Here is a 115,343-nt window from a genome sequence, read left to right on the forward strand (position 1 = left end):
CCGGCTCCCGGCTCCCGGCTCCCGGCTCCCGGCTCCCGGCTCCCGGCTCCCGGCTCCCGGCTCCCGGCTCCCGGCTCCCGGCTCCCGGCTCCCGGCTCCCGGCTAAATGATGATGCCACGGCTTTCGCTCACCCCGCTCGGGAAGGCCGGGCCGGGACAGGGCCGGACCCCCGAGGAGGCGGGCCGGGTCAGGAGGCGAGCCGGCGTTCCAGGTCCGCGGTGCCCTGCTCGACGGTGGTCGGCACCCCGTAGACGGTGAAGCCGAGCCGACGGTTCACCTCGATCATGTGGGTGTTCGCGTAGTCGGTGGACGTGTCGATCCGCTGGCGGCCCGGGTGTTCGGCGACCAGGCGGCGCAGGTTGGCCGCCTTGACGTGTGCGCCGAGGCCGTGGCCCCGGTGGGCGGCGAGGACTGCGGTGTCCTGCTGGGTGCCGAAGTCGGGCTGGTGCGGGTAGAACTCGAGCTCCGTGAGACCGGCCACCTCGCCCGTGGCCTCGTGCACGGCGACGGCGACCCGCTGCTCGACTTTCCGCCCGACCAGGTCGCGCTCGGCCTCCCGCACCAGCTCCGGGGTCCACTCCCGGTCCCGGAGCGCCGAGGACTCACCCCTGGGCGCGTCGTGGATCGCGTTGCGGGCCCGCGCGTAGGAGTCGACCAGTTCCTCCGGGGCGTGGTTCAGCCACGTCACCATCCGGTACCCGTCGGGGGCGGTGACCGGCCAACCCTCCGGGTCCACTGTGGTCAGTTTGAGGCGCATCAGCACGAGGCGCTGCGTGACCCGGAAACCGAGACCGGCCGCCCAGGCCGCACCGGAGCCACCCTCCATCGCGACCCCGAAGACAGTCTGCCGCGCCCCCGCCCGCACCGTCGGAAGCGCCGCGCGCAGCAGCCGGGTGCCCGTGCCGGCCCGGCGCAGATCGGGGCGCACCTGGACGTGCACCATCGCGATGTGGTCGTTGTCGCCGGTCAGCAGGCCGACGCGGACGACCCCGAGGAGCTGGCCGGCCCGGCGGGCGACGAGGTAGCTGGGCGTGCCGCCGCTCGTGGTGGTGGCGCCGAGGCCCCGCACGGTCGACTCGTAGGACGGCGCGGGGTCGTCCGGCCAGTCTGTCGCGCGGACGGCGACCACCAGCTCGTGGTACCCGTCTAGGTCGGCCTCCGTGGCCTGCTTCGGATCGAAGTTCGTGATCTCCAGTTCCATGTCCACACGTCGACTGTCCCAGATCCGCGCCGCTCCCGCTGTCCCGTCGCACGGGGCCGGCGGCTCTTCCTGTCGGCCCGGACCCGTTGCGTGGCAATGTCCTCGGCGGTCGTGGTGCACGAGTTGGCGCCGGCGATTCGGCGGTCCAGGCAGGCAGCCGACGAAGAGGCCCGGGCCGACCGGAGTCAGCCCGGGCCGTCTACTCGGCACCCGTCGAGCGGCCTCGGATGGCGAGGACGCCCGGCCTGCGCCGGTGGTGGCCTGCGCCTCAGGCCCCCGCGATGGCCGGCAGCGCGGCGGCCCGGGGCCGGCCCAGGACCCCGTCGAGCTCGGTGAGCACCCCGGTCGCCCGGGTCACCAGCCCCAGCCCCGTCCACAGCTCGGCGGCCGTGGTCAGCAGGTGCACCGCCCGCCCCGACTCGCCCTGCGCGGCGGCGATCCGGCCGAGCCCCGTGACGGCGCACGCGTGCGCGTACCGGCGTTGCAGGCCGAGGCCGTTGAGCAGGGCCAGGGCGTCGCGGTACAGGGAGCGGGCCGCGTCGTGCCGGCCCTCCGCGAACCGCAGGTGCCCGAGGTGGGTGAGCGTGGTCGCCCGGCCCGCCTGGTCCCCGGCCAGGGTGTAGACGGCCAGGCACTGGGCGAAGCCGGCCTCCGCCTCGGCGTACCGGCCCGCGTCGAGGTCGAGCCGGGCCAGGCCGTCGAGCGCGGCGGCGGTGCGCCGGGCGTCGGGGAGCTGCCGGGACAGGTCGACGGCCGCCTGGTACTCCAGTCGGGCCTCCCCCGACCGCCCCAGGTCGCCGAGCACGTCGCCGAGCGCGGTCCGCGCCCCCGCCGTGCCGGACCGGTCCCCGCCGGAGAGGGCGATGGCCAGCGCGCGGCGGGCCCCGTCCTCGGCGGACCCCGGGTGGCCGAGGTGCCGGTAGGCGTCGGCGCACCGGCGCAGGGCCTCGGCCTCCCCCACCGGGTCGCCGAGCGCGGCGTGCAGGCTGGCGGCCCGGTCGGCGTAGGTGAGGCTGGCGTTGGCGTCGCCCCGGTAGCCGGCGAGCCGGGCCAGGCCGAGCTGCATGGCGGCCTCGCCCCGGGCGTCGCCCGAGGTGCGGGCGGCGGTGTGTGCCCGCTGGTAGGTGCGCCGCCAGTCGTGCTGGTGGCCGCGCAGTTCGAAGTAGTCCTCGCAGGCGCCGGCGAGTTCCCACGCGGCGGCGGCCTGGCCGGACGCGGCCGCCTGGGCCACGAGGGCCACCAGCGCGCCGTGTTCGGCCTCGAACCAGGCGACCGGGGTCTCGGCGAGGTCGTTGACCAGGCCGCCGGCCAGCCGCCAGCGGGGCGCGCCGCCCCGGGCGGGCCGGGCGCCGACGCCGTCGAGCCGGCGGGAGCACTCGGTGGCCAGGGACAGCCACGCGCCGTACGCGCGGTCGAGGGCGGCGCGGGCCGCGCGGGGCGGTTCCTCGTCCTCGGCGCGCTCGCGGGCGAACGGGCGGACCAGGTCGTGGAAGGCGTAGCGCTGCCGGCCGCTGCGGTCCAGCCGCAGTTCGAGCAGCCGCGCGTCGAGCAGCGCCTCGGCCAGCTCCTCGGCGGGCTCCTCCGGCACCTCCAGGAGGGCCGCCAGGGCCCAGGCGGGGAAGTCGGGCACGTCGAGCAGGGCGAGCCGCCGCAGGCCGGTACGGGCCACCGGGGGCAGCGAACGGTACGCCCGGTGCAGGCTGCCCCGGACGTCGAGCGCCCCGAGCCGGAACTCGTCGAGGAGCCGGCCGCTGGTCTCCAGCCGGTCCAGGAGCCGGGACACGGGCCAGTGCGGCCGGGCGACCAGCCGGGTACCCGCGACCCGCAGCGCCAGCGGCAGGCCGGCGCACCGGGCCACGATCCGCTCGGCGGCGTCGCGCTCCATGTCGTAGCGGGCGACCCCGATTACGGCGGCGAACAGCACCAGGGCGTCGTCGGTGCCGAACGGTTCGAGCGCGACCACGTGCGCGGCGGCCAGCGCCGGCAGGTGCGCCCGGCTGGTGACGATGACCCGGCAGGTCGGGCCGCCGGGCAGCAGCGGGGCGACCTGGGCCTCGCTGTGCGCGTTGTCGAGGACGACGAGGACCCGGCGGGTGGCGAGCAGGGTCCGGTACACCTGGATCCGCTCGTCGAGGCCGGCGGGCAGCGCGTCCTCCTCGACGCCGAGCGCGCGGAGGAACCAGGCCAGCGCGTCGGCGGGGTCGACGGGGACGTCCCCCGCGCCGGCGAGGTCCACGTACAGCTGGCCGTCGGGGAAGTCGTCGCGGGTCAGGTGCGCGGCGCGGACGGCGAGCACGGACTTGCCGACGCCGGGCATGCCGGTCACCAGGAGCGGCGCGGCGGTGGCGTGGTCGGAGTCGAGGACGCCGGCGACCTGGGCGAGCTCGGCGGTCCGGCCGGTGAAGTCGCCGAGGTCGGCCGGCAGCATGGCCGGGCGGGGGGCGATCTCGATCCGGCCCGTGGGCGCGTCGAGGGCGGGGGCGGCGATCAGGATGTCGTGGTGCGCGCGGGTCAGGGTGGGGCCGGGGTCCACGCCCAGTTCGTCGACGAGGACCCGGCGGCCGTCGTGGTAGACGGCCAGGGCGTCGGCCTGCCGGTCGCAGCGGTACAGGGCGGTCATCAGCTGGGCGCGCAGTCCCTCGCGCAGCGGGTGCTCGGCGACCAGGCCGGTCAGCTCGGGCACCAGCGGCGCGTGCCGGCCGAGGGCGAGGTCGGCGTCGATCCGGCTCTCCAGGACCGCGATCCGGGCCTCCTCCAGCCGGAGCTGCTCCGCGCCGAGCAGGAACTCGGTCACGTTGGCCAGCGCGGGGCCCCGCCACAGCGCCAGGGCGGCGCGGAGCTTCTCGGCGGCTTCGGTGTGCCGGCCCTCCCGCAGGGCGGCCCGGCCGGTCTGGGCGAGGCGTTCGAAGTCCCCGTGGTCGTAGCGGGCGCCGTCGAGCCGGATCAGGTAGCCGGGGCGCTGGCGGAGGATCTCCATGCCCGGGTCCGCGCTCTTGCGCAGCCGGGAGACATAGGTACAGATCTGGGCGTTGAGGGTCGCCGGGGGATTCTCGCCCCACAGCAGGGTGCTGAGCCGCTCGTCGGAGACGATCCGGCCGTCGGCCAACAGGAGCGCCGCCAGCACCGTTCGTTGCTTCGACCCGTCCAGCGGGATCTCGGCGCCGTCCTTCCATACTTCCACCGGTCCGAGGACACGGAACTCCATGGATCCACCCGTCGATATATGAGAGTTCGCGGAATAAGAAGAGAGGGGTGGAGCCGACTGTGCCGTCGACCCCACCTCAGACATCGTCACATCGAGATTCTTTTGCTGTTTACCCGCGATTGCATATGGCTTCACTGCCAGGTGAAGTCGCCCGCCACCGCGTCACCCGCGGCGACCTGTCGGATGGACGTCACCTGCAGCTGGGAGGTGACGATCGTGGTGACGGCGGCCACAGCAATGAGAACTGCCGCGCCGATGACAACGCTGCGCAGAACACGTGCCACAACGACTCCTCACAGGATTCGATCAGAAGAAAGGACTTCGCGTTCGAGGATGCCCCGCCCGGATGTCGGCGGAGATTGCCGAATCTGTCTTTCGTCTGAAATCCTGTCGGGTCCACAAGGGCCGGTCAAGCCAGTTCAGTGTCTGAATCCTGCATGACCGAAGTCGGTCAGCGTTACTCGTCGGGAAGCACTGACTGGCGCGCAATGGGAATGATCAGAGAGACCTCGCAGAGCAGCACCCGCCACCCCGCGTAACCGCCGCGCAGCACGGCGCGCTCAATCAGATCCGCCGCGGCGCGCTCGGCGTCGGAAAGGTTACTGGCCACCACGAAGACCACCGCGTCGGCGCCTTCCACTGTTGGCTCGACGTACACGTGCTCGAGTCCGTCAGCCGGTCTGGCCACTTGCCAGATAACGCGACGAAGCCACTCTGCCTGCTCCGCAGAACAGGACATAGTGGCGCTCATGCGGACCGTTACTAAATGCACCGACCAACCATCACAGAATCGGACTTAAGAATCCAGGGTTCCGGGCTGATGGAAAATTGCCCGGCGGGACATCGGAGAGTCATGACTGCGTCAACCAACCGCGCTCGGCCGCCAGCGCGCCGGCCTGGAACCGGCTGCGCGCCCCGAGTCGCGCCATGATCTCCGCACCCATCCGACCGACGGTACGCGGCGACACACCGAGCTTGCGCGCGGCCTGCTCGTCGGTATCGCCCTGGAGCAACAGGTTCAGCAGGGCGCGCTCCTGGTCGGTCAGCTCGGGGCACCGGTCGTCCTGCTCGTCGCCGAACGGCGTACCCGTCTGCCAGATCTGCTCGAAGAGCGCGCACATGACGGCCACCGGGGCGGCACCGCGGACCACGACGGCCCCGGCGGCGGTGTTGTCCATGTCGAGCGGCACCACGGCGAACATCCGGTCCACGATGAGCATCCGGATCGGCAGCACGGGCACGGTGCGGACGAGGGCGCCCATCTCCACGAGCCAGTCGGCGTGCGCGCTCGTCGGGGCGTCGTTGCGGACACTGTTGAGGTACAAGGTACGCATCTCGACCCCCCGTTCGAGCAGTAGCGCGTTCAGTGGCCGGCTCGCCGCCAGCGCCTCCTCCGTCTGCGCCCCGTCGGGGGCGAAGGCCAGCACCTGGTGCTGGGTCTGGTACGCCAGGCGTTCGAGGCGTTCACGGACGGCGTCGAGCCCGATCAGCTCCTCGACGCCGGTGGACCCGGTGCCCCGGCTCGGGTGGGCGTACTCCGCGATCAGCACCTGGAGGGCGGCCTGGCCCTCCTCGATCTGGTGCTGACGGCGCAACAGGTCCACCCGCTGACGGGCCAACAGGATCTCCAGGCCGGCCTCCGGGGAGACCGGCCGCATGGCGAGCGGGTTCTCCCACGACGGCCTGAGCAGGGAGAGCCTGGCGAGTTCGTCCAGTCCGGACCGGATGCGATCCTCCTCCCAGCCGAGCCGTTCGGCCAGCTCGGCGATCCCCGCGAGGGGGCTCTTGAGCATCGCGAGGTAGATGGACTCCGCCACGGGATCGACATCGAAGGCCTCGAGCATCGCGCTCCCCTGATTTTTTCTTGCGGTCCAGCACTTTCGGACCCACGTTACAAGATGTAAATCAGAGGTGTCGACCGCACTAATCAAGCTTGTACCCACTAGTCAACAAGTCGACTATTGCCGGCAAGCTCCAGGCCATTCTCCAATACGCGAATTCCTTTCAGTTTTCTAGAACCCATCAGTAACATATCTCAGTCCACTGTAGACGTCTTTACGTCCTGGCCACGGAGAACGTCCGCCAGGAAGCCGTGCACCTCGCGTCCGGACTCACTATTAGTGAGTACGACCAATCCGGAACCGTCTTTCAGGCGGGTCATGGTCACGCACCGGAAGCCCGTGGACTCCCCTCCGTGGCCGAACTCCGTATCGGTCCCGGAATCGTCGACGATTGTGCCCAGACCATAGAAACTCCCGGGCAGCACGGTCGTCAACAACTGTTCGGCCGAGATGCGCGACAGCAGCGGAGATGAATCAGCGAGCGCGGCGGCGCGGATCTCGCACGCCACCTTCGCCAGGTCCGCCGCCGTGGACCACAGGCCGCCGGCCGCCAGCGCCGACCGGAGCCGGTGACCGCCCGGAATCGGGAGGCCCTCCGCGTCGTGGCCGGTGGCGACCGTGCTGTCCGCCCACTGGGGGAACGCCGGGTCGAAGCTGCTGTCCACCATGCCCAGCGGGGTGAACACCAGGTCGGCCATCAGCTCGGGGAACGGCCGGCCGACGATGTCGGTGAGTACCTGCTGCAGTACCGCGAAATGGCTGTTGGTCTTGCGGAACACCGTCCCGGGCGCGAGCTCCGGGCGGACCCCCTCGCCGCGCAGCACGTCCAGCAGGGCCGGGACGGGCTGGCCGGGCTCGTAGAGCGTGCTCGGCGACAGCGACAGACCGGAGGTGTTGGAGAGCAACTGGCGGGCCGTGACGACCCCGCCGGCCGGCACCCGCCAGTCGGTCAGGTAGTCGTTCACGTCCGCGTCGAGGTCCAGCATGCCCCGTTCGGCCAGCCGGAGCGCCGCCACGGCCGTGACGTGCTTGCTCATCGAGGCCACCTGGAACGGCGTGCGGGACGTGACCGGCTCGGCGCCGCCCGCGCGGAGCACGCCGTGGCTCTCGACCAGCGCCACCTCGCCGTCGCGCAGCACCGCCACACTCACGCCGGGTACCCGGTGGTCGGCCATCACGCCCAACGGGGACGGCAGCCGGACCGGACCCCGCTGGGTGGGCACCGTGGCCCGGGGCAGCGGCCGGGGCCGACCGCCGTCGAGGCCCAGCGCCAGGTCCGCGAGGGTGTCGTACTGGTAGAGCTGGCGCAGCGAGGCCGGCTTCCCGCCCTCCCGGAGCCCGGTGAGCAGGTGCACGATCCGCATCGAGTCCACGCCGAGGTCCATCAGCCTGTCCCCCATGCCCACCTGGTCGATGCCGAGCACCTGGGCGCACACCCGGGCGATCAGGGCCTCGGTCTCGGTGGCCGGGGCCACGTACGCCCGGTCGGGGCTCAGGGCCGCCCGGTCCGGCGCCGGCAGCGCCTGGCGGTCCACCTTGCCCGCGGCGTTGAGCGGCATGACGTCCAGGTGCACGAACGCTGCCGGGATCATGTACCCGGGCAGGGCCTCGGCGAGGTGGCCGCGCAACTCCCCGCCCTCGGCGTCGCCCACGATGTACCCCACGAGCCACTTCTCGCCCTGGGCGTCCTCGCGGGCCAGCACGCACGCGTCGCGGACCTGCGGGTGGGTGATCAGCCGCTCCTCGATCTCGCCGAGTTCGATCCGGTGCCCCCGGACCTTCACCTGGTGGTCGACCCGGCCGAGGAACTCGATCGTGCCGTCGGCGCGGTAGCGGGCCAGGTCGCCGGTGCGGTACATCCGGGCGCCCGGGGGGCCGCCGAACGGCTCGGGCAGGAACCGTTCGGCGGTCAGGTCGGGGCGGCCGACGTAGCCGCGGGCCACGCCGTCGCCGCCCAGGTAGAGCTCGCCGACCACCGAGACGGCCACCGGGCTCAGGTCCTGGTCGAGGACGTAGGTGCGGGTGTTGTGCAGGGGCCGGCCGATCAGGACCGTCTCCGCGTCGGCGGGCACGTCCCAGAACGTGGACCAGATGGTGGTCTCCGTCGGGCCGTACACGTTGACGAGGCGTTTGACCTGGCCGGCGAGGGTCCGGGCCAGCACGGGCGGCAGGGCCTCCCCGCCGACCAGCGCGGTCACCGGCCGCTCGCCGAACCCGGCCGCCTGCAGCAGCTTCCAGCCCGACGGGGTGGCCTGCACGTGGCTGACCTGCTGGGTGTCCACGAGCCGGATCAGCGCCGTGGCGTCCTTGGTCTCGCCGTCGCGGGCCAGGACGACCCGGCCGCCGGTGATCAGCGGCAGCCACAGCTCCAGGCCGGAGATGTCGAAGGACAGCGACGTGGACGCCAGCCAGCCGTCACCCTCGGCGGCACCGAGGTGCACCCGGAGCGAGAACAGCAGGTTCAGCAGCGCCCGGTGCGCGATCTGCACGCCCTTCGGCTTGCCCGTCGAACCCGAGGTGAAGATCACATACGCCAGGTTGTACTGGTCGTCCCAGCGCTCCACCGCCGTCGTCGGGTCGCGCCACGCCTCGCGGTCCGTCCACAGTGCGCGCCCGTCGTACTCCCGGAGCGCGCCCGCGTACGGGCTCTCCGTGATGACGAGCTGGACACCGGCCGTGGCCAGGTAGTAGCCGAGCCGCTCGGCGGGCAGCTCCGGGTCCAGCGGCACGTACGCCGCCCCGGCCTTCCACACCCCGAGCAGCGCGGCGACCAGGTCCGGCCCCCGGCCGAGCAGCACGCCGACCCGGTCGTCCGGGCTGACGCCCCGCTCGCGGAGACGGTGCGCGAACTGGTTGGCCCGCGCGTCGAGCTGCGCGTACGTCACCCGCTCGTCGCCGGACACGACGGCCACCGCGTGCGGCGTCGATGCCGCCCGGTCCTCGAACACGTGGTGCACAGATCTCATGAACCCGCCTCGCTTCGCTCGCCGGGCCCACGAGATCCCGAGATGCTGTGTACCTGATCCGCTCGCTGACGCTCGCTCATGAACCCGCTCCGTTCAGCTCTGCCCGTGCCAGGAAGGCCATACTCCGGTGGACGGCCACGCTCACCACTCCATCGCGGTGTCGTTCCACTCGACCAGCAGCTGGTCGCGCTCGGGCTCGGAGATGTAGGACGCGCCCGCGTCGCCCGCCGGGTCGGCCGCCATGGCCTCCAGCACGGCCCGGTACATGCCGACCAGGCGCTCGGCGTTGGCCCGGCTGAGCAGGTCCGCCGGGGCCTTGAGGACCAGGTGGCCGGGCACCGTGGACACCTGCAGACCGAACTCGTTCGCCGCGTCGCCCACGTCGGCGCGCACGTCGGACTGCTCGGTGTCGGTCTGCCGGAAGTCCTGGTAGCTGAACATGACCGAGATCAGCCGCTCGGCGCCCTGCTCCTTCTGGATCGCCGGCAGCGGGTACCGGCGGTGCGGCCACAGCTCGGTCTCCCGGGCGTAGACCTGGCCGACCAGTTCCGCCCAGGTGCCGGCGGTGCGGTCGTAGGGGAACGGCAGCGTGTTGAGGTGCATGCCGTACACCTTCTCGGCGCCCTGGTTCTCGGGGCGCGCGCTCTGCACCAGGCCGACGTAGAACGCCTTGGCGTCGGTGAGCTGGCTCATCACCTTCAGGTGCGCGCCGAGGAGCACGCTCTTCAGCGACGCCTTCTCGCTCGCCGCCAGGGCGCGCAGTTGCGGCTCCAGGTCCACGTAGGGCACGAAGGACCGGAAGTGGCCCGTCTCCTCGCCGCCCCAGCCCTCGGGGAGGGCCAGCGGCGCGTGCGAGGTGACGATGGTGCGCCAGTAGTCCCGGTCGACCTCGGAGGCCAGGGACTCCAGCTCGCCGGCGATGAAGTCGGCGTACCGGGCACCCTGCAGGTCCAGCGCCTTCGGGGTGCCGCCGTCCCGGAACGCCCGGTAGGCGTCGAGCAGCTCGGCGAGCAGCGCCTGCTGGCTCCAGCCCTCCGTGATCGCGTGGCAGAGGGTGAACGCCAGCCGCCAGGAGCCGTCGTTCTCCACCAGCGCGGCGAGCCGCAGCAGCGGGGCGTTCCCCAGGTCGAACAGCTCGGACCGCTCGCGGGTGACGAACTCCCGGACCGCCGTGTCCCGCGCCGCGTCGTCGAGGTCGCGCAGGTCGTGCACCGCCACCGCCATCGTCGCGGTCGGGTGCACGAGCTGCATGGGCGTGGAGTACCCGTCGAGGTCGAAGGAGGTGCGCAGCATCTCGTGCCGCTCCACGACCAGGGCCGCCGCCTTCCGCAGCGCGTCGGCGTCGAACGGCTCCGGCTCGACGACCTTGAAGGCCGACGTGTTGTGGTACCGGTTGACGTCGGCGTCGGCGAACATCTCCACGACCATGCCGAGCTGCACCCGCGACAGCGGGTAGGCGTCGACCAGACCGGCGGGCAGCCGGCCCTTGTCCTCGGCCGTCAGCAGCGCGAACGGCGCCGTGTGCCCGGCGTCGGCCGCCGGTTCCGCGCCGGTCCCGGTCAGCGCGTGCGCCAGGTCCGCGACCGTGCGGTGGGTGAACACGTCGCGCACCGACACCGCCGGGTAGCCGGCCTGCCGCAGCGCGCCGACCAGGGCGATGGCCCGGATCGAGTGCCCGCCGAGGTCGAAGAAGCTGTCGTGCACCCCGACCCGCTCCAGGCCCAGCACGTCGCGCCACACGGCCGCGACCTGCTCCTCGACCGCGTTGCGCGGCCCGGTGAACTCGCCCTCGTCCTCCTGCTCCGGCGCGGGCAGGGCCTTGCGGTCCACCTTGCCGTTGGCGTTGAGGGGCAACTTCTCGAGGGGTACGAACGCGGCCGGCACCATGTAGTCGGGCAGCTGGAGCGCGCAGTGCTCCACGAGGTCGACCTCGGGGTCGGCCACGTAGTACGCGACGAGCCGGCGGTCGCCGGGGGTGTCCTCGCGGACCACGACCGTGGCCTCCCGGACGGCCGGGTGCGCGGTGAGCACCGCCTGGATCTCCCCCAGCTCGATCCGGTAGCCGCGGATCTTCACCTGGTCGTCGATGCGGCCCAGGAACTCGACCTCGCCGTGGGCGTTCCACCGGGCCAGGTCGCCGCTGCGGTAGAGCCGGCCCGCGCCGTACGGGTGCGGGACGAACTTCTCGGCGGTCAGCTCGGGGCGGTTCAGGTAGCCCCGGGTGACGCCGGTGCCGCCGACGTACAGCTCGCCGGTGACGCCGACCGGGACGAGCTGGAGCTCGGGGTCCAGCACGTACATGGCCATGTTGGGCAGCGGCCGGCCGATCGGGACGACCTCCACGAGCTGCGGGGTCACCACCGGGTGGATGCAGGTGCCCACGGACGCCTCGGTCGGCCCGTACTCGTTGATCAGGCGGCCGTCGCCGAGGAGTTCGCGCCAGCGCTCGGCCAGCGGGCCGGGCAGGGCCTCGCCGGCGACCACGATCACCTTGGCCAGGGCGTCGAGCTGCGCGGCGTCGAGCTGGTGGCCGAGGAGCTCCAGGTGGCCCGGGGTCAGCTTGATGAAGCTGAACGGCCCGTGCGCGTCGAGGATCCGGCCCAGGTCGGCCAGGTCCACGTCCTGCGGGAGCAGCAGCACCCGCTGGCCGGCGACCAGCGGTCCCCACAGGTTCGGGACGACCAGGTCGAAGGCGACCGAGGAGAACAGCGGCGCGCCGCCGCCGCGAAGGCCGGAGGCATCGGTCGGGACGGCCGATCCGGCCTGGTCGTGCGCCGAGGACCTGAGCGGCCCAGAAGGCGCAGTGCCCTGGGTGGCGAGGATGTCGCGGGCCCAGACCACGTGGTTGGCCAGGCCCCGGTGGGTAACCTGGACGCCCTTCGGCCGGCCGGTGGAGCCGGAGGTGAAGATGACGTACGCGGCGCCGTCGAGGTCGCGGGTCTCCGCCACCGCCGAGGTCGGCTGGCCGGCGAGCTCGTAGCGCTCCACGTCCACCAGGACGCAGTCGGACCACTGCGGGTCGAACCGGTCGGCGTACCGGGAGTGGGTCACGACGACCCGCGCGCCCGAGTCGCCGAGCATGTGGCCGAGCCGGTCGGCCGGGAAGGACGGGTCCAGGGGCGCGTACGCCCCGCCGGCCTTCCAGACGCCCAGCAGGGCCGCCATCAGGTCCGGTCCCCGGTCGAGGAGCACCCCGACCACGGACTCCCGGCCGACGCCCCGGCCGCGCAGGTAGTGCGCGAACCGGTTGGCCTTCGCGTCCAGGTCGGCGTAGGTCACCTCGGTGCCGCCGGGCACGGCGAGCGCCACGGCCTCCGGGGTGGCCGCGACCTGGGCCTCGAACAGGTCGAGGACCGAGTGCGTGATCTCGGGGCCGGCGGTGTGCGCCCACTCGTCGAGCAGGATCTCCCGCTCGCCGGCCGGCAGGTGCACGCCCCGGGCGTCGCCCTCGAAGTCGGCGGCCATCGCCTCCAGCACGGCGCGGTACATCGCGCCGAGCCGGTCGGCGTGGTGCCGGCTGAGGGTGTGGGTGTCCACGGTCAGGATCAGCTGGTTGGTCAGCGCGGCCACGGCCAGCCCGAACTCGGTGGCCCCCTCGCCGATCACGCCGTCGGCGACGTCGACCAGCTCGGAGTCCTCCTGGAAGTCCAGGAAGCTGAACCGCACGTCGAGCAGGCGCTCGCCGCCGGCCAGTTCGCGCTGGATCACCGGCATCGGGAACCGGCGGTGCGGCCACACCTCGACCTCGCGGGCGAACACGCCCTCCACCAGTTCCTTCCAGGTGGCGGCGCCCCGGTCGTGGGCGAACGGCAGGGTGTTGAGGTACATGCCGTACACCCGGTCGGCGCCGAGCGCCTCGGGCCGGGCGCTGGCGACCAGGCCCGAGCAGAAGGACTGCTCGTCGGTGAGCTGGCTCATCACCTTCAGGTGCGCGGCGTGCAGCACGCTCTTCAGCGAGCCCCGGGCCCGGCTGGCCAGGGACCGCAGGGACGCCTCCAGGTCGCGGACGTCCACGACCGTGGAGTAGGAGGTCGCCGGGGCGGTGGTGTCCCCGGCCCAGCCGGCCGGCAGGGTGAGCTTCGGATAGCCCTCCACGATGGACTGCCAGTAGCCCCGGTCCTCGTCGCCGTCGAGGACGTCGAGCTCGGCGGCAATGAAGTCCGCGTACCGGATGGGAGTGGGTTCGGCGGGGTTGATCTCCTCACCCGCGTGGATCCGCTCGTAGAGGTCGATCAGCTCGCGGAGCAGGGCACGCTGGCTCCAGCCCTCGGTGATCGGGTGCGAGACGGTCACGGTCAGCCAGAAGGCCTGGTCGCCCTCGACGTGCGCGGTGAGCCGGAACAGCGGGGCCACCGCGAGGTCAAACAGCTCCGAGCGCTGCTCGCGGGTGAAATCCGCGATCGAGGCGCGCAGGGCCGGCTCGTCCAGCCCCGACAGGTCGCGCACGCTGACCGGGATCTCGGCCGTGGCGTGCACCAGCTGGAGCGGGGTGTCGAACGCGTCGAGCTGGAAGGACGTACGCAGCAGCTCGTGCCGCTGGGTGATGAGGCCGGTGGCCTGACGCATCGCCGCCAGCGAGAAGCGGTGACCGTCGGAGACCCGGAAGGACGACACGTTGTGGTACGCGTTCCGCCCGTCCGCGAGCATCTCCACGATCATGCCGAGCTGCACCTGCGACAGCGGGTACGCGTCGGTCACGTCCGCCGGCAGCTTCGCCCGGTCGGCGGCCGAGACCAGCGCGAACGGCTCGACCGGCGCGTCGATCTCGGGGCTGGCGGGCCGGCCGGTGAGGAACTCGGCCAGCTCGGCGACGGTCCGGTAGGCGAACACGTCCCGGACGGACACGTCGAACTTCGCGGCCCGCAGCGCGCCGACCAGGGCCACGGCCCGGATCGAGTGCCCGCCGAGGTCGAAGAAGCTGTCGGTGACGCCCACCTTGTCCAGGTCGAGGACCTTGCGCCACACGGCGGCGACGTGCTCCTCGGTGGGGGTGCGCGGGCCGATGAAGGCGCGCTCGGTCTCCACCGCGTCCGGCACCGGCAGGGCCTTGCGGTCCACCTTGCCGTTGGCGTTGAGCGGCAGCTTGTCCAGGCTCATGAACACCGGCGGGACCATGTACTCCGGCAGCCGGGTCGCGCAGTGCTCGGCCAGGCCGGTGACCGGACCCGCCTCGGGGACCACGTACCCGACGAGGCGCTTCTCGCCCGCCTCGTCCTCGTGCACGACGACGGCCGCCTCGCGGACCCCGGCGTGCTCCAGGAGCACCGTCTGGATCTCGCCCAGTTCGATCCGGTAGCCGTGGATCTTGACCTGGTTGTCGACCCGGCCGAGGAAGTCGATCTCCCCGCCGGCGAGCTGGCGGACCAGGTCGCCGGTGCGGTACAGCCGGGTGCCGGGCGCGCCGAACGGATCGGGGACGAACTTCTCGGCGGTCAGGTCGGGGCGGTTGGCGTAGCCGCGGGCCACCCCGGTGCCGCCGACGTACAGCTCGCCGGTCACGCCCACGGGCACCGGGTTGAGGTCGGCGTCGAGGACGTACATCGTCATGTTCGGCAGCGGGCGGCCGATCGGGACCACGTCGGCCGTGTAGCCGTCCGCGATCGGGAACACGCAGGTGCCGACGGACGCCTCGGTCGGGCCGTACTCGTTGACCAGGCGGGTCGTCGGGTCCAGCTGCCGCCACCGGTCCAGGGTCCGGCTGGTGAACGCCTCGCCCGCGACGACCATGACCTCGGTGAGGCCGTGCGCCTGGGCGGCGGTCATCTGGTGGGTCAGGACGTCCAGGTGGCCCGGGGTGAGCTTCATGAAGCTGAACGGCCCGGACTGCACCAGCCAGCGGCCCAGGTCGGCCATGTCCACGTCCTGCGGGAGGAGGTGGGTGGGCTGGCCCGCGACCAGCGGGGCCCACAGGTTGGGGACCACCAGGTCGAAGGACACCGAGGAGAAGACGGGCGCGCCGTTGCCGGGGGCGCCGGCGTGCCGGCCCGCGCCGCCGACCGGGGTGAGGTCCGGGGACTCCCCGCCGGCCAGCTCGGCGGCGGCCCAGGCGATGTGGTTGGCCAGGCCCCGGTGCGGGACCTGCACGCCCTTCGGCCGGCCGGTGGAGCCGGAGGTGTAGATGACGTAGGCGAGCTGGTCGAGGTCGACCGGGATCTCCGGGCTCCCCGTGGGGCGGCCCGCGATGTCGGCGGGCCGGACCACGGGCACCGCGAACCGGTCCGCGTAGGCGTCCTGGGTGATCGCGACGATCGACTGCGCGTCCTGGAGCATGTAGCCGATCCGGTCCGCCGGGTAGGACGGGTCCAGCGGCACGTACGCCGCGCCGGCCTTCCACACGCCGAGGAGCGCGGCCATCAGGTCCGGTCCCCGGTCGAGGAGCACGCCGACCACGGACTCGGCGCCGACGCCGGCCGCGAGCAGGTGGTGCGCGTACTGGTTGGCCCGCGCCTCCAGCTCGGCGAACGTGAGCGGGTCGGGTCCGCCGAGGACGGCCGGGCGCTCCGGGTACAGGGCGGCGGCGCGCTCCACCAGCTCGCGGACCGTGTGCTCCGGGGCCGGCTGGGTGACGTCGTTCCACCCGGTGAGGATCTGCCGGCGCTCGCCCTCGGGCAGGTACGTGACCCGGGCGTCGCCCTCGGGGTCGGCGGCCATGGACTCCAGCACCGCGCGGTACATGGCCGCGAGCCGGTCCGCGTTGACCCTGCTCATGGCGTGGGTGTGCCCGGTCAGGATGCAGAACCCGGCCTGGGTGGACACCGCGAGCGGGAACTCGGTGGGGCTGTCGTCGATGGTGGCCGCGTAGTCCACGAGGGACGTGTCGACCTGGCGGAAGTCCAGGTAGCTGAACCGGATGTCGAGCAGCTTCTGCCCGTCGCCGAGTTCGCGCTGGATGGCCGGCATCGGGAACCGGCGGTGCGGCCACAGCTCGACCTCGCGGGCGAACACGCCCTCGACCAGCTCGCGCCAGGTGGCGGCGCCCCGGTCGAACGCGAACGGCAGCGGGTTGAGGTAGAGGCCGTAGACCCGGTCGGCGCCGAGCGCCTCGGGGCGGGCGTTGCAGACCAGGCCGCTGAAGAACTTCTCCTCGTCGGTGAGCTGGCTCATCACCTTCAGGTGCGCGGCGTGCAGGACGCTCTTCAGCGAGCCCTGGGCCCTGCTGGCCAGGCGGCGCAGGTCGGACTCCAGGTCGTGGAAGGGGATCCAGATCCGGTACGACTCCTTGGGGGTGTCCTCCGGGTCGGCCCAGACGGCCGGGAGCTCCACCTTCGCGTACCCGTCGACGATGGTCTTCCAGTAGGCCCGGTCCTCGTCACCGGCCAGGGTGTCGAGCTCGGCGGCGATGAAGTCCGCGTACCGGACGTTGGCGGGCTCCGGGTCCACGGGCGTCTGGCCGTCGCGGATGGTCCGGTAGAGGCCGACCAGCTCCATCAGCAGCGAGTGGTGGCTCCAGCCCTCCAGGATCGGGTGGCACTCGGTGAACGTCAGCCACCAGCTCTTGTCGCCGCACTCGTGCGCGGTGAACCGCAGCAGCGGCGGGACGGCCAGGTCGAACAGGTCGGCCCGCTCGGCGGCGATGTGCGCCCGGATCGCCTGCTCCAGGGCGTCACCCGACAGCGCGGTGAGGTCCTGGTGCCCGATCGGCAGCTCGGCGGTGGCGTGCACCAGCTGGAGCGGCACCGCGTAGGTGTCCAGGTCGAAGGACGTGCGGAGGATCTCGTGCCGGGCCATCACGATCTGGCCGGCCTCGCGCAGCGCGGCGAGGTCGAACGGCCCGTCGTCGAGGATCCGGAACGAGGTCACGTTGTGGTAGTTGTTCCGGCCGGTGTCGTTGAGCATCTCCACGACCATGCCGAGCTGGATCTGCGACAACGGGTACGCGTCGACCACGGTCGCGGGCAGCTTGGCCCGGTCCTCGGCGGAGACCAGGTCGAACGGGGCCACCACCCGGTCCAGCTCGACCAGCGCGGGCCGGCCGGTCAGGAACTCGCACAGCGCCGCGACGGTCCGGTGCGCGAAGATGTCGCGGACCGCCACGTCGAAGCCGGCCGGCCGCAGCGCGCCGACCAGGCCCACGGCCCGGATCGAGTCGCCGCCCAGGTCGAAGAAGTTGTCGTCCACGCCGACCCGCTCGACACCGAGCACCTCGCGCCACACGGCCGCGACCTGCTCCTCGACCGGGGTGCGCGGGGCGACGAACTCGCGGTCGGAGCCCAGCTCCGCGCGGCCCGGCACCGGCAGCGCCCGACGGTCGAGCTTGCCGTTCACGGTCAGCGGGATCTTGCCGACCGGGATGAAGGCGGCCGGCACCATGTACTCCGGCAGGGTCTTCAGCAGCAGCGCGCGCAGCTCGCTCGGCGCGGGCACCGAACCGCCGGCGGACACGATGTAGGCGAGGATCTGCTCGTCGCGGACCACGACCACGGCGTCCCGCACGCTCGGGTGCGCCGCCAGGGCCGCCTGGATCTCGCCCAGCTCGATCCGGTAGCCGCGCACCTTGACCTGGTCGTCGGCGCGGCCCATGAACTCCAGGCTGCCGTCGGGCTTGCGCCGGGCCAGGTCACCGGACTTGTAGAGCCGGCCCGGACCGAACGGGTTGGGCACGAACCGCTCGGCGGTCAGCTCGGGACGGTTCAGGTAGCCGCGGGCCACGCCCAGGCCGGCGACGTAGATCTCGCCGGGGGCACCGATCGGGACCAGGTTGCCGTGCGCGTCGAGCAGGTACACCCGCAGGTCGTCGAGGGACCGGCCGACCGGGCTGCCGGCCTGCGGGTCGATGTCGGAGGGGCGGACCCGGTAGTACGTGGTGTGCACGGTGGTCTCGGTGATGCCGTACATGTTGAGCAGCTGGGGGGCGTCGAGGCCCACCCGGTTCGTCCACGGGGCGAGATCGCCGAAGATCAGCTTCTCGCCGGCGAACACGACGGCGCGCAGCTTGAGCTGGTCGATCCGCGGGTCGCCCTCCCCCGCCAGGCTGACCAGGCCCCGGAACGCGGTCGGGGTCTGGTTGAGGACCGTCACCCCGTGGTCGACGAGCAGGTCGAGGAAGTCGTCCGGGGAGCGGGTCACGTCCTTGGGGACCACGACCAGCTTGCCGCCGTGCATCAGCGCGCCCCACAGCTCCCACACCGACACGTCGAACGCGTAGGAGTGGAACAGCGGCCACACGTCGGTCTCGTCGAACGAGTAGTCCGCGCCGGTCACGGTCAGCAGCCGGAGCACGTTGCCGTGGGTCAGGCACACGCCCTTGGGCTGGCCGGTGGAGCCGGAGGTGTAGATGACGTAGATCAGGTTGTCCGGGCCGCCGAGCTGGTCCGGGTTGTGCGCCGGGTTCGCGGCGATGGAGTCGGCGTGCGTGTCGACCAGGACCGTGGTGACCTGGGCCGCGGCGAGGCGCTCGGCCTGGGCGGTGTCGGTGACCAGGATCGGGGCCTGCGCGTCGTCCAGCATGTAGACGAGCCGGTCGGCGGGCTGGGCCGGGTCGAGCGGCAGGTAGGCGGCGCCGGACTTGAGGACGCCGAGCAGGGTCGGGACCAGGTCCGCGCCCCGTTCCAGGGACACCCCGACCAGGGTCTCCGGGCCGGCGCCGAGGGCGCGCAGGTGGTGGGCGAGCCGGTTGGCCTTCGCGTTCAGCTCGCCGTAGGTCAGCTCCTGGCCCTCGAAGACGACGGCCGGCGCGTCCGGGAACGACGCCGCCCACTCCTCGAACACCTCGTGCACGCACTGGGTCGGCGGCAGGCCGGGCTGGCGGCGCGGCTCGGCGAGCACGACGGCCCGCTCGGTCTCGTCCAGCAGCTCCACGGTGGACAGCCGCTTGCCGGGCTCGGCGGCGACCTGGTCCAGCAGCCGGACGAAGTGCCCGGCGATCCGCTCGACCGTGGTCTCGTCGAACAGGGCGGACACGTACTCGAGGTGCCCGCGCAGCCCTCCGTCGGCCGCCTCCTCCACCTGCAACGTCAGGTCGAACTTCGCGATCCGGGCCGGCGGTTCGAGGTTCTCCACGACGACGCCCGGCAGGTCGAAGCCGCCGACCCGCTCGTCGTGCATCGTGAACGCGGCCTGGAACAGCGGCGTGCGGGACATGTCGCGCTCGGGCTGCAGCTCGTCGACGAGCTTGGCGAACGGCACCTCCTGGTGGTCGAACGCCTCCAGCACGGTGTTGCGGCCCCGGGCGAGCAGCTCCGCGAACGTCGGGTCGTCGTCCCACATGGCGCGCATGACCAGGCTGTTGATGCCGTAGCCGATCAGGCGCTGGGTCTCGGGCCGGACCCGGCCGGAGACCACGGTGCCGACCGGGATGTCGGTGCGGCCGGTGTAGCGGGCCAGCAGCGCCTGGTACGCGGTGAGCAGCACCATGAACAGGGTCGACTCGTTGTCACGGCCCACGGCGCGCAGCTTCTCGGCGAGGCCCGCCGGGAACGCGAACGGCACGGCCGAGCCGACGGAGCTGCGGGTCGCCGGGCGCGCCCGGTCGGTGGGCAGCTCCAGGGGCTCGATGCCGGAGAGCTGGTGCCGCCAGTAGTCGAGGTGCTTCGGCTGGGTGGCCTGGCCGCGCTCGAAGGCGGCGAAGTCCGCGTACTGGATCGGCAGCGGGGTCAGGGCCGGCTCGGCGCCCTTGAGGTACGCGCCGTACAGGGCGCTGAGCTCCTCCGCGAAGATCCGCACCGACCACTGGTCGCACGCGATGTGGTGGAACACGACCACGAGCAGGTGGTGCTCGGCGTCGATGCTGAGCAGCTTCGCGCGGGCCGGCCACTGGCGTTCCAGGTCGAACGGGTTGCCCGGCTCCGTCTCGGCCAGGTGCAGCGCCTCGGCCTCCGAGCGCACCGGCACGACGGTCAGGCCGCCCGCGCGGGGCGCGTCGACGACCTGGACGGGCTCGGTGCCGTCCAGCTCGTAGCGGGTGCGGAGGATCTCGTGCCGGTCCACCAGGGCGTCCCAGGCGCGGCCGAGCGCGTCGGCGTCCACCGGGCCGCGCAGCCGCAGGGCGACGGGGACCAGGTACTCCCAGCTGTCCGGCTCCAGCCGGCTGAGGAACCACATCTGCTGCTGGCCGAACGCCAACCGCAGGGGACCGTCGCGGTCCACCTGCTCGATGGTCGTGCGCCGGCTGGCCCGCCCGGCGAGCCGGCTGCGGAGCAGCTCCTCACGGATCGCTTCGGTTCCGCCTGTGCTCATGCGCCGCGCTCCTTCAAACCACCTAGACGTCAGCAGATGGTGAGAGAGTCCCGTCTGCGGCTATACGACGCCTATATCGGGGCGAGGTCACGGGCGGGGCACGGGTGGGGGAACGCGGGACACGGGCCGGGAAAGGCCGGGCGCGGCTTCGGCGGTGGCGGGTCCGGCGAGCTGGGCCGCGCCGGGCCGGGACAGGCCGCGTCGGGCCGGGGCACGAAAACGGGGAGGGTGCCGCTATCCCTTGGCGAATAGCGACACCCTCCCCGACGGGTACTACGCGGAGCTACTCCCGAACGCCCGCCAACTCCACAGAGGGGGTACGCAGCGCCAGGGCGGCCGGCAGCACGGTCCCCAGCAGCGCCAGCACCACACTGATCCCGCCGATCAGCACCACCGGCCCCCACGGCACCACGATCGGCGTCGACCCGAACAGCGAGGTCAGCGCGAACCGCAGCCCGATCAGGTTCACCAGCGCGGCCAGCGCCGCCAGGGTGAAGCCGACCGCGCAGACCAGCAGCGACTCGGTGGCGAACACCCGCAGCGCCTGCTTCGGGGTGGCCCCGGTCAGCCGGAGCACCGCGAGATCGCGCCGCCGGTCCGCGGTGGCCATCATCAGGGTGTTGACGATGGCGATGAAGCAGAAGAGGACGACGATGCCCAGTACCACCTGCTGACGCAGGGAGTTGATCTTCCGGGCCTCGGCGGTCTCGTTGCCGACCCAGGCCGACGCCGCCCACAGCTTGGTGCCGGAACCCGTGATGGCCTGCTGCAGCGCGGCGTCCACGGCGGACCGGTCGGCATCCGGGTGGATCTTGATCTGGGCGCGCCGGGCGAGCCCCGTCCGGGCGTACTTGGCCGTGTCCGCGTACTTCATCGACAGGTACGCGATGTCGTTGCCCGGCGTAGCCTTCACGATCGCGACGACCTTCAGGGACACCCGGGTGCCGTCGCCCATCTGGATGTCGAGCGACTCCCCCATGTCCTTGCCCCACAGGTCGGGCACCACGATGGTGTCGTCGCGCAGGTCGGACAGCGAGCCCTCGGCCACCGGCAGCTCGACGGTCTTGGCCAGCTGCGCGGGGTCCACGGCCTGGCCGTCGTTCTCGTCGAGCCCGCCGTCGGGCTCCACGACGTACAGCATCGTCATGATGGGGGCGATCACGTCCACCCCCGGCACTGCGGTCAACCGGTCCACGACCGCGCGGCTCACGCCGGGGGTGCCGTCCGGGTAGACCACGTAGTCGGCCTTGACCTCGGAGCGCAGCGCGGTGTCGCGGGCCTCGTTGACGGTCTCGGTGGCCCCGAGCAGCGACAGCGACAACCCGAGGGTGAGCAGCACCGGGGCGGCCGTGGCGGCGGTGCGCCGGGTGGCCGTCAGGGTGCCCTCGCGGACCAGCATCGCGCCGGCCCCCTTCAGCCCGCCGAACGGCCAGGTGAGCAGCTTGACGATCGGCCCCACCGCGATCGGCGCCAGCAGCGCGAGCGCCAGGATCGGCACGAGCAGGATCGGCACGTACGCGTTGGGGATCAGCACCAGGTCCGGGGCCACGAAGCCGATCAGCGCGACCGCCAGCAGGCCGATCCCGAGCCCGGTCAGGCCGAACACGAGCCGGCCCCGGGTCATGCCGCCGGTGTCCGCCGACGCCTCGCGCAGCGCGTCCACCGGGCGGACCCGGGCGGCGCGCAGCGAGGCGGACCAGACCCCGACGAGGGCGACGGCCAGGCCGACGAGGAACGCGCCGACCAGCGGGCCCCACACGTAGAAGGAGAACGAGGAGTCCACGGCGAACCACTCGGGCGAGATGCCCAGCCGGATCCACCAGTTCGTCATCAGCGGGGCCGCCAGGTAGCCGAGCACACAGCCCAGCAGGGAGGCGACAGTACCGAGCAGGCCGGCCTCGGACAGCAGCATCCGGCGGACCTGCTTCGGCGTGGCCCCCACGGTCCGCAGCAGCGCGACCTCGCGCCGGCGCTGCACCACCGCGAACGCGAAGGTGGACGCGACCACGAAGATGGAGACGAACCCCGCGACCGACGCGGTGATCGGCAGCAGGGTCTCGGTGTTGTCCATGGCGTCGCGGTCCCCGGCGACGCTCGGGTCGGCCTTGTGCCGGTCGTCCCCGGTCAGGACCAGGGCCCGCTCCCCGACCGTGGAGCGCAGGGTGTCGACCGGCGCGAAGGACACCACGGCCTCGACCCGGGGCGACAGCCGGGCCGCCTCGGACTCGGAGAAGAACACCGCCTGCTCGAACCCGACGGCCTTCGTCACCCCGACCACGGTGTAGGTCTTCGACTCCTCGGCCGTCAGCACGGTCACCTTCTCGCCGACGGTCCCGCTGGCGGTGGCGATCTCGTCGGCCGCGTCGGGCGCGCGCCCGGCGGCCAGGGTGTAGCCGCCGAACTCCGCCACCGGCCAGGCGTGACCCAGCGGCGCGAGCCCGGGGCGCATCCGCTGGCCGGACACCTGGGCGTAGAACGAGCGGTCCAGGACCGTGCGGCCCTGGCCCTGGAGCGTGGCCACCAGGTCCTTGTCGACACCCTTGGCGGCGGCGAGCGAGCGGGTACCCGGGTCGTGCAGGGCCGGGTCCCAGGTCGGGTCGGTGGCGTACACCACGGCCGGGGCGGTGCCGAACCGCTCGGCGCCCCGGTCGGGCAGGTTCAGCGTCGCGCCCAGCATCAGGCCCATGGCCGACACCAGGGCGACGCTGAGCGTGAGCGCCACGAAGGTGCTGACGAACGTGACCCAGCGGGCCCGCAGCGTCGCCCAGGCGATGGGGGTCACCCGGTCACTTCCAGTCCGGTCATCCTGGCCGCGACCTGCTCGGCGGTCGGGTCGACCAGTTCGCCGGCGAGCCTGCCGTCGGCGAGGAACACGACCCGGTGCGCGTGCGCGGCGACCACCGGGTCGTGGGTGACCATGATGATCGTCTGGCCCTGCTCGTCCACGAGCCGGCGCAGGAGCGCGAGCAGGTCGCGCCCGGTCTTCGCGTCGAGGGCGCCGGTCGGCTCGTCGGCGAACAGCACCGCCGGCCTCGTGACCAGGGCCCGGGCGATGGCGACCCGCTGCTGCTGGCCGCCGGACAGTTCGCTGGGCCGGTGGCGGGCCCGGTCGGCCAGGCCGAGGTCCTTGAGGACCCCGAGCACGGCCGCCTTGTCGGGTTTGCGGCCGGCCAGCCGGATCGGCAGGCCGACGTTCTGCTCCGCCGTCAGGGCGGGGAGCAGGTTGAACGACTGGAAGACGAAGCCGATCCGATCCCGCCGCAGCAGGGTCAGTTCCGTCTCGTCGAGGCCGGTGAGGTCCTTCCCCGCCACGAGCACCCGTCCGCCCGTGGGCCGGTCCAACCCCGCCGCGCAGTGCAGCAGGGTGGACTTGCCGGAGCCCGAGGGCCCCATGATCGCCGTGAAGGTGCCCGCCGCGAAGTCGAGGGTCACACCGTCCAGAGCGGTCACCACAGTGGATCCGGTGCCGTAGGTCCTGCTCAGCGACTCAAGCCGCACGCCGTCGTCCATGTCGTACATCCAAACGATCTAGAAAGATCAACACAAATCGCTACTGATGGGTAGCAATTCAGGACTTCGACGGCTCCGCCATCGCTACCGCGATCTTCCTCGGCCCGGTGAACGGCTCGCGACCGTGGGCCGCCCGCATGTTGTCCACGACGAGAACATCGTCGCGCTGCCAGTCGAACCGGGTGCTCTCCGCCCGGTAGCAGGCCCGCAGGTGGTCCATCACGTCGTCGGGGATCCGGCCGCCGTCACCGTAGTAGGTGTTGCTGGGCAGGTCGTCCTCCTCGAAGATCTCCAGCAGGCCCTCGCGGACCTCCGGGGCCTGGGTGGACACGTGGAAGAACGTCGCGTGGTTGAACCAGGACGCCTGGCCGGTCACCGGGTGGGTGTGAATCGCGTCACGCACGGCCCGGGTCCGCAGGCTGTCGTCGCCCCGCCACTCCAGCTCGATGCCCTTCTCGACCGCGTACGCCTCCACCACGGACCGGTCCTCCGTGTTGAACACGTGCTGCCAGGTCACCCCGAACTCGGCGTGGAAGTTGCGCACCACCATCCACTTGCGGGCCGCGAACTCGGCGCGCACGGCCGGGTCGACCCGGTCGTGGATCTTGGCGATGTCGGCGAGCGGGGTCGCGCCGAGGGTGGTCGGCGGCTCGACGCAGTAGAAGTACAGCACCAGAGGCCAGGTGGCCTGGTAGGAGTTCTCCGTGTGCAGGAAGATCTCCTCGTCCGGCGGGTAGTCCGTGGACGTGTAGACCTGGCCCTTGATCGTGCTGCGGGGCGAGGACCGCTCCGCGTAGGTCAGCGGCGCGCCGGACAGCGCCCGGACCGAGCCGTCGAAGCCGTCCACGCCGTCGACCCCGAAGCCCCGGAGCAGGACCGCGCCGTGCTCGGCGAGCAGCTTGCGGAGCCGGGGGCGGTCGGCGGTGATGGCGGCCGAGATCTCGTCGGTGCCCTCTACCAGGAAGGGAAGCACGTGGGTCCTCTCAGTCCGACATGGCGACGAGGATGCGCCGCGCGCCGGTGTAGGGCCGGCGGCCGTGGCCGACCAGCACGTTGTCGATGAGCAGCACGTCGCCGGTGCGCCAGTCCACGTCGACTGCGGCCTCCAGGGCCCGGTCGCGGACCTGGATGACGTAGTCGTCCGGGATCGGGGTGCCGTCGGCGAACGCCACGGACTGCGGCATCTCCTCGATCGGCATGATCGCGGCGAGCGCCTTGGCGGTGTCGTCGCCGAGCGAGGCCGGGTGGAACTGGTCGGACTGGTTGAACCACACCTCGGTGCCCGTGACCGGGTGCTCCAGGGTGGACGGCCGGACCTGGCTGACCCGCAGGCCGTCGCCGGTCCACTTCCAGGTCGCGCCGGAGGTGTCCAGGAACGCCTCGACCTCGTCGCGCTTGTCCGTCTCGAACGTGTCCTGCCAGCTCTTACCCAGGCCGAGGCCGTCGTGCAGGTTCTGGGTGTAGCGGACACCCTTCGAGTAGGCCTCGCGGACCTCGTCGTCGAGCAGGTTCAGCCACAGCTCGGCGTCGACGACCGGGGTCGCCCCGCCGGTCGCGGCGGCGGTGTGGCAGAAGAACATCAGCCGGGTCGGCCACGCGGAGGCGTAGGACAGCTCGTTGTGCATCGAGATCGTGAACTCCGGCGGGTACTCCGTCGAGGTGTACACGTTCTTGCCGACCTTGGTACGCGGCGAGTTGCCGTGCACGTAGGCCAGCCGGTTGGGCAGCAGCAGGTCCATCACGCCGTCGAGGGCGTCCTCGGTGACGTTGAACCCGCGGAAGACCAGCGCCTTGTTGGCGACGAGCTGCTCGTCGACCGGGGCGGAACGCAGGTGTGCGACCAGGGCCTCGGGAGTCGCCTCGGCCCCGATGTCACTGGGATGGATCTCCAACGGACCCCACTGGCGGTCGTTCATCACTTTCTCCCTCGGTCACTGAGCGCGAGCTTTTACGGTGCATGGTCGGTCTGAGATCTATACTTTTTCTTCTTTTCCGACGCGGGCCGGGCGGGGCGCCGCCTCCGGCACGGGCCGGGCGTGGCTCCGTCCCCGGCACGGGCCGGGCATGGCTCCGTCCCCGGCAAGGAGCCGGGAGGCGTCCCCCACGGCCGGCGCGACCCTTCCCCCGCCCGCACCGGGCCCGTCTGGCTCTCTAGCCGGTGCGGGGCGTGGCGGCGGGTTCCTTCTCCGCCGCCTCCCGGTCGGCCCCCGCCCCGGCGAACGTCACGATCGCGATCAGCGCCAGGACGACCATCACGGCGCCGAAGCCGAGCAGGACCGGCTGGATGCCGTAGTCCTGCATCAGCCAGCCGGCGGAGATCGCGCCGAGCGCGCTGGTCCCGGACACCAGGAGCAGCACGACGCTGCCGACCCGGCCCTGGAGGTGGTTGGGCGTCATCCGGGACTGGTGCACGATGCCGGCCACGGTGACCGCGCCGCCGATGAGCGACAGCAGGAAGAACAGGGTGCCCAGGGCCAGCGGCTGCCGGGTGAGCGCCGCCGCCGGCATGGTGAACGCCCAGCCCACATGCGTGATGATCATGATGTACCGGATGCTCTGCCGCCGGATCCACCAGCCGCCGAGCAGCGCCCCGCACATGCCGCCGATCCCGCCTGCCGCCAGGATGAGGCTCACCGTGACCGCCGACCGGCCGTCCTCCTTGATGATGAACTGCACACCGAGGATCAGGCCCTGGAAGAGCAGGTTGCTGCCGGCGACGAGGAGCAGGGCGACCCGGAAGTACTTCTTCTGCCACACCCAGGCCAGGCCCTCGATCGCGCCGGACACCGGCGAGCTGCGGACCTTCGACGGGTCCGCGCGCATCGGGCCCTTGAGGCCGAGCAGGGTGAAGAACGAGAACAGGTAGAGCACGGCGCTGGACGCGAACGGCGCCCACCGGGCCAGTTCGAACAGGAACCCGCCGGCCGGGTGCCCGGCGAGCGCGGCGGCCCGGCCCCGGGCCTCGTTGCGGGCCAGGGCGGTGGGCAGCTGGTCGCGGGTCACCACGTTCGGGACGGCCGCCCGCTCGGCGAGCTGGTAGAAGATGGTCAGCGTGCCCTGGAGGAACGCGACGGTGAACAGGTGCCAGAGGAACAGCCGGCCGAAGAACAGCGGTACGGCGATGCTGGTGACCCCGCACAGCCGGATCACGTCCGCCCAGATCATGATCTTGCGGCGGTCCCAGCGGTCGACGAGGACGCCGGCCGGCAGCTGGACCAGCAGCATCGGCAGCAGCGCGGCGAACGCGACGAAACCGGCGACGGTCTTGGAGTAGCCGGCGAAGACCACGACCAGGGTGAACGGCAGGGCGCTGAACCGCTCGGCCAGCACCGCCATGCCGGAGCCGGTCCACAGCAGCAGGAACGGCCGGTTGCGGCCCAGCGGGACGGGCTTGTCCGCCCCGGAAGGGACGCCGGGACCGGTGGGCGGCTGGCCGGGAGTGCCGGGACCCACGGGCGGCTGACCCGGGGTGCCGGGGGCGGCCACGGAGTCCGGGCCGCCCGCCTTCGTCTGCGTCACGCCGCGCACCATTCGAGCACGGCCATCGCGCTGTGCATCTTGTTCTCCGCCTGGTCGAACGCGACGCTGCGCGGCCCGTCCAGGATGTCGGCCGTGACCTCCTCGCCCCGGTGCGCGGGCAGGTCGTGGAAGAACACCGCCCGGGGGCTGTTCGTCCACAGTGCCCCGTTGACCTGGAACGGGTCGAAGATCTTCCGCCAGTCCGGGTCGGGCTTGACGGTGCCGGTGGTCTGCCAGCGGGTGGTGTAGATGACGTCGAAGCCGCCGGGCAGGTCGGCCATGTCGTGCCGTTCGGCGACCTGCGCCCCGGTCCGGGCGGCCTGGTCGGCGGCGCGGGCCAGGACGCCGGCCGGCAGGCCGTAGCCGGGCGGGGTGCGCAGTTCCAGGGTGGTACCGGGGAAGCGGCTCAGGGCCAGGGCCAGCGCGACGGCGGAGTTGTTGCCCTCGCCGACGTACAGGACGCGCAGGTTCTCGACCTTGCCGAACTGGCGGTGCAGCGTGGTCAGGTCGGTCAGCCCCTGGGTGGGGTGCTCCTCGGCGCTCATCGCGTTGACGACGGCCATCCGGTCCTGGGCGGCCCAGGACCGCATCTCGGCCTCGGCGTCGGAGGTGCGCGCGACGAGGAGGTCGACCATGCGGGCCAGTACCCGTCCGGTGTCCTCCGTCGTTTCGCCCGTGTTCGTCTGGAGGTCCAGGGGGCCGTAGGTGAGGATCTGCGCGCCGAGCCGCAGCGCGCCGGCCGAGAACGCGGTCCGGGTCCGGGTGGAGGTGCGCCGGAAGTAGATGCCGGCGACCAGGCCGTCGAGGGTGCGCTCCCGGGAGTCGGGGTGCGCGGCGAACCACGCGCCCCGTTCCACGATGGAGTACAGGTCGTCGTCGGTCAGGTCGTTCAGCGAGATCAGGTGCCTCATCGGCCGGCCTCCGGGAGTTCGTCGTCGGACAGTGCGGCGATCTCGGCCCGGATCCGGTCCTCGACCAGGAGCGCGAGGTGCGCGACCGTGTTGCGTTCGAAGATGTCGCGGACCGGGATCTCCACGTCGAACTCCTCCTGGAGCCGGGACGCGAGCCGCACCGCGAGCAGCGAGTGCCCGCCGAGGGCGAAGAAGCTGGCGTGCACGCCGGGCTCGACGCCGAGCAGTTCGACCCAGATCTCGCTGATCCGCTCCTCGACCACGTCGCGGGGGGCGACGAACTCGACGGTCGAGCGCAGCGCGTCGCGGTCCGGGGCGGGTAGGGCGCGCTTGTCGAGCTTCCCGTTGGCGGTGAGCGGGATCTTGTCGAGCGGCACGAACGCCGAGGGCACCATGTACTCCGGCAGCCCCACCCCGCAGTGTTCCGCCAGCTCCGCGCCGCCCACGGAGGCGGTCGGCACGTAGTAGGCGACGAGGCGCTTGTCCCCCGGGGTCGGCTCGTCGGCGATCACGACCGCGTCGCGCACCGACGGGTGACCGGCGAGGACGGCCTGCACCTCGCCGAGCTCGATCCGGTAGCCGCGGATCTTGACCTGGTCGTCGGCGCGGCCCAGGAACTCCAGGCTGCCGTCGACCCGGCGCTTGGCCAGGTCCCCGCTCTTGTACAGCCGGCCGGTCCCCCACGGGTCCGGGACGAACCGCTCGGCGGTCAGCTCCGGCCGGTTGAGGTAGCCGCGCGCCACACCGGGCCCTCCGACGTAGATCTCGCCGGGGACGCCGACCGGGACGAGGTTGCCGTCCGGGTCGAGCAGGTGGATCCGCAGGTCACCGAGGGGGTGGCCGACCGGGTTGCCGGCGAGCGGTTCGAGGTCGCACGCCTGGACCTGGTAGAAGGTGGAGTGCACGGTGGTCTCGGTGATGCCGTACATGTTGATCAGCGCGGGGTGCCCGACGCTGAACCGGTCCGTCCACGGCGCCAGGTCGGGCACGTCGAGCTTCTCGCCCGCGAACACGACCGCCCGCAGGTTCAGCCGGTCGATCCGGGGGTCGCCCTCGCCGGCCAGCGCCACCAGGCTCCGGAACGCGCTCGGCGTCTGGTTGAGCACCGTGACCTGGTGCTCCACGAGCAGGTCGAGGAACTCGTCGGGCGCGCGGGTCACCTCGCGCGGGACGACCACGAGCTTGCCGCCGTGCAACAGCGCGCCCCACAGCTCCCAGACGGACACGTCGAACGCGTACGAGTGGAACAGCGGCCACACGTCGGTCGGCCCGAACTCGTAGTGCTCCCACGCGGAGGTGAGCAGGCGCAGCACGTTCTCGTGGGTGAGGCACACGCCCTTGGGCTTGCCGGTGGAGCCGGAGGTGTAGATGACGTAGATCAGGTTGTCGGGGGTACCGAGCGGCTCGGGGTTGTGCTCCGGGCCTTCGAGTTCCTCGTCCAGCAGCACGAGGGTGCCGTTCACCAGGCCCGCGTGCTCCGAGCGGGTGACCACGACGGAAGCCCCCGCGTCGGCGAGCATGAAGCCGAGCCGGTCGGCCGGCTGCACCGGGTCGAGCGGCAGGTAGCCGGCGCCGGACTTGAGGACCCCGAGCAGGGTGGGTACCAGGTCCGGGCCGCGCTCCAGGCACACGCCGACCAGGGACTCCGGACCGGCCCCGAGGCCGCGCAGGTGGTGGGCGAGCCGGTTGGCCTTGGCGTTGAGCTGCGCGTACGTCAGCTCGTGCTCGCCGAACGCCACCGCGATCGCGTCGGGGGTCTCGGCGACCTGCTCCTCGAAAACCTCGTGCACACACTTGGCGACGGGGTGGCTGGACCGGGCCGGGGCCGCGAGCAGCCCCTTCTCGGCCGGGTCGAGGAAGTCCACCCGGTTCAGCGGGACGTCCGGGGCGGCGGTGACCGCCTCCAGCAGGCCGACCAGGTGGTCGCCGAGCCGGGCCATGGTGGCCTCGTCGAACAGGGCCGTGGCGTACTCCAGCGCGCCGGACAGCGAGCCGTCCTCGCCCCGCCACATGAACAGCGTGACGTCGGTCTTGGAGATCCGCCACGCGTCCTGGAAGGCCTCCCCGCCGGAGTTGGCGGTCTGGCCCTCGTCGAGCAGGTCGAAGCCGACCTGGTAGAGCGGGGTGCGCGACAGGTCGCGGTCGGGCTGCAGGTCCTCGACCAGCCGCTCGAACGGCAACTCCTGGTGCGCGAACGCGGCCGTGCACACCTTGCGCACCCGGTCGAGCGCCTCGGCGAACGTGGCGCCTTCGAGGTCCGCGCGGAGCACGAGGGAGTTGAGGAAGCAGCCGACCAGGTTCTCCGCCTCGGGGCGGTCCCGACCGGAGACGGGTACGCCGACCACGGTGTCCCACTGTCCGGTGTACCGGGCCAGCACCGCCCCGAACGCGGTGAGCAGCGTCATGAACGGGGTCGCCCCGTGCTGCTTGCCGAGCTTCTCCACGGCCGCCGCCAGGTCCGCCGGCACCGCGATCCGGACGCCGGCGCCGCGCGGGTCGCGCTCGGCGGGCCGGGGCCGGTCGGTGGGCAGCTCCAGGGGGCGCAGGCCGTCGAGGGTGGCCCGCCAGTAGTCCAGGTCGCGGCCGAGGCGCTCGTCGGTGAGCCAGGAGCGCTGCCAGGCGGCGAAGTCGGCGTACTGCACGGCCAGCGGCGGCAGCTCCGTGCCGGCCAGCAGGGCGGCGAGCTCGCGCTCGATGACCACGGTGGACCCGCCGTCGGAGGCGATGTGGTGCAGGGTGAGCAGCAGGACGTGCTCCTCGCCGGGCACCCGGACCAGCAGGGCGCGCCAGACCGGGCCGGTGGCCAGGTCGAAGCCGCGCGCGAGCTGCTGGGCGAGCACCTCGGTGAGGTCCCCGGCCGCCGCGTCGGCGACCCGGAGCTCGACGGAGCCGGGCGGGTCGATGACCTGCACGGGTTCGCCGGCCTCCGTGACGTAGCGGGTGCGGAGGATCTCGTGCCGGGCGGACAGGCCGTCCAGCGCCCGGCGGACGGCGGCCGGTTCGAGGGCCGGGTCGAGGCGGAGCAGGACCGGCGCGACCCACTCGGGGCTGGCCGGCTGCATCCGGTCGAGGAACCACAACCGGTGCTGGGCGAACGACAACGGCAGGACGCCGTCGCGGGGCACCGGCACGACCGGGGGCACGACCTCGGCGGGCAGGGTCAGCAGGAGGGCCTGCTGCTCGACCGTGGTCGCGGTGAACAGGCCGCGCAGCTGCACCTCGCCGCCGGACGCGACCCGCAGCGCCTTCGCGAGCCGGGTCAGCACCAGCGAGGAGCCGCCGAGGCTGAAGAAGTCGTCGTGCACGCCGACCCGGTCGACCTTGAGCAGGTCCGCCCAGACCCGGGCGACGAGCTCCTCGGCCGGGGTACGCGGGGCCACGTAGTCGGTGCCCTCCGGCTCCGGCGCGGGCAGCGCGGCCCGGTCCACCTTGCCGCTGGTGGTGAGCGGGAACTCGTCCAGCTGGACGAACACCGCCGGGATCAGGGCCTCGGGCAGCCGGTCGCGGAGGAACTCGCGCAGCTCGGTACCGGGCAGGGCGCGGGTCCCGACGACGTACCCGGCGAGGCGCTTGACGCCCTCGGGGTCGGCGAACGCGACCACCACGGCACCCTTGACCTCGGGGTGCGCGGCCAGCGCGGCCTCGAGCTCGCCCGGCTCGATCCGGACCCCGTTGATCTTGACCTGCTGGTCGATCCGGCCCAGGTACTCCAGCGTCCCGTCGGCGCGCCAGCGCACCTGGTCACCGGTGCGGTACAGCCGCGCGCCGGGCTCGCCGTACGGGTCGGGGACGAACGTGGCGGCCGTCTGGTCGGGGCGGCCCAGGTAACCCCGGCCGACACCCACCCCGCCGGCGTGCAGCTCGCCGGGCATCCCGACCGGGACCGGCTCGCCGTCGGGGTCGAGGACGAGCACCCGGTTGTTGGGCAGCGGCTTGCCGATCGGGACGGGGCCGGTCTCCTGCACTGGGTCGAACGGGTGCGCGGTGACGTCGATGGCGCACTCCGTCGGCCCGTACGTGTTCCACAGCTCGGCCTTGAGCCCGTCGGTGAGCCGCCGGCCCAGTTCGGCGTGCAGCGGCTCGCCGGCCGAGAACAGCAGGCGCAGCGACAGGCAGTCCCGCCAGGCGGGCTCGTCGGCGAGCAGCCGGTACACCGAGGGCACGCCCTGGAGGACGGTGACGCCGTGCCGGACGATCGCGGCGACCATGGTCGCGGGGTCGCGCTCCGCGCCCACCGGGGCGAGCACGACCGTGCCGCCGCTGATCAGCGGGGCGAAGAACTCCCAGCAGGCGGCGTCGAAGGTCAGCGCGGTCTTCTGCAGGACCCGGTCGGCCGGCGACAGCTGGTGCCGCTCGGCGGCCCACAGCACCCGGTTGCGGATCGCGGCGTGCCCGACGACGACGCCCTTGGGCCGGCCGGTGGAGCCGGAGGTGTAGATCGCGTACGCGGCGTTGTCGCCGGTCACGTCGACGGCCGGCGGCGCGTCGGGCAGCGCCTGGACCTCGCCCCAGCCGGGGGTCAGGCACACCGGGCGCGCGGCGGTGCCGTGCAGCGCGTCGGCCAGGGACTCCTCGGTGAGGACGATCCGCGCGGCGGTGTCCTCCAGGACCCAGTGCAGCCGGTCGCGGGGGTGCTCGGGGTCCAGCGGGACGTAGGCCGCCCCCGCCTTCCACACGGCGAGCAGGGCCACGACCAGGTCGGCGCCCCGGCGCATCCGGACCCCGACCAGGGACTCGGGGCCGACGCCGAGGCCGTGCAGGTGGTGGGCGAGCCGGTTGGCGCGCCGGTCGAGTTCGCGGTAGGCGACCGTGCGGTGCTCGTCGATGACCGCGACCCCGTCGGGGGTCCGGGCGGCCTGCTCGGCGACGAGCTCGTGCAGGAGGAGGCTCATGCGCTCGCCATCCGCTCGCGCAGGCTCAACGGGCGCAGGTCGGTCCAGATCTCGCCGATCCGGGCCAGGCACTCCTCGCGGGAGCCCTCCGGGCCGTCGTACACCCAGCCCGCGGGCGGCTGGCGGTCGGCCCACCACAGCGAGTACTGCTCCTCGTCGTTACGCACCACGCGGTACGTGCGGTCGTCAGACATGCTCGCTCCTGCTCTCGACTCGGCGGGGTCCACCGAGCACGATGCGACCTTCCGCTATACGCCGCCTATATCCACCTCACCCGTTCGGCCAACAGACCAGTTCACGACGGGTACGGGTCCCGCCCGGCCGTTCGGGGCGGACCGGCCGGGGCCGGGTCACCCGGCTCCCGCGCCCTCCCGCCGGGCCGGTGCCCGGTGCCCCCTGCACGCACGGCACCCGGCGGCCGGTGACCTGGCCCTACCCGGCCCGGCGGCGGGTCCGGGCACGACGGAGGCGTCCCCCGCGCGAGTGCCGCGCGGGGGACGCCCCTGGGAAGAACCGGGTCAGACCAGCTTCACGCCCGCCGTGGCCGCCCACGCCGGGAAGTTGGCCACGCCGTTGTTCGTGACCGTGAACGAGCCGTTGCCCGTGGAGAAGGCCACCGGCACCGACGCCCAGCCGCTGCCGCCCGCGAGGGCGAAGTCGGTCCGGCCGTCGCCGTTGAAGTCACCCGCTGCGACCTGCACGCCCGCCGTGGCCGCCCACGCCGGGATGTTCGGCACGCCGTTGTTGGTGACGTTGAACGTGCCGTTGCCGTTGGAGAACGCCACCGGCACCGAGGCCCAGCCGTTGGCACCGGTGAGCAGGAAGTCCGCCCGACCGTCGCCGTTGATGTCGCCGGCCGCCACCTTCACGCCGGGCGTGGCCGCCCACGCCGGGATGTTCGCCACCCCGCTGTTGGTGACGTTGAACGTGCCGTTGCCGTTGGAGAACGCCACCGGCACCGACGCCCAGCCGTTGCCGCCGGTCAGGGCGATGTCCGCCCGGCCGTCGCCGTTGAAGTCGCCCGCCACGGCCTTCACGTTGGCGGTCGCCGCCCAGCCGGGGAAGTTCGCCAGGCCGGCGTTGCTGACGTTGAACGTGCCGTTGCCGTTGGAGAACGCCACGGGCAGCGAGGCCCAGCCGGCACCACCGGTCAGGGCTAGGTCGGCGCGGCCGTCGCCGTTGAAGTCGCCCGCGACGAGCTTGGCCCCGGCGGTGGTCGCCCAGCCGGGGAAGCTGGCCACGCCGGCGTTGCTGACGTTGAACGTGCCGTTGCCGTTGGAGAACGCCACCGGCACCGACGCCCAGCCGGCACCACCGGCGAGGGCGATGTCCGCCCGGCCGTCACCGTTGAAGTCGCCGGAGACCGCCTGCACGCCGGCCGTGGCGGCCCATGCCGGGAAGTTCGCCACGCCGTTGTTGGTGACGCTGAACGAGCCCGCGCCGTTGCCGAAGGCCACCGGCACGCTCGCCCAGCCCGCGCCGCCGGTCAGGGCCAGGTCGGAGCGGCCGTCGCCGTTGTAGTCGCGCGCGACGGTGCCGCCGGGCGTGCTGCACGGGGCGTCCTCGCCGGCCACGTTCACGCCGGCCCACGCCGCCTGCACCGTCTTGTACTCGGTCGAGCACAGCCCGTACAGGTCCGTGGCGGCGGACAGGGTCGCCGCCCGCGAGTCGTTGGTGCCGGCCGCCACGTACTTCGTGGAGCTGGTGAAGTAGAGGTCCATGGCCCGGTACCAGATCTTCTCGGCCTTCGCCCGGCCCAGACCGGTCACCGGGGACGCGCCCGCGCACAGGGGCGCCGTGGCGCTGCTGCCCTCGGCGAGGAAGTAGTACGCGAGGTTGCCGACGCCGGAGGAGTAGTGCACGTCGATGTTGCCGATGCCGTCGTACCAGCAGTTCTTCGAGGAGCCGTCGAGCTTCGGGTCGTACATCCACCGCAGCGGGTTCCCGTTGCCGAAGATGTTGATCTTCTCGCCGATCAGGTAGTCGCCCGGGTCGCTCGCGTTGTTCGCCGAGTACTCGACCATCGAGCCCCAGATGTCGCTCGCCGACTCGTTGAGCCCACCGGACTCACCCGAGTACGTCAGACCGCCGGGGATGATGTTCTCCGTGATGCCGTGGCCCATCTCGTGGCCCGCGACGTCGATGGCGACCAGGGGACGCTGGTTGCTCTGGCCGTCCCCGTAGGTCATGGTCGAGCCGTTCCAGAACGCGTTGATGTAGTTGCTGCCGTAGTGCACCCGGCTCGGCACGCCGGCACCGTTGCCGAAGATGCCGTTGCGGCCGTGCACGTTCTTGAAGTAGTCGTAGGTCAGCGCCGCGCCGTAGTGCGCGTCCACGCCCGCCGACTGCCGGTTGGACTGGGTGCCGTTGCCCCAGACGTTGTCGGCGTCGGTGAAGGTCGTACACGCGCCGGTGCCCTGGTTCAGGTCGCACGTGGTGCCGTTGCCGTGCGACGGGTCGACCAGCGAGTACGACGGGGTCGTGTCGACCGTCACCGTGCCCGAGTAGATGCTGTTGCCGGTGCCCGCGACGTTGAGGGCCGGGGCGAGGCCACCGTCACCGGTGCCGACGGTACCCGGCGCCATGGTCTTGACCTCGTCGAAGGAGTTGGTCACCGCTCCGGTGCGCGCGTCGGTCAGGACGTGCAGCACGCTCGGGGTCTGCGCGTTGGTGCCCGTGACCACGGTCTCCCAGGCGAGCCGGCCCGTACCGGAGGTGGCGTCCACGACGAGCCGGGGCGTCCGTACCCCGCTGATGTCGCCCTTGAAGTGTGACCGGGCGGCCGTGGCGGCGCGGTCGGCCGGGACGGCGGCCTTCGCCGGGACCGCGAGCGGCGCGGCCAGGCCGTTGGTGACGCCGGCCAGGCCCCCGCCGGGCGCGTTGTGCACGACGAAGTCGCCGCCGAGCACCGGCAGGCCGTTGTGGGTGCGGTTGTAGCGGACGTGCGAGGCGCCGCCGGGCTCGGTGACCGTGCGGGCCACCGTGTAGGCGTCCCCGGGCGCGGCGTTGATCGCGGCGGGATGAGATCTGATCGAGGACTCGGCCGAGGCGACGGCCTGGTCCTGGAGAGACGGCGGGGCGGCCTGCGCGCTCGTGGACACGGCGGCCAGGAGGCCGGCGACGAGTGCGACAGTGCCGCCCGCGGCGAAGCGTCTGCTCATAGCGACTCACTCTCACTGAGGAATGTGGCGGTTACACCACCCGTACATCCATAACAGTGGATCTTTTGTCGCGTCCGCCCGATGTCCGGTACTTGTCAGTCCATTGTGGTCCGATTCCGTCAGGCGATAAGCCAGCTGCCGCCCAGCACCAGCGCCCCGACCGTGCCGACCAGGAAGAACCCGACCCAGACCAGCCCCGGGACCCGGGTGAGGCGGGCCAGCTGGTCGGCGTCGGAATCGGGCGCGCGGCCCCGGCGGCGCATCGCCTGGAGCTCGAACACCGGGCGCACGCCGCCGAGGAGGAGAAACCACACCAGCAGGTAGCAGAAGACGGCGCGCACGTCCGGCGAGCCGAACCACGACACCGCGAACACGATGCCCATCGTGACCAGGACGGACAGGATGCCGTAGAAGTTCCGGATCATGATCAGGATGCACGGGAGCAGCAGCAGGCTCGTCCACAGCACCGCCGTGGACCGGCCGCCCGCCAGCAGGGCCGCGCCGCCCAGGCCGAGCAGCGAGGGTGTCACATAGCCGGCGAGGGCGGTGAGAATCATGCCCAGACCGGTGGGCTTTCCCCTGGTCAGGGTCAGGCCGGAGCTGTCCGAGTGCAGCCGGATGCCCGAAAGCCGCCGACCGGACAGCACCGCGACCAGCGCGTGGCCGCCCTCGTGCGCGATCGTGACGAACCCCCGGGTCAGCCGCCAGGTCTGCGCGGGGACCACGGCGATGGCGGCCACGAACGCGGCGGCCATGATCAGCACCAGGGTCGGCGAGGGCTGGGCTTCGACCAGACGGGACCACAGGGCAGACAACACGGCAACCGGCCTCGCTCATCCTCGGGGTGAGCTGTCCAGCGTGCCACGCCCGGTCAAGGACGGCGAATGATCAAACCCACTCGACGGGTACGCGGCCCGCGCGGCCCCGCCGCGGTGAGCCGGTCAGGTGGTGGCCGCCTTCGCCGCCGCCTTCATCTTCTTCTTGTGGTCGCGCACCTTGCCGAGACTCCGCGCGTCGACGATGTCGGCCACCGACCGGTAGCTGCCGGCCGGCCCGAAGTCCCCGGCCGCCGCCCGCCACCCCGTCGGACGCACCCCGAACTGCTTGCCGAGCAGCGCCGTGAAGATCTGCGCCTTGGCCTTGCCGAAGCCGGGCAGGGTACCGATCCGTTTCACCAGGTCGGCACCGTTGGCGGCGCCCGTCCACACGGAGGCCGGGTCGCCGTCGAAGTCGTCGAGGAGCACCCGGCACAGCTTCTGGGTGCGTTCGGCCATCGCGGCGGGGAACCGGTGGATCGCGGGCACGGTCGAGAAGATCCGGGCGAAGTCCTCCGGGTCGTGCTCGGCGATCGCCGCGACGTCGAGCCGGGAGGTGCCGAGGCGCCCGGCCAGCACATACGGGCCGATGAACGCCTTTTCGAGTGGAATCTGCTGGTCTAGCAGCATACCGACCAGTAATGAGAGGGGGTCCGTGCGGAGCAGTTCGTCGGCTGCGGGATCCTGTGCGAGAAACAGCGTGCTCATGGGTCCAGCTTGCCAGGCCCCATAGAATCGGACATACCTTTTCATACCCGAAAATTGAGGTACGTAGTGTCGCGCCCCGCACTCCTCGCCGGCCTGTCCGGCTGGCTACCGCCGATCGTGGTGGACAACGCCGAGATCCTGCGACACCTCGACAGCACCGAGCAGTGGATCACCCAGCGGACGGGGATCCACCGCCGGCACCGCGCCGAGCCGGGCACCGCGACCTCCGACCTGGCGATCCGGGCCGCCGCTCCCCTGGTCGCCGCCGCGCGCGGCCCGATCGACGCGGTCGTGGTCGCCACCATGACCCCGGACCGGCAGTGCCCCGCCACCGCCCCGGTGGTCGCCACCGGGCTCGGCCTGACCGGCGCGGCGGCCTGGGACGTGGCCAACGCCTGCACCGGCTTCGTGTACGGGCTGGCCACCGTCACCGCGATGATCTCGGCCGGCGTCCTGAACCGGGTGCTCCTGATCGGCGCGGAGACCATGTCCGCCGTCCTGGACCGCTCCGACCGGGGCACGGCCATGATCTTCGGCGACGGCGCGGGCGCGGCGCTCCTGGAGGCCGGCCGGCCCGGGGACGCGCCCAGCTTCGGCCCGTTCGACCTGGGCTCGGACGGCACGCGGCCCGGGCTGGTGGCGATCCCGGCGGGCGGTTCGTCCGACCCGGACGGCGAGGACCGGTGCATCCGGATGGAGGGGCCCTCGGTCTACCGGAGCGCCGTGGAGAAGATGACCGACTCCGCGCAGCTGGCCGCCAAGGCCGCCGACTGGTCCGTGGCCGACGTGGACTGGTTCGTCGCGCACCAGGCCAACGCCCGGATCCTCGACGCGGTCGCCGACCGGCTGGACATCCCGCCGGCGCGGCGGTTCGTCAACGTGGACCGGGTGGGCAACACCTCGGGCGCGTCGGTGCCGCTGGCGCTGGCGGACCTCGCGACGAGCCGGCGGGCCCGGGCCGGGGACAAGGTGCTGATCACGTCGTTCGGGGCGGGGCTGACGTGGGCGTCCACGACGCTGACCTGGCCCGAGGGGCTGTGAGCGGCGGGCGGGACGACCAGCGGGACCCGGTCCGGACGGCACCGGGCCGCGCGCGGTAGCGGTTGCGGACCCGCGGACGCCGGGCCGCGCGCGGCGACGGGGCCGACCGTGGCGGGCCGCCGCCCCTGAGGGACCGCGACCCGCCACGCGTGGGTCGCTACACCGTGACCGGGGCGTCCTTCGGGTCCTCGCCGTACGCGTTGGGGCCGAGGTCACCCGCCGTCACGAAGAAGACGAACAGCACCAGGCTGCCGAACGGGACCAGCGCGATCAGCGTCCACCAGCCGCTGCGGTTGGTGTCGTGCAGCCGCCGGACCCCCACCGCGAGGCTCGGGAGCAGGATCGCCGCCAGGTACAGGTAGTACGGGATGTTGGTCTCGACGAGCGCGCCGACCACCGCGAGGGCCACGGCGACGATCACGTTGACGAGGGTGAACATCCAGTATTCCTTGCGCCGCGCGCGTCCGCTGAAGCCGACGTAGTTCTTGAGCACCGCCACGTACCAGTTCACTGAGCTCCTTCGGGGGCCGGCGGCCCATGGGCGGGCGCGACCGGGAGTGCACTGTAGGAGCGGGCGGAACAGCCGGTCAAGACCCGTCCGCCGTATCCGGACATGCCCGACTGGCGGGGGCGGCCCCGGTTCGGGGTTCAGGTCGTCGGGGCGTTCTCCGGGAAGTGGCAGGCGACCCGGTGCCCGGGGGCGAGTTCGAGCAGCGGCGGTTCGACGGTGCGGCAGACGTCCTGGACCTTCCAGCACCGGGTGTGGAACCGGCAGGCCGGCGGCGGGTCCAGCGGGGACGGCGGGTCGCCCCCGAGCAGGATGCGTTCGCGGCGCTGCCGGTGCTTGGCGGTGGCGACGGGCACGGCCGACATCAGGGCGACGGTGTAGGGGTGCATCGGCGCGTCGTACAGGCCCTGGCGCGGCCCGAGTTCCACGATCTTGCCGAGGTACATGACGGCCACCCGGTCGCTGATGTGCCGGACCACGGACAGGTCGTGCGCGATGACCAGGTAGGTCAGGCCCAGTTCGTCCTGGAGGTCCTCCAGCAGGTTGACGACCTGGGCCTGGATGGACACGTCGAGCGCGGACACCGGCTCGTCGGCGACGATGAGCTTGGGCCGCAGGGCGAGGGTGCGGGCGATGCCGATCCGTTGGCGCTGGCCGCCGGAGAACTCGTGCGGGTAGCGGTTGTAGTGCTCGGGACTGAGGCCGACGAGTTCGAGGATCTCCTGGACGGCGCGTTTGGTGCCGTGTTCGGTGGCGATGCCCTGGATCCGGAACGGCGCGCCGACGATGGTGCCGACGGTGTGCCGGGGGTTCAGCGAGGAGTACGGGTCCTGGAAGATCATCTGGATGTCGCGCCGCCGGGGCCGCATCGCCGCGGCCGACAGGTGGGTGATGTCGTGGCCGTCGAACACGATCCGTCCGGCGCTGGGTTCGAGCAGCCGGACGAGGAGCCGGCCGGTGGTGGTCTTGCCGCAGCCGGACTCGCCGACCAGTCCGAGGGTCTCGCCGGTGTGGACGGTGAAGTCGAGCCCGTCGACGGCCCGGACGGCGCCGACCTTGCGCCGCCACAGTGCCCCGTGGGTGACGGGGAAGTGTTTGGTCAGGCCGGTGACCTCCAGCAACGCGGTCATCGCCCCTCCAGCCTCGGTCGGATGTCGTCGGCGAAGATGCCGCGCCGGACCCCGGGCGGCAGGTGGCAGGCGACCTGGTGGCCCTCGCCCACGTTCTCCAGTTCGGGGGTCTCGGTCTCGCTCAGCCCCTCGTTGGCGACCGCGTACCGGCAGCGGGGATGGAACGCGCACCCCGTCGGCAGGTTGATCATGCTGGGCGGGGTGCCGGGGATCTGGGCGAGCCGGGCGGTGGGCTCCACGTCGAGGCGGGGCACGGAACCGAGCAGGCCCCAGGTGTAGGGGTGCTCGGCCTTCTCGAACAGGTCCTCGGAGGAGGCGTGCTCGACGGCCCGGCCGGCGTACATCACGAGGATGTCGTCGGCCAGTTCGGCGACGACGCCCAGGTCGTGGGTGATGACGATGACGGCGGTGTCGAAGTCGCGTTGCAGGTCGCGGATCAGGTCGAGGATCTGGGCCTGCACGGTGACGTCGAGGGCGGTGGTCGGCTCGTCGGCGATCAGCAGGTCGGGGTCGCAGCTCAGCGCCATCGCGATCATGGCCCGTTGCCGCATGCCGCCGGAGAACTGGTGCGGGTAGTCGTCGACCCGTCGGTCGGGGCGCGGGATGCCGATCCGGCCGAGCATGTCGACGGCGTGCTTGCGGGCGACGGCGCGGGACACGTCGTTGTGCACCTGGTACGCCTCCACGATCTGGCGGCCCACCGTGTAGAACGGGTGCATGGCCGACAGCGGGTCCTGGAAGATCATGGCCATCTTCTTGCCGCGCAGCCGGCGGACCCGGTCCGGGGTGGACGTGACGAGGTCGAGGCCGTCGAGCCGGATCGCCCCGGTGATGACCGGCCGCCCCGTCTTCAGCAGGCCCATGATGGCCATGCTGGTCACGCTCTTGCCGGAGCCGGACTCCCCCACGATCCCGAGGGTCCGGCCGCGTTCGAGGGCGAAGGTCAGCCCGCCGACGGACCGCACCATCCCGTCGTCGGTCGGGAAGGTCACGTGCAGGTCGTCGACCTCGAGGAACGCCATCACAGCCTCACTCTGGGGTCCGCGACGGCGTACAGGATGTCGACCGTCAGGTTGGCCAGCACGATGAAGAGGGCCGCGATCATGGTCACGCCGAGTACCTGGGGCAGGTCGTTGTTGTTGATCGCGTCGATCGCGTACCGGCCGATGCCGGGCAGCGAGTAGGTGCTCTCGGTGAGGACCGCCCCGCCGAGCAGCAGGCCGATGTCGAGGCCGAACACGGTCAGGATCGGGGTGAGGGTGGCCCGCAGCGCGTGCCGGGTGACGACGACCGGTTCGGTGAGGCCCTTGGCCCGGGCGGTGCGGATGAAGTCCTCGCCCATCGTCTCCAGCATGCCGGCGCGGGTCAGCCGGGCGTAGAGGGCGGCGTACAGGAAGGCCAGGGTCACCCAGGGCAGCAGGAGGTTGTCGGCCCATTCCAGGGGGTTGTCCGTGAACGGGACGTAGTTCACCCCGCTGGGCCGGAACAGGGCCAGGGACAACAGGCCGGTGAAGAAGATGGGCAGCGACACCCCGGCCAGGGCGGTGAACATGGCCGCCCGGTCGAAGAAGGTGCCCTTGCGCAGGGCGGACAGCACCCCGATGGCGACCCCGGCGACCAGCCACAGGACCGAGGCGCCGAGCGCCAGGGACGCGGTCACGCCGATCCGGTCCACCAGGTCGGGCCACACCGGGCGCTGGGTCTTGAAGGAGTAGCCGAAGCAGGGCGGCGGGCAGTACTCCCTGGTCGCCCCGAACGTGAACTCCCGGCCGGCGACGACCCCCTTGACGAACTGTCCGTACTGGACCACCAGCGGCCTGTCGAGCCCCAGCTTCTCCTTGGTGGCCTCGATCTCGGCGGGGCTCGGGTCCTTGCCGACGTACTGGGCGGCCAACTGGTCCACGGTCTGCCCGGCCATCCGGGGCACGACGAAGAAGATCGCGAACGTGACGATGCTGGTGATCACCAGCAGCATGATCGCGCCGAGGAACCGCCGGACCAGGAAACCGCCCATAGGATCCACCCGGGGCTCTCGCCCCGGGCGTTCACCTCCCCGTCTACTGCTTGCCGAGCAGGGTGTAGTTGTACATGCCGTAGGAGTAGTCGATGAACACGTTCGTCATCGCCGGGTTGCGGTAGAGCAGGCCCTTGCCGTAGAGGAACGGCACCACGGAGGCGCGTTCCATCGCGGCCTTGTCGATCTGGCCGTAGATGGCCTCGCGTTCCTTGGCGTCGGTGCTGCCGGCGGCCTTGTCGAACAGGGCGTTGATCGCCGGGTCGTCCATCTCCTGGACGTTGGTGTTGCCCTGGGCCTTGATGGTGCGGCCGTCGACGAGCTGCTGGAGGAACCCGAAGCCGGTCGGCCAGTCGGCCTGCCAGCCGTGGAAGGCGATCCCGATGTTGTTGGTCTTCATGTACTCGGGCGCGCCCGCGAACCGGGTGAAGTACTGCCCGGCCGGCACGGACTTGATCTCGGCCTTGATGTTGACCTTGCTGAGGGCCTGTTGCAGCGCCTCGCCGGCGGCGACCTCCTTGGGCCGGTCGGCGCGGAGCAGGATCGAGGTGGAGAAGCCGTCCGGCTTGCCGCACGCCGTCAGGGCCGCCTTGGCCTTGGTGACGTCGCCCTTGTTGTCGGGCGTGGCGTACAGGTCGAACTTCTGGTAGCCGACGATGGTCGGCGGGAGCATCGTGGTCGCGATGTCGCCGCCGGCGATCGGGCCGCCGTACGCGGTCTGCAGGGACACCTTGTCGGTGGCGTACTGCACGGCCTTGCGGCACTCGATGTTGTCGAACGGCGCGACCTTCTCGTCCATCACGAAGAACCACAGCCGGCCGGTGAACGTGTTGTCCGCGTTGGCCTTGAGCTTCGGGTCGGACAGGATCTTCGACTGGGCGGCGGCCTGCACGCCGGAGCCGGCGACGTCGGCGTCGAGCGAGCCGGCGAGCAGCCGGTTGTCGATGTCCTCGGCGCTGGTCTTGAGCTTCACGTCGATCTTGTCGACGAGCTGCCTGCGGTTCGGGTCGCTGGTGTCCCAGTTGGGGTTCCTGCTCAGCACGAACTGCTTGCCCGGCTCGTAGGAGTCCACCTTGTAGGAGCCGGTGGACAGCGGGTGCTCCTGGTACTTGGCCCCGGTGTCCTTCGCCTGCGGCACCGGCATCGTCTGCGGCGCGGACACCAGGAAGTCGAAGTCGCCGAACGGGGCCTTGAGCTTGAACACGACCGTGGAGTCGTCGGGCGTCTGGACACCGGTGAACGCGTTGAGGTCGGGGTTCTTGTACGGGCCCTGGTATCCGGGCGCGTCGAGGAGTTCGACGAAGTAGGAGGGCCCGTTGGGCAGGACGTCGCGGGCGTAGGTGCGCGCGACCGCGTTCTTGACGTCCTTGGCGGTGACGACCGTGCCGTCCTCGTACCTCACGTTGGGCCTGAGTTTGTAGGTGACGGTCTTCCCTCCGTCGGAGACCGTGCCGAGGCCGGTGGCCAGGTCGGGCACCAGTTCCAGGCCGTCCTTGCCGGGCGCGGGCTTGAACATGGTGAGCGACCGGCCGTAGAGCCGGGCGAAGTTCCACGAGAACGCGTAGTAGGTGTTGCCGGGGTCGATGGAGTCCCAGTCGTCGGACAGGGCCAGGTTGAGCGTGCCACCCTTCTTGTCCGACGCGTTCACAATCTTGGAGTCCGCGGCGTTGAACTCCGCGGTGCCCGTCTTGGTGTCCTTGTCGCCGCCGCTGCTACAGGCCGAGATCCCGAGGGCCAGTACCACCCCGACGACCAGTGTCTTTCTTCTCATCTTCTCGCCACCCCCTCGGGTGTGGTCAGCGCGCCCGTGGGTCGAGCGCGTCCCTGAGCCCGTCGCCGAGCAGGTTGAAGGCCATCACCGTGAGGAAGATGGCCAGGCCGGGCACCACCATGTACATGGGTGCCACGGAGTAGAAGGGCACGGCGTCGGCGAGCATCTTGCCCCAGGAGGGGGTCGGGGGCCGGATGCCGACGCCGAGGAAGGACAGCGCCGCCTCGAACAGGATGTTGGTGGGGATCATCAGGGTCGCGTAGACCAGGACGGGGGCGACGAGGTTCGGCAGCAGCTCGCGGAACACGACGTGGAAGCCGCGCGCGCCGAGGCTGCGGGAAGCGTCCACGAACTCGCGTTCCCGCAGCGACAGGGTCTGGCCCCGGATGATCCGGCCGACGTAGGGCCAGTTGAAGAAGCCGATGATGAAGACGAGGACCGCGATCCGCAGGGCGTTGCCGCTCAACCCGAAGGCCTTGTCGGGGATGACCCCGGCGAGCGCGAGGGCGAACAGCAGCAGGGGGAAGGCGAGGAACACGTCCATGGTCCGGCTGATCAGGGTGTCGACCCAGCCGCCCATGTAGCCGGCGACGACGCCGAGCACCGTGCCGAGGGTGACGGACAGCAGGGTGGCGAGGAAGCCGATCAGCAGCGAGATCTGCGCGCCGTAGAGGATCCGGCTGAACACGTCGCGCCCGCTGCGCGGTTCCACGCCCAGCGGGTGGTCCCAGCTGAACCCGGCGAACACCCCGTCGCCCTTGGGCTTGCTGAAGGTCGGGTCCACCAGGTCCTGGTGGAAGTCCGTCGGCGACCCGCCGGTGATCTTCGTGAGCAGCGGGGCGAGGACGGCCGCGAGGACCAGGACCACGATCACGACCGCCCCGCCGAGCGCGAGGCGGTCACGCCTCAGCCGGGTCCAGGCGATCTGTCCCAGCGAGCGGCCTTCGATCGCCGTCGTTACCACACCCTGAAGCGTAAATCGGCTTTACACCACAAAAGCGCAAAAGACGAAAACTCCTTCGACGGGTACGCCTACAGCGCGACCGCCAGCCGGGTCGCCTGGTCGATGGCCCGCTTGGCGTCCAGCTCGGCCGCGACGTCCGCCCCGCCGACGAGGTGCACGGGCACGCCGGCCGCGACCAGCCCGGCGTGCAGCTCCCGGCGCGGTTCCTGGCCGGCGCAGACCACGACGGTGTCCACGGCCAGTACCCGGCTGGTGCCGTCGACCGTGACGTGCAGCCCCTCGTCGTCGATCCGGTCGTAGCTCGCCCCGCTGATCATCTCGACGCCCTTGTGCGTGAGCGCCGCCCGGTGCACCCAGCCGGAGGTCTTGCCCAGGCCGGCGCCGACCCGGGTGGTCTTGCGCTGCACCAGGTACACCTGGCGCGGGGACGGGGTGTCCACCCGCTCGGCGAGCCCGCCCCGGGGGCCCTCGTCGGTGCTGACGCCCCACTCGGCGCGCCAGGCGGCCGGGTCCAGGGTCACCGACGCGGGATGGACGAGGAAGCTGCTCACGTCGAAGCCGATCCCGCCCGCGCCGATCACCGCGACCCGGGGCCCGACGGGCGCGCCCTGGATGACGTCGACGTAGGACAGCACGGACGGGTGGTCCACGCCCGGGATGGCCGGGGTGCGCGGGGAGACGCCGGTGGCGAGCAGGACCGCGTCGTACCCCTCGGAGACGAGGTCCTCGGTCGTCGCCCGAGTGCCGAGTTTCGTGCGGACGCCGGCCAGCTCGATCCGGCGGGCGAAGTACCGCAGGGTCTCGTGGAACTCCTCCTTGCCCGGGATCCGCTTGGCCAGGTTGAACTGGCCGCCGATCTCGCCGGCCGCCTCGATCAGGTCCACGGCGTGCCCGCGTTCGGCGAGGGTGCTCGCGGCCGCCAGCCCGGCCGGCCCCGCGCCGACCACGGCGAACTTCTTCTTCCGCACGGTCGGCACCGGCAGGTACGCCGTCTCGGTCTCCCGCCCGGCCCGGGGGTTGACCAGGCACGTCACGGTCTTCCGCGCGAACGTGTGGTCCAGGCACGCCTGGTTGCAGGCGATGCACGTGTTGATCTCGTCGGCCCGGTCGCCGGCCGCCTTGTCGACCCAGTCGGGGTCGGCGAGCAGCGGACGGGCCATCGACACCAGGTCGGCCTCGCCGCGTTCGAGGATGCCCTCGGCGACGTCGGGCATGTTGATCCGGTTCGACGCGACCAGCGGGATGCCGACGTGCGGCTTCAGCCGGCCGGTGGTCCAGGCGAACGCCGCCCGGGGCACCGAGGTCACGATGGTCGGCACCCGGGCCTCGTGCCAGCCGATCCCGGTGTTGAGCAGGGTCGCCCCGGCGGCCTCCAGCTCCACGGCCAGGTCGACGACCTCGGACCAGTCCTGGCCGTGGGCGACGAGGTCGAGCAGGCTCAGCCGGTACATGAGGACGAAGTCGGGGCCGACGGCCTCCCGGGTGCGACGGACGATCTCCACGGGCAGGCGGCGGCGGTTCTCGGCGGACCCGCCCCACTTGTCGGTGCGCCGGTTCGTCCGGGGGGCGAGGAACTGGTTGATCAGGTAGCCCTCCGAGCCCATGATCTCCACGCCGTCGTAGCCGGCCCGCCGGGCGAGCTTCGCGGCCCGGACGAACGCGTCGATCTGGCGCTCCACGCCCCTGCCGCTGAGGGCGCGGGGCTTGAACGGGGTGATCGGGGACTTCACGGCCGACGCCGACACGCTCAACGGGTGGTACGCGTACCGGCCCGCGTGCAGGATCTGGAGCAGGATCCGGCCGCCCCCGGCGTGCACGGCGTCGGTGACCGTCCGGTGCCGGTCGGCCGCCCGGCCGCTGGCCATCGTGCCGGCGAAGGGCAGCAGCCAGCCCTCCCAGTTCGGCGCGTACCCGCCCGTGACGATCAGGCCCACGCCGCCGGCCGCGCGCTCGCCGAAGTACGCGGCGAGTTTGGGCAGGTCACGGGCGCGGTCCTCCAGGCCGGTGTGCATGGAGCCCATCACGACCCGGTTGGGGAGGGTGACCGGGCCCAGGTCGAGAGGGGCCAGCAGCCGGGGGTAGGGGCTCGCGGCGTTCGGGCGCTGAGGCTCGGTCATGGCAACTCTCCCAGTTCGGTGAGGACCTCTTCGCACCAGGCGAGCCAGCCCTGTTCGTAGCGGATGCCGGCGCGCAGCACCAGGTGCTGGAGCCGGCGGGGGGTGTCGAGGGTCTCCCCGGCGGGGAAGTCGCGCTCCTCGAACTCCCGGTACAGCGCGAGGCGGGCGGCGTGCGCGTCGCGGTGCCCGGTCACGTCGGCGAGCAGGGCCGCCGGGTCGTCGAACGCCGCGCCGCGCAGCTTCACACCCAGGTCGGAGCGGTGCTGCTCGGGCTCGCTGGGCTCGCGCATCCACGCGCCGAGGGCCGCGCGGCCGGCGTCGGTCACGGTGTAGACCTTCGTGACCCGGTGCGCCTCGTCGGGCACCTCGGTGAGGTCGACCCAGCCGTCGGCGGCCATCCGGTGCAGGGTGCGGTAGATCTGCTGGTGGGAGGCCGCCCAGAAGAAGCCGATGGAGCGGTCGAAGCGGCGCGCCAGCTCGTAGCCCGTGCCGGGCTTCTCCAGCAGCGAGACGACGATCGCGTGTTCCAGGGCCATGCCACCCAGTATCGTATGCAACTAGTTGCAGTGCAACCCGTTGCAGTCGGCGATGTGGTCGCACCATCCGACGCGTTCGTCACCCTTCGCCTAGGGTGGGGCGATGCGAGGATTCCTCCGGCAGGTCGCCGACGCCGACGAACGGCTCATGCGCCAGGTAGCCTCGGCGCACTCCCCCGTCCTGGACAAGGTGCTGCCCACGCTGGGCAGGGCCGCCAACAACAGCCTGCTGTGGATGGGGGTGGCCGGCGCGCTCGCCCTGACCGGCAACCCCCGGGCCCGGCGCGCCGCGATGCGCGGACTGGCCGCCGTCGCGATCACCAGCGCCTCGGTGAACCTGTTCGGCAAGGGCCTCACCGGGCGACGCCGGCCGAGCCCGGAGGCCGTGCCGCTCAGCCGCCGGCTGCGCCGCGCGCCCATCACGACCTCGTTCCCGTCGGGGCACTCCGCCTCGGCGGCCGCGTTCGCCACCGGGGTCGCCCTCGAACTGCCCGGCGTCGCCGCGCCGGTCGCGGTCGCCGCCGCCGCCGTGGCCGCCTCCCGGGTCTTCACCGGCGCGCACCACCCGTCCGACGTGGTCGCCGGGGTCGCGATCGGCGTCGGCGTGGGCCTGGCGACCCGCCGCTGGTGGCCCCTGCGGCCCCCGGTCGCCGCCGAGGCCGCCCAGCCCCGGCACGAGGCCCCCGCCCTGCCCACCGGCGACGGCCTGATCATGGTCGTGAACTCCTCCGCCGGCAGCTCCGGCGAGGACGTCGTCACGGCCGTCCGGGCCGAACTCCCCGACGCCGACGTCACCCTCGCCGGCCCCGACGACGACCTGGAGGCCCTGTTCACGGCCGCCGCCAGCCGCGCCACGGTGCTCGGCGTCGCCGGCGGGGACGGCACGGTCAACCTGGCCGCGCGGGCCGCGTCCGAGGCCCGGCTGCCGCTGTTCGTGGTCCCCGGCGGCACGCTCAACCACTTCGCCGGGGACATCGGCGTCGCCGGGGTGCCCGAGGCCGCCGCCGCGCTCCGGGCCGGCGAGGCCGTGGCCGTCGACCTCGGCACCGTCAGCGACGGCGGGATCTTCCTCAACACCTCCAGCATCGGGGTGTACGTGGACCTCGTGCACGCCCGCGAGAAGCTCGAGGGCAAGATCGGCAAGTGGCCGGCCGCGCTGGTCGGCCTCGTCCAGGTGCTCCGGCACAGCTCCCCGACCCAGGTCGAGGTCGACGGCCGCCGCCGGAAGGTGTGGCTGCTGTTCGCCGGCAACTGCCACTACGCCCCGCCCGGCATGGTGCCCTCGCACCGCCCCCGGCTCGACGACGGCTCCCTCGACATCCGGATCGTCGACGGCGGACAGCCGTTCGGCCGGCTGCGGCTGGTGCTGGCCGTGCTCACCGGCACCCTGGCCACCTGCCGGGTGTACGAGGCCCGGACCGCCCGCTCCGTGCGGCTGCGCTCGCCGCGCCCGCTCGGGCTGTCCCTGGACGGCGAGGTCACCCGCACGGACGCCGCCGTCACGATCGGCAAGAGCGACAAGGCCCTCATCGTGTACCGGCCGGCCGGGTAGCCGGACCGGACCGACCCGTCCGTCCCCTCCGTGGGTGGCTGGGCGGGCACGGACGGGCGCCGCCCCGCCCGGCCCATTGGTGGGTGGCCCGACGGGCAGGGACAGGCGGCTCCCGCGCGCGGTGCGGCGGGAGCGCAGGACGCCGGTGCCGGCGGTGGGTCGCGTGGCGGCGCGGGGCGGTATCCGGAAATGTGGTTTCACGGTGGGTGAGGGTGGGTACGGGGGGCGGATGACCTTCTCCGGCAGGACCCCCGGCAGACTCGGGCCCGGCAGGATCCTGGCTGGACGGTTCCGGCTGGAGGGCGAGCTCGGCTACGGCGGCACGGCCTCGGTGTGGCGGGGCCGCGACCTGCGGCTGGACCGGCCGGTGGCGGTCAAGGTGCTTCGCAGGTCCGGGTTCACCGACCCCGCGGCGGTGCTCCGGTTCGCCCGCGAGGCGCGCACCGTCGAACGGCTGCGGCACCCCAACATCGTCGCCGGGTACGCCACCGGCACCGACGACGCCGACCCGTACCTGGTCCTCGAACTCGTCGAGGGCCGCAGCCTCGCCGACCTGCTCGCCGACGGCCCGCTGACCGTCGCCCGGTGCGTGGACCTCGCCCGGCAGACCTGCGCCGGGCTCGCCGCCGCGCACGCGGCCGGGATCGTGCACCGCGACGTCAAACCCGCCAACCTGCTGGTCACCGACGACGGCACGGTCAAGATCTGCGACTTCGGCATCGCGCACGTCGCCCCGTCCGGCGCCCGCTCGCCGCTGACCGCCGCCGGGGTCGTCGTCGGCACGGTCACGTACATGTCCCCCGAGCAGGCGTTCGGGCTGGACGTCGACGGCCGGTCCGACCTGTACGCCGTCGGCTGCGTCCTGTACGCCATGCTCACCGGCGAGCCGCCGTTCGTCCGGGGCGAGGCCCTCGACATCCTGCGCCAGCACGCCGGGGACCCGCCCGCGCCCCTGGCCGGACACCGCGACGACGTACCGCCCGCGCTGACGGCACTGGTGGCCGCCCTGCTGGCCAAGGAACCCGACCACCGGCCCCGCGACGCCGGGCGGGTCCGCGACGCCCTGGCGGGCATCCTGACGGCCCTCCCCCGACCGGAGACAACGCTGGGTACGCCGGCGCGGGTCGGCGCGGGCTCCGCCCGAGGCATACCCGGAGCGGTCGACACGGCCGGCGGCGCCGGTGTGGTCGGCAGGGCTGGCGGCGCCGGCCCGGTCGGCGCGGCTGGTGGCCCCGGTCTGGTCGGCGCGGCCAGCCGGGTCGGTGCGGGCGACAAGGCCAGTGGTCCCGTCGGCGGCGGTGCGGCAGGGAGCGGCGGTGGCCGGCGGGGCGCGCTCGCGGACCATGCCGTCGTCATGTGGGAGTCCGCGACCCGTGCCGTGACGGCCCAGTTGGCGGCGCTCGTCCACGACCACTGGCGGGGCTCCTGGCTCGCGGACCTCGAACCGCCCCGGTCCCGGCCGGCCCCGCGCGGGCCCCTCGCGCCCACCCGGTGGCGACTCGCCCACCTCGCGGCGCTCACCCCGTTCCCGTCCCGGCCGTCCGCCCTCGGGCCGCCCGCCCGGTCGCGGCTCTCCCGGCTGCGGGCGTCCGTGCCGGAGTGGTGGCGGCCGTCCCGGCTGCAGGTCGTCGGCGCGGCCACGATCGCGGTGGTCGCCCTCGGAATCCTCGGTGTCCTCGGCACCGGGGCACACACGCCCGACAGCGGGCTGCCCGCGACCGTGCCGGCCGGCAACGCGCCCGCGCCGGCCCCGACCACCGCGTCCCCGGCCGCCCCCGTCGTGGTGCCCGTCGTGCGGCCGTCGGCGGAGCAGCGGAAGAAGGAAACCGACCGACGCAAGGACAAGGACGACAAGGGCCGGGACGACGGCCAGCCGGGCGGGAAGAAGCACGGCGACCGCCCCGGCCGGTCCTGACCGCCCACCCGGAAGTTCACCGCCCGGGTCCGCGCCGCCCTCTCCCGTCGACCGCGCCGGTCCGTGGGCCGGGACTTTCGGCGCGGGGTGCGGTACCCGTCGAGGGGTTGGTCTTGATGGGGTGCCGCTCCGCTGGGGCGGCGGGGGTTGGCGGAGTCGGGGATGATGGGGCGATGGCCCACCTTCATGACATCGTGGTCGACTGTCGACACCCGGCCTCGACCGCCCGGTTCTGGGCGGCGGTGCTGGACGGGTACGCCGTCGCGCCCTACGACGAGGCGGAGCTGGAGCGGCTGCGGGCCAACGGGATCCACGACCCCGAGGACGACCCGACGGTGCTGGTCGAGCCCGTCGACGGCGGTCGGCCCCGGCTGTTCTTCCAGCTCGTGCCCGAGTCCAAGGTGGTCAAGAACCGGGTGCACCTGGACCTGCGGGCCGAGGACCCGGACGCGGAGGCGCGCCGGATCGTCGAGCTCGGCGGGCGGGTGGTGGTCGACGGGGCGGGGCACGTGGTGCTGGCCGACCCGGAGGGCAACGAGTTCTGCCTGCTGCGCTAAGGCGGTGCCATCGGCCAGGGCCCGGGCCGCGCGTGCCGGCCCGGCCGGGCACGAAAAAGGAGCCCAACTCTCGCCAGCACCAAGCGGCTGGGTGTGAGCTGGGCTCCGGCTATGGCCGGTACGACGTCTCGGTGGTCCGACCTGTGAAGCCCGGGTCGTCGTGCTCGTCGTCGGGAGACTCGAGGGTGTCCTCCTCCTCGGAGTTCTCCTCGGCCGGCTTCTGCTCTACGGTCTCCCCGCCGGCGGGCGGCTCACGTTCGTCGGCCATGATCGCCTCCTCCCGTCCCAGGCTACCCCCGGGTCGGCCGTCCCGCCCCCGGTTCAGGCCGGGTCAGGCCCCCATCCACGGCCACCAGCCGGCGAACCAGTCCCGGACCCGGACGACCTGGTCGGTACCCCCGTCGAGGCCAGGCAGCGAACCCGTCGCCACCGCGATCCCGATCGCGAGCGCCGCGACCGAGAACAGCAGCCCGGTCACCGCCAGGCCGTTGCCGGCCACCCGGCGCCCGGTCGGCCGGAACACGGCGGCCACGGCGAGGATCAGGCCCAGCAGGCCGATGAGCAGGGCGGGGCGGGCCAGGACGCCGGTCAGGGCGGCGTACAGGGCGGTGAGGCCGACGAGCAGGGCGGCCACGGCCAGCACGCTGGTCCGGCCCCGGGGGACGGCGACCGTGTCGGTGCGCCCGGGCACCGGGTCGGGGACCACCCGTTCGGGCCTCGTCCGGTCGACCACGGGCACGGTCCGCTCGTGGTCCACCACGTCGCGGTCCCGGGCCTCGGGTTCGCGGGTCACCACGGGAGTGGTGGTACCGGCTTCGGTCGCGTCCTCGCGGCGGAAGCGGCTCAGCAGGGTTCTGGGCGTCACAACGCACCTCCTTCGATGCGGTACCGGTACCCCGCCGCGCCCGGTTTCACTCTCCCACCGAACAGTTACCTTTCGATGGGTCACTCGGTGACCGTCACGGCACGTTCAGTCAGGATCGGTCGCCGTCCGGCGCGATATCCCCTCCAGGCCTCATGATCATGGTTTGCCCTCGATACGCTGCGACTATCCGTTTCGTACTTGCGGCAGGAGTCCGGTTATGCACCGCTCATTCGCCTCCGTTCTCCACCTCACCCACCTGGCGCCCGTCACAGCGCGTGCCGACCGGCACCCGGTGGCCGACGGCTTCGCGTTCGCGTTCGACCCCCGCTGGCGGCTCGGCCTGGCGCTCGCCGGCATCCGGCCCGGCACCTGCGCCGTGACCGTCGGCCCGCTGCTGAGCGTCCGGTTCGGCCCGTGGTGGCTGGAGACCCCGATCGACAACGTGCTCGACGCCGCGCCCGTCGCCGTCCCGGCCGGCTGGGCCGGGATCGGGGCCCGGGCCGCCGACGGGGACACGGCGCTGTTCGGGACCGGGGCCGCGCGCGGGGCGCTGATCCGGTTCGTCAACCCGGCCGCCGGGAACCTGCCGTTCGGCGGGCTCACCCACGCCCGGATGGTCGTGACCGTCGCGCGCGTCGACGCGCTCGTCGAGGAGATCAACCGCCCCCGGGAGTGACCGCTCCCGGCCGCCCGGGTGGGAAGGCGGCCTGCACCGCCCGCGGGGACCGGACGCCCGAGTACTCTGGCGTCACGGACAGGAGGGCGGTGCATGACCCAGAGTCGCGGGGCCTTCGAACACCCCGGCCTGCTGTACGCGTCGACCGCCGAGTACGTGGCCGCGACCACCGAGTTCATCGGGGCCGGCCTCGACGCGGGCGAACCGGTGCTCGTCGCCGTGCCCGGACCCCGGCTCGCCCTGATCCGCGACGCCCTCGGCACCGACGCCCCCGCCGTGCGCTGGGCCGACATGGCCGTCGCCGGGCGCAACCCCGGGCGGATCATCCCCGACGTGCTGCTGCGGTTCGCCGGGGAGCACGCCGGCAAGCGGGTCCGGATCATCGGCGAACCGATCTGGCCGGAACGCACCCCCGTCGAGTACCCGGCGTGCGCGCAGCACGAGGCCATGATCAACGTGGCGTTCGCGGGGCGGGACGCGACCATCCTGTGCCCGTACGACATCGTCCACCTGGATCCGGGGCAGGTGGCCGACGCCGCGCGTACCCATCCGGTGCTCCGCACGGCGACGACGACCTGGCCCAGCACCGCCTACGGCGACCCGCTCGCCACCGCGGCGGTCTTCAACCAGCCCCTGCCACCCGAGCCGCCCGACGCCCGGTCGTTCCCGATCGACGGCCCCGGCAGCCTCACCGCCCTGCGGACCTTCCTCACCGACGAGGCCGAACACGCCGGCCTGTCCCGCGACCAGACCGGCAGCCTGCTCATCGCGGTCAACGAACTGGCCACCAACACCTGCGAGCACACCACCGGCCCCGGCCGGGTCGCCGTGTGGACCGAGCCGGGGCGGCTGGTCTGCCAGGTCACCGACAGCGGGTACCTCGCCGATCCGCTCGCCGGGCGGGTGCCGCCGTCGTCCGACGCGACCGGGGGGCGGGGGTTGATCCTCGCGCACCAGCTGTGCGACCTGGTCCGGATCCATACCGGACCCGGGGGGACGACGATCCGGCTGCATCTGGACGGGTAGCCCGACCGGACGGCCCGCGCACCGGGGCCCGACGCGGGTACACCTGGTCCTACCACCCGGGCGCATCGGGGCACGGCTCCGGCGCGGCACTCCGGGTGGACCGGCGCCGCCCCGCGCGTCGCCACCCGCGTCCGGGCCGACCCGCCCGGCTGGCCTCGGCATCCGGGGCTCCGGCGGGCCGACCCGGGCCGGGTGTGTATTCCCTGGCCACACGGGGTACTCCCCGGCAATGGGACGACTCCTGGCCCGACTGGACGGCTACCAGCTCCGCCACCCGTGGCTCGGCCTGCCCGTGGCCGTCGTCCACCGGTTCACCGGGGACCAGGCCGGCAACCTGGCGGCCCTGATCGCGTACTACGCCTTCTTCTCCTTCTTCCCGCTGATGCTCGTCCTGGTGACCCTGCTCGGCTTCTCCCCCACGCTCCGGGAACGCGCCGTGGGCTCCGTACTCGAACAGTTCCCGGTGATCGGCCCCCAGCTGGGGGGCAACGTGCAGGGGCTGCGGGGCAGTACCCTCGCGCTGGTCATCGGGATCGGCACCGCCGTGTGGGCGGGTCTGGCGGTGGCCAACGCCGCCCAGACCGCGATGAACACCCTCTGGCGGGTACCGGTCGCCGACCGCCCCGGCCTCGTCCCCCGCACCGTGCGCAGCCTGCTCCTCCTCGCCGTCCTCGGCACGACCGTGCTGGCCACCATCGTCGTCAACGGACTGTCCGCCGCCCTGGACTCCCTCGGCCCCGGCGCCCGGCTGCTGGCGATCCTCGGCACGCTCGCCGTGAACATCGGCACCTTCGTCCTCGCGTTCCGCGCGCTCACCGACCGGAAGCTCAGCACCCGGGACGTACTGCCCGGGGCCGTGCTCGCCGGCACCTGCTGGCAGGTCCTGCAACTCGTCGGCGGCCTGTACGTGGCGCACACCGTGCGGGGCGCGGGCAACACGTACGGCACGTTCGCGATCGTGATCGGGCTGCTCGGGTGGTTCTTCCTCCAGGCGCAGGTGACGCTCCTGGCCGCGGAGCTGAACGCGGTGCTGGTGCTCGGGGAGTGGCCCCGGAGCCTGCTCGGGGAGCCGGGCGGGGAACCGGGCGGGGCGGGGCGCGACGACGGGACGGCCGTTGTGGCGGCAGATGGCGCCCTGCGGGACGGAGACGTCGCGGGGCGCACGGGGGACTCACGTGTGACGGCGGCCGCCGGTGACGGCGGAACGGTCGGTCCGGGGCGGGCCTGGGCGGTTGATCCAGGACGGGCCAGGGCGGTCGATCCGGAGCGGGCCGGGGCCATCGGCTCCGGGCAGGCCGAGGAGGTCGGTCCGGGGCGGGCCGAGGAGGTCGGCTCGGGGCGGGGCCGGACGGTCGGCGTGCTCGCGGCCGGGAAGGTCCTCGGTTCCGCGAGTGGGAACGGCCCCGACGGGGTATCCGTCACGGAGAAGGAGGAACCCACCATGTCCACCGACGACCACCGCTCGACCGCCCAACTGGTCGGCGACCTCGGCGCCCAGATGTCCCGGCTCGTCCGCGACGAGATCGCGCTCGCGAAGCTGGAGACGGTCGCCCGGGCCCGACAGCTCGGTACCGGCGTCGGACTGCTCGCCGGCGGCGCGCTGCTCGCCCTGTACGGACTCGGGTTCCTGCTCGCGGCGGCAGCCCTCGGCCTCGCCACCGTCCTGCCGACGTGGCTGGCGGTCCTCCTGGTCGGGGTACTGCTGGCCGTCCTCGCCGGGGTCGCCGTCCTGCTCGGCACGCGCCGGGTCCGCGACGGGGCGCCGCCTGTACCGACCGACACGCTCGCCAGCGTCCAGCGGGACGTCGCGACGATCAAGGAGAGTGCTCACCGATGACCCAGCAGAAGAGCCACAGCCAGGCCAACGCGACCCGGCCGGCCGTCGAGGCGGACATCGCCGCGACCCGCGCCGAACTCGCCGACACCGTGGGGGCGCTCGCCGACAAGCTCGACCTGCCGGCCCGCGCCCGCCAGGCGGCGGACAACGCGACGATCACGGCCAGGAAGTACCTGGACAAGGCCAGCCCCGTCGCCCGCAAGGCCGTCACCGATCCCCGGGTGCTGGCGGCGACCGCCAGTGCCGCCGGGCTCGTCGCCGGCTGGTTGCTGGCGATCCGGCGGGAGCGGTCCCGGCGTTGGGACCACGAGATCGCCCGCCGCCTCCGCCAGCGCTGACCCGACCGACGCACGCTCGCCCGCCTCTCCGGTTCGCCGGACGGGGCGGGCTTCGCTTTTGTGCCGCCGGGGCCGGCATCGCGTTGCCGGAGGGCAGCCAGGCGAGCGTCGCGTCGCCGGCATGGCGGACACGCGGGCGTCACGTTGCCTGCATGGCCGACGAGCGGGCGACGCGACGCGGCGGACACGCGGGCGTCATGGTGCCGGCGCGACGGACGGGCCGGCGTCGCCTTGCCGGCGCGGCAGGCATCCGGCGAAAGGGCGGGCAGCGGGTGGCCTACGCGGCGGCCGCCCGCTGGACGGGCAGGCATCCTGTTGCTGGTTCGGCAGCACCCGCCGCACGGCCGCCCAACCCGCCGCCGATATGACAGGCACCTACCGGGTGCCGAGCATCCCGCTGCTGACACGACAGGCACCTATCGGAAGGCCAAGCATCCCGTAGCTGACGCGGCGCACACCCGCCGGATGGCCGCCCAACCCGCCGCCGATATGACAGGCACCTACCGGGTGCCGAGCATCCCGCTGCTGACACGACAGGCACCTATCGGGTGGCCGAGCATCCCGTTGCTGTTTCGGCGGGCACCCGTCGGACGGGCGGGCCCTGGCCGGACCGGCGCGCACCGGATGCCGGCCGCTCTCGCGGCGACTGGCCGGACAACGTGCGGGCACCAGGACCAGCGCTGCCGGCGGATCAGGGCAGTTGTCGGTCGGCGTCAGGGTTCCGGCTGGCAGTGCGGGCACCAGTAGGTGATCCGGTCGCCGTCGGTGTCGGACCGGATCCGGGTGCCGCACCGGCGGCACGGCGCGCCCGCCCGGCCGTAGACGTGGCTCGTCTCGCCCCGGCGGAGGGAACCCGTCGTGCTCCGGGTCGACCGGTCCCGGTTGGCGAGCAGCAGCCGGCGGGCCAGCCGGACCAGGGCGGGCAGGTCGGTCACCGCGCCGACCGGCGTCCACGGCCACACGCCGCGCAGGAACAGCACCTCGGCCTTGTACACGTTGCCGATCCCGGCCAGGTTGCGCTGGTCGAGGAGCGCCCCGGCGACCGGCACGTCCGGGTGCGCGGCGAGCCGACGGACCGCCTCGGTCTCGTCCCAGTCGGGGCCCAGGGTGTCCGGCCCGAGGTGCCCGACGAGGAGGTGCTCGTCGGCCGTGGGCACCAGATCCAGATCATGCAGGTGGTACCCGACGGCCACACCGTCCGCCGTGCTCAGCGCCACCCGGATCTGGTGCGCGGGTCGGGCGTTCCACCGCTCGCCCGGCGCGTGCACCCGCCAGACGCCGTCCATGCGGAGATGGGAGTGTAGGGTCAGCAGCCGGCCGGTCCCGCGGTGTTCGGCGGGAGACCCGTCGGGTGGCCCACCGCCGTCGTCTCCGCTTCCGAGCGGCCCGAACGGCGTGAACTCCCCCGCCCCGGCGGGGCCTTCCGGTTCAGGACGACCGCCTTCTCCGCCTCCGGACAGCCGGAACGGCATGGGCTCCCCCGCCCCGGCGGGGCCTCCCGATTCAGGACGACCGCCTTCTCCGCTTCCGAGCGGCCCGAACGGCGTGAACTCCCCCGCCCCGGCGGGGCCTCCCCGTTCAGGACTGCCGCCTTCTCCGCCTCCGAACAGCCGGAACGGCGTGGACTCCCCCGCCCAGGCGGGGCCCTCCGGTTCAGGGCGTCCGCCGGCGGATTCCTCGGACCGTGGACCAGTCCCGTCGGGAGTGGCGGGAACTCCTGGCGGTGTGGTCCCGTCGGGTGCGGCAGGAGGGTCCGACGGGGTGGGCTCCATCGGAGGCGCTTGCAGGCGGAGGAGGAGGTGTTTGCCGCGACAGGCGGACTCCAGGATCGTCCAGCCGGTCAGGTCGACCGTGGCCAGCCGGGGCACCCGGAAGTCGGAGCCGGTCAGCACCCGGCCAGCGAGCCGGCGCTCCAGCATCCGCGCCGCCTGCCACACACTGTCGCCCTCGGGCACGCCTCCCCCTTCCGCATCATTCGTAGCCTCCCGGACACCGTCCGGTCAGGCCCGGAGGCGCAGGCCCCGGGGGGTGGCGCGGAAGCCGGCCGCCGTCAGGGCCTCGACCAGCGTGGACGAGTGCACCGCCCCGCCGTCCGCCCGCTCCACCGACAGCGCGCCGAGTGCACCGGAGCTCACGATCCGGCCGAGGGCCTTCGCCGCCGCCGTGACGGTCTCGGGCTCGCGGTCGAAGGACAACAGCGTCTTCCCGCCGCGTTCGACGTACAGCACGAGGGCGCCGTCGACCAGCACGACCAGGGCTCCCGCCTTGCGCCCGGCCCGGTGCCCGGTCGCGGCGGAACTCCCCGGGCCGCGAGCCGGTCCGGTGGCGACAGGTCCGGTGGCGACAGGTCCGACCCGGGCGGCCAGCACCGGCCCCACCCCGGGCGCGCCAGACCCCGGCGATCCGGTCCCCCGTGCGACAGATCCGAGTCCGGCGGATCCGGGCGGCCCGGACCCTGACGTCCCGGCCCCGAACGTCGCCGACCCGAGCGTCCCGGACGCCAGCGTCGCGGACCCCAGCGGCCCGGACCCGAGCGGCCCCGTTCCCCGCGACCCGGCCCCGGCGGCCCCCTCCGACGTCGGATCGTCCGCGCCCGACTCCACGACCCGTTCCGGCCAGGGCAGCGCCGCCCCGTACGGGTTGGCCGGGTCGGTCGCCGCCAGCACCACGGCGCCCCCGCCCCCGCCCTGGGCGCGCAGCCGGTCCACGGCCCCCGGCACGGCGAACTGCGCCGCCCCGAGGCCCTCGACGAAGTACCCCCGGCGGGCCGCGCCGCGCTCCTCCAGGCCGGCGAGCACCGGATACACGCCGGCGAACCCGCCGGGGGCGTTCTCGGCCATCACCGCGCCCCGGGTGAGCACGCCGTGCCGTTCGAGGAGGGTGTCGGCGAGGGCGGCGGCGCGCCGGGTCGGGTCGAGGTCGCGGTCGGGGAGCCGGGACCAGCGCCCGGCGGCGGCCGGCGGACCGGAGCGGGCGGGCAGGGCGGGGCGGCCCGGGCGCCGGTACCTGCTGCGGGGGGTCGCGGGTTTGGCCTTGTGGGTTCCGCCGCCGCCGAGGAGGGCCCGCAGCGGCGCGAGGGTGTCGTTGGTGAGCCAGCCGCCCCAGACCAGGTCCCAGAGGGCGGCGAGCAGCTCCTCGTCGTCGGTGGAGCCGACCCGGTCGGACAGCGCGCGGAAGAACAGGGCCTGGCCGCCGTCGAGCGCGTCGAGGACGGCCGTGTGCAGGGGGGTGGCGGCGGCGGCCTCGTCGGGGGCGGGCAGCAGGAGGAGCGCGCTGTCCGCGTAGGCCAGGGTGACCCAGCCATCGGCCTTCGCCAGGCTCCCGGCGCCGGCCCACAGCACCTCGCCGCTGGCGCACAGTTCGTCGAGCTGGGTGGGTGAGTAGTCGGCGACCCGGGCGGGCAGCACGAGGCTCTCCAGGGCGGACGCGGGCACCGGCACGCCCTGGAGCTGTTCGACGACGGCGGCGAGCCCGTCCACGCCCCGGGCGGCGGAGCCGACCTGCTGCCACTGGGGCAGGAACGTGGCGAGCGCGCGCGGGTCGACGGGCTCGATCTCCTTGCGCAGCGCGGCCAGGGAGCGGCGGCGGAGCAGGCGGAGCACCTCGGCGTCGCACCACTCCGCGCCGGTGCCGCCCGGGGAGAACTCGCCCGCGACGAGCTTCCCGGTGGTGGCGAGCCGGCGGAGCGCGTGGTCGACGACGGACACGCCCAGGCCGAACCGGCGCGCGCAGGCCTCGGCGGTGAAGGGGCCGTGGGTGCGCGCGTACCGCGAGAGGAGGTCTCCCAGGGGGTCGGCCACCGGTTCGGTGTGCGCGACGGCCACCCCGACGGGCAGGGCCACGCCGAGCGCGTCCCGGTACCGGCCGGCGTCCTCGACCCCGATCCACCGTTCCTCGCCGGCGACCCGGACCCGGATGGCGCGCCGGGCGGCCTCCAGGGCGACCGGCCAGTCGGGCTCCGCTCCCCGGTCGGCCAGTTCGGTGTCGGACAGGTCGCCGAGCAGCCGCAGCAGTTCCACGACGTCCTCGGCGTCGCGGGGCCGGCGCTCTGGGGTGAGCCACCGCAGCTGGCGTTCGGTCTCGGCGACCACGTCGGGGTCGAGCAGTTCGCGGAGTTCGACGCGGCCGAGGAGTTCGCCGAGCAGGGCGGAGTCGAGGGTGAGTGCGGCGGCGCGGCGTTCGGCGAGCGGGGCGTCGCCCTCGTAGAGGAACGCGCCCACGTACCCGAAGAGCATGGAGCGGGCGAACGGCGACGGGCGGGCCGTCTCGACCTCGACGAGGCGGACCTTGCGGCCGGCCAGTTCGCGCATGAGCTGGGTGAGGCCCGGCACGTCGTAGACGTCCTGGAGGCACTCGCGGGCCGCCTCCAGGGTCACCGGGAACTCGGGGAAGTCCCGGGCGACGTCGAGGAGCTGCGCGGAGCGTTGGCGCTGCTGCCAGAGCGGCTGGCGGCGGCGCGGGTCGCGGCGGGGCAGCAGCAGGGCGCGGGCGGCACACTCGCGGAACCGGGACGCGAACAGCGCGGACGCGCCGACGGACTCCTCCACGATCTGGACGATCTCGTCAGGGTCGAAGGAGACCAGGTCCGCGCCGGGCGGCTCGTCGACCATGTCGGGCAGCCGGATCACGATGCCGTCGTCGGAGGCCACCACCTGGGCGTCCACGCCGTAGCGCTCGGAGAGCCGGCGGCCGATCGCCAGCGCCCACGGGCCCGTGACGCGGGCGCCGAGCACGCAGTGCAGGACGAGCCGCCAGTCGCCGAGCTCGTCGCGGAACCGTTCCAGGACCACGGTGCGGTCGTCGGGGACGGCGCGGGTGGCCTCGGCCTGTTCCCGCAGGTACGCCAGGAGGTTGCTCGCCGCCCACGCGTCCAGCCCGGCCGCGCGCAGGTCCACGGTCGCCGCCGCGTCGTCCTGCTTGAGCAGCGAACGCAGGCTGGCGCCGATGGCCCGGCCCAGCTCGACGGGGCGGCCGAGCGCGTCGCCCTTCCAGAACGGCATCCGGGCCGGCGCGCCGGGCGCGGGCGTGACGAGGACCCGGTCGGGGGTGATGTCCTCGATCCGCCAGGAGGAGGAACCGAGCAGGAATACGTCGCCGACCCGGGACTCGTAGACCATCTCCTCGTCCAGCTCGCCGACCCGGACCGGCCGGTCTGCCCCGGCGAGGAAGACGCCGAACAGGCCCCGGTCGGGGATGGTGCCGCCGCTGGTCACGGCGAGCCGCTGCGCGCCCGGGCGGCCGGAGAGCACGTCGGTCCCCCGGTCCCACAGCACCCGGGGCCGCAGCTCGGCGAACGCGGTGGACGGATACCGCCCGGACAGCATGTCCAGCACCGCGCCGAGGGCCGAGTCGGGCAACTGGTCGAACGGCGCGGCCCGCCGGACGAGGGCCGCCAGCTCGGCCACCGGCCAGTCGTCGAGGGCGACCATGGCGACGATCTGCTGGGCCAGCACGTCGAGCGGGTTGCGCGGGCAGTGCATCTCCTCGATGGTGCCGGCGACCATCCGCTGGGCGACGACCGCGCAGGACAGCAGGTCGCCCCGGTGCTTGGGGATCACGACGCCCTTGGAGGCGGCCCCGACCTGGTGCCCGGCCCGGCCGATCCGTTGCAGGCCGGACGCGACGCTGGGCGGGGCCTCGATCTGCACGACCAGGTCGACGGCGCCCATGTCGATGCCCAGCTCCAGGCTGGAGGTGGCGACGACGGCCGGCAGCAGGCCCGACTTGAGCTGTTCCTCGATGTGCAGGCGCTCCTCGCGGGACACGCTGCCGTGGTGCGCGCGGGCGATCACGACGGGCGCGCCGGTGGCCAGGCCCGACTGGGCCATCACCTCGGCGGGCATCCGGGTGGTGGGGGCGGGTGTCCCGGTGCCCGGGGCGGTCTCGGCGGCCAGCTCGTTGAGCCGCGCGCACAGCCGCTCCGCCCCCCGCCGCGAATTGGCGAACACGATCGTGGACCGGTGGGCGCGGATAAGCTCCAGGACCCGCTCCTCGACGGCGGGCCAGATCGAGGACCGGCGCGGATCGTCGTCGTCCCCGGTCGCCTCGTCGAGCCGGGTCATGTCCTCGACCGGGACCTCGACGGTGACCTCGAACATCTTGGCGGCCGGGGGCTGCACGACGTCGACCGGCCGGGAGCCGCCGAGGAACCGGGCGACCTCCTCGACGGGGCGCACGGTCGCCGACAGCCCGATCCGCTGCGCAGGGGTGGGCAGCAGGGCGTCGAGCCGTTCGAGGGACAGCGCGAGGTGCGCGCCGCGCTTGGACGCGGCGACGGCGTGCACCTCGTCGACGATCACCGTCTCGACCCCGCGCAGCGACTCCCGGGCGGCGGAGGTGAGCAGCAGGAACAGCGATTCGGGGGTGGTGATCAGGATGTCCGGCGGGGTGCGGTTGAACGCCCGGCGCTGGTCGGCCGGGGTGTCCCCGGAGCGCATCGCGACCGTGATGTCCGGGGGCGCGGACCCGAGCCGCGCGGCGGCCTGCCGGATCCCCGCCAAGGGTGCGCGCAGGTTGCGCTCGACGTCGACGGCGAGGGCCTTGAGCGGGCTGACGTAGAGCACCCGGCAGCGGCGCAGGGGCTCCGTGGGCGGCGGCTCGCTGGCCAGCCTGTCGAGCGACCAGAGGAACGCCGCCAGGGTCTTGCCGGAGCCGGTGGGTGCCACCACGAGGGCGTTGCGGCCGGCGCTGATCGAGCGCCACGCCCCGACCTGGGCGGCCGTGGGCGCCGCGAAGGCCGCGTCGAACCACGCACTGGTCGCCGGCCCGAACCCGTCCCATCCCGTAGTCACGAGTCCCATCCTGCACCGGGGGTACGACATCCGCCCGGCAACCCGAGCCGTAAGGGTTGTTTACGACGTAACGCCTGAGTCTCCCGACGCGCTGTCATAGGGAAAGGAGGCCCGGATGCTGGGGTACGACCGAGGAACCGCCGACGAGGAGCTCTCGCCGGGGACGCTGTCCGCCCTCACCGAGCTGGCCCGGTCCCGGAAGGCGTGCCACGTGCCGTGCGAGGTGCTGGCGGGCCGGTGCCGGACGTGCGCCCAGCCGTGGCCGTGCGAAACGCGCCGCCGTGCCGTCCGGTGGCTGTCGACCTGACCACCCGCCCCGGGCCGACGAGAAACAGCCCGCACCCGCCGGGCCGACGGGATACGACCGCACAGCCCGGGCCGGCGGGACACGTCGCTCCCGGGTCAGGGCGGCCCGCGAGCCCCGTGACCTCAGGCGCTGGTCCAGGCCACCGCCGATCTCAGGCGTTGGTCCAGGCCACCGCCGCCTCGATCTGCACCGCCGACAACCCGGTCGCCTCGCACAGCTGCGCGACCGTCAACGACGCCGGCGACACGGCGTGCAACGCCCGGGTGATCTGCCCGGCCCACAACTCGGCGGCGACGTACGGCCGCTCGTCGTACTCCCGGACGAGGCTCGCCAGGTGCACACTGTCGCACCCGGTGAGCAGTCTGCTGCCGTCGAACCGGGACGCCGACTCGTGCACGGCGGACGAATCGGGCACCAACGCGTACTGCTGACTCCCGTCGGTGATCACCCGCCCGCACACGTCGCACAGCTCGGCCCCGGGGCGGATGTGCCACTGGCCCTCCATGGCCGTCCCCCTTCAGAAGCCGCAGCGCAGGTCCTCGCGGGAGAGGTCCTCGGCTCCCCCGGGCCTGCCCAGCAGGTCGGGATCGTCGGGGTCGACCGGCCGCACGTCGCGGTCCTCCTTCTCGACCTGGTCGATCTTCTCGACCTGGTCGATCCCACCCGGCCCGGGCGCGGGCGTGCCACCGGGTCCCGGCGCGGGCGGTCCCGGCGTCGGCCCCGGTCCTGGCGTCGGCCCCGGTCCCGGCGTGGGCCCCGGTCCCGGCGCGGCCGGATCCGGCGTGGGCCCCGCTCCAGGCCCGGGCGGATCCGGCGTCGGCCCCGGTGCCGGCGGCCCCTCGGGAGTCTCCCCGGCCGGTGCCGGCGGATTCCCCGGCTTGGACCCGGTCCCGGTGCGTTGTTCGTCGAGCTGCCGCTGAAGCCGTGCGTCGCGGTCAGCGTCGTCCGGCAGGGGATGCTGGCTCATGTCTCCTCCTCGGCTCGCCGTCTCCCGGTCCCCTACCCACCCCTTGTGTGGGTTACGCATCATTCCGCCTGGGTAGGTGCCACGGAGCGACACGGGAAGGCGACGCGACAACGGAACGGGAGCGGGCATGACGACGAACGCGGAACGGGACGAACTGCTGGCCAACGCGCTGCACGACGAACAGGAGTCCAACACCCGGCAGGCCACGGGCCAGCCCCGGGACGTGGAACAGGACGAGGTGCACGAGCGGGAACTGCACGGCACCCCGGTCGACGACGTCGCGCCCGACGAGGACCCGGGCGTCCTCGACGAGCCGCTCTAGCGCGCCGTCTCGTACCCGTCGCGTCCTGGCTGTGGGGTTCTGGGGTCGGGTTCCCGGGCCAGGCTCAGGGCGACCGAGTCCGCCGGGAGCAGCAGGGAGTCCTCGGGTCCGAGGACCAGCCGTTCCACCGGGTACCGCGGGTCGTCGCGCACCCCGAGCAGCGGCCCGGTCGGCCGGCGGACGGGGCGCCCCTCGCCGTCGGGGCCCCGCAGCACGGGGGCGGGCTGGCCGGCCTGGGCCCAGGTGAAGCCGCCGTCGGCGGGGTCGTACAGCCCGACGAGCGCCGAGCCGTGCCCGGCGGTCGGGTTGCGCCGGGTCCACCGGTTGAGCCGGTCCAGCAGTTCGGCGGGGTCGCCGGTCGGGTCCGAGTCGGCCGCGACGACCCCCCGGAGCGCGGCGATCGCGGCGGCGGCGGCCAGCCCCTCGTCGGCCACCTCCCCCACGGCCACGACGGACCGGCCGTCGGGGAGCGTCCGCAGGTCGTACCAGCCGCTGTCGGCGCCCTCCGGCCCGGACCGCACCGTGACCGCGAGACCGGGCAGCGGCACCGGGTCCCCGGTCGGGGGCAGCACGAGCGCGTGCAGCCGGCGGAGGATCCGGCGCTCGGCGGCGACGAGGCGTTGGCTCTCCGAGGCCCCGTCGCGCAGGGCCGACAGTTCCCGGGTGGTCCGTTCGGCGGCCGTGACGTCCTGCATGATGCCGTAGATCTTCACCGGGGCGCCGGTGATGTCGGGTACCGCCTCGCCGACCACCCGCAGGCACCGCACCCCGCCGGGCAGCCGGATCCGGAACGTCATGTCGGTCCGGCGCCGGGCCGCCACCTCCGCCAGGCCCTGCTCGACCACGGGCAGGTCGTCGGGCACCACCATGCCGGCGACCTCCTCCAGGCTCGCGGGGCCGTCGGCCGTGGCGCGTTCGAAGATCCGGTACAGGTTCGGCGACCAGTCGATCGTGCCGTTGGTCAGGTCCCACTCGCCCCAGCCGAGCGCGCCGAGCCGCTCGGTGTAGGCCAGGCGCGCCGCGTGCCGGTCGCGTTCGTCGTGCCGGACCCAGCGGATCAGCAGCGCCGACGCCCACCGGTGCACGTGCACACTGAGCGTGGTGTCGACGGGCAACCCCCGGACCATCTCCGTGTACGGGAACGGCCCCACCTCCCGGGGCTGCCCGTCCTGCAACACCTGCTCGTACGTCGCCCACAGCGGTCCGTCCACGATGGTCGGATACGCCTCCAGCACCCGCAGCCCGACCAGGTCGCGGCCCTGGCGCCCGGACAGGTCCGCCGCCTCGCCGCTGGCCGCCTCAATCCGGTAGTCGGTGATCCGGTCCCCGGAGTCGCGGACCGGGGTGAGCACCGCGCACGCCCCGGGCACCATGTCCAGCACCACCTGCGCGGCGAGCGTCCAACTGCCGGGGGCGTCCTGCCGTGCGGCGAGCAGGTCCACCAGCCGCGCGCCGGCCGCCTCGGCGTGCGCCCGCACCGCCCGGCGGGTCGCGATGTCGCACCGGTGCGCGGCGCCCCACAGCACCCCGATCGCGGCGACGATCCGGCTGTCCGGCCCGGCCGCACGGACCGGGATCCACACCCGTGAGTGCCACAGATTCTCCGGATCACCGATCAGGGTGTACCGCCGGCGCGCCGCCGCCAGGTCGGGCAGCCAGATCTCCCGGCCGAGGCGCACGCACGCCGTGGGGGCCGTACTCAGGTGCGGGGGCAGCCGTTGCCAGGCGCCGACGACCCGGGCGGGCACCCCGGCCGTACCCACCGACTGCAGTGACCCGTCGGGCTGCACCGCCATGATCATGACGGCGTCGGCCGCCGCCGGACCCGCCAGGTGTTCGAGCACCTCCCCCGCGAGGACGTCCGCGTCCGTGCTCGCCGCGAACGCCCCGGCCGCCGCCGAACCCACGTCGGGGCCGGCCAGGGGCGCCACGGCGGTCGCACCGTCCCGCCGGACATACCGGGCGGACTCCAGCAGCGACGGGTTCTCCGCCAACGGCACCGCGCGCAGCCCCGCCCCGTCGAGCAGCGCCGCCGCCGTCTCCACCGGGTCGCGGCCGTCCTCGGCGGCGAGCTGGCGCAGGTGGGCCAGCGCCCGGTTCACGTCGCAGCCGAGCCTCCCCGCGATCAGGCCGGTGGCCCGGTCGAGCAGGGCGTGCCGCGCGGCCTCGGCCCGGAGGGTCTCGTTCTCGGCGCGGAGACGGGCGACCGTCTCGGCGAGCGCGTGCGTCGCCGGGCTCCTGAATGGCACCCCTCTACTCTCGCAGACCCGCCGCCCCACCGCCCCCACTCGGCGCCACGACCTCTCCCGCCCCGGCAGCGTCACCCGCCCCACCTCCACCGGAGGCCCCATGTCCGCGAACCGGGACGGATCGCGGACAGCCGGGCGACGCCGGGGTGACGGCTGTCACCAGGAGGGGGTTAATCGCTGTCGGATGTCGCACCCCGGAGGCACGATGGCGACATGCGCCTGCACACCTACCGCAACGTTCTCGCACTTCCGGGCGTCCGGACGCTGATGATCCTGGCGCTCCTCGCCCGGGTGCCGGTCACCGCGGCGGGCATGGCGCTCACGTTCCACGTCCTCAACGACCTCGACGGGGGGTACGCGAAGGCGGGCCTCGTCGGCACGGCCGCCACCGTGGCGACCGCGATCGGCGCGCCGTTCACGGGCCGGCTGACCGACCGGCGCGGGCTGCGGACCACCACGGTCCTGGGCACCGTCATCGCGATCGGGTTCTGGACGACCGCCCCGTTCCTGCCGTACCCGGCGCTGCTCGTCGCCGCGTTCCTCGGCGGCCTGGCCAGCGTGCCCGTGTTCTCGGTGACCCGGCAGTCCCTGGCCGCCCTGGTGCCCGAGGACCAGCGGCGCACCGCGTTCTCGATCGACTCGATGTCCACCGAGCTGTCGTACATGGTCGGCCCGGCGCTGGCGATCGTGCTGGCCACCCAGGTCTCGGCCCGGGTCTCGATGATCGTGGTCGGCGCGGGCATCGTGGTCTCCGGCATCGCGTTGTACGTGCTCAACCCGCCCACCCGCGAGGCCGAGGATCCCGGGCTGGCGCACGCCCCGGTCCCGCCCCGCCGGACCTGGCTGCGCGGCGGCTTCGTCGGCCTGCTCCTCGTGGCCACCGCGACCACCGCGACCCTGGCCGGCAGCGAGATGGCCCTGGTCGCCGCACTCCGCACGTCCGGCCAGACGAACGCCACGAGCGTCGTGATCGCCCTGTGGTGCGTCTACTCGCTGCTGGGCGCCTTCCTGTACGGCGCGATGCGGCGCGGCCTGCCGTCCCTGCTGCTCTGCGGGGCCATGTCGGTCCTGACGCTCCCCATCGGGTTGGCCGGCGGCCAGTGGTGGACCCTCGCGCTGGCCCTGCTGCCGGCGGGCATCCTGTGCGCGCCCTCGCTGTCGACGAACACGACCGCCCTGTCCGCGCTGGTCCCGGCCGCCGCGCGCGGGGAGGCGATGGGGATCCAGGGCTCGGCGATGACCGTGGGGATGGCCGGCGGCGCGCCGCTCGCGGGCTGGGTCAGCGACCAGCACGGGGCGACGTGGGGGTTCGCGGCGATCGGCATCGTGGGCCTCGTCCTCACCCTGGCCGCCGTGCCCCTCCTCCGGCACACCCTGCGCCCCGTGCCGGAGCCCGTCGCGGAAGAGGTCCCCCAGCCGGCGTGACCCACGGCCCGGGGCCGCTAGACGACCCGCGTCCAGCCCCCGGCCGCCGGGGTCGTGGTCGCGACGGCCCGGCCCAGGTCGCGGAGCACCGCGCGGGCGAACAGGACGATCCGGATCGTGGTGACCGCCGCCGTGCGCTCCGGCGAGGGGCGGGCCTCGGCCGGCCGGGCGGGCGGGCCGAAGCTGAAGCCGGCGGTCAGCAGGACCACCGCCGTGAACACCACCGCTAACCTGCGCACGAATCTCTCCCGGGGCTCAGCGCCCACCCGGCGACGGCGCGGGCCTGGCGGCCACGGCCGCCGCCCCGCCGGCCCTGCGGCGACATACCCCGATCATTCCCGCCGACGGCCCGGAACGACCCGGTTTCGCCGAAATCACCGCCCGGCGCGGCAGGTCACAGCGGGTGCCGACGCCCGCGGGCGCCCACCGCGTACCCCGGAGAACGGGGTTTGAGGACGACAGGCCGGCGCGGCGGCTGGAAGGCCAGCGAGCCGGCCGGCCCCTGAGGTCCCCGGGCCCGGCCGGCCCGGGGCGGGTGTCAGGAGGTGAGGTCGGCGAGGCAGTCGACGACGACCGGCAGCCGGTACTCGGCGCCGGCGGTGTGCCCGATGACGGTGCGCACCAGGTGGTACACCGCGACGGGGTAGGTCTGGCGCTGCGCCGACGCCGCCCGGGCCAGGTCCGTCAGCCCGGGGTGGGTGTACATCCCCTGGGTGTGGAAGGCCGCCAGGTGCCGGCGGAGCAGGCTCGCCGCGTGCAGGCTGGCCTGGCTCGGCGGCTCGGCCTCGCCGTTGGTGGGCCACAGCTGGTAGATCAGGCCGTCGATCAGCTCGTGCAGCCGGCCGTCCTGCGCGGCGTCCGTGTCGTCCTTCCAGGTCGCGGCGACGACCTTGGCGGCCAGGTGCGCGGCGAACAGCGGCGCGCCGCAGAACTCGGCGTCGTCGGGCTCGACCGCGCCGGCCGTGCGGCCCACGGCGGAGACCCGCTCGGCGCACCGGGCGAGGAGGTCGGGGCTCTCCTCGGCGTCGTCGACCTTGGTGTTGCCCATCGCGAGGAGCCTCAGCGCGGCCGCGTGACTTCCGTGGCTGGGGATCGCCCACGCGGGCACCCGGAGGTTGAGGCCGGCGGGGCTGGAGACGATCCGAAGTACGGGCTGCTCAGTCATGGTGTTCTCGCCGCTCAACGCGGACCCTTTCCCGTACCGGAGGTGGTGTGGATCGCCGATCCCGCCCGCGCGACGGCGGGGCGTTGTGCGGTGGACGGTTCCCTACGCCAAACATTACCTCCTCCGGGCCTTCGGTCCCCGTTCACCTCTGGCCGGCTTCATGTTCGCAGCTCGGGGCGGGGTCATGTTTGCGGGCGCCCGTCACGCGGGTAGGTCACGCGCATGGCAGAGAGTGCGCACCGGAAGCGGGCAACCACACAGGAAAGCGACGCGGCGCGGCAACGCGAGGAGCGGGTCGCCACGGAACAGCCGGGGCCGCTGGGCGAGGAGGCGCGCCGGTACGCCGCCCGGCAGGGGGACGACCGCGAGACGGCGGGCGACCCGAGGCCGCCGGAGAGCTAGGAAGAGATCACCGTGAGTCATGGAATGCCGTGGTAGGCCACGACAGCGCCGCCCATGTCATCCCGGTGAACACCGCGGACACCTGGCCGCACCTCGCGCTCGGGGCGGGCACGCCCGCCCTGGGCACGATCCCGGGCGGCGGCCGGACGGGGAGCCGCCCATGACAGACCCCGGAACCTTTTGATGGGTACTTGACGGAGAGTTGTCGACCGCCGGCCGTTTGGGCCGGCGGTCGACGGGTATGTGGCAGCGAACCGGACAGGGGGAGACGAGGATGGACCGGACGAAGCTGCGGAACACCGGAACCGCCGAGCTGAGGGCTGACCTGCTGGCCCGGCACGGCGAACTGTCGGCGGCGTACCGCACCGCCGTGCGCGAGGCGGCCGAACGGCAACGCCACCGGCTGGCCGACGGGTCCGGCGACGACGAGGGCGACCGGGGTCTCAAGGCCCAGGAACGCGAGCAGGACCTGGCGCTGGTGGACACCGCCCGGCAGCGGATGGCGCAGGTCAACGAGGCCCTCGACCGGCTCGACGCGGGCGGGTACGGGCTGTGCGAGCACTGCGGCGCGCCGATCCCGCCCGACCGGCTGGTGGCGTTCCCCGCCGCCACGCACTGCGTCACCTGCGGGAGCGCGGCGGACACCCGGCACTGACCACGCGCGCCCCGCCCGTCCCGCTGGCGCCCCGCGACCGCCCAGGTCAGGTCCGGCGCCCGCCCGTCCGTCGGGCCCGGCCTCCCGGGCCGGGAGTCGTGCGCGGTGTGGCTCCCCGCGCGTTTGACCCCGGGCGCGCGGGGGTAGTCGCAGGACATGGCAGACCATCTCGAGGACCCGGCCCAGGGCGTACCCGCCGCGTCCCTACCCGACGACGCCGTGGAGCGGGAGCTCGCGAGCCTCGACCGGACCCGGCACGACGCCCTCGGCAACCGTCCCGACGCGGCCGTGGCCACCCACCAGCGGCGCACCGCCGAGCTGGCCGACGAGGCACGGCGGCGCGGCCTGTACCGGGCGGGCGTCCCCGGCCAGGATCCCGGCGCGTCCCCGGCGAGCGCCGGCATCCCCGAGTACGCCGACGACGACGATCCCCGGCCGGTACCCGACGAGCCCGGGCGCCCCGCCGTGGCGGGCGACTCCCCGATCGGCCTGGACGAGTACGGCACCACGGTGCGCGAGTCCCGGCGCGGCGAGTCCCTGGACCGGCGGCTGGCCCGGGAGGAGCCGGAGACGCCCTGGGAGCCGCCGAACGACGGCCGCCCCAACGAGGAGCAGGCCATCCACATCACCCGCCGCCCCTGAGGCCCGGCGGCCCGGGGCCAGGCGGACGGCGCGTGACCTGAGGCCGGAGGTCCCGATCGGGCGTCCCCTGCCGCGCGGGCCCCGGCCCTGCGGGCGAGTAGGGCGTTGCAAGAAAACGGCAAGCGGCGGCACGTACCGTGCTCGCACGGCCTCCCGGTGACGGCCAGCCCCGGCGGCGTGCCGGGACGCGCACGGACGAGGAGACGGCATGAGGGAACTGGCGGGCCGCACGGCCCTGGTCACCGGCGGTGGGCGGGGCGTGGGCCGGGCCGTCGCGCGCCGGTTGGCGTCCGACGGCGCGCTGGTCGCGGTGCACCACGGCGGGGACGCGGCGGCGGCGCTGGAGACGGTCGCGCTGGTCGCGGAGTCCGGCGGGTCGGCGTTCGCGGTCGACGCGTCCGGCGGGGTGGAGGCGCTGTTCGCCCCGCTGGAGGCCGGGCTGCGGGCCCGCACCGGGGACGCGCGGCTGGACATCCTCGTGAACGCGGCGGCCGGGGGCGGCGCGCGGGAGGCGTACCGGATCATCCAGCGGGCCGTACCGCTGCTCCGGGACGGCGGCCGGGTCATCGACGTCTCCGCCGACCGGCTCGCGGTGCCGGGCCTGGCCGACGTGCTCGGCGCGCGCGGCATCACGCTGAACACCGTCGCCCCGGGCCAGCTCGCGGTCCCCCGGGTCGGCCGGACCGACGTGGCGAACATCGTCGGCTTCCTCGCCTCGGCCGAGTCCGGCTGGGTCACCGGCCACCTGCTCGACGCGTCCGGCGGCGCGTTCCTCAGCCCGAGCGTGTAGCCGCTCCCCGGCGCGGGAAACCCATGGCAAGATCACTTCCGTGGGTACGGGTGAGAGCAAGCGGGTCTCCTGGGTCGAGCTGTACTTCGACCTGATCTTCGTCCTGGCCGTCGCCCAGGTGGCGCACGCGATCGGCGCGGAACCCGACTGGGGCGGCCTGGGCGGCTCCTTCGGGCTGTTCGTGTTCCTGTGGTGGACGTGGACCGGCTTCGCGCTGCTCTACAACCGGCACGGGGCGGAGACGGCGCTGTCCAGCCGGCTGGTGGTCCTGGCCGGTACGGTGCCGTGCGGGCTGGCCGCCGTGTCCTTCCACGAGGCCGCCGACGGGCACCCCGCCGCGTTCTTGCTCAGCCTCGCCGGGGCCCGGCTGATCCTGGGCGTCGCGCACGCCGTGATCGCGGGCCGGCCCGCCGCGCGCCCGGCCGTGGGCTACCTGGTGTCGGCCGCCGGCTTCGCCGCCGCCGCGTTCCTGCCCTCGCCGTGGTCGTACGTCCTGTGCGGAGTCATGATCAGCGTCGAGGCGCGGTACTCGTACACCGAGCGGCCGCCGGAGCGGCACCGGACCCGGCGCGAGGACCTCGACCTCAGCGCCCTGCAACCGACGGCGCCCGGCCAGGCGATCGACGCGCACCACTTCTCCGAACGGTTCGGCCTGTTCGTGATCATCCTGCTCGGCGAGGTGGTCGCCTCCGCCGGGCTCGGCGCGATCGACGGCGGGCACGGCCATCTGCCCTGGCTGCCCCTGACCGCCGCGATCGTGCTGGCCGGCGCCATGTGGTGGCAGTACTTCGACGCGGCCGCCGACATGAACCGCCGGATGCTGGAGGTGTCCGGCGGCTCGCAGCTCGTCGCCCGGGTGGTGTTCGTCAGCGGGCACATGTTCCCGGCGTTCGCGGTGATCACCGTCGCCGCCGGCGTGCGCCTCCTCCTGGCCGGCCACCCCCCGACCGCCGCGTACTGGCTGGTGTCCGGCGGCATGTCCGGCTACCTGGCCGTCACCCGGGCGTTCGGCATGGGCATGGGCCCCCTGGGCCGGATCGCCCGGATCGCGCTCGCGGCGGCCACCGTGCAGCTCGGCTGGCTGGGCGGGCACGTGCCGACGGCGGCGTTCCTGTGGGCGGCGGCCGGTTGGGGCGTGGTGTGCGCGGGCGTGGCGACCCTGGAGGCGCACCAGGCCCGGCCGACCACCGCCTGACGGTCACTGCGGGCGGCATCCGCGAAGGTGGCCTTTCCGGGGACGGCCTGCGCGCCGGCCGTGGGCAGGCCCGGAACCGTCGCCGGCGTGGTCAGGTGGCCAGGCCGTTGCGGGCGGCGAGCACCGCCAGGCGTACCCGGTTGGAGGTGTCGGTCTTGGTCATCAGGTTCGCCACGTGCGTCTTCACCGTGGTCACGCCCAACGACAGCCGCTCGGCGATCTCCCCGTTGGACAGCCCCTCCCCGACCAGGGCGAGGACCTCGCGTTCGCGTTCGGTGATGCCCGACAGGTCCGCGCTCGGCGCCGTGTCCGACCGCGCGGTCACCGCCCGGTCCACCAGCCGGCCCAGCACCCCGGGGCTGAACGCGCTCTCGCCGGCCGCCGCGCGCCGGACCGCGTCCAGCAGGTTCGCCGGGGCGGTGTCCTTGACCAGGAACCCGCAGGCCCCGGCCAGCAGCGCCGGGTACAGGTGCTCGTCGTCGTCGAAGGTGGTCAGCACCACGATCCGGGTCGTCGGGCGGGCGCGCAGGATCCGTTCGGTAGCGGTCGTGCCGTCCATCACCGGCATCCGCAGGTCCATCAGGATCACGTCCGGGTGCAGCCGCTCGGCGTGCCGGACCGCCTCCAGGCCGTTGCCGACCTCGCCGACCACGGTGATGTCCCCGGCGGACTCGCACAGCATCCGCAGGCCCGCCCGGACCAGCTGCTGGTCGTCGACGAGCAGCACCCGGATCACGCGGCACCGGCCGGCAGCAGCGCGGACAGCACCCAGCCGTCGCGGGCCGGGCCGGCCTGGAGCTGCCCGCCGATCAGGGTGACCCGCTCGGACAGGCCGACGAGGCCGTGGCCGGGCGGGGAGGACCGCAGCGGGAGGCCCTCGTTGTGCACCTCGACCCGGGCGGTGCCGTCGGCCGACATCGCGACCGTGAGCCGGGCCCGGCCGGCGGGGCCGCCGTGCTTGAACACGTTGGTCAGGCCCTCCTGGACGAGGCGCAGCACCACCAGGCCCCGGACCGCGTCCATCCCGGCCAGCGCGGGGTCGATCGCCGCCTCGACCCGCAGGCCGGCGTTCGCGGCGCGCTCCACGACCTCGCGCAGCACCTGGGGCAGCTCCGCCGGGTCCACCAGCAGCGAACCCAGCTCGACGTTGACGGCCGACGGGTCGCGCAGCACCCCGACGAGCTGGCGCATGTCGGTCAGCGCCGTGGTCGCGGCGGCGTGCACGTCGTCGAGGACCTGGGAGACCCGGGGATCGGTCTCCGGGAGCACGTGCCGGGCCACGGCGACCCGGAGCACGATCGAGGCCACGTGGTGGGCGACGACGTCGTGCAGTTCGCGGGCGATGGCGGTGCGCTCGCCGAGCCGGGCGTTGAGCATGCCCAGCTCCCGGCGCTGTTCGCCCTCGAGCATCCGTTCGCGGGACCGGCGGGTGTTCTCCTGGAGGGACCGGACGTAGACGCCGGCGAGCATCGGGGGGCCGACGACCCACGCCCAGTGGTAGAACGGGGGCAGGACGGCGTGGAACCGGAGCATCTGGACCACGAACGGCACGCTCATCGCGGCGCACCCGACGGCGACCGGCCAGCCCCGGCGGCGGACGATCAGCTCCAGCAGGGCGCACGCGGCCATCAGGATGACCGACACGGCGGTGGCGTGCCCGTAGAGGTCCGTGCCGATCAGCAGGATCGCCTGGCCGATCGTCACCGCCAGCGGCGCGAACCCCGCCCCCAGGCTGAACAGGGCCGCGAGCAGGGCGAACAGCCAGTCCGCCGCGGTCGGCCCGTCCCCGCGCAGGGCGAGGACGTCACTGACCACGGCGGGAAACGCCGCGAGTCGTATCCAGCCGAAGCGGTCACCGAGCAGGCCCATGGCTAGAGATTAGCTGTCTACTGTGTCCGCGGCTCCTGCCGTGGGAGGAGGGCCCCTCCTCCGGTCGGCCGCCCGACGCGGCCCGCTGCCCGACGCCGGGCTTGCCCGGACGGGCCAAGCTGCGGGGTATGACAAACGCGAAGTTCGGAACCGACGGCTGGGACGCCGTCGTGGTCGGCGCGGGTCACAGCGGACTGACGTGCGCGGCGTACCTGGCCGTCGCCGGGGGCCTCCGGGTCCTCGTGGTGGAGCGCCAGGCCACCGTGGGTGGGGAGGAGGCCGCGGCGGTGCCCCCGGTCTACCAGGGCCTCGGGCTCGACGACCGGTTCCGGTTCTGGGAGCCCGACGGGCTCGACGCGCTGCCCGGGATCCCGGCGTTGCGGACCGGCGGCTGGGACGGGTACCGGGCCCGGATGGTCGCCGCGCTCCCCGACGAGGCCGCGCAGGTCTGCCGGTACGTGGACATGTGCTCCGCGCTGCACGCCGAGATCCGGGGCATGGACCCCGACGGCCCGGCCGCGCCCAGCACCCTGTTCGTCACGTGCGCGCGGCGGACCCTCGACCAGGTGATGGGCGACTGCGGGCTGTCCGCGCGGGCCCGGACCGTGCTCGGGACGCGCAACGGGGACCACGGGCTCGCCCCGGAGCAGGTGCCGGCCGTGTCGCACGCCGCGATGCTCGGCGACGAACTGCTCGGCGACACCGGACAGATCCTGACGTCGACGCTGGTGGAGGCCATCGAGGCGTACGGGGGCGAGGTGCGGACCCGGACCCCCGTCGTCGGGGTCACGATCGAGGCCGGCAAGGTCACCGGGGTGCGCACCGTCGCCGGGGACGTGCTGCGTGCGCCGGTCGTGGTGTCCGACCCGGACGACGGCCGGGCCTGGGAGGACCTCGTCGGCGACGGTCCGGCCCGCACGGCCCCGGCGCCGGCCGCCGGCTACCGGACGGTCGCGACGGCCGCCAGCGCGGACCTGGTGGGGCGCGCCCTGCTCGACTACGCGGAGAAGGCGGTCGCCCCGCCGCGCCGCCGACCGGGTGCCGGGGCTCCCGTACCCGTCGGTGCCGGATCTTCGACGCCCACGGGTCCGGTGGCGGGGATGCCGGCCGCCCGCCGGATCGTCCCCGAGGCCCCCGGCCTGTACCGGATGAGTTCCGGGGCGCGGCGCGGCGACCGGGTGCTGGATCTGGCGCCCGCCGAGGCGCACGCCGGCCGGGTCTACGGCTCGCTGCCCCGCACCGCCGACCCCCTGGGCCGGATCCCCCGGCCCCGGGTGCGCCGCTGACCCTCCCCGGATCCACCGAGGGTGCGCCACCGGTCGGCGTTTCCGGCACGCGGAAACGGGGGAAAGCCGGCGACAATCCGTAGGTTCGTCCACTTTCGAGGCATCTAACGTCAGGTTTTATAGGGTTTTCGCGGTATGCGAGGCACCTGCCGCGCCTCTACGCTCCGCACTGATGGACCTACGACTCCGGGTGGCCACCGGCGTGGCGGTGGCGGCCGTCGGCACGCTGTTCGCGCTGCCGGCCCCGCCGCCGCTCACCCCGCCGGCCGCCTCCGCCCCGCAGACCACCGGCCCACCGGTGCCCCTGGAGACGGCCTGGCCGGCCGCCGTGCCCGGCACGATCCCCGGCGCGCAGCCGGACGGCAGCACGTTCCTGCCACTGCTGGTCCTCGGGCCGGACCTCTCGACCGGGATGAGCAGCGGCGCGGGCCGGGCCCCGGCGTACGTGCTGCGGTCGCCCGCCGGGATCCGGGAACTGTCCCCGAACGTGACGGGCATGGCCCGGTCGCTGGACGCGTACACGTCCGGGGGCGGGCAGCTGTTCTGGTTCCTCAACGTCAAGGACATCTCCGGCGGGGCGCACCAGACGCTGTGGACCGCCGACGTGGCCGGTGGCGAGTCCCGGGTGCTGGCCGCCGACACGGGGACGCCCCGGCTGCGCGGCGGCTCCCTGGACCTCCAGGTGGTCGACGGCGTGGTCCGCTGGGTCGCCGAGGGGCCGGGCGGGGACACGGAGGTGCGGTCGGTGCCGGTGACCGGCGGGGCGGTGGCCGTGGCGCGGTACCCGGGAAAGTTCGTCCTGTCGCAGTGGCCCTGGGGCTCGCCGGCCGTGAGCACGTCCGGCTCGTCCGTCGAACTGCTCAACTTCGAGACCCGGGCGAAGCTGAAGGTGCCCGCGGCGAAGGGCCGCAACGTCAACTGCGGCCCCGTGTGGTGCCGGTCCACGGACGACGCGACGCTGGAGCTGCGCCGGGTGGACGGCACCGACGTGCGGCCGATCGGGGGACGCGAGGTCGGGCTCATCGGATACCCGATCGGTCGCGTGCGGGACCTGGACATCTTCACGGGCGCGATCTCGAACACGATGGCGGGCCCGGTCAGACCCCTCATCGTGTACGACATCGCGGGCCACCGCTCCGTGCTGGTGTCGGCGGTGGCCGGGGCCGTCGGGGCGCGCGGCGACTTCCTGCTGTGGTCCACGGGGGACAACGAGGGCATGGTGTGGCACTTCCTGGACCTGCGCACCCTGCGGTCCTGAGGCGCCCGGCGGAACCCGACACCCCCGTGTGACGGGAGTGTCGGTCCCGCCAGCCGAGGTCGGGCACGCGCTCCGGGGCACCGCCGTCGCCGTGCCCCGGCTCAGAGGGCCGGGACCACCTGGAGCCGGCCGTCCCCGGCGCCCGGCACCATCCCGACCAGCTGGGCCAGCGCCGCCGAACACCCCCACAGCACCAGCCCCGCCGGGGACGCCCGCGCCGCCCGGACGAACAGCGTCGCCGTCGGCGCGTCCGCGAAGCTCAACGCCGACACGTCCACCACCAGCGGCCCCTCCCCCACCCCGGGCTCGTCGAACAGGGCGCTGAGCAGCGCCGCGAGCGCCGGCCGGTTGGACATGTCCGCCTCGCCGACCAGCCGCAGCCCCGCCGGGTGCTCCGTGCGCGCCATCCGCAGCAGCGGCGTCCACGGGCCGTCGAGCCCGTCCCCGGCCCGGCAGGTCGCCGGGTGCGCGGACGCGATCCGGCTCAGGGCGACCGGCGGGAACAGCCGGCGGTCGTACAGGCACAGGCCCATCGCGTAGCCGTCGGCGAAGACCCGGTTGGCCCGGGCCTCGTACCAGGCGACCCGGTGCGCGCCGGCCACCGAACCGGCCAGCCAGGACCGGTCCGCGACCAGCCGCACGCCCCGGTAGCCGGCGGCGCGGGCCACGTCCAGCCGGTGCGTCCAGCCTTCCAGGACGGCGGCCGGCCGGAACTCGCCCCCGCTGAGGTACGTGTCGGGCACCGTCACGATCTGGAGCTGCCCGGTGGCCACCAGCGCGGGGACGTGCACGCCGTGCGCGGTCAGCCGGTCGGCGATGTCGGCGCGGGGGGCGCCGGGCGCGGAGTAGATGACCCGGTGGCCGTCGCGGGTGCCGGCGGCCACGTACCGGGCAACGGCGGCCGCGCACCGGGCGTCGTCGTCGAACGTCCAGCACACGTGGTCGCCGAGCCGGAGCTGGTCGACGGCTGTGGGGTCGGCCATCCGGTACCCCCCTCTGTCGGCGCGACGCGACGCGCGTGCCCGGTGGGGTGCACCTGAACGGACGCTCGCCCCGACGGTAGATGGTCCATCCGACGCGGGCAACAGTCCGACGGTTCCACTCCGGTGGGTAGGACGGACAGCGCTCCGCCGCGCCGGGACGCGGGGTCCGGGCGCGGCGGAGGGTCGGTGGCCGCGCGGGGCGGTCACCGGGTGCGGGTCAGGCCGGCGGCGGGCCCTCGATGTGCAGCTGCGGCACCCGGCGGTCCAGCCAGGCCGGCAGCCACCAGTTGCGGTCGCCCAGCAGGTGCATCACGGCCGGGACGAGCAGCATCCGGACCAGGGTGGCGTCGATCAGGATGGCCGAGGCCATGCCCACGCCGATCACCTTGATGGGCACCTCGGGGGCGGGGACGAACGCGGCGAACACCGCGACCATGATGGCCGCCGCCGCAGTGATCACCCGGGCGGTGCCGGCGAGGCCGATCACGATGGACTCGCTGTTGCTCCGGGTCCGCAGCCAGGCCTCGCGCATCCGGCTGACCAGGAACACCTCGTAGTCCATCGACAGTCCGAACAGGACGGCGAAGGTGAGCACGGGCACGAACGCCGGCAGCGGGGTCGGGTTGTCGATCCCGATCAGCTGCCCGGCCCAGCCGCCGCGCAGCACCAGGGCGACGACCCCGTAGGCGGCGGCGACCGACAGCAGGTTCATCACGGCGGCCTTGAGGGCGACGGCCACGCTGCGGAAGGCCAGCAGGAGCAGGAGCATCGACACGATCACGACACCGCCGACCAGCAGCGGGAGCCGTTTGACGATGTTGGCCGAGCTGTCGATGGCCGTCGCGGTCAACCCGCCGACATGCACGGGGGTACCGGCCGCCGTGGTCGCGGGGATCACGTCCTCGCGCAGGACCCGGACCAGGTCCTCGGTGGCCGTGTCCTGCGGGCCGGTCTTCGGGATGACGGTGAACACGGCCGAGCCGCCGTTGGTCTGCACCGGGCTGACGGCCGCGACGCCGGGGGTGGTGCCGAGCCGGGTGACCAGGGCGTCGAGCGCGGCGGTGTCGCGGGACGCGGGCAGTTCGGCCACGAGGAGCAGCGGGCCGTTGGCGCCGGGGCCGAAGCTGGCGGACACGGTGTCGTACGCGCGGCGGTTGGAGTTGCCCTCGGGGTCGTTGCCCGCGTCGGGGAAGCCGAACCGGACGTCGAGGAACGGCGCGGCCAGGGCGAGCAGCACGGCCACCCCGGCGAGCGCGGCGAGCACCCGGTGCCGTTCGACGTACCGGCTCCAGCGCAGCCAGCCGGGGCTGATCACGTTGGCGGCGCGGGCGGCCTTCCGGCGGGGCAGCGGGATCCGCAGCTTGTCGACGTTCTTCCCGAGGTAGCCGAGCAGCGCGGGGAACAGGGTCGCCGAGGCGGCCAGCACGACGAGGACGGACAGGATCGCCGCGAACGCCGCGCCCCGCATGAACGACAGCCCCATCGCGAACAGACCCAGCATGCTGACGATGACCGTGATGCCGGCGACGAGCACCGACCGGCCGGCGGTGTCCAGGGTGGCGACGGTCGCGGCCTCCGGTTCCAGCCCCTCGGCGCGCCACTCGCGGAACCGGGTGACCAGGAGCAGGACGTAGTCGATGCCGACGCCGATGCCCATCATGGCCGCGAGCGACGTGGACCAGTCGGGTACCGGCATGACGGCGGCGACGATCGGGATGAGCAGGCTGCTGACCGCCAGGCCGGCGAGCGCGGTGAGCAGGGGCAGGCCGGCGGCGACGATCGAGCCGAAGGTGAGCAGCAGGATCAGCGCGGCGGCGACCATGCCGATCCCCTCGGAGCCGATCGCGCCCTGCTCGGCCATCTGGACGGCCTCGCCGCCCAGGCTGGCGGTGAGCCCGCCGCCGGCCCCGTCGGCCAGGTCCAGGAGCCGGCGGGTGTCGGCCTTGGGCATGTCGGTGGGGTTGTCCACGTCGAGGACCAGCCGGGCGATGGCCGTCTTCCCCTCGGGGAGGGCCACCGCGCCGCGCGCCGGGTCCGGGGCCTCCGCACTCCGGACATGCGGCACCTTGGCCATCTCGGCGAGGAGCGCGTCGACCTGGGCCTTGCCGGCCGGGGTCAGCACGCCGGCCTCGGACGTCAGGACCACGCTGATCGTGTCGCCGGACTGGGCCGGGAAGTTCTTCGCGAACAGTTCCTGGGCGGCCCGGGAGTCCGAGCCCGGCGCGGTGTAGTCGGCGCTGTACTTGCCGCCGAACGCCGTGGACAGGCCGAACACGACCGCCAGGGTGAGCAGCCACAGCAGCACCGTGGTGCCCCGGCGCCGGTAGCTCCAGCCCGCGAGCCGGCCGAGGGGGCCGGGCGGGGGCGGGGGCGCGGAGGCCCCTTCTGGGGCCGCCCGGTCGTCGAGCAGGGGCTGGGCCATGGAATCCTCCGGGGGTAGGTGAGGCCACGTCAATTCAGTTACGCCTCATAACTGTTACGATGTGCCGTAACCTTGTCAAGCGGCCGCCCGACGATGTGGCCCGCACCACTACCGAATCGGAACGGAGGCCACATGTCCGCCCACAGCACCGCCGCCGAGCGGGCCGCCGGCCTGGCCGAGCCACCCAACCGGCGGCAACGCGCCCGCGCCGCGACCCTCGACGAGATCAAGCAGACCGCCCTGGACCTGATGCGCGAACAGGGCACGGTCGACGTCCGGTTCACCGACATCGCCCGGGCGATGGGCCTGACCCCGCCCGCGCTGTACCGGTACTTCGCCGACCGCGACGAGCTGCTCACCGCGATGGTCACCGACTCCTTCGTGGACCTCGGCACCACCCTCGCCGAGGCGCGGGAGTCCATGGCCCCCGAGGACCTGGGCGGCCGGTTCGTGGCCACCTGCGCGGCGTACCGGACCTGGGCGGCGGCCAGCCCCCAGCGCTTCTCCCTGATCTTCGGCGTGCCCGTGCCGGGGTACTCGGCCCCGGTCGACGGCCCCACCACCGACGCCGCCCAGCGCGCCATGGCCAACCTGGCCGGCCTGGTGCTGGCGAACCAGCAGGGCGGGCGGCTCGGCGCGCCCCTGGTCGGCGACGTGAGCGCCGCGTTCACCGCGTTCGCGACCCACAAGCTGGAGGAGTACGCCGACGCGATCGGCCCGGCCACCTACCAGGCGATGCTGCTGGCCTGGTCCGCGCTGCACGGGTTCGTGTCACTGGAGGCCAACGGGCAGTTCGGCTGGATGGAGCCGGTGCTGCGCGACGAGCTGTTCCGGGCACAGGTGCGGGTCGCGGCGGTCGTCCTCGGGCTGGAACCGCCGGTCTAGATCTGGTTGGCCAGACCCGGGTAGTGGGTGACGTAGCCGTGGTCGTCGATGGCGAGTTCGGCGGTGAAGCCGAGCGAGGTGTAGCCGATCCGGCCCGCGCCGAGCACCGTGTACGTCTGCTCGTGCGGGTAGATCTCCAGGGTCGGCACCCGGACGAACGCCATGGTCAGCTTGTGTTTCGTGCCGACCTGCGCGGACAGCAGGTCGAGCCGGCGGATCGGCAGCGTGTTCGTCAGCGGGCACAGGCCGAGGTCGACGTCCACCGCCTCCTCCAGCCGGTCGGCGTCCTCGATCCCAGGCAGCGAGCCGTCGAGCCGGCCCTCCTCGCCGGTGGCCACCCGCCACCGGCCGGCCGCGTGTTCGAGGCGGGCGGTGCGCCGCCAGCCGACCCCGGTGACGTCGACGTCGAGCCGCCGGGTGCGCCACAGCTCGTCGGTGGCCAGCGAGTACCGCACCGTGTACGGGGTCGCGCCGCCGACGACGGCCACCCCCTCGGCGGTGAGGCCGCCGTGCTCGCGGAACAGTGCCAGCTCGGTGCCGGGCGGCTCGATGCGCTGCCACGCGCGGCTGGTCGGGTACACCGTCATGGCCTCGACCATAGCGGGACAGAGGCGCCGGCACCCGGACAACGCGCGTTCATGTACGTGTACGCCGTGCCAGATTCTGAACGGTAGTTGACCAGTTGGCATCGAGACCCTTGACTGTAAGAAACCTTGCCTATCCCGGAGGTACCCGTGCCCCGAATCCGTGCGCCCTGGCTCGCGACGGCGGCGGTCGCGTCCGTCGCGGTCCTCGCAGCGGCCCCCATCGCGCTGTCCGCCCCCACCGCCCCGGGCGCCGCCCCCGGCCTGAACCTGTCCGCCGCCAACCGCCGCGCCCCGATCGCCGGCCTGTACGACTGGAGCCACGCCGGCTACCGGGGCGGCGCGGACCTGCCCGGCGCAGGCGACATCAATCCGGCCGCCGCCTGCCAGATCACCCCCGCCGAACTGGCCCAGCTCGGGGCCACCCCCGGCGACGGGGTGGACGACACGGCCGGCATCCAGGCCGCCATCGACGCGGTGAAGGCGAACTGCTCGCCGAGCGCCTCGTACACGAAGCTGAGTCTGATCTCGTTGCCCGCCGGGGTGCTCGACGTGTCCCGCGAGCTGCACGTCGACGCCGACTACCTGGTGATCCGGGGCGCCGGGGCCGACACCCGGATCGTCTACCGGCCCGACGCGAACACCCGGTACGACACCCTCACCCCGGACGGCTCCGACTGGGACGAGGACACCATGGTGTCCGGGCAGGGCAAGGGCGGCTGGCTGTGGCCCGGCCGGGGCCTGTTCCGGGTCCAGTCCCGGGGCGTGCACACCGCCTACGCGGCCGACTACGCCGCCGCGCCCGCCAACCGCAGGGACATCTTCGAGGGCACCGTCAACGTGCACTGGAAGGTCGGCGTGAAACTGCGCGACAAGCCCGGCGACCCCGGGTACGCGGGCCGCACCGGCGACACCGTCGTGCACCTGGCCAGCAGCGGCTCCCTCGCCGCGCTGGTCCCGGGCGGGCTGGTCAACATCCGGGCCGCGAACTCGACGAAGTTCTACGAGCAGCAGCAGGCCCTGCCCACCGACCGGCCGTTGCAGAACCTGCACATGCGCCAGCAGCTGTTCACGATCGCCGCCGTCGACGCCACCGGCCGGACGCTCACCCTGGACAAGCCGCTCGAGTACGACGTCCCGGTGACCTCCGTGTCCGACGGCTCCGCCCCGATCGAGGGCGCGACGTACGAGTCCAAGGCCGCGCCCATCGTGGACCCGGTGCTCGGCGTCGGCTTCGAGAACCTCACGATGACCCAGGAGGAGCCCGGGCTCAGCCGGGCCGACGCCGTGCACAACTACGGCAACATGGCCCCCGCCGGCGAGATGCACGGCATCGTCTTCAAATGGGCCGCCAACTCGTGGGTACGGGGCGTGCGCGCCGAGATGACCGGCTCGCACCCCATCGTCACCGAGGAGGCCAGGAACCTCCAGATCGTCGACAACTCCCTCGACGGCGCCTGGAACAAGGGCAAGGGCGGCAACGGGTACTTCCGGGGCTCCCGGGTCTGGGACTCCCTGTACGCGGGCAACACGTCGCGCAACCTGCGGCACTTCACCTTCCAGTGGTCCGCGTCCGGCAACGTCGTGATCGGCAACGATTTCGACTCCGACCTCAACCTGCACGGCGGCTGGGAACGCAACAACCTCTTCGAGCTGAACACCGTCCGGGTGCCCTACGCCCACCGGTCCGGCAGCTGTACGGCCAACTGCGGCGAGGAGGGCGGCGGGGCCCCCGACGACTCGAACTGGTTCCCGATCTGGTGGGGCGCGGGGAAGAAGGCCGTCAAGTGGTCCGGGGCGTCCGGGCCGCGCAACGTGTTCTTCAACAACGCGATGACCAAGCAGCTCGGCTCCGACAACGCGCCCTACGGCGACTACTACGCCGACCGGCACAGGGTGTACCAGTTCGGCTGGAACGGCACCGGGTACCAGCACCTCGACGTCGCCGGCACGCCCATCGCGGACTGGGCGCACAACGAGCAGCGCGACTACGCGGGCGGGCACGGGGTGGACGCGACCCGGACCGATCCGGGGGCCTCGCTGTTCCTGAGGACGGTCGGCACGCCGACGACCTCGGCACCCCCGACCACCGGGCCGCCCAGCTCGGCGCCGCCCTCGTCCGCGCCGCCGACCAGCCGGCCGCCCACGTCCGCGCCGCCGAGCACTCCCCCGACCGGCGGGCTGACCGCCACGTTCGCCCAGACGTCGGTGTGGGGCAACGGGTACGGCGCGACGTACACGCTGCGCAATCCCGGGACGGCGGCCATCACCGGGTGGGTGGTCGAGTTCGACCTGCCGGCCGGGTCGACGGTGTCCAGTTCCTGGAGCGCGACGATGACCCGGACCGGGCAGCACTACCGGTTCGCGAACCTGGGCTGGAACGCGACCGTCAAGCCCGGCGGGACGGCCAGCTTCGGGTTCAATGTCGCCGGGACCGGGGTGCCGGCGCGCTGCACCGTGAACGGGACCGCCTGCTGAGACCGCGTTCCCGGGGGTGACCGTGCCGGCGCCCCCGGGAACGCCCCGGGCCGCCCCGGCGCCGGAGCCCGGTCAGACCCGGAAGGCCAGGTTCACGATCACGAAGATGTACACCAGGGTCGCCACCGTGCCGACGCCCACCACCACCCCGGGATGGACCTGGAGCCACGGCATCCGTACCCCCGGAAAGGTCTTTCGGAGGTTCTCCCAGCGCACGGTCTCCGGCTCGGCCACCGGCACCGCGAGCCGGCGCAGCAGCCGCCCGAACTCCTCCGCCCGCCACAGCCGGGTGTCCAGCACGAACGGCCGCGCGTGGCTGGTCGTCAGCACCAGCCGGCCCGGGCGGACCCCGTCGGTGCCCACCTTCACCTCCACCGGGTGCAGCCCCGTGACGTCGTCCATCGGCACGACGAGGACCGGCCACCGCCAGGCGTTGCGGACCGTCATCCGCTCCCCGTCGAGGATGATCCGCGCGTTGAGCCGGCGCAGGACGAGCAGGCCGCCGACCCACAGCAGGGGCAGACCGAGGCCGAGCACGGTGCCGATCAGGGCGCCGTTGACGCCGGCGCCCTCGTCGGTCCGGCCGCCGGCGAGCATCCGGAAGAAGAACAGCACCATCCCGATCAGCAGGAACGGGGCGAGGATGATCAGGCGGGCCACGTACACCCGGTTGTCGGGAAGGACCCACAGGGGGGCGGTGGACCGCCGGCCGGTTGCCATCCGCCCAGCATTCCATACTGGACTGACCCGATGACCCCGCCGAAACCGGCGGGACCCGCCGCGCCGCCCGGGCTCCGCACCCCGCCCCTGACGCGCGAGGGCCCGCGACCTGGCGTGGTCGCGGGCCCCCTACCTGCGCGTTACTTCAGGCCGTAGGCCCGTTCGATCCGCTCCGTGAACGTGTTCCCCGCCGCGTCGGTCACCGTGAACCGCAGCGACACGAACTTCCCGCCGCCGCGCTTCGGGTGCTCGACGGTGGCCGTCCACGCCGTGCCCCGGCCGCCGACCCTGGCCGGCTTCCAGGTCGCGCCGTCGTCGTAGGACACCTCGGCGGTCAGCTTCTTCACGGCCGAGGCCGCCGCGCCCTTCTCCCGCTCCACCGCCACCGGGATGGTGAAGGAGCCGGCCGGCGCGCGGTTCTCCGCGTCCAGCTCCGGGGTCAGCCGCACGGCCTGCATCGCCAGCGGCGCGACCGTGTCACCCTTGCCGGTCTTCGACCTGAAGGTCCACTCCGCCTTGTACGAGGTCGACAGCCGCGAGTCGCCCGGATCGGCCATGTGCGCGACGACGACCCGGTAGTTCGCCTCGGTCGGGTCCGGGGGCAGCTGGATGCCCCAGGGGGTGTACCGCCCGGCGTAGATCCGCTCGCCGTTGCGGTAGATCACGAGCTTGGTGAGGAAGTTGTCGTGCTCGGCGACCAGGTGCTCCCGGACGCCGTTCGCGCCCAGCTGCATGCCCAGCCAGAGGGTGTCGCCCACCCGGCGGTTCCCGGCGATCTCGGGGTCGAGCCCGACGGCGAACACCGCCCCGTTCCACACCTCGGACTGCTTCCTCCCCGCCTTGAACACCCGCGGGTTGCCGATCGTCAGCCGGTCGAAGTTGTTCCACGAGTCCGGCGGCGAGTGCAGCTGCATGAACGTCGGCGCCCAGCTCAGGGCCGAGTGCGTCGAGTAGTAGTCGGTCCGGGTGAACGGCAGCGGGAAGTCGCCGACCGTGTCGTTGAACCGACCCACGTCGCGGCCGTAGAGCAGCGGGTTCACCGAGTGCGTGCCCAGGTGCTTGTCCGCGGCCGACGCGAAGGTGGTGTCCACCTTGGCCAGGTCCGAGGCGCTGGGCCGGTAGCCGCCGCCGTCGGCCGGCACCTTGCCGGGGACGACCCGGGACAGGTGGTAGACGTACGGGCTGGCGTCGAACGTGCCGTCGCCCTTCGGCTTCGCCCACTGGGTGAAGTTCTGGTAGACGAACTGGTTGCTGCCCGTTCCCACGCTGGGCAGGATGTAGAGGCCCTCGATCGTGGTGCCGCCGATCGCGGAGCGCTGGTCCAGTGCCGTCACGTAGTCCTGGCCGGAGGTGAGCTGCACCGTGCCGACCGTGAAGCTGGCGATCCGCGCGGAACGGTCCGGCGCGCTGTTCACGATGGCCTTGCCCTTGCGCGCGTCGAACAGCAGCATCCGGTCGGCCTTCAGGTCGAACTCCGGCTCCGCGCCCAGCGTGAGGTCCTGGAGGTCGGGGTCACCGGCGCGCGGCGAACCCATCACGGCCGAGGCGGTGAACTTGCCGGCGTGCAGCCGGACCCGGTAGGTGTGCCCGTCGAGGCGGCCGAAGTAGGTGCGCTGCCGCTCGATGTCGTACACCCGCAGGTCCACCGCGTCGGGGACGCCCCCGGTGCGGCTGGTCAGGGTGACGGCGAGGTCGTAGCTCTCCTCCTCCAACTGCACGCCCACGGCGGTGCGGACGACCGTCTTGCCGTCGGCGGAGCGGGCGATGACCGTGCCGCTGTAGATGTTCGGCGAGCCGACCTTCGAGTCGACCTTGACCGTGGTCTTCGCGGTGCCGCCGGCCGGGACCGTCAGCTGGGTCGCGCCGAGGACGAACAGACCGGCCGGGGCCGGCTTGCCCTTGCCGTCGAGCTCGACCTGGCTGAGCTGGAGCGTGACCGGCTTGTCGCTGTCGTTGCGGTACGTCAGGTTCTTCACCATCGGCGCGTTCGTCTTGTACGGCCAGCGCACCATCCCGAAGCTCAGCGCCGCCGGCTCCTGGACGACCTGCTGGCTGACCGCGCGGGCCACGTCGACCCGGCCGGCGCCCTGGATGAACGCCCCGAGCTCGGCGGCGGGGTTGGTCGAGCCCATCAGCTGGGCCTTGAGCTGCGCGGGGGTCCAGGTCGGGTGCTGCTGGGCCAGGATCGCGGCCGACCCGGTCACGTGCGGCGTCGCCATGGACGTACCGGACATCTCGGTGTAGTTTTCCTGGTCCTCGAACGGCTCGCCGGTGCCGGCCGCGCGGGCCGCGACGATGCCGACGCCCGGGGCGACCAGGTCGGGCTTGATGGCCCCGTCCCGGCGGCGCGGGCCGGTGCTGCTGTAGCCCCACACCACGTCGTTGGCGGTGGGCAGGGTAGCGCCGACGGCAAGGGCGCTGTCGGCCGTGGCCGGCGAGATGACCGAGTCGCGGCCGTAGTTGCCGGCGGCGGCGACGACCAGGGTGCCGTACTGCGCCGTGATCGCGTCGACGAACTGCTCGACGACATCGTTGTCGGGGGCATCGGGGTTGCCCAGGCTCAGGTTGATGACCTTCGCCCCGTGGGTCGCGGCCCAGGACAGGCCGGCGATCACGCTGGAGTCGGTGCACTCGCCGTCGGTGGTGCACACCTTGCCGACCAGCAGCTTCGCCCCGGGGGCGACGCCGGTGAACCGGCCGGCGGACGCCGAACCCGAACCGGCGATCGTGGACGCGACGTGGGTGCCGTGCCCGTTGTGGTCGACGGCGTCGGCGTCCGGGGTGAAGTTCGCCGACTCCAGGACCCGGCCCGCGAGGTCGGGGTGGGTCGGGTCGTAGCCGGAGTCCAGGACCGCGACCTTGACGCCGTCGCCGGTCCAGCCGGCGGCCCACGCGGCCGGCGCGCCGATCCGGGCCACGCTCCGGTCGAGCTGGAGCTTGGACTTCCCGTCGAGCCACACCTTGGCGATCGGCGCGTCGAGGGCGCGCAGGGTGCCCTTGCCGGGCGTCAGGCTCCGCCACACGTCGGCGGCCTTCGCCCGCGGCTGGGACATCGCGACCAGGTCCATGGCGCCGAGGTCGCGCACGCCGGTCGCGCCGGTCGCGGCGAAGCCGTTGGCCCGCACCCCGTTCTTCTGGTACTGCACCAGCAGCGGCAGCTCCGCGCGCGCCGCGTCGTCGTAGCCGGTCGCGACGAGGGTCGTCACGTCGAACAGCCGGGGGTCGAGCCGGCCCTGGGCGAGCATCGGCATCGCGTCCGTGGGCAGCACCGTCCAGCCCTTGGGGCCGCGCTGCCGGAGGAAGGTGACCTTCTCCCGACCGGGGCCGGGCACGATCTCGGCGGGCGCGAACCCGTCCTTGCCGGACCGCATGGTGACGCGGTCGCCGGTCACGAGGGTGACCTGCTTCGGCGGCTGGTAGGCCTGCGGCGCGCCGGCGGGGGCGGGGGCGGCGGGCTCGGCGACGGCGGGGAGGGCGCCGAACGTGCTGAGCGCGGTGCCGAGTGCCACCCCGGCCACGAGGAGTAACCGGCGTCGGGACTGCGGGGACGGGGCCTGGGAGGCTGGCCGTGGATGCGGTTCGTTGAGCATTCCGTCTCCAAAGGGGGGTCGGTCGTGTGCTCTTTCTAGCCGCGCCCCGGACGATCGGCCAGGTGTGACCCCTGTCCGGTTGCGGCCCGCGCCGGAACCGGCCATGATCAAACACAATGGGAACCAGCAGCGGGGACGAGCTCGTCTTCGGCGCCGTGGGCGTCGCACCCTTCGACGAGCGGGTCTACCGCACCGTCCTGGCGGGTCCGCCGGTGACGGTGCGTGACCTGGCGACCCGGACCGGGTCGGGGATCGACAAGCTTCAGGCGGCCCTCGCGCGCCTCCGGGGGTACGGGCTGGTCAGCCGGCTGTCCGGCCGCCCGCCCCGGTGGACCGCCGTCAGCCCGACCACGGCAGTGGCGGCCCTGGTCCGCAACGCGCACGAGGACCTCAGCCGGGTCACGGACACCGCCGCCGAACTCGAGGCGGTGTACCGGGCCATCGGCCAGGCCGCCCGCCCCGGCGAGGGCGTCGAACTCCTGACCAGCGCCGACGAGCTGGGCCGCTGGTTCGTCCGGCTCCAGCAGGAGGCCACCGAGGAGATCATGAGCCTGGACCGGCCGCCGTACGTGCTGGACCACTCCAATCCCCTCGAACACATGCTGCTCGGGCGCGGCGTGCGGTACCGGGCCATCTACGACCCGTCGGCGTTCGAGATCCCCGGCATCCTCGACGACGTGACCGGGCTGGCCCGCGCGGGCGAGGAGGCCCGGGTGCTCGCCGGCATCCCGGTGAAGATGGCCGTCGCCGACCGCAAGCTGGCCCTGCTGCCGCTGCACCTGGACCCGCCGATCACCCGCAGCGTCGTCATCCGGGGCACCACCCTGGTCGCGGCCCTGGTCAGCCTGTTCGAACGGCTCTGGGACCAGGCGGTGCCGCTCACCGCGTCCGGGCCGGCGGACACCGATCCGCTGGACGCCGAGGACCGGCGGATCCTGCTCCTGCTGCTGTCCGGGCTCAAGGACGAGGCGATCGCGCGCCAGCTCGGGACCAGTACCCGGAGTCTGCGGCGCCGGATGCGGGTGCTGCTCGACGCGCTGGGGGCGGAGAACCGGTTCCAGGCGGGGGTGCAGGCGGTGCGGCGCGGGTGGGTGTGACCGGAACCGGCGCGCCGGACCGGGCTCCGGTGCGGCGACCGTAACGGCCCGCCGGGCCGGACCGGGGGCGCTACCGCTTCGTGATGCTCCGCCGGGTGCCGTCCAGGTCGATGCCCAGCAGGGTCGCGACGATCAGGGTGGCCACCCCGAGCGTGATCGCCGCGTCGGCCACGTTGAACGCCGGGAAGTACTGCGCGTTCGGCCCGAACACCGACACGAAGTCGACCACGTGCCCGCGCAGGAACCCGGGCGCGCGGAACAGCCGGTCGCCGAGGTTGCCGATCGTGCCGCCCAGCAGCAGGCCGAGCCCGACCGCCCAGGACACCGACCGCAGCCGGGACGCCATCCGCACGATCACCACGACGGCCACCGCCGCGACCAGCGCGAACACGTAGGTCATGCCGCTGGCCATCCCGAACGCGGCACCGGGGTTGCGGATCAGCGTGAAGTACACCAGGCCGCCGAGGAACCGGGGCTCGTCGCCCGGCGCGAGGTTGGCCACCACCAGCACCTTGGACAGGATGTCCGCGGCGGCGGCCACGAGGGCCACCCCGGCCAGCAGCCCCACCCTGCGGCGCGCGGTCGGGACGGCGGGCGGGGCGGGGTCGCTGGTCGTCATCAGCGGAGTGTGTCAGATCCCGCCGGGTGGCCGTGGTCCGGTGGTCACCGCGTCTCCCGCCGGGCGGCGACCGGCGCGCGGGCCGGCCCCGGGTCCGACGCCGGCTCCGGGGCGATCGCGGCGTGCGCCGGCGGGAGCGGGCGCAGGCGGCCGGTGCCGAGGATCCAGATGCAGAGCACGGCCATCGGCACCGACGCGAACACGTTGACCAGCGTCGGGTCCAGTTCGACCCCGTCGCGGGTGAGCAGCGCGCCGGACAGCAGGAACAGCACCATGTTGTTCCCGGCGTGCGCCAGGCTCGGCACCCACACGCTGGCGCCGCGTTGCCGGAGCCAGGCCAGGATGATCTCCTGGAGGACGAACGACACCGTCCAACTGGTCAGGCCCACGACCACGTTCGGGAAGTGCACGTAGCCGAGGAACGCCAGCGGGTAGTGCCATACCGCCCAGATCAGCCCGGTGACCACCACCGAGGCGACCGGCCGGGCGGGGAACAGCCGCAGGCGCAGGTAGCTGGTCCAGCCGAACTCCTCGCCCCAGTAGACCGGGGCCAGCAGGGGCAGGACCGCCAGCAGGACGAGGACGACGGCCCAGCCGGGTACCCCGTCCACGAGCCGGTCCAGCGCCGACCAGTCCGGGATCCGCACCCCGGAGGCGCCCGCGACCGCCACGGTGCACAGGACGAAGAACAACGGCCCGAACCACGCCATCAGGTACGAGGTCCACGCCGGCCGGATCCGCAGGCCCAGCCCCGCGTCGGCGAAGCCCTCCCGGGTCACCCACCGGCGCACCACCACGGCCGCGACCGCCGGGGCGAAGGCCATCGGGAGCTGGACGCGCGGGTCGGCCAGGGACAGCCCCCACAGCAGGCGGGCGGCGAACATGGACGCCCAGGCGAGCCCGAAGGCGAGTACCAGGAAAATCAGGACGCCCTTGACCTTGGGTGTCACAGCACGGTCCCCTCTCACGTCGGAGAGGCCAGGAAATCATCGGTGAGCTGCGAAGACCCGACCACCAGCCACCGTCACGCGGGTATGGCGGGCCATACCCGGGGACTATGGGCGGACCGGTGGGACGGGCCGCCGGGGCTGACTAGCGTGGGTCGGGTGACGATCTCCACGGCGCTGTCCGCGCTGACCCGACTGTCCTTCCTCCGCACCGGCTGGCCGTGGCGGTCGCTCGGCTACGTGGCCAGCACCCCGCTGCCGGCCGCCGTGGTCGCGGTGCCGCTCACCGTGCTCGGCATGCCCTGGATGCTCGCCGCCGGCGGGGTGGCCTCCGACAGCCCGCACGCCACCCTCCCGACCCTGGCGGTCCTGATCGTGACCGGCACGGTCCTGATGGGGGCGTTCGGCCCGCTCGTCGCGCTCCCGCTGGCCGCCCTGGAACGCCGCAGGCTCGCCCTGGTCGACCTGCGCCCGGTGCCGACCCCGCACCGCCGGCCGCCGGCCGTGGGCCCCTGGTCCTGGCTGGTCACCCGCTACACCGAGCCGGGCACCTGGCGCGCCGTCGCCTACGCGGTGCTCCTCGTGACCGTCGCCCCGCTGGTCTACGGGGCCGTCGGGCTCGTGACGTTCCTGATCGTGGCCCTGGCCGCCAGCCCGCTCCTGATCGGCTCGGGTTCGATCTCCCTCGGGTTCGGCCAGGCCGACACCGTGCCGGAGACCCTGCCGTACTGCGCCGTCGGCCTCCTGCTCCTGGTGGCGGTCCCCTACCTGATCGGCCTGCTCGCCGGGGCGCACGGCGCACTCGCCCGCGCCCTGCTCGCCGGCCCCGCCGACACCGGCCTGCACGCCGAACTCGTCGAGGTGTCCCGGTCCCGGGCCCGGCTCGTCGACGCGTTCGAGGCCGAGCGCCGCCGGATCGAGCGCGACCTGCACGACGGCGCCCAGCAGCGGCTCGTCGGCCTCACCCTGCACCTCGGCATCGCCCGGGTCCGCACCCCCGCCGACTCCCCCGCGTACCCGCACGTCACCCAGGCTCACGACCAGGCCAAACAGCTGATGGACGAGCTGCGCGACCTGATCCGGGGCATCCATCCCCGGGTACTGACCGACCGGGGCCTGCCCGCCGCGCTCGGCGAACTGGCCGACTCCTCCCCGATGCCCGTCGAGGTCGACGCCACCCTCCCCGACCGGCTGCCCGCCGCCGTCGAGGGCACCGCGTACTTCGTGGTCGCCGAGGCCCTGGCCAACGTGGCCCGGCACAGCGGCGCGACCGGCGCCCGGGTGTACGCCGCCCGGGGCGCCGACCGGCTCGCCGTCGAGATCCACGACGACGGCCGGGGCGGGGCCGACCCGGCGCGCGGCTCCGGACTCACGGGCCTGGCCGACCGGGCCGCGGCGGTGGGCGGCAGACTGTACGTGTCCAGCCCGGTCGGCGGTCCGACCCTCGTCCGCGTGGAGCTGCCGTGCCCGTCCGCGTAGTCCTCGCCGAGGACGGTGTCCTGCTCCGCGAGGGGCTCGCCGGCCTGCTCACCGCGTACGGCTTCACCGTGGTGGCCGCCGTGGGCGACGGGGACGCCCTGGTCGCCGCCGTCGCCGAGCACGCCCCCGACCTGGTCGTCACCGACATCCGGATGCCGCCCGGATTCACCGACGAGGGGCTGCGGGCGGCCGTCGAACTGCGGCGGCGGTACCCGGAGCTGGCCGTCGTCGCGCTCAGCCAGTACGTGGAGCGCAGTTACGCCGCCGACCTGCTGGACTCCGGCGACGGGCGGCGGATCGGGTACCTGCTGAAGGACCGGGTCGTCGACGTCGAGGAGTTCATCGGGTCGCTGCGCCAGGTCGTGGACGGCGGGACCGTGGTGGACCCGCAGGTCGTGCGGCAGCTGGTCCGGCGGCGGCGCGATCCGCTGTCCACGCTGTCGGACCGGGAACGCGAGGTGCTGGCGCTGATCGCCGAGGGGCACTCCAACGGGGCCATCGCCCGGCTACTGGTGGTGTCCGAGGTGACCGTGGGCAAGCACGTGGGGAACATCTTCGCGAAGTTGACCCTGCCGCCGGCGGCGGACGGGCACCGGCGGGTGCTGGCGGTGCTGGCGTACCTGCGCGGCGGGGACTAGCCGCGGGTGCGGCCCACGACCGGGACCGGGCCGGGCCGGCGCTTGGCTATAGTCCGTGCATGCTGGAGGAGAACGGGACATCGCCGGTGGCCGACACCACGGACGGGCGACCACCGCTCGCGACCCTGCTGACCGGCGCGCACAGCGGCGTCCTGTTGTTCGGCATCACGCCGCCGCGCCGGAGCGCCCCGCCGGACCAGGTCCGCGAGGTCGCCGCCCGGACGATCGCCCGGCTGGCCCCGCTGCGCGTCGACGGCCTGGTGCTCTACGACATCGACGACGAGCGGGACCGCAACCCCGACGAGAGGCCGTTCCCCTACCTGCCGACCCTCGACCCGGCGGAGTTCCACGCCGAGTACCTGACCGGCTGGGAACGGCCGGTCGTGGTCTACCGGTGCGTGAGCAAGTATCCCGAGGACGACCTGCGGTCCTGGCTGCGCGACGCCGACACCGACCGGGTACTGAGTGTCTTCGTCGGCGCGTCGTCGAGCCAGAAGACGGTGCGCACGGGCCTGCGGCGCGCCCAGGAGGTGCGCCGGGAGATCCGGCCGGACATGCTGCTCGGCGGCGTGGCCATCACCGAGCGGCACGTCCGGGGCGGGGAGGAGCACCTGCGCATCATGGGCAAGCAGGAGCAGGGGTGCGCCTTCTTCATCTCGCAGGTGATCTACGACGTCGACGCGACCAAGAGCCTGGTCTCGGACTACTACTACGCCTGCCTGGAGCGCGGGGTGCCGCCGCGCCCGATCCTGTTCACCCTGTCGGTCTGCGGGTCGTTGAAGACGCTGGCGTTCCTGCAGTGGCTCGGCGTCAGGATCCCGAGCTGGCTGGAGAACGCGCTCACGCACGCGCCCGACCCGCTCACCGAGTCCTACGACTACTGCGTCACGGCGGCGGCGGAACTGAGCGCGTTCTGCCGGCGCCTGGGGATGCCGTTCGGGTTCAACGTGGAGAGCGTGTCGATCCGGAAGGTGGAGATCGAGGCGTCGATCGAGCTCGCCGGTCGGGTGCGCGCGCTGCTCGACCGCGACGGCGCCTGATCACGGGTGGGACGGTGGCGGCGCGCGGCGGGCCCGCGACGGCCCGCGGGCGGGTGCGCGGCGGCCTGCGGTCCGGTGCGCGGCGACTTGCAGACAGGCCCGCTGTCGGGTGGGTGTCGGGCATGATGGAGCGGTGACCGCGCCCGTCCCGGTGTCCGCCAGCCCCGCCGAGCGGGTCCGGGCCGCCTGCGCCCGGTGGGGCGAGCCCGAGGTCGTCGACCGGTGCGCGGACCTGCTGCGGGGCGTACCCGCCGACGACGTGGACCTGATCCTGCACCTGGGCGGACGCGGCGCCGACAACCTCCTCGCCTTGGACGCGCTCGTCTACTGGCCCGCCGTGTGGGCCGCCCGGGCCCTGCTCTACGCGTGGCGGCCGACCGCCGGCCCGGCCGTCGTGGGCGCGCTCGGGCACGAGGCCTGGCGGGTCCGGGAGATGGCGGCCAAGGTGTGCGCGCTCCGCGAACTCGGCGAGGCGGCCGAACCGCTCGCGGTCGCGCTGGGCGATCCGGTGCCCCGGGTCCGCGCCGCCGCGTGCCGGGCGCTCGGCGCGGTCGGGGAGGCCGAGCACGCCGAGGGGCTGCGGGAACTCCTCGACGACCCCGACCCGGAGGTACGCCGGCGCGCGGAGCAGGCCCTCGACCGCCTGTCCCGAAGGCTCGACCGGGACCTGTAGGGCGGCCGGCCGCCCTTGACTGCGGGTGGCGTATCGACTACAACCGATACTCGTGTCCGAATTCCGGCACCCTGTCCCCGGGAGGACCCCCGTGCCCCAATCCCCAGTCCGCCGTCCGAGCCGGGCGGTCGCGCACCTCGCGACGGTCGCGCTGGCCACCGGGGCGCTGGTCGCCGTCGGCGCCGGTCCCGCGCTCGCCGCCGGAGACCCGAAGCCGCCGAAGACGACCCACGGCCCGTGCGCGTACACGGAGACGCCCGACGAGCCGCCCGTCCGCCGGGTGGGGCTGCCGCCCGACCCGCGCCGCACGCCGGCCCGGGGCACCGTGGACGCCGAGCTGCGCACCAACCACGGCGACATCACCGTCGTCCTGGACCGGGCCCAGGCGCCCTGCACCGTGCAGAGCTTCCTGCACCTCGTCGAGCGCAGGTTCTACGACCGGTCCCCGTGCCACCGGCTGACCACGTACGGCACGCTCAAGGTGCTGCAGTGCGGCGATCCGTCGGGGACGGGCGAGGGCGGGCCGGGGTACAAGTACAAGGACGAGCTGCCCACGAACCTGCCGCCCGCGCCGAACGACCCGACCGGCCAGCGCCGGATCTACCCGCGCGGCACCCTGGCCATGGCCAACGCCGGCCCGGACACCAACGGCAGCCAGTTCTTCCTGGTGTACGCCGACTCGATCCTCCGCCCGAACTACACGGTCTTCGGCCACGTGGACGAGCGCGGCATGCGGGCGCTGGACGCGATCGCGGCCGGCGGCGTGCAGCCCACCCCGGAGGACCCGGCCCCGCTGGACGGCCCGCCGGCCCTGGCGACGACGATCAGCCGCGCGAAGGCGCACTGCTAGGCACGACAGCGACGCCGCGCCGACTCTCCGATGCTCCGTCGGAGGGTCGGCGCGGTCGTCGTGACGCGGACGGCGAAGGCCTGGGGCGGCGGCCGGAGCTCGAGCCGATGGTGGCCCCCACGGCACCCGGCCGCACGTGGGACAGTGGGGGCGTGCTCCGGGTACTCACTCCCCCGGCCGGCTACCACCTCGCCGGCTCCGTCGCCCCGCTCTCGATGGGCCGCCACGACCCGTGCGCCCGCTTCGTCGCCGGCACGTTCTGGTGGACGGCCCGCACCCCGGACGGCCCCGCCGCGCTGTCCCTGACCAGGGTCGGCCCGGACCTGCACGCGACCGCCCACGGCCCGGGGGCGGCCCACGCGCTGGACCACGCCGACGCGGTCGCCGGCCTGCGCGACGACCTGACCGGTTTCGCGGAGCTCGCCGACACCCATCCCCTGGTGGCCCGACTGGCGAAGACCCATCGGGGGGTACGGCTGCCCGCCACCGGCCAGGTCTTCGCCCGGCTGCTCCGCGCGATCTGCGAGCAGAAGGTGACCGGCAAGGAGGCCTACGGGGCGTACTCGGCGATCGTCCGGAAGTTCGGCACCCCCGCGCCCGGCCCGGTCCCCGAGCTGTGGGTGCCCCCGGACCCGGCGGACCTCGCGGCGGCCCCGTACTGGGTGTTCCACCCGCTGGGGGTCGAGCAGCGCCGGGCCGACACACTGCGCCGGGCGGCGGCCGTCGCGGCGCGCCTGGAACGGTGCGCGGACGCCGCCGAGGCCACCGCGCGGTTGACGGCGCTGCCCGGGATCGGCCCGTGGACGGCCGCCGAGGTGGTCCGGGTCGTGTACGGGGACCCGGACGCCGTCAGCGTCGGCGACTACCACCTGCCGAACATCGTCGCGTGGGCCCTGGCCGGCGAGCCGCGCGCGGACGACGCCCGGATGCTGGACCTGCTGGCCCCGTTCGCCGGGCACCGCGGCCGGGTGTGCGTACTCCTGGCCGCCGCCGGCCTGGGCGCACCCCGCCGGGGCCCCCGGATGCCGGTCCGCTCCTTCTCCGGCTACTGACCACCGCACGGCCCCGGAGCCCGAGACCCGACCGGGGCGCGAGGTGCCCCGAGCAGAGCACCGCCACGCCCCTCGGCTCCCCGGGCTCCGCACGCGGCGGCGAACTCCCGCACTCGCGGGGCGGAGGCTACCGGGCCGTGCCGCCCGGTAGACCCCGCCCGTTCCCCCGTCCCGGCCCCGCTCAGGCCGAGGCCGGTCCGAAGCCGCGCCGCGACCCGCAGCCCCGCCCGCCGCCCATCCGGTGGTACGCCCCCCGGCGCAGCACGAGGAAGGCGACGAACAGGATCGGCAGGATGGGCCAGAAGAAGTGCCCGGTGAACAGGGCGAACGTGAGTACGACGGCGAGCGCGGTGCCCAGGACGGCCGCCTTGCGCCGCCCCCACCGCCGGAACTCGGTCACGGCCTCGGGGGTGCGCCAGCGCAACTGGCGCGGCAGGTCGGTGAGCAGGACGTCGAGCTCGTGGCGGTACTTCGCCGCGTAGGCCGCCGCCTGCCGCTCGTCGGTTTCCTCCAGGGTGAGCATTCCCTCGGCGAGCGCGGCGCGCAGGAAGGCGACGGTCTGTTCGCGTTCCTTGTCGGAGGCGCGGACCTGGCCCGGTTCGTGTGACATTGTGACCTCCTGAGGTGATGGCTCAAGTGTGGGCGGCGGGGCACCGCGCGGCATCGGCCCGGCGGAGTCGATCGGGACGCGCCGGGTACTCCCCGGGGAGTAGTCGGGCCGCCTCCCCCGAGCGGACGCCCCCGGGATCCGGAGTGCACTACCCTGCGGGCATGCGTCGAGTTCGTCCGCGCCCGTTGCGGGTGGTGCCCCCGCTGACGTGGCGGGTGCGGGTGCTGCCCCTGGTGGTGGCGGCCGTGCAGATCGTCGGCACGCGCGCGGTGACCGAGGACGACTCGGTGCTCGACGCGCGCGGGTACGCGCTGCTGGCGGCGTCGGGCCTGGTCCTCTACCTGGGCCGGGTGCACGTGGGCCTGCCGCTGGCCGGCACCCTGGCGGCGACGGGCGGCTACCTGGCCCTCGGGTACCCGTGGGGGCCGATCGGTCTCGGGTTCCTGATCGCGCTCTTCCTGACGATCCTGACCGGACACCGCAGGTGGGCGAAGGCGGCCGCGGCGACGGGGCTGGCGGGGTTCCTGGCGATCGGGCTGCTGGTGGAGCGCGATCCGGCGCCGACGGTGGGCCGGATGTTCGGGGTGGCCGCCTGGCTGGTCGGCACGATGATGGTGGCCGAGTTCGTCCGGGTCCGCCGGCTGCACTTCACCGAGGTGGCCCGGACCCGGATGGAGGAGCACAAGCGGCAGTCCAGCGACGAGCGGCTCCGGATCGCCCGGGAGCTGCACGACGTGATCGCGCACAACATCTCCCTGATCAACGTGCAGGCGGGCGTGGCGCTGCACCTGCTCGACGACGACCCGGGCCAGGCCCGCGAGGCGCTGACGGTGATCAAGGCGGCGAGCAAGGAGACGTTGCAGGAGCTGCGGTCCACGCTGGGCGTGCTGCGCCAGGTGGACGAGGAGGCGCCGCGCGCGCCCGCCCCGAGCCTGGAGCGCCTCGACGAGCTGCTGGGCCGCCTCGCCGTGTCCGGGCTGGACGTGCGGCTCACGGTCACCGGCACCGCCCGGGAGCTGCCCGCCAACGCCGATCTGGCGGCGTTCAGGATCGTGCAGGAGGCCCTGACCAATGTGTACCGGCACGCGCACGTGGACACCGCCCGGGTGCTGGTCGGCTACGAGCCGGACGCGGTGACCGTGGAGATCCTCGACGACGGGGTGGGCGGCGGCTCGACGGCGGGCAACGGGCTGACGGGGATGCGGGAGCGGGCCGACGCGCTCGGCGGGACGCTCGTCGCGGGCCCCCGGCCGGAGGGCGGCTTCCGGGTGTACGGCAGGCTGCCGACATGATCCGCGTACTGCTCGCCGACGACCAGGCCCTCGTCCGGGGCGGCTTCCGCGCGCTGCTGGCCGCGCAGGACGGCATGGAGGTGGTCGCCGAGGCCCCCGACGGGGTGGAGGCGGTCCGGTTGACCCGGGAGCACCGGCCCGACGTGGTGCTGATGGACATCCGGATGCCCCGGCTGGACGGGATCGAGGCGACCAGGGAGATCGCGGCCGACGCGGCGCTGGCCGAGGTGCGGGTGGTGATCCTGACGACGTTCGAGCACGACGAGTACGTGTTCGAGGCGCTGCGGGTCGGGGCGAGCGGGTTCCTGGTCAAGGACACCGAACCGGCGGACCTGATCCAGGCGGTGCGGGTGGTGGCCCGGGGCGACGCGCTGCTGTCCCCGGGGGTGACCCGGCGGCTGATCGCGGAGTTCGCGACCCGGTCGCGGGGGCCGGTGGCCACGCCGGGGCTCGACGCGCTGACGGACCGCGAACGCGAGGTGATGGCGCTGGCGGCCGGCGGGCTGACGAACGAGCAGATCGCGGAGCGGCTGTTCCTGTCCCCGGCGACGGCGAAGACGCACGTGTCGCGGGCGATGGTGAAGCTGGGCGCCCGCGACCGCGCACAGCTGGTGGTGTTCGCCTACGAGTCGGGGCTGGTGCGGCCGGGCTGGACGGGATAGGTACCCGGAAAAGATCGTGGTGTCGATGCCCAAGATCATGTTGACTGTGGGCATGACCGGAAACCTGCTCCGAGGCGCCGTCCTGATCGCGGCCACCCTCACCACGGGCCTGATCGCGGGCCTGTTCTACGCCTTCTCCGTCGCCGTCATGCCGGGCCTGCGCGCGGCCGAGGACCGCAGCTTCGTCGACACGATGCAGCGGATCAACGTGGCCATCCTCAACGGCTGGTTCATGCTGTGCTTCCTGGGCGCGCTGGCGTTGACGGCGGCGGCGGCCCTGCTGCACCTGCGCGCGGCGACCCGGGCTGCGCTGCCGTGGCTGATCGCGGCGTTCGCGCTGTACCTGGTGATGTTCATCGTCACCGCCGCCGTGAACGTGCCGCTGAACAACGCGCTCGACGCGGCCGGCAAGCCGGGCGCGATCACGGATCTGGCGGCGGTGCGGGCGAAGTTCGAGGCGACCTGGGTGGGGTGGAACATCGTGCGTGCGGTCGCGTCGACGGCGGCGTTCGGGTGCCTGACCTGGGCGCTGGTCCTGTTCGGCCGGTCAACAGCCTAGGAACCTTCCGATGGGTACGGAGGGGGGCGCCCCTCCCTCACCGCTCCGCCAGCACCTCCGCCACCACGGCCGAAAGGCTGCTCCCCCGCACCGACTCCACGACCTTCCCGACCCGCTCCCCCAGCGCCGCGCTCGCCCCCGCCCGGGTCCCGGCCCGCTCGGCCAGCCGGAACTGGTTCGTCATCCCCATCACGCCCAGCCGGTCCCACTCCCGGTCGGTGACGGTGAGCAGCTTCAACGCGCGCGCGGGCCGGCCCTCCGCGTACTCGATGCCGGCCAGTCCGTCGAGGACCTCCATCTGGCCGGTGGGCAGGCCCAGGTCGTAGTACTCGGCGAGGCTCTCGCGGTAGAGGGCGCGCGCGCCGGCCAGGTCGCCCAGCCGGCGGCGCACCATGGCCAGGTTGCTGGTCGCGGCGGCCATCCCGACCGGCTGGCTGCCGGCGTCCCGGCACGCGTCGCGGATGTCGGCGAACAGCTCGCCGGCCTCGGCCAACCGGCCCTGCCCGCACAGCGCCAGGCCGAGCGGGGTGCCGGCGACGATCGCCCGGTACTTGTCCCCGCCCTCCTCGCACGCCCGCCGGCACTCCACGGCGAACTCCTCGGCCGCGACGTAGTCGCACTGGGCCAGGGCGGTGAACGACAGCCCGTTCAGCGCGCTCTGCAACGCCCGCAGGTCGCCCAGTTCCCGGCACGCGGCCAGGGACTGCTCGCCCCACCTGCGGGCCAGGTCCAGGTCCCCGGAGCCCCGGACCAGCGCCGACGCCGCCCGGGTGGCGCGGACGAACGCCGCCGGGGACAGCTCGACGGCCGGGTCCTCCAGGGCGCGGCGGACCCAGCCGAGGGCCTCGACGCTCATGCCGTGGTCGCTCCAGTACCACCACATCGAGGCGCCGATCCCGACGGCCGTTTCCGGGTCGCCGCCGTCCTCGAAGCACCACCGCACGGCGGCCCGGAAGTTCGGCACCTCGGCCCGGACCAGTCGCAGCCGGGGGCCGGCGGTCTCGGCCTGGTAGGACTGTTCGGCGAACTCCGCGTACCACCGCGCGTGCCGGCGGCGCAGCTCCGGGGCCTCGCCGGACTCCGCGAGCTGCCCGGCCGCGTACTCCCGGACGAGCTCCAGCATCCGGTACCGGGTGCCCTCGGCGCTCTCCTCGGCGACGACCACGGACTGGTCCACGAGCCGGGCGAGCACGTCGTGCCCCGCGCCGGTGACGGCCTCCACGGCATCGGCCCGGCAGCCGTCCACGAACACGGCGAGCCCCCGGAACAGGGCCTGTTCGTCAGGGGCGAGCAGCTGGTAGCTCCAGTCGATGGCGGCGCGCATCGTGCGGTGCCGGTCGGGGGTGGTCCGCGACCGGCGGTCGGCCAGGTCGAGCCGGCGGCCGAGGCGTTCGGCGACCTCGTCGAGGGACAGGGTGCGCAGCTGGGCGGCGGCGAGTTCGATGGCCAGCGGCAGGCCGTCGAGCCGGCGGGTGAGCTGCCGGGCGGTGCCGATGGTGGCGGCGGTGAGCGCGAACCCGGGCCGGGCGGCGGCGCCCCGGTCGGCGAGCAGCCGGACGGACTCGACCCGGGCGGCCACGGCGTCGGTGTCGTCCTCGGCGGGCACGGCCAGCCCCGCCAGCGGCCGGACCAGCTCGCCGGGCACACCGAGCGGTTCGCGGCTGGTGGCGACGACCCGGACCCCGGCGCACTCGCGGAGCAGGGTGTCGACGATCTCGGCGCAGCTGTCGACCACGTGCTCGCAGTTGTCGAGGACGAGGAGCGCGCGGGCGTTGTGCAGGCGGGTGACGAGGCTGCGCAGGATCGGTTCGGAGGCGCGTTCGAAGACGTTGGCGGCGGCGGCCACCTTGCAGGTGACGACCGTGCCGGCGGGCACGGAGGCGAGTTCCACCACGTACGCGCCGTCGGGGTAGTCGGCGGCGGTGTCGCGGGCCAGTTCGAGGGCGAGGCGGGTCTTGCCGGCGCCGCCCGGGCCGGTCACGGTCAGCAGCCGGGACGCGCCGAGCTGCGCGGCGAGCTGGTCGAGTTCGCGGCGGCGGCCGATGAACCGGCTCGGCGGCACCGGGATCGCCGACGGCGGGTCGAGGGTCGGGTCGCGGCGGTCGATGGCCCGGGCGAGCGCGGTGACGTCCTCGCCGGGTTCCACGCCGAGTTCGGCGTCGAGGACCTCGGTGAGCGCGGCGTAGCCGGCCTGGGCGTCGGCGATCCGGCCGCACCGGTACAGGGCGAGGAGGTGGGCGCGGGCCAGCCGGTCCCGGGTGGGGTGGGCGAGGACGGCGCCGGCGAGTTCGGCGGCGACCCGGTGGTGCCGGCCGAGGGCCAGGTCGGCGTGCAACCGGTCCTCCCAGGCGGACAGGCGCAGTTCGGCGAGCCGGAGCCGGGCGGCCTCGACGTCGGGGCCGGCGGGGATGCCCGCGTACGGTTCGCCCTTCCACAGGGCCAGCGCCGTGGCGAGGTCCTCGGCGGCCCGGGCGGGGTGGGTGTCCAGCCGGGCCCGCGCGGCGGCCACCAGGCTCTCGAACCGGCCGGCGTCGACCTCGTCGGGCGCGGCGTCCAGCACGTAGCCGTTGGCGACGGTCACCAGCCGCCCGCCGAGCCCCTTGCGCAGGGCGGAGATGTGCACGTGCAGCGCGTGCAGGACGCTGGCCGGCGGGTCCTCGCCCCACAGCTGGTCGATCAGGTGCTCGACGGGCACCGCCTGGCCGGCGTGCACCAACAGGACACCGAGGACGGAACGCGGCCGGGGACCGCCGAGCCGCACCGGTTCCCCGTCGGCGCGGACCTCGATCGGCCCGAGTACCCGGAACTCCATGGTCGTGGTTCCCCCCACAGCCTCACCACCTTGAGCGAACGTTGAGCGGTTGCGGCGACGCTCTCCCCCAGGGCCCGATGCGCATCAAACCGCATCGACCCAGCCATGGGCAACTTAAATGCCATTTGCCGCAATGCGGGAAGCGTACGGCGGCAGCCCGGGCGAGGCCGGTCCCGTGACCGGTTGACGACACCCCATCGGAGGAGAGCGATGTCTGTAGGAACTCGTCGGAGGATGCTGGCGGCCACGACCGGGCTCCTCGCCGTGGCCTGGACGCTCACGGCCTGTGAGCTGCCGATCGCGGCGCCCGCCCCGTCCACCGGCCAGTCGGGCTCGGCGGCCCCGGAACCGACCGGGTCGGCCGCCCCGAAGGCCAGTGCCAGCGCCGGCACCACCACGGTGGGCGACTTCTGCTCACTGTTCGAGAAGGACCAGGCGCTGCTGATGGGCATCGCCAAGACGGGCAGCTCCGCGATCGCGGGCGTCGACAAGGTCCGGGCGAAGAAGAACTTCCAGGCCATCCTCAACGCCGCGCCGGCCGACCTGCGGACCGACATGCAGGTGATCGTCGCCGTGGACCTGGACCTGCTCGACGGCAAGCCGGGCGCGGAGATCCGGTTGGACAGCCCCGACGTGGAGGCGGCCGTCGCGCACACCGACCTGTGGACCAGGACCAACTGCTAGGACCATTCCCCGGGTACGGGGCGCCCGGCGGTTCCGGACGGGGGGCCGCCGGGCGTCACACCGGCCGGGCCAGGTCGGCGGTGATCCGGTCGATCTCGGCCAGCGCGAACGCCGCGATCTGGCGCTGGCGGGCCTCGGCGACCGGGTCGGTCTCGTCCAGGTCGCCGAGGACGAGGAGGTTCTCGTCGTTGAGGGTCGCGCCCGGGGCGGTGTAGTTGAAGCTGCCGGCGATGGTGAGCCGCTCGTCGACCACCATCAGCTTGTGGTGCACCTTGCGCACCCCCGTGCCGGGCTTGTTCTCGAACAGCCGCACCCCGGCGGCCTTCAGGTCCGGGGTGGCCGCCCAGGTCATCGCGCCCTGGTTGCGGTCGAGGATCCCGCGCACCCGGGTCAGCGAGTCCACCAGCCGGATCATGGTGTCGTCGATGCCGGAGGACCGGGAGAAGGTGAACATCGCGAAGTCCACGCTCGACGTCGACTTGAGCATCTGCTTCATGATCTCCATCTCGGGGCCCTGCTGCGGCGCGAACAGGGGCTTGACCCGGATCCCGCCGAGCCGCAGCTCGGCCGGGCGGGGCTCGTGCCGCTCGTTGAGCGGGCCGAACGTGCCGGAGCGCAGGCTCGCGAACTCGGTGACGTACAGGCTGGCGACGCGCTTGCCGCGCAGTACCACCATGTGGTTGAGGTTGTTGCCCTTCTTGCCCCCGACGCCGGCCGGCGGGTTGGTGCCGGTGTCGGTGAGGGTGAAGTTGGCCGAGCCGGTCAGGACCGCCGCCGACGCCAGCCCCGGGTCGCGGACCACGAACTTCTGGTGGAACAGGTCCGGGTTCAGGTCGGTGACCACGTCGATCCTGGCCCGCAGCAGGGCGGCGTGGATGGTCCGGTGGATCTCGTTGTCCCCGCCCGCCTCCCACGGCGTGAGCAGCGGCTTGTCCTCGGTGAGGTAGTTGCCCTCCAGGATCAGCTGGATCCGCACCCCGTGGGCCTTCGCGGCGATCACCGCCTCGGCGATCGCGCGCGAGTCCAGGGCCTGCACGGCGATGAGCAGCACCTCCTTGGCGCCGTTGATGAAGTCCAGCACGACCGCCTCCAGGTCGTCCGGCCCGCCGAGCACCGGCGGACCGGTGTAGAACTCGACGCCGCCCAGGTCGACACCCATCGGATTCCTCCTACTTCTCGGCGACGGCCGCGCACACGGCCACGAAGTCCGCGATGATCCGGCGCCGGTCGTCGCGGTGCCACGCCAGCGCCACCCGGGTCGGCGAGATCCGGTCCACCGGGCGGTAGACCACCCCCGGCCGGGTGTAGAACCGGGCCGTCGACTCGGCCGTGAAGCACACCCCGAAGCCGTTGGCGATGGCCTCCATCCACTCGTCGGACGAGTGCACCTCGGCGCCGATCCGGACCGGGTGCCCCTCGCGCTCCTCGACGGCCAGCCAGAAGTCGCGCCACACCCCCGACTCGGCCGGGGTGGCCACGAACGGCTCGTCGAGCAGCGCCGCGAACGGCACCACGTCGTGGGCGGCGAGCCGGTGCCCGGCCGGCAGTACCACCCAGCGGGGCTCGCTGAGCAGCACCTTCTGGTGGAAGCACTCGTCGGCCGGCACCGGTACCCGCAGGAAGGCGACGTCCACCCGCCCGTCGCGCAGCCCGCAGGTCGGGTCACCCCACTGCGCCTGGGACATGGTGACCTTCCAGTCCGGCCGGCGGCGGGCGAACTCCTGGAAGATCCGGGGCGTCAGCTCCCCGCACGCGTTGGCGATGAACCCGACCCGCAGGGTGCGGTTCTCCTCGGCGGCGGCCGCCCGGGTCGCGGTCAGCGACTCCGACCACTGGTCGAGCAGCCGGCGGGCCTGGGGCAGCAGCGCGCGGCCGGCGTCGGTGAGCTCGACGTGCCGGCTGGAACGGCGGAGCAGGGTCAGGCGCAGCTGGCTCTCCAGCATCCTGACCTGCTTGGACAGCGCCGGCTGGGAGATGTGCAGGCGCTCGGCGGCCCGGGTGAAGTGCAGCTCCTCGGCGACGGAGACGAAGTACCGGAGGAGACGCAGATCCACGTCCATAACCACAAGTTATAGCAGTAATTCTTGGTAATCGTCCAAATTTATACCGATTATGAATAGGTTCCACTCGTCCGTGTCCGACCGGGGAGCCGACATGCCCAACCGCAAGGTGCTCGTCAGCGTGTTCAGTCCGCAGGAGGCCCGCGAGGCCGTCCTCGGCGGCGCGCGGATCGTCGACAGCGAGGATCCGCGCAGCGCGCTCGGCACCATCAAACCCCGCCAGATCATGGCGATCAGCGACTCCGTGCTGAACCACGCCCGGAGCCTCGACGTCCAGCTGTCCACCAACATCGGCGAGGACCAGCTGCTGTTCAAGCGGTCGCCGGACGGCCGGGCGCTGCAGAAGTCCCCGTACGAGATCGCCGGCAAGGCCGCGCAGGCCGCCCTCGGCGTCACGGTCGCCATGGGACACCGGGTGCACCCGTGCCCGATCGTCAAGGTCGGCCTCGACGGCATGGACGTCGGCGTCCTCACCGACGTGCTCACCGAGGTCGTCGCGACCCTCGACCGGACCGAGGCGCACTGCCACACCCAGGTGATGTCCGTGCTGTTCGCCCAGGACCTCGACCTGTGGGCGGCGCGCCGGACCCTGCCCGGGGTCCGCCGGGGGCTCGTCGCGCTCCGCGAGTTCCACCCCGCCGACGCCGGCCCGGGGGTGTTCGACCTGCGCGAGTACGCGGTGGGCACGCTCCGCGACGCCGACGGGAGGGTGCTGTTCACCGACCCGGGGCAGGTGGACCTCGACTCCCTCAAGGACAGGGGGGTACTCCCCGAGGACGCCACCCACACCCGGGTCGCGCTCACCGAACTGTTCCCGCACGCCCGGTTCGGGCTCGGCTCCGGGCGGCGCACCGACCGGGAGGCGATCCGCCGGATGGTCGACGCGACCGCCCGGGCCGGGGCCGACGCGATGATGCTCGACACCAGCGTGCTGCTCAAGGTCGCCCGGGTCGGACTCGTCTCCGCCGCCGACAGCCCCGAACTCGTCGCCTTCGAACCGCTCGACGTGGACGCGGCCGGGCTGGACCGGCGGGGCGTGCTGTCCGTGGCCGACATCCGGTTCTTCGTGGACTACTGCCACCACCGGGGGCTGGAGGCCAACCTCGCCGGCTCGATCACCAGCTACCAGGCCCAGCAGCTCTGGCGGCTCGTCCCGCACGCCGACCACGTGTCCACCCGGGGCGGGGCCTCGGCCGTGCAGGTCGACCCGGCCGCGCCCACCGGGGGCGGCGAGGACTCCCGGCTGGCCAACGTGATCAAACGCGACCTGGTCCGCGGGTACGTGCCCCCGGAGCAGGACGGGCACGTGTGCCTGCCGGAGCGGGCCAAGGGGTCGGCCGGGCCCCTGGTGGACGCGATGCGCCACCGCTACCCCGACCTGCCGTTGTACTGGGCCGACCGCGAGGGCCGGCTGACCGAGGTGTGAGGAGAGTCCCCGTGTCCACCGCAGACCTGAAACCGCCGCAGGGCGACCCAAGGGTTCCGCCGCTCGCCGCCGCGCACGCCGACGGGTACGTCCGCGCCGCCTACGACCTGGCCGCCCACACCTGGGGCATCCCGAACAACCTGATCCGCACCATGGGTTGGCTGCCCGCGCTGGCCACCACGGAGGTGCCCTACGCCAACTCCTTCATCTTCGACGACGGCCCGCTGGCCCGGTGGCCGTCGCCCGCCGACCCGTCCGCGCGGACGCTGCTGCCGTACGCGGGGTTCGTGGACCGGGTCACCAAGGAGCTGCTGATCAACCTGGTCAGCCTGCTCAACCGCAGCCGGTACTCGATCACCCACCACACCGTCATCGGGTACGCGACCCTGACGGCGGCCGGCGAACCCGCCGAGGAGATGCTGCTGCACCTCGTCGACTCCACCGGGAAGCCCGACTTCGAGGCGCACCCGGAGCACTACCGGGACCCGCACCTGCACGCGCTGCGGTTCGCGCTCGCCGCGCACACCGACCCGCACGCGGTCACCGACGAACAGTTCGCCGCCCTGCGCGCCGTGCTGCGCGACGAGGCCAAGGGCCGGATCGCGGGCGGGCCGCTCGGCGGGGAGCCGGGCACGTCGACCGAGGAGTACCTCGACACGTGGGTCAACGGGGCCCTTGTGGAGCTGACCTGGCTCGTCCTGCACTTCGACGGGCTGCTCAACGGCTGGTTCACCCTGCTGCGGGTGCACGACGAGACCAGTGTCGCCGCCGACGGCATCGACTTCGTCGCGCACTACAACGCGACCGTGCCCGAGCGGCTCAAGGTCCGCAACAACAACCTGCTCGGCCCTACCGGATGGGGGCGATGAGAATGACCGCGACCCTGGAGACCGTGACCGACTTCCCGGTGCCCGCCCGGAAGATCATCCGGTTCAGCTGGCAGACCGGCCCCTGGTTCGACGTCTTCCAACGCCAGGTGCTGCTCATCCAGGACGACCTGGCCCGGGCCCGTGCGGGCGACCGGCTCGTGGCGTACCTGAGCTGCCCGGTCAGCCCCCGGGGCGGCGGGCACCCCGGCACCAACGTGGCCGTCGCCGGGCACACCGCGCGCCGGTTGGCCGCCGACCTCGGCGAACGGTTCCACGTGCTCAACCCGGCGGCGTACCAGCTGGAGTCCGCCGAGGGCCGCACCACCCTCGCCCGGCACGCCGCCGACCTGGGCCTCGACCTGGCCGAGCTTCTCGCCGCGACGAGCCCGAAGGGCGGGGACTACATGCGGATGTGGACCCGGGTGCTGGTCGAGGACGACGGCGAGCAGCTCGGGGCCCGGTTCGACGCGATGCACCTGCTCGGGCCGTCCGACGTGCGGGACTTCTTCCTGCGCGGCGCGCCCGGCCCGCTGATCGGCGCCATCGAGGAGTACTTCGCCCGCCGCTACGCCCTCGACCCGGACTTCCGCGCCGACTTCGAGGCCGTGCCGCCCACGGACCCGCAGTGGGAGGCCAGGCGCACCGCGTTCGTGCGGTACTACGCGATCCGGGCCGGGGCCGCCTACAGCCTGGGCAGCCACGACGAGTGGAACATCGCGGTCCGGCTCAACGCGGCCCGGCGGGCGTCGACCGTGCTGGGGCCGGGGGCGGGGCAGCAGATCGCGCTGGTGTTCGACGGGCGGCAGGTGCCGCCGGGCTCGGCCGAGACGGAGACGTCACCGGGCTACGAGGTGGTGTAGCCGCGCGCGATCCATAACCGTTGCGCATGCATGCCTGTCTTGGACACGCGGCAGGGCCCGGGGTGACGGTGGGTGTCGAGGCCGGGACGCAGGGTGCGGATCCGGGAGCCACGAAGGAGACCGAGATGAACACGAAGCTCAGGAACGGGTTGGCCGTCGCCGGGATCGCGGTGGTCGGGATCGTCGGCATCGCCCTCCCCGCGTCGGCCAACGACGAGAAGCCGTTCACCGTCGCCGGGTTCTGCGGCTGGGACCCCGGAACCGACGGGGGCACCTACGGGCACGCCTACGGCCACGCGAACGTCCGCAGCGGCCCGGGCGCGCACTGCGACCGGCGCGGCGGCGCGGAACCGCAGGACAGCCTGCACTACCGGTGCTACGCGGCGGCGGCCGACGGCTCGACGTGGACGTACGTCACCGACGAGCGCACCTGGCTCACCGGGTGGATCCGGGACACGTACCTGTCCGGTGGGGGTTCCTACACCCACTGCTGACGGGTACATCGGGGGACGGGCTCCGGCCACTGCCGTGTGGGGTGGCCGGAGCCCGCTGCCGTGCGGTACCGGGCGGCCGGGGGCACGACCACTGCGCGGTGGCCGTGCCCGCGACGCCGGGAGCGTCGGTCGAGGTGGGGCGGGAGGGCTCAGCCGCAGGCGGCGGTGAACGGGTACCAGCCCGCACCGGCGCTGGTGCCGCCGACCCGGTAGGTGTTGCTGGCCGTGCCGACACAGGTGTAGACGGCCTGGCCCATGTGGCCGGCGAGGATGGTCCACGTGCCGGTGGCCGGGTTCAGCCGCTGCACGGAGGCGTAGGCGTTGACGACCTCGCCGTTGCAGACCTTGTCCGCCTCGGCGACGACCTGGCCACCGGAGTGGTAGATCGCGTAGTAGGGGCCGGTACAGTTGGCGGCGGCCTGGGCGGGGGCCGCGAGGCCCGCGAGGCCGGCGGTCGCGAGGGCGGAGACGGCGGCAGCGGCGAGGAGCCTGCGGGCGCGGGGCAGGGAACGGGTCATGTGTCCTCCATCGAAGTGGGGGTTCCTTGAGTAGGGAACCTATCCACCCAACGGCGGCCGTGAGTCTCACGACAGTCTCACAGTCTTTTGTGGACTGTGCCGCCCCGCCCCGGTCACGCCCCGCGCGACCCGCTCAGATCAGGGCCGCAGCTTCGCCGCCCCGGCCGCGAGGTCGCGCACCGCGTCCCAGTCGCCGGCCGCCAGCAGATCGGCCGGGGTCAGCCACGAGCCGCCCACGCAGCCCACGTTCGGCAGCGCGAGGTACCCGGCGGCCGAGTCGACCGTGATGCCGCCGGTCGGGCAGAACCGCACGCCGGGCAGCGGCCCGGACAGCGCCTTCAGGTACGGCGCCCCGCCGGCCGCCTCCGCCGGGAAGAACTTCAGCTCGGTGAGCCCGCGCTCGACGGCCGCGAGGACCTCGGACACGGTGGCGACCCCGGGCAGGTACGGCAGCCCGGAGTCCGCCAGCGCCGCGTGCAGGTCCGGGGTGGCCCCGGGGCTGACCAGGAACCTCGCCCCGGCCGCCACCGACGCGGCCACGTGGGCGGGGGTGGTGACGGTCCCGACGCCGATGAACGCCTCCGGCACCTCCGCCGCGATGGCGCGCACCGCGTCCAGGGCGGCCGGGGTGCGCAGGGTGATCTCGATGGCCGGCAGGCCCCCGGCGACGAGGGCCCGGGCGAGCGGCACGGCGTGCGCGGCGTCGTGGATCACCACGACCGGGATGACGGGCGCGAGGTCGAGAATCGAGGTCATGGTTCCCCTGTCGGGCTCGGTGTGCGTTCGGGTGGTGCCGGGTGTTTCCGGTGGTCAGGCTAGGCCGGCGACGGGGCCGGGCGGCTCCGGCGCGCGGACCGGGCACCCGGCGGCGGGCCGGCCGGCCGTCCGGGACCGACGGGCCGGGCCGGTGGCCACCCGGTCCGGCCGGTGATCGCGGCCCGGGTCGGACCACGGTCGCGCCCGGGCCGGGCGGTCGATCCCGACTGCCCGGCCCGGGTGGTCGGGATCAGAAGATCGTCGCGCCCCGGTCGGCGGGTCCCACGAGGGCACGGAAGCCGGCGAACAGCTCCCGTCCCGTACCCCAGGAATCGGTCTCCTTGGGGGAACCCTCCGGGGCACGGCCGGTGAGGTCGGCCAGCACCTCGACGGTCCCGGCGTCGGCGTCGAGCCGGACCAGGTCCCCGTCGCGGAGCAGGGCCAGCGCCCCGCCGTCGGCCGCCTCCGGGGTCACGTGGATCGCGGCCGGCACCTTGCCCGAGGCGCCGGACATCCGGCCGTCGGTGACGAGCGCGACCTTCAGGCCCCGGTCGAGGAGCACGGCGACCGGCGGGGTGAGTTTGTGCAGCTCGGGCATGCCGTTGGCCTTCGGGCCCTGGTAGCGGACCACGATCACGGCGTCGGCGGTGAACTCGCCGCGGTCGAAGGCTGCGAGGAAGTCCGCCTGGTCGTCGAAGATCCGCGCGGGGGCCTCGACGATCCGGTGCTCGGCCTTCACCGCGGACACCTTCATCACGGCCCGGCCGAGGTTGCCGGCGAGCATCCGCATCCCGCCGTCGGGGGCGAACGGGTCACCGACGCCGCGCAGCACGTCCTTGTCGCCGGACTCGGCGACCCCGTCCCGCCAGACGAGGGTCTCCTCGGCGAGGAACGGCTCGGCCAGGTAGTTGTCCAGGCCGTGGCCGGCGACCGTGCGCACGTCGCGGTGCAGCAGGCCGGCCGACAGGAGTTCGCGGATCAGCAGGCCGATGCCGCCGGCCGCGTGGAAGTGGTTCACGTCCGCCGCGCCGTTGGGGTACATCCGGCTGAGCAGCGGCACGACCGCCGACAGTTCGGCCATGTCGTCCCAGGTCAGCTCGATCCCGGCGGCGGCGGCCATCGCGACCAGGTGCATCGTGTGGTTGGTCGAGCCGCCGGTGGCCAGCAGCGCGACCACCCCGTTGACGACGGCCTTCTCGTCGACGACCTCACCGATCGGGGTGTAGTCGTCCCCCAGCGCCGTCAGCGACACCACCCGGCGGGCGGCCTCGTCGGTGAGCGCGTCGCGCAGCGGGGTGCCCGGGTTGACGAAGCTCGACCCCGGCAGGTGCAGGCCCATGACCTCCATGACGAGCTGGTTGGAGTTGGCCGTGCCGTAGAAGGTGCAGGTGCCGGCCGAGTGGTACGACTGGGCCTCGGCCTCCAGCAGCTCCTCCCGGCCGACCAGCCCCTCGGCGTACTGCTGCCGGATCCGCGCCTTCGCCTTGTTCGGCAGCCCGGAGACCATCGGCCCGGCGGGCACGAACACGGCCGGCAGGTGCCCGAAGCTCAGCGCGCCGATCACGAGACCGGGCACGATCTTGTCGCACACGCCCAGGTACAGCGCGCCGTCGAACATGTCGTGCGACAGCGCCACGGCCGTGGCCATCGCGATCACGTCCCGGCTGAACAGGGACAGCTGCATGCCGGCCCGGCCCTGGGTCACCCCGTCGCACATAGCGGGCACGGCCCCGGCGACCTGCCCGGTGGCCCCGACGGACCGCAGCGCGGCCTTGAGCCGGGGCGGGTAGGACTCGTACGGCTGGTGCGCCGACAACATGTCGTTGTACGCGGTGACGATGCCGATGTTCGCGCGCGGGGTGGAGCGCAGGATCAGCTTGTCCTCGGGTCCGCAGGCCGCGAAGCCGTGCGCGAGGTTGGCGCAGCCCAGGTCGCCCCGGGCGGGGCCGGTCAGGGCGGCGGCCCGGATCCGGGCGAGGTAGGCCTCGCGGCGGGGCGCGGAGCGGGCGGTGATCCGGCGGGTCACGGCTTCCAGGACGGGGTTCACGTGGATTCCTCCTCGTGCCAGGTGCGACCGTCCCTCTCGATGAGGGCGATCGCGGCGGCGGGGCCGGAAGAACCGGCGGCGTAGGGCTTCGGGCCGACAGCGTCGGCGGCCCAGGCGGCCAGGATCGGCTCCGTCCACGTCCACGCGGCCTCGACCTCGTCGCGGCGCATGAACAGGGTCGGGTTGCCGCGCACGATGTCCATCAGCAGGCGCTCGTACGCGTCGGGGGTGCGGGTCTTGAACCGCTCGGAGAACTGGAGGTTCAGGCTGGCGTCGTGGGTGCGGTACCCGCCCGGGCCGGGCTCCTTGGTCATCAGGTGCAGCCGGACGCCCTCGTCGGGCTGCAACCGCAGGACCAGCCGGTTCGGGGACAGCGGCGGGCCGTCGGCGCCGAAGATGGAGTGCGGGACGGGCCGGAACTGGACCACGATCTCGGAGCTGCGCCGGTCGAGCCGCTTGCCGGTGCGCAGGTAGAACGGCACCCCCGCCCAGCGCCAGTTGTCGATCCCGACCCGGAGGGCGACGAACGTCTCCGTGGTACTGGGCGCGCCCAGCTCCTCGGTGTAGCCGGCCACGGCCGCCCCGTCCACCGCCCCGGACCGGTACTGCCCGCGCACCACGTCGCCCGGCGCGGTGTGCCGCAGGGCCTGGAGCACCTTGAGCTTCTCGTCGCGGACCGCGTCGGCGTCCACGCTCGCGGGCGGCTCCATCGCGACCAGGCACAGGAGCTGGAGCAGGTGGTTCTGCACCATGTCCCGCAGCGCGCCGGCGTCGTCGTAGTAGCCGCCCCGGCCGCCGACGCCCAGGTCCTCGGCGACGGTGATCTGCACGTGGTCGATGGAGCCCGACCGCCACAGCGGCTCGAACAGCATGTTGGCGAACCGCAGCACCAGGAGGTTCTGGACGGTCTCCTTGCCCAGGTAGTGGTCGATCCGGTAGATCTGGTGCTCGGCGAACACCGCGCCGACCTCGTCGTTGATCCGCCGGGCGCTGGCCAGGTCCGTGCCGATCGGCTTCTCCAGCACGACCCGGGACTTCTCCGTGATCAGGCCGGCCTCGTGCAGGTTGCGGCTGACCGGGCCGAACAGCTTCGGCGCGCAGGACAGGTAGAAGGCCCGGACCTTGTCGTCGGAGCCGGCCAGGATGTCGGTGAGCACCTGGTACGCGTCGAGGTCGGTGACGTCGAGCTCGCGGTGGTGCAGGCGCTCGCGGAACGCGGCCCAGGCGTCGGCGTCGAACGTGCCCGGCGGCAGGAAGGCGCGCACCTCGGCGTGCACCTTGTCCCGGTAGTCCTCGTCAGTCAGCCCCGCGCGGGACACCGAGACGATCCGGGTGTCGGGGGTCAGCTGGCCGTCGCGGTCGCGGAGGTAGAGGGCGGGCAGCAGCTTGCGGAACGCGAGGTCCCCCGTGCCGCCGAAGACCACGAAGTCACAGGCGGCGACCGGTGCGCTCTGATGCATGAAAGGAGCCTTTCCCAAGCAGGTTCAAGCAACCCTAGGCAGAAGTTCGGTCTCAAAGCAAGCGTAGTTTCGTATCGTGAAATGCAGAAGCCTCCGCAGTAT

85 protein-coding genes and 3 pseudogenes are annotated in these 115,343 nt (G+C 73.5%); 35 read left to right on the forward strand and 53 right to left on the reverse strand.

Annotation, left to right across the window (positions count from 1 at the left end):
- Positions 1-188 precede the first annotated feature (188 nt).
- The 18 genes from AB0M43_RS02725 to AB0M43_RS02810 all read right to left on the reverse strand — a co-directional run bounded on the left by AB0M43_RS02725 (position 189) and on the right by AB0M43_RS02810 (position 37,905).
- Positions 189-1,202, reverse strand: a complete 1,014-nt coding sequence (locus AB0M43_RS02725; RefSeq protein ID WP_363720944.1) for a GNAT family N-acetyltransferase — start codon at positions 1,200-1,202, stop codon at positions 189-191.
- A 268-nt stretch (positions 1,203-1,470) separates the two neighbouring features.
- The gene (locus AB0M43_RS02730; RefSeq protein ID WP_363720492.1) at positions 1,471-4,407 is read right to left on the reverse strand and encodes a BTAD domain-containing putative transcriptional regulator; all 2,937 of its coding nucleotides are present in this window, start codon (positions 4,405-4,407) and stop codon (positions 1,471-1,473) included.
- 131 nt (positions 4,408-4,538) lie between these two features.
- A complete protein-coding gene (locus AB0M43_RS02735; RefSeq protein ID WP_363720494.1) occupies positions 4,539-4,691 on the reverse strand; it encodes a hypothetical protein in 153 nt (50 codons plus the stop codon).
- 173 nt (positions 4,692-4,864) lie between these two features.
- Positions 4,865-5,065, reverse strand: coding sequence for a hypothetical protein (locus tag AB0M43_RS02740; protein ID WP_363720496.1), 201 nt, complete (start codon positions 5,063-5,065; stop codon positions 4,865-4,867).
- Between the two features lie 193 nt (positions 5,066-5,258).
- Positions 5,259-6,251 (reverse strand): helix-turn-helix transcriptional regulator, encoded by a 993-nt coding sequence (locus AB0M43_RS02745; protein WP_363720498.1) that lies wholly within the window; start codon positions 6,249-6,251, stop codon positions 5,259-5,261.
- A gap of 191 nt (positions 6,252-6,442) precedes the next feature.
- Positions 6,443-9,214: an amino acid adenylation domain-containing protein gene (locus AB0M43_RS02750; protein WP_363720500.1), complete on the reverse strand. Its 2,772-nt coding sequence runs from the start codon at positions 9,212-9,214 to the stop codon at positions 6,443-6,445.
- Positions 9,215-9,355: 141 nt separating this feature from the next.
- A complete protein-coding gene (locus tag AB0M43_RS02755) occupies positions 9,356-20,389 on the reverse strand; it encodes an amino acid adenylation domain-containing protein (protein WP_363720502.1) in 11,034 nt (3,677 codons plus the stop codon).
- Between the two features lie 283 nt (positions 20,390-20,672).
- Positions 20,673-23,171, reverse strand: coding sequence for an FtsX-like permease family protein (locus AB0M43_RS02760; RefSeq protein WP_363720504.1), 2,499 nt, complete (start codon positions 23,169-23,171; stop codon positions 20,673-20,675).
- On the reverse strand, positions 23,168-23,908 hold the full coding sequence (locus AB0M43_RS02765) for an ABC transporter ATP-binding protein (protein ID WP_363720506.1): 741 nt from the start codon (positions 23,906-23,908) through the stop codon (positions 23,168-23,170). Before AB0M43_RS02765 ends, AB0M43_RS02760 begins: the two co-directional genes overlap by 4 nt.
- Positions 23,909-23,957: 49 nt before the next feature.
- A complete protein-coding gene (locus AB0M43_RS02770) occupies positions 23,958-24,872 on the reverse strand; it encodes a TauD/TfdA family dioxygenase (protein ID WP_363720508.1) in 915 nt (304 codons plus the stop codon).
- Positions 24,873-24,882: 10 nt separating this feature from the next.
- The gene (locus tag AB0M43_RS02775) at positions 24,883-25,815 is read right to left on the reverse strand and encodes a TauD/TfdA family dioxygenase (RefSeq protein ID WP_363720510.1); all 933 of its coding nucleotides are present in this window, start codon (positions 25,813-25,815) and stop codon (positions 24,883-24,885) included.
- A 235-nt stretch (positions 25,816-26,050) separates the two neighbouring features.
- On the reverse strand, positions 26,051-27,418 hold the full coding sequence (locus AB0M43_RS02780; protein WP_363720512.1) for an MFS transporter: 1,368 nt from the start codon (positions 27,416-27,418) through the stop codon (positions 26,051-26,053).
- On the reverse strand, positions 27,415-28,329 hold the full coding sequence (locus AB0M43_RS02785; protein WP_363720514.1) for an ornithine carbamoyltransferase: 915 nt from the start codon (positions 28,327-28,329) through the stop codon (positions 27,415-27,417). The genes AB0M43_RS02780 and AB0M43_RS02785 overlap by 4 nt, the downstream gene beginning before the upstream one ends.
- On the reverse strand, positions 28,326-33,221 hold the full coding sequence (locus AB0M43_RS02790; protein ID WP_363720516.1) for an amino acid adenylation domain-containing protein: 4,896 nt from the start codon (positions 33,219-33,221) through the stop codon (positions 28,326-28,328). The genes AB0M43_RS02785 and AB0M43_RS02790 overlap by 4 nt, the downstream gene beginning before the upstream one ends.
- Complete coding sequence (locus tag AB0M43_RS02795) at positions 33,218-33,415, reverse strand: MbtH family NRPS accessory protein (protein WP_363720518.1); 198 nt, start codon at positions 33,413-33,415, stop codon at positions 33,218-33,220. Before AB0M43_RS02795 ends, AB0M43_RS02790 begins: the two co-directional genes overlap by 4 nt.
- Positions 33,416-33,739: 324 nt before the next feature.
- On the reverse strand, positions 33,740-36,382 hold the full coding sequence (locus AB0M43_RS02800; RefSeq protein ID WP_363720520.1) for a M4 family metallopeptidase: 2,643 nt from the start codon (positions 36,380-36,382) through the stop codon (positions 33,740-33,742).
- 119 nt (positions 36,383-36,501) lie between these two features.
- The gene (locus AB0M43_RS02805; protein WP_363720522.1) at positions 36,502-37,200 is read right to left on the reverse strand and encodes a M50 family metallopeptidase; all 699 of its coding nucleotides are present in this window, start codon (positions 37,198-37,200) and stop codon (positions 36,502-36,504) included.
- Between the two features lie 123 nt (positions 37,201-37,323).
- Complete coding sequence (locus AB0M43_RS02810; protein WP_363720524.1) at positions 37,324-37,905, reverse strand: HhH-GPD-type base excision DNA repair protein; 582 nt, start codon at positions 37,903-37,905, stop codon at positions 37,324-37,326.
- Between the two features lie 54 nt (positions 37,906-37,959).
- Here AB0M43_RS02810 and AB0M43_RS02815 point away from each other — a divergent pair, with 54 nt between their 5' ends.
- Positions 37,960-38,946 carry a beta-ketoacyl-ACP synthase III gene (locus AB0M43_RS02815; protein WP_363720526.1) on the forward strand — a complete coding sequence of 329 codons (987 nt, stop codon included), beginning with the start codon at positions 37,960-37,962 and terminating at the stop codon, positions 38,944-38,946.
- Between the two features lie 157 nt (positions 38,947-39,103).
- Here AB0M43_RS02815 and AB0M43_RS02820 read toward each other — a convergent pair whose 3' ends face one another.
- The 8 genes from AB0M43_RS02820 to AB0M43_RS02855 form a co-directional block, all read right to left on the reverse strand.
- Positions 39,104-39,457 (reverse strand): DUF805 domain-containing protein, encoded by a 354-nt coding sequence (locus AB0M43_RS02820; RefSeq protein ID WP_363720528.1) that lies wholly within the window; start codon positions 39,455-39,457, stop codon positions 39,104-39,106.
- Positions 39,458-39,594: 137 nt separating this feature from the next.
- Positions 39,595-40,584 (reverse strand): dipeptide ABC transporter ATP-binding protein, encoded by a 990-nt coding sequence (locus tag AB0M43_RS02825; protein ID WP_363720529.1) that lies wholly within the window; start codon positions 40,582-40,584, stop codon positions 39,595-39,597.
- Positions 40,581-41,606: an ABC transporter ATP-binding protein gene (locus AB0M43_RS02830; RefSeq protein ID WP_363720531.1), complete on the reverse strand. Its 1,026-nt coding sequence runs from the start codon at positions 41,604-41,606 to the stop codon at positions 40,581-40,583. Before AB0M43_RS02830 ends, AB0M43_RS02825 begins: the two co-directional genes overlap by 4 nt.
- Positions 41,606-42,598: an ABC transporter permease gene (locus tag AB0M43_RS02835; protein ID WP_363720533.1), complete on the reverse strand. Its 993-nt coding sequence runs from the start codon at positions 42,596-42,598 to the stop codon at positions 41,606-41,608. The genes AB0M43_RS02830 and AB0M43_RS02835 overlap by 1 nt, the downstream gene beginning before the upstream one ends.
- A gap of 43 nt (positions 42,599-42,641) precedes the next feature.
- On the reverse strand, positions 42,642-44,369 hold the full coding sequence (locus AB0M43_RS02840) for an ABC transporter substrate-binding protein (protein WP_363720534.1): 1,728 nt from the start codon (positions 44,367-44,369) through the stop codon (positions 42,642-42,644).
- A 25-nt stretch (positions 44,370-44,394) separates the two neighbouring features.
- Positions 44,395-45,333 carry an ABC transporter permease gene (locus AB0M43_RS02845; RefSeq protein WP_363720536.1) on the reverse strand — a complete coding sequence of 313 codons (939 nt, stop codon included), beginning with the start codon at positions 45,331-45,333 and terminating at the stop codon, positions 44,395-44,397.
- Between the two features lie 68 nt (positions 45,334-45,401).
- A complete protein-coding gene (locus AB0M43_RS02850) occupies positions 45,402-47,450 on the reverse strand; it encodes an NADPH-dependent 2,4-dienoyl-CoA reductase (RefSeq protein ID WP_363720537.1) in 2,049 nt (682 codons plus the stop codon).
- A complete protein-coding gene (locus AB0M43_RS02855) occupies positions 47,447-47,986 on the reverse strand; it encodes a PadR family transcriptional regulator (RefSeq protein ID WP_363720538.1) in 540 nt (179 codons plus the stop codon). Before AB0M43_RS02855 ends, AB0M43_RS02850 begins: the two co-directional genes overlap by 4 nt.
- Positions 47,987-48,089: 103 nt before the next feature.
- Between AB0M43_RS02855 and AB0M43_RS02860 the strand changes: the two genes are divergently transcribed.
- The 3 genes from AB0M43_RS02860 (at position 48,090) to AB0M43_RS02870 (ending at position 52,010) form a co-directional block, all read left to right on the forward strand.
- Positions 48,090-49,538 (forward strand): phosphatase PAP2 family protein, encoded by a 1,449-nt coding sequence (locus AB0M43_RS02860; RefSeq protein WP_363720539.1) that lies wholly within the window; start codon positions 48,090-48,092, stop codon positions 49,536-49,538.
- 229 nt (positions 49,539-49,767) lie between these two features.
- Positions 49,768-51,453, forward strand: a complete 1,686-nt coding sequence (locus tag AB0M43_RS02865; RefSeq protein WP_363720541.1) for a serine/threonine-protein kinase — start codon at positions 49,768-49,770, stop codon at positions 51,451-51,453.
- Between the two features lie 173 nt (positions 51,454-51,626).
- Entirely contained in the window at positions 51,627-52,010 is a 384-nt protein-coding gene (locus tag AB0M43_RS02870; protein WP_363720542.1) for a VOC family protein, read from the forward strand.
- Positions 52,011-52,119: 109 nt separating this feature from the next.
- On the opposite strand, the gene AB0M43_RS02875 is transcribed toward AB0M43_RS02870, so the two are convergent.
- Both AB0M43_RS02875 and AB0M43_RS02880 read right to left on the reverse strand, forming a co-directional pair.
- Positions 52,120-52,278 carry a hypothetical protein gene (locus AB0M43_RS02875; protein WP_363720543.1) on the reverse strand — a complete coding sequence of 53 codons (159 nt, stop codon included), beginning with the start codon at positions 52,276-52,278 and terminating at the stop codon, positions 52,120-52,122.
- A 63-nt stretch (positions 52,279-52,341) separates the two neighbouring features.
- The gene (locus tag AB0M43_RS02880; protein ID WP_363720544.1) at positions 52,342-52,875 is read right to left on the reverse strand and encodes a hypothetical protein; all 534 of its coding nucleotides are present in this window, start codon (positions 52,873-52,875) and stop codon (positions 52,342-52,344) included.
- A gap of 217 nt (positions 52,876-53,092) precedes the next feature.
- Between AB0M43_RS02880 and AB0M43_RS02885 the strand changes: the two genes are divergently transcribed.
- The 4 genes from AB0M43_RS02885 to AB0M43_RS02900 all read left to right on the forward strand — a co-directional run bounded on the left by AB0M43_RS02885 (position 53,093) and on the right by AB0M43_RS02900 (position 56,752).
- Entirely contained in the window at positions 53,093-53,551 is a 459-nt protein-coding gene (locus AB0M43_RS02885; protein ID WP_363720546.1) for a hypothetical protein, read from the forward strand.
- A gap of 93 nt (positions 53,552-53,644) precedes the next feature.
- Entirely contained in the window at positions 53,645-54,577 is a 933-nt protein-coding gene (locus AB0M43_RS02890; RefSeq protein WP_363720548.1) for a sensor histidine kinase, read from the forward strand.
- 229 nt (positions 54,578-54,806) lie between these two features.
- On the forward strand, positions 54,807-56,414 hold the full coding sequence (locus AB0M43_RS02895; RefSeq protein ID WP_363720550.1) for a YhjD/YihY/BrkB family envelope integrity protein: 1,608 nt from the start codon (positions 54,807-54,809) through the stop codon (positions 56,412-56,414).
- Positions 56,411-56,752, forward strand: coding sequence for a DUF3618 domain-containing protein (locus AB0M43_RS02900; RefSeq protein WP_363720552.1), 342 nt, complete (start codon positions 56,411-56,413; stop codon positions 56,750-56,752). The genes AB0M43_RS02895 and AB0M43_RS02900 overlap by 4 nt, the downstream gene beginning before the upstream one ends.
- Positions 56,753-57,465: 713 nt before the next feature.
- Here AB0M43_RS02900 and AB0M43_RS02905 read toward each other — a convergent pair.
- The 3 pseudogenes from AB0M43_RS02905 to AB0M43_RS02915 form a co-directional block, all read right to left on the reverse strand.
- Positions 57,466-58,059 (reverse strand): annotated as a pseudogene (locus tag AB0M43_RS02905) (zinc finger domain-containing protein); the annotation flags it as partial.
- A gap of 468 nt (positions 58,060-58,527) precedes the next feature.
- Positions 58,528-58,707: pseudogene (locus AB0M43_RS02910) on the reverse strand (Fpg/Nei family DNA glycosylase); the annotation flags it as partial.
- Positions 58,708-59,343: 636 nt separating this feature from the next.
- A pseudogene (locus AB0M43_RS02915) lies at positions 59,344-63,543 on the reverse strand (ATP-dependent helicase); the annotation flags it as partial.
- A gap of 115 nt (positions 63,544-63,658) precedes the next feature.
- Between AB0M43_RS02915 and AB0M43_RS02920 the strand changes: the two are divergent.
- The gene (locus tag AB0M43_RS02920; protein WP_363720554.1) at positions 63,659-63,850 is read left to right on the forward strand and encodes a hypothetical protein; all 192 of its coding nucleotides are present in this window, start codon (positions 63,659-63,661) and stop codon (positions 63,848-63,850) included.
- Between the two features lie 151 nt (positions 63,851-64,001).
- On the opposite strand, the gene AB0M43_RS02925 is transcribed toward AB0M43_RS02920, so the two are convergent.
- Together AB0M43_RS02925 and AB0M43_RS02930 are read right to left on the reverse strand one after the other, a co-directional pair.
- Complete coding sequence (locus tag AB0M43_RS02925; RefSeq protein WP_363720555.1) at positions 64,002-64,355, reverse strand: hypothetical protein; 354 nt, start codon at positions 64,353-64,355, stop codon at positions 64,002-64,004.
- 12 nt (positions 64,356-64,367) lie between these two features.
- Complete coding sequence (locus tag AB0M43_RS02930) at positions 64,368-64,817, reverse strand: hypothetical protein (RefSeq protein WP_363720557.1); 450 nt, start codon at positions 64,815-64,817, stop codon at positions 64,368-64,370.
- Between the two features lie 127 nt (positions 64,818-64,944).
- Between AB0M43_RS02930 and AB0M43_RS02935 the strand changes: the two genes are divergently transcribed.
- On the forward strand, positions 64,945-65,139 hold the full coding sequence (locus AB0M43_RS02935) for a hypothetical protein (RefSeq protein WP_363720559.1): 195 nt from the start codon (positions 64,945-64,947) through the stop codon (positions 65,137-65,139).
- Here the strand turns inward: AB0M43_RS02935 and AB0M43_RS02940 are convergent.
- Positions 65,136-67,388 carry a SpoIIE family protein phosphatase gene (locus tag AB0M43_RS02940; RefSeq protein WP_363720561.1) on the reverse strand — a complete coding sequence of 751 codons (2,253 nt, stop codon included), beginning with the start codon at positions 67,386-67,388 and terminating at the stop codon, positions 65,136-65,138. The two genes, AB0M43_RS02935 and AB0M43_RS02940, sit on opposite strands and share 4 nt — an antisense overlap.
- A 213-nt stretch (positions 67,389-67,601) precedes the next feature.
- On the opposite strand from AB0M43_RS02940, the gene AB0M43_RS02945 reads away from it, so the two are divergent.
- Positions 67,602-68,813, forward strand: a complete 1,212-nt coding sequence (locus AB0M43_RS02945; protein WP_363720563.1) for an MFS transporter — start codon at positions 67,602-67,604, stop codon at positions 68,811-68,813.
- A 17-nt stretch (positions 68,814-68,830) separates the two neighbouring features.
- Here the strand turns inward: AB0M43_RS02945 and AB0M43_RS02950 are convergent, their stop codons facing one another.
- A complete protein-coding gene (locus AB0M43_RS02950; RefSeq protein WP_363720565.1) occupies positions 68,831-69,052 on the reverse strand; it encodes a hypothetical protein in 222 nt (73 codons plus the stop codon).
- Between the two features lie 299 nt (positions 69,053-69,351).
- Entirely contained in the window at positions 69,352-69,978 is a 627-nt protein-coding gene (locus AB0M43_RS02955; protein ID WP_363720566.1) for a hypothetical protein, read from the reverse strand.
- A gap of 222 nt (positions 69,979-70,200) precedes the next feature.
- Here AB0M43_RS02955 and AB0M43_RS02960 point away from each other — a divergent pair, with 222 nt between their 5' ends.
- From AB0M43_RS02960 to AB0M43_RS02980, 5 genes are all read left to right on the forward strand, one after another.
- Complete coding sequence (locus AB0M43_RS02960) at positions 70,201-70,380, forward strand: hypothetical protein (RefSeq protein WP_363720567.1); 180 nt, start codon at positions 70,201-70,203, stop codon at positions 70,378-70,380.
- Positions 70,381-70,654: 274 nt separating this feature from the next.
- The gene (locus tag AB0M43_RS02965; RefSeq protein WP_363720568.1) at positions 70,655-71,035 is read left to right on the forward strand and encodes a TraR/DksA C4-type zinc finger protein; all 381 of its coding nucleotides are present in this window, start codon (positions 70,655-70,657) and stop codon (positions 71,033-71,035) included.
- A gap of 156 nt (positions 71,036-71,191) precedes the next feature.
- The gene (locus AB0M43_RS02970; protein ID WP_363720569.1) at positions 71,192-71,677 is read left to right on the forward strand and encodes a DUF6158 family protein; all 486 of its coding nucleotides are present in this window, start codon (positions 71,192-71,194) and stop codon (positions 71,675-71,677) included.
- Between the two features lie 208 nt (positions 71,678-71,885).
- A complete protein-coding gene (locus AB0M43_RS02975) occupies positions 71,886-72,467 on the forward strand; it encodes an SDR family NAD(P)-dependent oxidoreductase (protein WP_363720570.1) in 582 nt (193 codons plus the stop codon).
- Positions 72,468-72,507: 40 nt separating this feature from the next.
- A complete protein-coding gene (locus AB0M43_RS02980) occupies positions 72,508-73,662 on the forward strand; it encodes a low temperature requirement protein A (RefSeq protein WP_363720571.1) in 1,155 nt (384 codons plus the stop codon).
- A 91-nt stretch (positions 73,663-73,753) separates the two neighbouring features.
- On the opposite strand, the gene AB0M43_RS02985 is transcribed toward AB0M43_RS02980, so the two are convergent.
- Entirely contained in the window at positions 73,754-74,398 is a 645-nt protein-coding gene (locus AB0M43_RS02985; RefSeq protein WP_363720572.1) for a response regulator transcription factor, read from the reverse strand.
- The gene (locus tag AB0M43_RS02990; protein WP_363720573.1) at positions 74,395-75,531 is read right to left on the reverse strand and encodes a histidine kinase; all 1,137 of its coding nucleotides are present in this window, start codon (positions 75,529-75,531) and stop codon (positions 74,395-74,397) included. Before AB0M43_RS02990 ends, AB0M43_RS02985 begins: the two co-directional genes overlap by 4 nt.
- Positions 75,532-75,659: 128 nt before the next feature.
- On the opposite strand from AB0M43_RS02990, the gene AB0M43_RS02995 reads away from it, so the two are divergent.
- Together AB0M43_RS02995 and AB0M43_RS03000 are read left to right on the forward strand one after the other, a co-directional pair.
- Positions 75,660-76,817: an FAD-dependent oxidoreductase gene (locus tag AB0M43_RS02995; protein ID WP_363720574.1), complete on the forward strand. Its 1,158-nt coding sequence runs from the start codon at positions 75,660-75,662 to the stop codon at positions 76,815-76,817.
- 172 nt (positions 76,818-76,989) lie between these two features.
- Positions 76,990-78,075, forward strand: coding sequence for a hypothetical protein (locus tag AB0M43_RS03000; protein WP_363720575.1), 1,086 nt, complete (start codon positions 76,990-76,992; stop codon positions 78,073-78,075).
- A 101-nt stretch (positions 78,076-78,176) separates the two neighbouring features.
- Here the strand turns inward: AB0M43_RS03000 and AB0M43_RS03005 are convergent, their stop codons facing one another.
- Positions 78,177-79,058 carry an MEDS domain-containing protein gene (locus AB0M43_RS03005; protein ID WP_363720576.1) on the reverse strand — a complete coding sequence of 294 codons (882 nt, stop codon included), beginning with the start codon at positions 79,056-79,058 and terminating at the stop codon, positions 78,177-78,179.
- 217 nt (positions 79,059-79,275) lie between these two features.
- Positions 79,276-81,480: an MMPL family transporter gene (locus AB0M43_RS03010; RefSeq protein ID WP_363720577.1), complete on the reverse strand. Its 2,205-nt coding sequence runs from the start codon at positions 81,478-81,480 to the stop codon at positions 79,276-79,278.
- Positions 81,481-81,612: 132 nt separating this feature from the next.
- Here AB0M43_RS03010 and AB0M43_RS03015 point away from each other — a divergent pair, with 132 nt between their 5' ends.
- Positions 81,613-82,365 carry a TetR/AcrR family transcriptional regulator gene (locus tag AB0M43_RS03015; protein WP_363720578.1) on the forward strand — a complete coding sequence of 251 codons (753 nt, stop codon included), beginning with the start codon at positions 81,613-81,615 and terminating at the stop codon, positions 82,363-82,365.
- Here the strand turns inward: AB0M43_RS03015 and AB0M43_RS03020 are convergent.
- Positions 82,362-82,952, reverse strand: a complete 591-nt coding sequence (locus tag AB0M43_RS03020) for a putative glycolipid-binding domain-containing protein (RefSeq protein WP_363720580.1) — start codon at positions 82,950-82,952, stop codon at positions 82,362-82,364. The two genes, AB0M43_RS03015 and AB0M43_RS03020, sit on opposite strands and share 4 nt — an antisense overlap.
- Before the next feature lie 147 nt (positions 82,953-83,099).
- Here AB0M43_RS03020 and AB0M43_RS03025 point away from each other — a divergent pair, with 147 nt between their 5' ends.
- A complete protein-coding gene (locus AB0M43_RS03025; protein ID WP_363720582.1) occupies positions 83,100-85,427 on the forward strand; it encodes a cellulose-binding domain-containing protein in 2,328 nt (775 codons plus the stop codon).
- A gap of 72 nt (positions 85,428-85,499) precedes the next feature.
- Here the strand turns inward: AB0M43_RS03025 and AB0M43_RS03030 are convergent, their stop codons facing one another.
- Positions 85,500-86,147: a hypothetical protein gene (locus AB0M43_RS03030; RefSeq protein ID WP_363720584.1), complete on the reverse strand. Its 648-nt coding sequence runs from the start codon at positions 86,145-86,147 to the stop codon at positions 85,500-85,502.
- Positions 86,148-86,287: 140 nt separating this feature from the next.
- On the reverse strand, positions 86,288-89,737 hold the full coding sequence (locus AB0M43_RS03035) for a S8 family serine peptidase (RefSeq protein ID WP_363720586.1): 3,450 nt from the start codon (positions 89,735-89,737) through the stop codon (positions 86,288-86,290).
- A gap of 116 nt (positions 89,738-89,853) precedes the next feature.
- Here AB0M43_RS03035 and AB0M43_RS03040 point away from each other — a divergent pair, with 116 nt between their 5' ends.
- Positions 89,854-90,834: a helix-turn-helix domain-containing protein gene (locus AB0M43_RS03040; RefSeq protein WP_363720588.1), complete on the forward strand. Its 981-nt coding sequence runs from the start codon at positions 89,854-89,856 to the stop codon at positions 90,832-90,834.
- A gap of 70 nt (positions 90,835-90,904) precedes the next feature.
- On the opposite strand, the gene lspA is transcribed toward AB0M43_RS03040, so the two are convergent.
- Together lspA and AB0M43_RS03050 are read right to left on the reverse strand one after the other, a co-directional pair.
- A complete protein-coding gene (gene lspA / locus AB0M43_RS03045) occupies positions 90,905-91,453 on the reverse strand; it encodes a signal peptidase II (protein WP_363720590.1) in 549 nt (182 codons plus the stop codon).
- Positions 91,454-91,497: 44 nt separating this feature from the next.
- Positions 91,498-92,403, reverse strand: coding sequence for a CPBP family intramembrane glutamic endopeptidase (locus AB0M43_RS03050; protein ID WP_363720592.1), 906 nt, complete (start codon positions 92,401-92,403; stop codon positions 91,498-91,500).
- Between the two features lie 156 nt (positions 92,404-92,559).
- Here AB0M43_RS03050 and AB0M43_RS03055 point away from each other — a divergent pair, with 156 nt between their 5' ends.
- The 6 genes from AB0M43_RS03055 (at position 92,560) to AB0M43_RS03080 (ending at position 98,132) form a co-directional block, all read left to right on the forward strand.
- Entirely contained in the window at positions 92,560-93,879 is a 1,320-nt protein-coding gene (locus tag AB0M43_RS03055; protein WP_363720594.1) for a sensor domain-containing protein, read from the forward strand.
- Positions 93,864-94,517: a response regulator transcription factor gene (locus tag AB0M43_RS03060; RefSeq protein ID WP_363720596.1), complete on the forward strand. Its 654-nt coding sequence runs from the start codon at positions 93,864-93,866 to the stop codon at positions 94,515-94,517. The genes AB0M43_RS03055 and AB0M43_RS03060 overlap by 16 nt, the downstream gene beginning before the upstream one ends.
- Positions 94,518-94,576: 59 nt before the next feature.
- Positions 94,577-95,557, forward strand: a complete 981-nt coding sequence (locus AB0M43_RS03065) for a 5,10-methylenetetrahydrofolate reductase (RefSeq protein ID WP_363720598.1) — start codon at positions 94,577-94,579, stop codon at positions 95,555-95,557.
- A 133-nt stretch (positions 95,558-95,690) separates the two neighbouring features.
- Positions 95,691-96,230 (forward strand): HEAT repeat domain-containing protein, encoded by a 540-nt coding sequence (locus AB0M43_RS03070; RefSeq protein ID WP_363720600.1) that lies wholly within the window; start codon positions 95,691-95,693, stop codon positions 96,228-96,230.
- Between the two features lie 91 nt (positions 96,231-96,321).
- Positions 96,322-97,080 carry a peptidylprolyl isomerase gene (locus AB0M43_RS03075; protein WP_363720602.1) on the forward strand — a complete coding sequence of 253 codons (759 nt, stop codon included), beginning with the start codon at positions 96,322-96,324 and terminating at the stop codon, positions 97,078-97,080.
- 152 nt (positions 97,081-97,232) lie between these two features.
- Positions 97,233-98,132: a DNA-3-methyladenine glycosylase 2 family protein gene (locus AB0M43_RS03080; RefSeq protein WP_363720604.1), complete on the forward strand. Its 900-nt coding sequence runs from the start codon at positions 97,233-97,235 to the stop codon at positions 98,130-98,132.
- A 181-nt stretch (positions 98,133-98,313) separates the two neighbouring features.
- Here AB0M43_RS03080 and AB0M43_RS03085 read toward each other — a convergent pair whose 3' ends face one another.
- Entirely contained in the window at positions 98,314-98,742 is a 429-nt protein-coding gene (locus AB0M43_RS03085; RefSeq protein WP_363720606.1) for a DUF1707 domain-containing protein, read from the reverse strand.
- Between the two features lie 161 nt (positions 98,743-98,903).
- Here AB0M43_RS03085 and AB0M43_RS03090 point away from each other — a divergent pair, with 161 nt between their 5' ends.
- From AB0M43_RS03090 to AB0M43_RS03100, 3 genes are read left to right on the forward strand one after another with little or no spacing between them, the layout of a single operon-like run.
- Complete coding sequence (locus AB0M43_RS03090) at positions 98,904-100,034, forward strand: sensor histidine kinase (protein WP_363720608.1); 1,131 nt, start codon at positions 98,904-98,906, stop codon at positions 100,032-100,034.
- Positions 100,031-100,696, forward strand: a complete 666-nt coding sequence (locus AB0M43_RS03095) for a response regulator transcription factor (RefSeq protein ID WP_363720610.1) — start codon at positions 100,031-100,033, stop codon at positions 100,694-100,696. Before AB0M43_RS03090 ends, AB0M43_RS03095 begins: the two co-directional genes overlap by 4 nt.
- A 25-nt stretch (positions 100,697-100,721) precedes the next feature.
- Positions 100,722-101,255, forward strand: coding sequence for an anthrone oxygenase family protein (locus AB0M43_RS03100; protein ID WP_363720612.1), 534 nt, complete (start codon positions 100,722-100,724; stop codon positions 101,253-101,255).
- Positions 101,256-101,292: 37 nt separating this feature from the next.
- Here AB0M43_RS03100 and AB0M43_RS03105 read toward each other — a convergent pair whose 3' ends face one another.
- Positions 101,293-104,085, reverse strand: coding sequence for a BTAD domain-containing putative transcriptional regulator (locus AB0M43_RS03105; protein ID WP_363720614.1), 2,793 nt, complete (start codon positions 104,083-104,085; stop codon positions 101,293-101,295).
- A 192-nt stretch (positions 104,086-104,277) separates the two neighbouring features.
- On the opposite strand from AB0M43_RS03105, the gene AB0M43_RS03110 reads away from it, so the two are divergent.
- Positions 104,278-104,751 (forward strand): hypothetical protein, encoded by a 474-nt coding sequence (locus tag AB0M43_RS03110; protein ID WP_363720616.1) that lies wholly within the window; start codon positions 104,278-104,280, stop codon positions 104,749-104,751.
- 55 nt (positions 104,752-104,806) lie between these two features.
- Here the strand turns inward: AB0M43_RS03110 and AB0M43_RS03115 are convergent, their stop codons facing one another.
- Both AB0M43_RS03115 and AB0M43_RS03120 read right to left on the reverse strand, forming a co-directional pair.
- Positions 104,807-105,910: a phospholipase D-like domain-containing protein gene (locus tag AB0M43_RS03115; RefSeq protein WP_363720618.1), complete on the reverse strand. Its 1,104-nt coding sequence runs from the start codon at positions 105,908-105,910 to the stop codon at positions 104,807-104,809.
- Between the two features lie 10 nt (positions 105,911-105,920).
- Positions 105,921-106,811 (reverse strand): LysR substrate-binding domain-containing protein, encoded by an 891-nt coding sequence (locus AB0M43_RS03120; protein ID WP_363720620.1) that lies wholly within the window; start codon positions 106,809-106,811, stop codon positions 105,921-105,923.
- Positions 106,812-106,905: 94 nt separating this feature from the next.
- Here AB0M43_RS03120 and AB0M43_RS03125 point away from each other — a divergent pair, with 94 nt between their 5' ends.
- From AB0M43_RS03125 to AB0M43_RS03140, 4 genes are all read left to right on the forward strand, one after another.
- Positions 106,906-108,237 carry a (5-formylfuran-3-yl)methyl phosphate synthase gene (locus AB0M43_RS03125; protein ID WP_363720622.1) on the forward strand — a complete coding sequence of 444 codons (1,332 nt, stop codon included), beginning with the start codon at positions 106,906-106,908 and terminating at the stop codon, positions 108,235-108,237.
- An 11-nt stretch (positions 108,238-108,248) separates the two neighbouring features.
- Positions 108,249-109,106, forward strand: coding sequence for a hypothetical protein (locus AB0M43_RS03130; RefSeq protein WP_363720623.1), 858 nt, complete (start codon positions 108,249-108,251; stop codon positions 109,104-109,106).
- On the forward strand, positions 109,103-109,966 hold the full coding sequence (locus AB0M43_RS03135) for a hypothetical protein (protein WP_363720625.1): 864 nt from the start codon (positions 109,103-109,105) through the stop codon (positions 109,964-109,966). Before AB0M43_RS03130 ends, AB0M43_RS03135 begins: the two co-directional genes overlap by 4 nt.
- A 125-nt stretch (positions 109,967-110,091) precedes the next feature.
- The gene (locus AB0M43_RS03140; RefSeq protein WP_363720627.1) at positions 110,092-110,460 is read left to right on the forward strand and encodes a hypothetical protein; all 369 of its coding nucleotides are present in this window, start codon (positions 110,092-110,094) and stop codon (positions 110,458-110,460) included.
- Between the two features lie 149 nt (positions 110,461-110,609).
- On the opposite strand, the gene AB0M43_RS03145 is transcribed toward AB0M43_RS03140, so the two are convergent.
- From AB0M43_RS03145 to zwf, 4 genes are all read right to left on the reverse strand, one after another.
- Complete coding sequence (locus AB0M43_RS03145; protein WP_363720629.1) at positions 110,610-110,978, reverse strand: hypothetical protein; 369 nt, start codon at positions 110,976-110,978, stop codon at positions 110,610-110,612.
- A gap of 138 nt (positions 110,979-111,116) precedes the next feature.
- Positions 111,117-111,734 carry a bifunctional 4-hydroxy-2-oxoglutarate aldolase/2-dehydro-3-deoxy-phosphogluconate aldolase gene (locus tag AB0M43_RS03150; RefSeq protein WP_363720631.1) on the reverse strand — a complete coding sequence of 206 codons (618 nt, stop codon included), beginning with the start codon at positions 111,732-111,734 and terminating at the stop codon, positions 111,117-111,119.
- A gap of 250 nt (positions 111,735-111,984) precedes the next feature.
- A complete protein-coding gene (edd, locus tag AB0M43_RS03155; protein ID WP_363720633.1) occupies positions 111,985-113,781 on the reverse strand; it encodes a phosphogluconate dehydratase in 1,797 nt (598 codons plus the stop codon).
- The gene (gene zwf / locus AB0M43_RS03160) at positions 113,778-115,241 is read right to left on the reverse strand and encodes a glucose-6-phosphate dehydrogenase (RefSeq protein ID WP_363720635.1); all 1,464 of its coding nucleotides are present in this window, start codon (positions 115,239-115,241) and stop codon (positions 113,778-113,780) included. Before zwf ends, edd begins: the two co-directional genes overlap by 4 nt.
- Positions 115,242-115,343: the final 102 nt, after the last annotated feature.

This window comes from Longispora sp. NPDC051575, assembly GCF_040681875.1.
Classification (GTDB): domain Bacteria; phylum Actinomycetota; class Actinomycetes; order Mycobacteriales; family Micromonosporaceae; genus Longispora.

What these genes read in the sequence shown, in the direction of transcription:
- zwf (WP_363720635.1), bottom strand. Translation starts at nt 115,241, where the DNA reads ATGCATCAGAGCGCACCGGTCGCCGCCTGTGACTTCGTGGTCTTCGGC.
- AB0M43_RS03065 (WP_363720598.1), top strand. Translation starts at nt 94,577, where the DNA reads ATGCTGGAGGAGAACGGGACATCGCCGGTGGCCGACACCACGGACGGG.
- AB0M43_RS02750 (WP_363720500.1), bottom strand. Translation starts at nt 9,214, where the DNA reads ATGAGATCTGTGCACCACGTGTTCGAGGACCGGGCGGCATCGACGCCG.
- AB0M43_RS03005 (WP_363720576.1), bottom strand. Translation starts at nt 79,058, where the DNA reads ATGGCCGACCCCACAGCCGTCGACCAGCTCCGGCTCGGCGACCACGTG.
- AB0M43_RS02995 (WP_363720574.1), top strand. Translation starts at nt 75,660, where the DNA reads ATGACAAACGCGAAGTTCGGAACCGACGGCTGGGACGCCGTCGTGGTC.
- AB0M43_RS03110 (WP_363720616.1), top strand. Translation starts at nt 104,278, where the DNA reads ATGTCTGTAGGAACTCGTCGGAGGATGCTGGCGGCCACGACCGGGCTC.
- AB0M43_RS03015 (WP_363720578.1), top strand. Translation starts at nt 81,613, where the DNA reads ATGTCCGCCCACAGCACCGCCGCCGAGCGGGCCGCCGGCCTGGCCGAG.
- AB0M43_RS02945 (WP_363720563.1), top strand. Translation starts at nt 67,602, where the DNA reads ATGCGCCTGCACACCTACCGCAACGTTCTCGCACTTCCGGGCGTCCGG.
- AB0M43_RS02800 (WP_363720520.1), bottom strand. Translation starts at nt 36,382, where the DNA reads ATGAGCAGACGCTTCGCCGCGGGCGGCACTGTCGCACTCGTCGCCGGC.
- AB0M43_RS02830 (WP_363720531.1), bottom strand. Translation starts at nt 41,606, where the DNA reads ATGGCGTTCCTCGAGGTCGACGACCTGCACGTGACCTTCCCGACCGAC.
- AB0M43_RS03135 (WP_363720625.1), top strand. Translation starts at nt 109,103, where the DNA reads ATGAGAATGACCGCGACCCTGGAGACCGTGACCGACTTCCCGGTGCCC.
- AB0M43_RS02935 (WP_363720559.1), top strand. Translation starts at nt 64,945, where the DNA reads ATGACGACGAACGCGGAACGGGACGAACTGCTGGCCAACGCGCTGCAC.
- AB0M43_RS03085 (WP_363720606.1), bottom strand. Translation starts at nt 98,742, where the DNA reads ATGTCACACGAACCGGGCCAGGTCCGCGCCTCCGACAAGGAACGCGAA.
- AB0M43_RS02890 (WP_363720548.1), top strand. Translation starts at nt 53,645, where the DNA reads ATGACCCAGAGTCGCGGGGCCTTCGAACACCCCGGCCTGCTGTACGCG.
- AB0M43_RS02855 (WP_363720538.1), bottom strand. Translation starts at nt 47,986, where the DNA reads ATGGCCCTGGAACACGCGATCGTCGTCTCGCTGCTGGAGAAGCCCGGC.
- AB0M43_RS02795 (WP_363720518.1), bottom strand. Translation starts at nt 33,415, where the DNA reads ATGTCTGACGACCGCACGTACCGCGTGGTGCGTAACGACGAGGAGCAG.
- AB0M43_RS03145 (WP_363720629.1), bottom strand. Translation starts at nt 110,978, where the DNA reads ATGACCCGTTCCCTGCCCCGCGCCCGCAGGCTCCTCGCCGCTGCCGCC.
- AB0M43_RS03035 (WP_363720586.1), bottom strand. Translation starts at nt 89,737, where the DNA reads ATGCTCAACGAACCGCATCCACGGCCAGCCTCCCAGGCCCCGTCCCCG.
- AB0M43_RS02920 (WP_363720554.1), top strand. Translation starts at nt 63,659, where the DNA reads ATGCTGGGGTACGACCGAGGAACCGCCGACGAGGAGCTCTCGCCGGGG.
- AB0M43_RS02865 (WP_363720541.1), top strand. Translation starts at nt 49,768, where the DNA reads ATGACCTTCTCCGGCAGGACCCCCGGCAGACTCGGGCCCGGCAGGATC.
- AB0M43_RS02965 (WP_363720568.1), top strand. Translation starts at nt 70,655, where the DNA reads ATGGACCGGACGAAGCTGCGGAACACCGGAACCGCCGAGCTGAGGGCT.
- AB0M43_RS03040 (WP_363720588.1), top strand. Translation starts at nt 89,854, where the DNA reads ATGGGAACCAGCAGCGGGGACGAGCTCGTCTTCGGCGCCGTGGGCGTC.
- AB0M43_RS03095 (WP_363720610.1), top strand. Translation starts at nt 100,031, where the DNA reads ATGATCCGCGTACTGCTCGCCGACGACCAGGCCCTCGTCCGGGGCGGC.
- AB0M43_RS02835 (WP_363720533.1), bottom strand. Translation starts at nt 42,598, where the DNA reads ATGGGCGGTTTCCTGGTCCGGCGGTTCCTCGGCGCGATCATGCTGCTG.
- AB0M43_RS03115 (WP_363720618.1), bottom strand. Translation starts at nt 105,910, where the DNA reads ATGGGTGTCGACCTGGGCGGCGTCGAGTTCTACACCGGTCCGCCGGTG.
- AB0M43_RS02975 (WP_363720570.1), top strand. Translation starts at nt 71,886, where the DNA reads ATGAGGGAACTGGCGGGCCGCACGGCCCTGGTCACCGGCGGTGGGCGG.
- AB0M43_RS02810 (WP_363720524.1), bottom strand. Translation starts at nt 37,905, where the DNA reads ATGAGCACGCTGTTTCTCGCACAGGATCCCGCAGCCGACGAACTGCTC.
- AB0M43_RS02730 (WP_363720492.1), bottom strand. Translation starts at nt 4,407, where the DNA reads ATGGAGTTCCGTGTCCTCGGACCGGTGGAAGTATGGAAGGACGGCGCC.
- AB0M43_RS03020 (WP_363720580.1), bottom strand. Translation starts at nt 82,952, where the DNA reads ATGACGGTGTACCCGACCAGCCGCGCGTGGCAGCGCATCGAGCCGCCC.
- AB0M43_RS02970 (WP_363720569.1), top strand. Translation starts at nt 71,192, where the DNA reads ATGGCAGACCATCTCGAGGACCCGGCCCAGGGCGTACCCGCCGCGTCC.
- AB0M43_RS02955 (WP_363720566.1), bottom strand. Translation starts at nt 69,978, where the DNA reads ATGACTGAGCAGCCCGTACTTCGGATCGTCTCCAGCCCCGCCGGCCTC.
- AB0M43_RS02900 (WP_363720552.1), top strand. Translation starts at nt 56,411, where the DNA reads ATGACCCAGCAGAAGAGCCACAGCCAGGCCAACGCGACCCGGCCGGCC.
- AB0M43_RS02785 (WP_363720514.1), bottom strand. Translation starts at nt 28,329, where the DNA reads ATGAGGCACCTGATCTCGCTGAACGACCTGACCGACGACGACCTGTAC.
- AB0M43_RS02960 (WP_363720567.1), top strand. Translation starts at nt 70,201, where the DNA reads ATGGCAGAGAGTGCGCACCGGAAGCGGGCAACCACACAGGAAAGCGAC.
- lspA (WP_363720590.1), bottom strand. Translation starts at nt 91,453, where the DNA reads ATGACGACCAGCGACCCCGCCCCGCCCGCCGTCCCGACCGCGCGCCGC.
- AB0M43_RS03090 (WP_363720608.1), top strand. Translation starts at nt 98,904, where the DNA reads ATGCGTCGAGTTCGTCCGCGCCCGTTGCGGGTGGTGCCCCCGCTGACG.
- AB0M43_RS02895 (WP_363720550.1), top strand. Translation starts at nt 54,807, where the DNA reads ATGGGACGACTCCTGGCCCGACTGGACGGCTACCAGCTCCGCCACCCG.
- AB0M43_RS02775 (WP_363720510.1), bottom strand. Translation starts at nt 25,815, where the DNA reads ATGAACGACCGCCAGTGGGGTCCGTTGGAGATCCATCCCAGTGACATC.
- AB0M43_RS03150 (WP_363720631.1), bottom strand. Translation starts at nt 111,734, where the DNA reads ATGACCTCGATTCTCGACCTCGCGCCCGTCATCCCGGTCGTGGTGATC.
- AB0M43_RS03120 (WP_363720620.1), bottom strand. Translation starts at nt 106,811, where the DNA reads ATGGACGTGGATCTGCGTCTCCTCCGGTACTTCGTCTCCGTCGCCGAG.
- AB0M43_RS02745 (WP_363720498.1), bottom strand. Translation starts at nt 6,251, where the DNA reads ATGCTCGAGGCCTTCGATGTCGATCCCGTGGCGGAGTCCATCTACCTC.
- AB0M43_RS03030 (WP_363720584.1), bottom strand. Translation starts at nt 86,147, where the DNA reads ATGGCAACCGGCCGGCGGTCCACCGCCCCCCTGTGGGTCCTTCCCGAC.
- AB0M43_RS02885 (WP_363720546.1), top strand. Translation starts at nt 53,093, where the DNA reads ATGCACCGCTCATTCGCCTCCGTTCTCCACCTCACCCACCTGGCGCCC.
- AB0M43_RS02825 (WP_363720529.1), bottom strand. Translation starts at nt 40,584, where the DNA reads ATGACCGCGTTGCTGGAGGTCACCGGCCTGACCAAACACTTCCCCGTC.
- AB0M43_RS02930 (WP_363720557.1), bottom strand. Translation starts at nt 64,817, where the DNA reads ATGAGCCAGCATCCCCTGCCGGACGACGCTGACCGCGACGCACGGCTT.
- AB0M43_RS02990 (WP_363720573.1), bottom strand. Translation starts at nt 75,531, where the DNA reads ATGGGCCTGCTCGGTGACCGCTTCGGCTGGATACGACTCGCGGCGTTT.
- AB0M43_RS02840 (WP_363720534.1), bottom strand. Translation starts at nt 44,369, where the DNA reads ATGAGAAGAAAGACACTGGTCGTCGGGGTGGTACTGGCCCTCGGGATC.
- AB0M43_RS03140 (WP_363720627.1), top strand. Translation starts at nt 110,092, where the DNA reads ATGAACACGAAGCTCAGGAACGGGTTGGCCGTCGCCGGGATCGCGGTG.
- AB0M43_RS03000 (WP_363720575.1), top strand. Translation starts at nt 76,990, where the DNA reads ATGGACCTACGACTCCGGGTGGCCACCGGCGTGGCGGTGGCGGCCGTC.
- AB0M43_RS02725 (WP_363720944.1), bottom strand. Translation starts at nt 1,202, where the DNA reads ATGGAACTGGAGATCACGAACTTCGATCCGAAGCAGGCCACGGAGGCC.
- AB0M43_RS02790 (WP_363720516.1), bottom strand. Translation starts at nt 33,221, where the DNA reads ATGAGCCTCCTCCTGCACGAGCTCGTCGCCGAGCAGGCCGCCCGGACC.
- AB0M43_RS02925 (WP_363720555.1), bottom strand. Translation starts at nt 64,355, where the DNA reads ATGGAGGGCCAGTGGCACATCCGCCCCGGGGCCGAGCTGTGCGACGTG.
- AB0M43_RS02860 (WP_363720539.1), top strand. Translation starts at nt 48,090, where the DNA reads ATGCGAGGATTCCTCCGGCAGGTCGCCGACGCCGACGAACGGCTCATG.
- AB0M43_RS02875 (WP_363720543.1), bottom strand. Translation starts at nt 52,278, where the DNA reads ATGGCCGACGAACGTGAGCCGCCCGCCGGCGGGGAGACCGTAGAGCAG.
- AB0M43_RS02850 (WP_363720537.1), bottom strand. Translation starts at nt 47,450, where the DNA reads ATGACCGAGCCTCAGCGCCCGAACGCCGCGAGCCCCTACCCCCGGCTG.
- AB0M43_RS02765 (WP_363720506.1), bottom strand. Translation starts at nt 23,908, where the DNA reads ATGTACGACATGGACGACGGCGTGCGGCTTGAGTCGCTGAGCAGGACC.
- AB0M43_RS03010 (WP_363720577.1), bottom strand. Translation starts at nt 81,480, where the DNA reads ATGGCCCAGCCCCTGCTCGACGACCGGGCGGCCCCAGAAGGGGCCTCC.
- AB0M43_RS02870 (WP_363720542.1), top strand. Translation starts at nt 51,627, where the DNA reads ATGGCCCACCTTCATGACATCGTGGTCGACTGTCGACACCCGGCCTCG.
- AB0M43_RS02755 (WP_363720502.1), bottom strand. Translation starts at nt 20,389, where the DNA reads ATGAGCACAGGCGGAACCGAAGCGATCCGTGAGGAGCTGCTCCGCAGC.
- AB0M43_RS03100 (WP_363720612.1), top strand. Translation starts at nt 100,722, where the DNA reads ATGCCCAAGATCATGTTGACTGTGGGCATGACCGGAAACCTGCTCCGA.
- AB0M43_RS03125 (WP_363720622.1), top strand. Translation starts at nt 106,906, where the DNA reads ATGCCCAACCGCAAGGTGCTCGTCAGCGTGTTCAGTCCGCAGGAGGCC.